Below are 112,740 nucleotides of genomic sequence, written 5' to 3' on the forward strand. Positions count from 1 at the left end.
CTGAAGCGGGGACCCTCCGAAGGAGGGCGGTGCAGTTGCGGTCGCCTTCTTTTGCTTACTTTTCTTGGCGAGACAAGAAAAGTGAGCGGCTGCCGGGCCGCCCCCGGCGCGTTCTTCCGACCGGAGAAAGATAAGAATTAAGCTAGAGCGCAGGAAGAAATTCCGTGCAGACTGCCCCAAACCGAACAACCAGAAAAGCACTCAGCCAAGACAAAACAAACCAAAAACCAGGAAGGATCATCCCCCAGCCGGATACTGCTCCCGCATCACCCGCTTGTTGAGCTTCCCGACGCTGGTACGAGCCAATTCAGGAACAAACCGCACCCGATCCGGCACGCCATAACGAGAGATGGTCCCAGCCTCAGCTGCAGCCATCACGTGCTGCCGGATATCCTCTTCGGAAACTGCAGCCACATCCTTCTTCAGGACGACAAGCGCCACCGGCCGCTCTCCCCATTTGCCGTCCTGCACCCCGATGACGGCCGTCTCAGCCACGGCAGGATGCCGCGCAATGATGTCCTCGATCTGAAGTGAAGAGACCCACTCGCCCCCGGTCTTGATGACATCCTTGATCCGATCCGTGACCTGCAGATAGCCCTCCGCATCCAGATGCCCGATATCCTGGGTATGCAACCACCCCCCACGCCACAATTCTTCAGAGGCTTCGGCCTGATGCAGATAGCCCTGCGTCAGCCAAGGCGCACGCACCACCACTTCACCGGTGCTCTTGCCATCCCGCGGACAATCATTCATATCGCCATCCACCGTGCGCAAGGCCACCAGCGGCAGCGGCCGCCCCGTCTTCACCCGCAGCGCCGCTTCGCGCTCGCTGCCCAGGTCCGCAGTCGGCACCTGGGCCAGCGTCAATACCGGACAAGTCTCCGACATCCCGTAACCGGTAAAGACATCAATCCCCCGATCCCGCGCCATGCGCGCCAGACTGCCCGTCATCGCCGAACCACCGATGATCATCTTCCACCCCGACAGATCCACCTCCCGCGCCTGCTCGGAGCTCAGCACCATCTGCAGGATGGTCGGCACGCAATGCGAGAACGTCACCTTCTCTTCACGGATCAGCTTGCAGATCGTATCCGGCACATAGCGCCCCGGATACACCTGCTTGACCCCCGCCATCGTCGCCACATAAGGCAGCCCCCAGGCATGCACATGGAACATCGGCGTCAACGGCATGTAGACATCATCCCGATGCAAACGCCCCTGCTGCGGCGCCAGCGCCAGCCCGGCCGTGGTGGCCAGCGTATGCAGGACCAGCTGCCGATGGCTGAAATACACGCCCTTGGGCAAGCCCGTGGTGCCGGTCGTGTAGAAGGTCGTCGCGCGCGCGTTCTCGTCGAAGTCGGGGAAGTCATACTGCGCCGAGGCCTGCGCAAGCAAGGCTTCGTATTCCCCCGCAAAGCCCGGCCCCTGCGGGCAGGGACTGCCATCGTCGGTCAGCAGCACGCAACGCGTGAGGGAGTTCAACTCGCCACGGATCTGCTTCAACACCGGCATGAAATCCGAATTCACCAGCAAGACATCGGCCTGCGCATGATTGAGCGTGTAGGCAATCTGTTCCGGCGAGAGCCGTACATTCACCGTCTGCAACACGCAGCCCATCATCGGCACCGCAAAGAAACACTCCAGATAGCGATTGCTGTCCCAGTCCATCACCGCCACCGTATTGCCGGCCTGCACACCCATTTCCTTGAGCACATTGGCCAGCCGCTGCACACGCTCGTAAAAACCGGCATAGGTCAGGCGGCGCGAACCGTAAATGATTTCCTGCTCGGGAACGGTGGCCAGGGCACTGTGCAGCAACTGCTTGATCAGCAGCGGATAGCCATAGGCCGACGGGGTTTGCTCGATCGCTTGGGGCATGCCGGAGTCTCCTCTGTTGTGCGGCGGCAGGGCCGCCTCTTATGGATGGATGAAACGAACCCCGATGATACCGCCAAGTCTCCCGCAGGATGGTCGCCGGGACGACGAAATTGTGGACCGTCCCGGCGCTGCGGTGGTGGTCAGCGCTTTTCTTCCAGCGAGGTCACCGTCAACGCACCATCAACGCGGTCGGCAGTGAAGCTGATCTTTTCACCCTCGCGTGCCCGCGCCAGGATCTCGGGAGCGGCCTTGAACACCATCGTCATGCCGCCCATCTGCAAATTGGGAATCTCCGCATGGCGGATGGTGAGCTTGCCCGTGCTGGTGTCGACCTTGCGGATTTCGCCATCCACTTTGGGCGCATCACCCTGCGCGTGTGCCGCCAGCGCTGTCATACAAAGGGCCGTGGTGAGGAGGAGGGGTCGTAACATGGTCTTTCCTTTCGTGAAGTGATCAGCGACGCAATGTCGCTGATCCAAAAACAATGATGTAAAAACCTGATGACAGAGGTGCTCAACAAGTCGTGTTTTCAATGATGCCCTTGATGCCCGCCCGGCTTGATGACCTCCAGCGTGGCCGGTGCAGCCGGGCCGGAAGGCGCCGCCCGCCGTGCCTCGGGGGTCTCGCCCTGCCATTCCCGCGCGACCGTGCCGGCCGGCGCGCGATACCAGCCCGGGTCCCGGTAATCATCCCGCGCCAGGTTGCGCCGGACCTTCACGGTGCTGAACATGCCACCCATCTCGATGGGGCCATACGGGCCGCGCCCGGTCATCATGGGCAGGGTGTTGTCCGGCAAGGGCATCTCCATCTCCCCCATCGATCCACCCTTGTCGCCCATGGCCATGTAATCCGGCACCAGGCGCGTGATCTTGTTGAGTACCTTGGATTGATCCACCCCGATCATGGTCGGCAGGTCATGGCCCATGGCGTTCATGGTGTGATGCGCCTTGTGGCAGTGCAGGGCCCAGTCGCCTTCCTCGGTGGCGTCGAACTCGATGGCGCGCATCTGGCCTACCGCGATGTCCGTGGTGACCTCGGGCCAGCGTGCGGCCGGGGGTACCCAGCCGCCGTCGGTGCCGGTCACGCTGAACTCGTGGCCGTGCAGGTGCAGCGGGTGATTGGTCATGGTGAGATTGCCTACGCGGATGCGCACACGGTCGTTCTGCCGCACCACCAGCGGGTCGATGCCGGGGAAGGTGCGGCTGTTCCAGGTCCACAGGTTGAAGTCCAGCATGGTGCTGACCTTGGGCACCGAGGCCCCCGGCGCAATGTCGTAGGCATTCATCAGGAACACGAAATCCCGGTCCACCCGCATCAAGCCCGGGTCCTTGGGATGCGTCACCCAGAAGCCCATCATGCCCATGGCCATCTGCACCATCTCGTCGGCATGCGGGTGATACATGAAGGTGCCGGCGCGCGTGGCGGTGAATTCATACACATAGGTCTTGCCCGGCGGGATGGCCGCCTGCGTCAGGCCCGATACGCCATCCATGCCATTGGGCAGGCGCTGTCCGTGCCAGTGCACCGAGGTTGCTTCAGGCAACTTGTTGGTCACGAAGATGCGCACCCGGTCTCCCTCCACCACCTCGATGGTCGGGCCGGGGCTCTGGCCGTTGTAGCCCCACAGCCTGGCCTTCATGCCGGGTGCGATCTCGCGCTCCACGGCTTCGGCAATGAGGTGGAATTCCTTGACGCCATTCTTCATGCGCCAGGGCAAGGTCCAGCCATTGAGCGTGACCACGGGCTGGTAAGGACGGCCGGTGGCGGGTTGCAGCGGTGGCTGCGTGGCCGCGCTGGTTTGCAGCGGGGCTTCAGGCAGACCTGCGGCACCGGCGCGGCTGACGGCACCCGCAGTCACGGCCAGGGCCGCGCCTTGCAGGAAGTGGCGGCGCGCTTTGTCGTTCGGGTTCATGGTTGCTTTCCTGGTTGGGGACGGCCGCCCAGCGCCTGTTGCAGGCTGGCGTCGGCGATCCAGAAATCACGCTGGGCCTCGATGGCGGCATTGACCGTGGCGGCCTGTTCGCGCGCATCGGCCAGCAAGGCGAAGACGCTGATGAGCATGCCGTTGTAGCGCAGCAGGTTTTCTTCGGCGATGCGCTGGCGCAGCGGCACCAGTTCATCCTGGTAGCGTCGTGCCAGCGCGTAGGCATCCTGCCGCTCACGCCAGGCCAGGCGCGCCTGGGCCCGTGCATCGAGCAGGGTGGCGGCGAGCTTGTGCGCGCCCTGCAGGTAGATGGCCTCGGCCTTGGCGGTGCGCGCCTCGCCCCAGTCGAAGAGCGGAATCTCCAAGGAGATCTCGTAGCCGTTTTCATTGGGCTTGCCGCTCTCGGTGGTGCGCACCGCGCCCAGGTCCAGCACGTTGACGAAGCGGGTGGCGCGGGTCAGACCCAGCGAGGCCTGCAGGCCCTCCAGTTCGGTGCGGGCAGCTTGCACATCGAGGCGTTGTTGCAGGGCTTGCTGCTCGATGTCGTCGACCGCCTCCAGCTGCCTGGGCAGCGACGGCAATTGCGGCGGCAACGCGAAGTCCGGTGCCAGGCCCAGCAGGCGGGCCAGCGTTTCCTTCTGCTGCACCGCTTGTCGGCGTGCCTGTTGCAGGCTGGCCTGGGCCTGGCCATAGAAGAACTTCTCGCGCGCGCTATCGAGCTGGCTGATGTTGCCCAGCCGCGCCATCTGCGCCGCCAGTTCATGCGCAGCCTCGGCCGCGTCGGCGACCTGCTCCTGGTATTGCAAGCCCTGCTGCGCGGCCACTGCCTGGTAATAGGCCTGGCGCGTCTGCGCGGCCAGCGCCAGTACGCGCGCGGCCAGCGACAGGCGGACCTGCTCGAAGCGCCGCTGTTCGATGCCCGTAGTCGCCGGCATCGTGATGAGGCGCAGCAGGCCCAGTGACAGGCTGCGCTCGATCTTGAGATCGTCGCCTGCGTGGGTGCGCTTGAACGAGATGCCGGGATTGGGCAGGCGGCCGGCTTGCACCAGGTCGGCCTCGGCCACGCCCAGACCGGCGAACTCGGCCTGCAGATCAGGATTGTTGATCAGTGCGATCTGCACCGCATCGTCGGCATTGGCCAGTCGCGCTGCGCCACTTGCGGGGTCGTGCAGCAAGGCGCGCACGCGCTCGCTGCTGGCCTGTGCTTGTTGCGGGCTGCGGTTCCAGGCCGGGGCCTGGCCCAGGCGCTGGCGGCTGGTCTCTTCGACCTGGCCGAAACCGCCATCCGGCGACAGCTGCGCACAGCCGGCCAGCAAGGCACAAGCGGCCACGGCAGCGGCCCGCCAGGGACGTGAAACATGGGAAATCATGGAATCCTCGTCTGATGATGATCGTCATGCCGCGCGCGCACTGAGGTCAGCGCGCACGAGGCTCAGGCGCACGCGACGGTGCGCAGGGCAGGATCAGGCGAGGGCAGGGGGGCGGTCGGGGTTTTCCGGCAGATAGCCGACGAAGCCGGAAGCCGGCAGCGCAATGAATTCGCGCGAGGGAAGATCAGGCGCAGGTGGCGCGCTCAAGGCCAGCGGCAACAGGCCACCGACGGTGCAGGCGGCACAGAAGCTGCAGGAGGAATGATTGTGATGTTGCTGATGGAGTGTGTCGGTGGCGTCGGCAGAGGCGACCTGTGTTGCCGCGCCATGATCATCGGCGTGATGGCCTTGATGGGCCTGCTGTTCATGATGCTGATGCTGCTCATGCTGCATCGGGTGCGCTTGCACTGCTGGCGCATGGTGCGGCACCGCTTGCTGCTGCGCAGGCGCGCAGGCCTGCAGCACGGCGGCGAATCCCTGGACGGGAATCGCCAGCGCCAGCAGCCAGAGCAGGAGGAGTTTTGCGCGCAGCATCATGGGCGGCAGTATAGACCGCGGCCGACCCTGCGATCAACCTGTACGGGCGGTCTCAGGCCGCGGCCTTGCGTTGGCGCAAGCCGCGCACCAGGCGCAGGCCGTTGAAGACCACGATCAGGCTGGCCCCCATGTCGGCAAACACCGCCATCCACAGCGAACTCATGCCCGCCAGTGCCAATGCCAGGAACACTGCCTTGATGCCCAGCGCAATGCTGATGTTCTGCACCAGCACCGTGTGGGCCTTGCGGCTCAGCCGAATGAAATCGGGGATCTTGCGCAGATCGTCATCCATCAGGGCCACGTCGGCCGTCTCCAGCGCGGTGTCAGTGCCGGCCGCGCCCATGGCGAAACCGATGTCGGCCCGGGCCAGCGCCGGGGCATCGTTGATGCCATCGCCGACCATGCCCACGCCGCGTACGCCATGGCGCGCGCTGAGCGCTTCGATGGCCTTGAGCTTGTCTTCCGGCAGCTGGTCGCCACGGGCATCGGCAATCCCGGTCTGGCTGGCAATGGCTTGCGCGGTATGGCTGTTGTCGCCGGTCAGCATGATGACCTCCACGCCCAGCGCCTGCAGCTCGGCCACCGCTTCCTTGCTGCTGGGGCGTACCGTGTCGGCCACCGCCACCAGCAACTGCGGCTGGCCCTCGCGGCACAACACGGTGGTGGTCTTGCCCTGCTTCTCGAAAGCTTGCAGGCGCGCCTCCAACTCCGGGCTGCACTGGCCCAGCTCGTGCACCAGGCGGTGATTGCCTAGGTGCAGCAGTTGTCCGGCGATGCGCCCCTGCACGCCGCGTCCGGCCAGGGCGGCAAAGTCGCTCACCTCCAGGGTGACGAACTCTTCCTGCTGCGCAATGGCGCGCGACACCGGGTGGTCCGAGCGCGCTGCCAGCGCGACCGCCAGTTGCAGCAGCGCCTGTTGATCGGCCCCGGGCTGCAGCGAGACCACATCGGTCACGGCGGGCTTGCCGAAGGTGATCGTGCCGGTCTTGTCCAGTGCCAGCGCGCGCAATTGGCGGCCTTGCTCCAGGTAGACGCCGCCCTTGACCAGGATGCCATGCCGCGCCGCCGAGGCCAGTCCGCTGACGATGGTCACCGGCGTGGAGATCACCAGCGCGCAAGGGCAGGCGATCACCAGCAGGACCAGGGCCTTGTACAGCCAGGGCTGGAAGGGCGCACCCATGAGCAGCGGCGGTAACGCCGCCACCAGTACGGCCATGAGCACCACGGCGGGAATGTAATAGCGCGCGAAGTTGTCCACGAAGCGCTGGGTGGGCGCGCGCTGGCCTTGCGCCTGCTGCACGCTCTTGACGATGCGCGCCAGGGTCGAATCGCCTTGCACGGCCGTCACGCGCATCTCGAAAGCGCCCTGTTCATTGATGGTGCCGGCAAAGACCGGGTCACCGGGCTGCTTCTGTACCGGGATGCTTTCCCCGGTGATGGGCGCCTGGTTGATGCTGGTGCTGCCTGACAGTACCAGGCCATCCAGCGGTACACGTTCCCCTGGGGCTACCCGTACAGTTTCATCCACTGTCACGGTGCGGGCCGGTACAGTTGACCAGACACCGTCCGCGCCGCGCCGGGTCGCCATGTCCGGCGTCATCGCCATCAGGCCGGCAATGGCGTTGCGGGCGCGGTCCAGCGACAGGGCTTCGATCATCTCGGCCAGGGTGAACAGCACGATCACCACCGCCGCCTCCGGCCACTGGCCGATGACCGCCGCGCCGATGACGGCCAGCGACATCAGGAAATTCATGTTCAGCGAGAAGTTGCGCAGCGCGATCCAGCCCTTCTTGAGCGTGCCCAAGCCGCCCAGCAGGATGGCGGTGACCGCCAGCGCGATGACCGGCAGGGAGCGCTCATCGCCGCTGCTCCAGGCCACGACCTCGGCCGCCAGCGCGGCCACGCCCGCCAGGCCCAGCAGCGCCCAGCGGCGGGCCGGGATGCGGTAGGCGGCAGCCTGGTCGGGGGCATCGCGGCCGGCTTCGGCGTCCAGTGAATCGGACTTCACGGCCGGCAGCATGTCCAGCGCCTTCAAGGTGTCCACCAGCGGGGCGATGGAAGGCAGCTGGTGCTGCACCGTCAGCTCGCGCTGGATCAGGTTGAATTCGAGCGTACCCACGCCCGCCATCTGCGAGAGCCGCTCGCGGATCAGCTTTTCTTCGGTCGGGCAATCCATCTTCTGGATGAAGAAAACGGCTTCCTCGGTCTTGCCCTCCAGGTGCGCTGCAGGAATCGGGGCAGGGGCCGCTTCATTGCTGGCACAGGCATGGCCCGAGCAGCAGCCCTCAGCCTGCCGGGCGTGAGGATGGGCATGCGCATGGCCGTGCTCATGCTCATGCGCGTGGTCATGCGAATGGTCGTGATCGTGCTTGTGGGAATGTCCAGCCATCGAGGCCTCCTTGTGCAGCCAACAGGTTTCAGGGGTATATTAAAAACCCTGAAGTAACTACAAGGTCAAGCGAGGATCCCATGGATACGTTGAAGATCGGCGAGCTGGCCGCCCAGGCTGACTGCCCGGTGGAAACCATCCGCTATTACGAGAAGGAAGCGTTGCTGCCGGAGCCCACGCGCTCAGCGTCGAATTACCGGCTTTATGGCGCGCGGCACGTGGAGCGGCTGCAGTTCATCCGCCACTGCCGTTCGCTGGACATGACGCTTGATGAAGTGCGCGAACTGCTGCGCCTGCGCGACGCACCCGAGCAGAATTGCGGCGAAGTCAACGCGCTGCTGGACAAGCACATCGGCCACGTGGCCCAGCGCATCGTGCAGTTGCAGGCCTTGCAGGAACAGTTGCACCAGCTGCGCGCCCAATGCGAGGTGGAGCAGCCGGCGCGCGACTGCGGCATCCTGCAAGGATTGGCCAGCCTGCCCGACGACATGAAGCCGTCCAACCTGGGCAGCCACGGGGGTGGCTGCCACTGACGCTGAGGTTCAGGCCGGGTGCGCCAGCCAGGCCAGCACTTCCTCGACGGCTTCTTCCGGTTTTTCGCGCTGGGGGAAATGCCCGGCGCCCGGGATGAGCACGCGGCGATAGGCGGCCCCGAAGTAGCGCTCCCGGTCTTCCGAGGTCGAGGGATGATTGGCGCCATCCTCGGTGCCATGCAGCACCAGCGTGGGCACCATGATGCGCGGTGTCTCCTGCAATCTGGCTTCCAGCGCGGCATAGGCAGGGTCCCCTTCGGCGAAGCCCCAGCGATGCCGGTAGGAATGCACGCAGATCTCGGCCCAGTCGGGATTGTCGAAGGAGGCTGCGGTGTTGGCGAATTCGCTGTCCGCAAATTTCCAGGAAGGTGACCAGGTATTCCACATGAAGCGTGCGAAGCCACGGCGATCCTCGCGCAATTCCGTTTCACCGCGCGGGGTCGCGAAGAACCAGTGGTACCAGTAATTGCGCGATTGCTGCAGCGACAGCCGCTGCCCCGGCGTGTTGGTACCCCAGCCGACCGAGAGGGCGATGCAATGGGTGATGCGTTCGGGCGTCTGCGAGGCGGCGATGTAGGCGGCCCGTGCGCCCCAGTCGTGGCCGATGACGGAGTAGCGCTCCAGGCCCAGGGCATCGGCAAAGGCCATCAGGTCGCTGCCCAGCGCGGCCAGCTGGCCGCTGCGGGGTGTTGATGCAGAGAGGAACCGCGTCGGGCCGTAGCCGCGCAGGTAGGGCCGGATCACGCGGTAGCCGGCCGCCCGCAGGGGGCGCAGGAAGGCGTCCCAGGTGCGTACGTCGTCCGGCCAGCCATGCAGCAGGATCACGGCAGGGGCTTCTGGCGGGCCGCTGGTTTCAAAGCCGATGCGCAGTGTGTCGGTCTCGATGAACGTCAGGTGATTGCTCTGTGGCATGTCGGACGGCCCCCCCGTGATATGGATGTTATCGGTACTGGCTGGATACGGTAACTTTTAGTGATTTATGAAGGGTGATTATCATCGCAAGTCGGCAAGCGTGCTGCAAGCCATGCATTTTTCAAGCAGGTGAAGGATTTCACCGGTTTGCCAGAATCGTTTCCATCATCCATGCCGTGTGCGCAGCGCTGTCGCCACAGGAGGGATGAGGCGCCCCTCCGCTGAGGTGCTTTTGCAGGTTGGCTACGTGGTATTGCTGGATGTGTTGCGGATTGGGGATGACCAGCTCCACGCGCTCCGCCGGCGTGGTCAGGACCAGTGGCTGTTCCTCGAAGATGGAAAATTCCAGCTTGCCTGCGCTGCCCGTGATCTCTGCCCGATCAGCCCGTTCAAAGCTGCCGAAATGCCAGCTGCCGCTGCCGGTGACGCCACTGTGATAGCGCCAGCTGGCAGCCACCGCATCTTTGGCGCTGTAGATTCCTTGCTGGTTGGCGCTGGCACCGGCCACCTGTGCCACGTCGCCGAAGAAGTGCGAGAACAGGTTCAAACCATGGCTGGCAAGATCATCGAAGTAGCCGCCCGGTGCGATGCGGGCATCGGTGCGCCAGCGATAGCGGCCTTGCAGGTCATCCGGGTGCGGGGTGCGCGCCAGCTGCCAATGTACGTGGCGCGGCGTGCCGATGCGGCCTTCCTGCAGCCATCGGCGCACCTGCTCGAAACGCGGCAGCGAGCGCCGGTAATAGGCCACGAACAGCGGTTGTCGCGCCGCCTCGAAGGCAGCGAGCATCTGCAGGCATTCGGCATGGCTGGGAGCCATCGGCTTTTCGACGCAGCAGGGTTTGCCGGCGGCCGCGACCTTCAAGGCATAGTGCAGGTGCGTATCGGGCGGGGTGGCGATGTAGACGGCATCGATAGCGGGATCGCCGATGAGCGCATCGGCATCATCGAACCAGCGCGGCACGCCGTGGCGCTGCGCGTAGTCGGCGGCCAGGCCGGCGTCGCGGCGCATGACGGCGGCCAGTTCGAAACCCGGTGTCGTGCGATAGGCCGGGCCGCTTTTCGTTTCGGTGACGACACCGCAGCCGATGATGCCCCAGCGCAGTACGCTCATGCCTGCGACTCCGTGTGTGCGCAGCAGTCCGGCTGCGCGCCGAGGGCATCGAGGATGGGACAATCGGGACGATGGTCGCCATGGCAGTCCTGCACCAGGCGTTCCAGCGTGCCCTTCATGGTCTGCAGTTCACGAATGCGCTGTTCCAGTTCGCCGATGTGGGTCTGGGCCAGCTGCTTGACCTTGCGGCTGGAGCGCGACTGGTCCAGCCACAGCCCGATCAGGTCGCTGACCTGGGCCATGGAAAACCCCAGTTGCCGGGCCTGGCGGATGAAGCGCAGCAAATGCACGTCGCGCTCGCCATAGACGCGGTAGCCGGCATCGGTGCGGCCGACCTTGGGGATCAGGCCCGTTTCTTCATAATGGCGAATCATCTTGGCCGAGACACCGGAGGCGGTGGCGGCTTCTCCGATATTCATGTTCACTTCTCCGTGTTTGCAGGCCCCTGCGGGTGCCAGCGGCGCAGCAGCAGGGCGTTGCTGACCACGCTCACGCTGGAAAACGCCATCGCCGCGCCAGCCAGCATGGGGTTGAGCAGGCCGAAGGCGGCCAGGGGAATTCCGACCAGGTTGTAGATGAATGCCCAGAACAGGTTCTGGCGAATCTTGCCGTAGGTGCGGCGCGAGATGTCGATGGCGTGGGCTGCCAGGCCGGGATCGCCATGCATCAGCGTGATCCCGGCAGCCTGCATGGCCACGTCGGTGCCGGTGGACATGGCGATGCCGACATCGGCAGCGGCCAGTGCGGGGGCATCGTTGACGCCATCACCGACCATGGCCACCACATGCGCGCCGTTTTCACGCAGGGTGGCAACGGCCTCGGCCTTGTCGCCGGGCAGCACTTCGGCGCGCACATCCTGGATGCCCAGTGCGGCGGCCACTTGTTGTGCGGCTCCCCGGTTGTCGCCACTGAGCATGGCGGTGCGGATGCCCAGGGCGTGCAGGGTGGCGATGGCTTGCTGCGCACCGGGCTTGATCTCGTCGCCGAAGGCCAGCAGGCCGAGGATGCGGACATGGCCCGCTTCACGTTCGGCCAGCCAGGACAGGGTACGTCCCAGGGCTTGCAACTGCTCGGCGCGCGCTTGCAGGGCCGGGGCGCTGGCCTGCAACTGCTGCATCCAGCGGCTGCTGCCCAGGTAAAGTGCCCGGCCATCGACATGGCCTTCGATGCCCAATCCGGCCACGCTACGCACTTGCTCAGCTTGCGGGATAGCCAGGCCCGGCTGCGCAGCCGCCGCCTCCATCACGGCACGTGCCAGCGGGTGTTCACTGCGGGCTTGCAGGGCGGCGGCCAACGCCAGCAATGCATGGTCCTGATCGCGTCCGGCAGCATCAGCGGCTTCCATTTCAGTCAGGCGCGGGCGGCCCTCGGTGAGCGTGCCTGTCTTGTCGAACGCGATCACATCGACCCGATGCGCGATCTCCAGCGCCTGCGCGTCCTTGATGAGGATGCCGTGGCGTGCTGCCACGCCGGTGCCGGCCATGATGGCCGTGGGCGTGGCCAGGCCCAGTGCGCAAGGGCAGGCGATCACCATCACCGCGACCGCATTGAGCAGGGCCTGTTGCCAGTCGCCCGCCACCAGGCCCCAGCCGAGGAAGGTCAGGGCTGACAGGATGAGAACAGCCGGCACGAAGACGGCGCTGACCTTGTCCACCAGGCGCTGGATCGGTGCCTTGGCCGCCTGCGCCTGTTCCACCATGCGCACGATGCGCGCGAGCATGGTTTCGGCACCGATGGCGGTGGCTTCGAAGACCAGCACGCCTTCCGCATTGATGGCGCCGGCGGCCAGCTTGTCACCGGCTTGCTTGGCTTGCGGGCGGCTCTCGCCGGTCAGCAGGGCTTCATCCAGATGGCTGCGGCCCTCCTTGACGATGCCGTCGACCGGGACCCGCTCGCCCGGACGCAGCACCACCAGGTCCCCCACGCGCACCTGGGCCAGCGGCACGTCGATGTCTTGTCCATTGCGGCGCACGCGGGCGTGATCGGGGCGCAGCGCGTTGAGGGCGGCGATGGCGTCGGCCGTCTGGCGCTTGGCGCGGCCTTCCAGCCATTTGCCCAGCAGCACCAGGGTGATCACCACGGCCGAGCTTTCAAAGTAGAGGTGCGGCATGGCCATCGCGTGATCACCCATGGCCGGCATGCTCAGCCATTGCCAGACCGACAGCCCGTAAGCCGCGCTGGTGCCCAGCGCCACCAGCAGATCCATGTTGCCCGAACGTGCGCGCAGCGCGCCCCATCCGGCATGATAGAAACGCCAGCCCAGCCAGAACTGCACCGGTGTGGCCAGCAGCCATTGCCACAGCGGGGGCAGGCTCCAGCGGATGCCCAGCGGGGCCAGCAGCATGGGCAGCAAGAGCGGCAGCGACAGCACGGCCGCGATGGCCACCGGCCACCAGCTTGGCAGGCGGCGTGTGGTGCTGGCCGGCGCGGCAGTCTCTTCAGGGATGTGCTGGTGCGCCTGATAGCCCGCTTTCTCGATGGCGGCAATCAGGATCGCCGGGGCCACGGGTTCGGCCGTGGCGATGCTGGCGCGTTCGGTGGCTAGGTTGACGCTGACCTCGGTCACACCGGGGATTTTCTTGAGTACCTTCTCTACGCGCATCACGCAGGAGGCACAGCTCATGCCTTCGATATCGAGGCTGATCTCGGCGGCATCAGGGGAGGAAGAGGACATGGCAACAACTCCGGAAGGATGATCGATACCTGCATCATCATCCTTCCCATGATGGTAAGGTCAAGCCCGATTGTCGCATGGATGCTTGAAGCTGCGCTTGACCTTCCCTTGGTAGGAAGGTTTAAGCTTCCATCATTGACTTCATTTCATGAAAGGAAACGCCATGAGCACCACCTTCACCGTCAACGACATGACCTGCAACCACTGTGCAGGCGTCATCACCAAGGCTGTCAAGGATGTGGACGCCAATGCCAGGGTCGACATTGCAGTGGCCGACAAGCGCGTGGTCATCGACAGCAGCCTGCCGGCGCAGCAGTTTGCCGAGGCCATCGAGGAAGCAGGCTATACCCCGGTCGCGGCCTGAGGACCTACTTGCTGAGCAATCGCATCGCTCCCTCCAGCCCATCCATGGTCAGCGGGAACATGCGGTTGTTCATGAGCTGGCGGATCAGCGCGATCGATTGCCGGTATTGCCACAGGCCTTCCGGCTCGGGATTGAGCCAGACGAAGTGCGGGAATGTACTGGTGAAGCGCTGCAGCCACTCTGCCCCCGCCTCTGCATTGTTGTATTCCACCGAGCCGCCTGGCTGCACGATTTCGTAAGGGCTCATGGTGGCATCGCCCACGAAGATGAGCTTGGTGTCCGGCGTGTACTTGCGCAGCACATCCCAGGTCGGGAAGCGCTCGGCGTGGCGGCGGCGGTTGTTCTTCCACAGGTAGTCATAGACGCAGTTGTGGAAATAAAAGAACTCCATGTTCTTGAACTCGGTGCGGGCCGCCGAGAACAGTTCTTCGGTGCGGGCGATGTGGTCGTCCATCGAACCGCCGACATCGAAGAGCATCAATACCTTGATCTTGTTCTTGCGCTCGGGCTGCATGCGGATGTCCAGGTAGCCGGCATTGCTGGCGGTGGCGCGGATGGTGTCGTCCAGCGCCAGTTCCTCCTCCAGCCCTTCACGGGCAAAACGGCGCAGGCGGCGCAGCGCCACCTTGATGTTGCGCGTACCCAGTTCGCGTTCGCCGTCGTAGTCCTTGTATTCGCGTTCTTCCCATACCTTCACCGCGCTGCGCTGGCCACCCTTGCCGCCGATGCGGATGCCCTCGGGGTTGAAGCCGCCATGGCCGAAGGGCGATACCCCGCCGGTGCCGATCCATTTGCTGCCGCCTTCGTGGCGCTCCTTCTGTTCTTCCAGCAACTGCTTCAAGCGGTCCATCAGCTTGTCATAACCGAACTTCTCGATGGCGGCCTTCTGCTCGGGCGTGAGATCGCGCTGCAATTGCTTGACCAGCCATTCCAGCGGAATCTCCGGCCGCTTCTCGAAGATCGTTTCGATGCCCTTGAAGTAGGCTCCGAAGGCGCGGTCGAACTTGTCGAAGTGCGCTTCGTCCTTGACCAGTGTCATGCGCGAGAGAAAGTAGAACTCATCCAGGGAAGGTGAAATGACCTGCTTGTCCATTGCCTCCAAGAGGGTCAGGAATTCCTTGATCGAGGCCGGCACGCCAGCCTGTTTCACGGTGTAGAAGAAATCGATGAGCATGAATGCAATCCCGCAGCCGCCTCAGCGGCCCAGCTTGAACTGGAGATGGCGGCGCACCGTAGGCCATTCCGATTCGATGATGGAAAACACCACCGTGTCGCGATAGGAGCCATCGGGCATGCGCTGGTGATTGCGCAGGATGCCGTCCTGCTTGGCGCCCAGCCGCGCAATGGCCGCGCGCGACTGCTGGTTCATCCAGTGGGTACGGAACTCCACGGCGATGCAGTGCATGTCCTCGAAGGCGTGCGTGAGCAGCATCAGCTTGCACTCGGTATTGATGCCGGTGCGCTGGGCACTGGCGGCATACCAGGTGGAGCCGATCTCCACGCGCCGGTTGGCCACATCGGCATTCATGTAGGTGGTCATGCCGCACAGTGCGCCGGTGTCATTGCGGCGGATCACGAAGGGCAGCATGCTGCCCTGCTGCTGCAGGTGCAGGCGGCGTTCGATCTCGGCACGCATGTTTTCCGGCTTGGGGATGGCGGTGTACCAGAGCTTCCACAGCTTGCCATCCGAGACGGCGGCAATGAGCGCATCGTGGTGCTCGGGATGCAGCGGCTCGACGGTGGCGAACTGGCCCTTCAAGGTGATCGGCGAGAGGAATTGCATGGCGGCTCCCGGTGGATGGCGACAGGTTCAGCGGTTGTTGCGCGACATGAAGACCAGGCGCTCGAACAGGTGCACATCCTGCTCGTTCTTGAGCAGCGCGCCATGCAGGGGCGGTACCACGGCCTTGTTGTCCTGGCTGTGCAGGGCTTCGGGCGGGATGTCCTCGGCCATGAGCAGCTTGAGCCAGTCGATCAGCTCCGAGGTCGAGGGCTTCTTCTTGATGCCCGGCACCTCGCGCACCTGGTAAAAAGCGTCCAGCGCGCGCGCCAGCAGGTCGCGCTTGATGTGCGGGAAGTGCACGTCGACGATCTGCTGCATGGTTTCCTTGTCGGGGAACTTGATGTAGTGGAAGAAGCAGCGGCGCAGGAAGGCGTCCGGCAATTCCTTCTCGTTGTTGGAGGTGATGACCACCAGCGGCCGGTGTTTGGCACGCACCAGTTCGCGCGTCTCGTAGACGTAGAACTCCATGCGGTCGATTTCGCGCAGCAGGTCGTTGGGGAATTCGATGTCGGCCTTGTCGATCTCGTCGATCAGCAGCACCACCGGCTCCTCGGCCGTGAAGGCCTGCCACAGCACACCCTTGACGATGTAGTTGTGGATGTCCTTGACGCGTTCATCGCCCAATTGTGAATCACGCAGGCGCGAGACCGCATCGTATTCGTACAGGCCCTGCTGGGCCTTGGTGGTGGACTTGATGTGCCACTGCAGCAGGGGGCGGCCCAGTGCGGCGGCCACTTCCTCGGCCAGCATGGTCTTGCCGGTACCGGGCTCGCCCTTGATGAGCAGCGGACGCTGCAAGGTGAGGGCGGCATTGACGGCCAGCTTGAGGTCATCGGTGGCAACGTAGTTGTCGCTGCCGGTGAATTTGCCTGCGTTGGATGATGCGGTGGAATGATCTGGCATGGATGCTGTCCTTGTCAGGTTGCTGTGGTTGGATTGCCGGGAAGATGCGGCATTGCAGCAGCCGCGCCGGACATTTCTTCGAGTATAAGGGAAAAGCCGGCCAACACCGGCGCAGCGGCGAGGGCTTGAATTCTGCTCAATCGTTCTTATATCAAGGGCTACGCATGCAACAAACTGAAAGCGCCCCAGGCGCTCACTGCCCATGAAATTTCTTTTCTTCAAGATGCTGGTGGTGTGGAGACGGATGCGTCACGGCATGCAGGCGCGTTACATGGACCGTCATGACGTCGGCCGGCAGCTGGAAGTCCTGATGCGTCGCATCGACCCGGCAGCCAGCTGGCATGAGCGGGCCAACTGGATGATCGACGTGGCCGAGTGGCTGCGCCACCGTCCCGCAGTCTCGCTGCTGGATCGTCAGGCCTGGCACCAGGTACGGCGCCAGCGTCTGGCCATCATGCTGGACTGGCTGGACCAGCACCGCGACGTGCGGCGCGCGGTCCAGAACGCGCTGCAGAAGACCCTGCGCGAAGCCACCGGCCCCGAACTCTTTTCCACCACCGGCCTGCCGCACGAACCCGGCTTCTTCGGCGAGCTGACCGAACGCCTGGCCCGGCTGATCCTGCCGCGCCACCTCTCGCCGACTGACCTCTCCTCGCTCTTCACGGCCATGTTCCCCGATCCGGACGATGCCGCCTGGCTGCTGGAGCTGGACAATGAGCTGCTGCAGCGGCTGTGGAAGCTGATGGCCGATGACGGCATCTCCCACATGTACTGGCAGCAGATCGAGGAAGCCATCACCTACCTGACCACCACCGTGGTGGCCGATGGCATCAGCCCGGCCTTCCGCCAGCGGCTGGAACCCAAGATGCCCATGCGCGCCACGCCCTTCCTGGCGCTGCGGCGGGAGATGGAAGCCTGGCTGCGCGCCCAGCCGGGCGACCTCGGTGCCTTGCGCAGCGTGCGCATGCTGGTGGCGGTGTGCCATGCGCAGACCGACCGCATCTATGCGCACCTGGATGAATACGGCGTCTCGGTGAGCCTGGTCTATCGCGTCGAACGCATGCGCGCACACCTGCAGCGCATCGGGCGGCTCATCGACGTGCGTTCCGGCGTGCCTGGTCCCGTCATCAGCCCGGCCGTGCCCGGCATGGTGGCGCGGCCGGCGGCGCTGGCCGGGGCAGGGCGCATGCAGTTGCTGCTGTGCGACCTGATTTCCGCCCACCATCACCGCGACTCGGTGCGCGGGCTGATGCGGCGCAGTTTTGCCTTGCTGGCGCGCAAGATGGTCGAGCGCAACGCTGACCACCGCGAGCAGGCCATCGCCCGCGACGGCGCCGGGTATCGCCGGGTGATGCGAGCCGGTCTGGTGGGGGGCGCGGTCATCGCCGCCACGGCCCTGGTCAAGCAGAGCCTGTCGACGCTGGGCGTCGTGCACTTCGTCGACGGGGCGCTGGCGTCGCTGAATTATGCGGCCAGTTTCCTGCTCATTGCCGCGCTGGGCGGCGTGCTGGCCACGCGCCAGCCGGCCGTGACCGCACCGGCCCTGGCTTCTCGCATGGGGGACCTGGATGCCGATGGCATGCGCGATCTCATCGCCGAATCCGGCCAGCTGTTGCGATCGCAGTCGGCGGGCATCTTTGGCAATCTGCTGGCGGTGATCCCGGTCACGGCAGCGCTGTGCGCGCTGGGCTGGTTTGCACTGGGCAGCCAGCCGATGCCGGCCAACGAGGCGCGCCAGGCCATCGCTGCGCTCTCGCTGGTCGGCCCCACGCCCCTGTATGCCGCGCTGACCGGCGTGCTGCTGTGGCTGGCCAGTCTTGCGGCCGGCTTCGCCGACAACTGGTTCGCCCTGCGCCGGGTGCGGGAGGTCGTCTCCAACCATCGCCGCCTGGTGCACGGTCTTGGCGCCATGCGCGCCCAGCGCTGCGCCGCCTGGCTGGAGCGCAACGTGGCCACCATTGCCGGTAGCCTGTCGCTGGCCCTGCTGCTGGGATTGGCCCCGGTGGTGGCGGCCTTCTTCAGCCTGCCGCTGGATATCCGCCATGTAACGCTGGCCGCCGGTGCGCTGACTGCCGCAGTCTTCAGCCTCGGCTGGGAAACTCTGATGACGCCTGCCTTCTGGCTGGCCGCCGGGGGTGTGGCCGTGACCGCCCTGCTGTCGGTGGCGGTAGCCTTCGCCTGCGCCCTGGCCCTGGCCCTGCGTTCACGCGACCTGCCGCGCCGCGCCCGCAATATTGCGATGCGGGCGGTGTTGCGCCGTTTCGTCGTGCGGCCCTTGTTCTTCATTCTTCCGCAAAAGAAGGATGCGGCAGTGCAGGATGACGCCGGTGAAGACGAGGACGACAACGATGAGAGCGAGGGCGGCGCGCGCGAGGACGACCCGCAACCGCGCCTGGCTTCACCTGAGCGGGGGCAGGATATGCATGTCCAGGCTACGCGGCATGTCGCCTAGCGTTGGCATCAGCCAGATGCCATAGCGTTAATATTGCAGCGCATATAATGGATCGATCGCCCGCCCGGCCTTGCCTGGCGGGCGATTGCGTCTGTCGGGGAGGGTTTGCGGGCAGGGATGACGCTGCCGGTTTTATTGGTTAGAATCGAAATCGTTTTTTGCGCAAGGCAGGGGGAGTGGAGAGACAAGCTTGAGCCGAAACACCGGTTGAGCCATAGCAGAACAGCCAAACCTGCAATACCAGGGCAATCGAACAAGCACGATAAAGTTTGCCGCTGGCAGCAAAAGATGCGTTTCGTCGGGTGTCCGCCGCGCCGAGGTTGAGGCGGGACGGATGGCAAGTCCAATCACTTACCCTGCTCACATGAAAAAACACCTCGTGTTTCTTGCCCTGGCTGGCGTGCTCGGCAGTGCAACTGCGGCCGACATCGTCGGCAACGCCAAGGCCGCTGAAAACAAAGTCTCCATGTGCATCGGTTGCCATGGCATCCCCGGCTACAAAGCCAGCTATCCCGAGGTCTACCAGGTGCCGATGCTGGGTGGCCAGTCCGCCAAGTACATCGAGAACGCGCTGCGTGCCTACCAGAAGGGGGAGCGCAAGCATCCTTCGATGATGGGCGTGGCCGCCAGCCTGTCGGACCAGGACATCGCCGACCTGGCCGCCTACTATTCGCAGCAGAAGTAAGGGGAGCCACGAGATGAAGAAGAACCTGATTGCCCTGTCGCTGCTGGGCGCCACCGCCCTGCTGTCGCAAGCGGCCAGCGCCGCCGACGTGGCCAATGGCCGTGCGCTGGTGGAGAAGTACAACTGCGCCTCCTGCCACGGCAAGGACTACAACTCGCCCATCGATCCGGGCTACCCGAAGCTGGCCGGCCAGCATGCGGACTACCTCAAGCATGCCCTGACGGCCTACCGCCGGGGCGACACCGCCATGAATGGCCGCAACAACGCCATCATGTCCGGCCAGGCCAAGCCGCTCACGGATCGCGACATCAACGACATCGCCGCTTATCTGCACAGCCTGCCGGGGAGCCTGGTGGTGCGCAAGTAAGCTGCGCTGGTCCATTACGAGAAAAAGCCACGCCGGCAGAGAGTTGCGGCGTGGCTTTTTGTTGTGCGTGTGAAGGTTTATCCCTGCGCCCGCCGCTTGATATTCTCGATATAAGCTGCGCCATCCGGCGGCAAGCCATTGCGCTGGGCGTTCCAGATCATTTCGCCCAGGGCTTCCATGATTTCATGATGGGCATCGTGCTCCGAGCCGCGGCGCTGGGCCAGCAGCTGGAAAGCGCCACGAATGCCGGGGGGCTGGTCGATGGAGATCTGTTCCGTGATCGACAGGTGCATCGACAGATGCAGGAAGGGATTGCTCTGGCCGCGCTCGATCGAATAGTCGGCCGCCAGCGCTTCATCCACGTCGCGCAGGGCATCGTGGTATTCCGGATGCTGCAGGATCCAGTCGCGGGCGATGGCTTCCAGGGGCGTCAGCACCTGGTTGCCCTGGTGCTTGCGGTAGGCTTCGCAGAAGAAGCGGCGGACATCGTGCTGGGACGGCGTGAACATGGCGGTGCATCAATCGGGGATAAAGCGCTATTCTACGCTGGTCTGCCACGCGCTTCAGGAGGCCGGCCAAGGCCTGCGTCATGACAGGCCAAGATGAAGTAATATTCTTTCCCTACGACAAGTATCTGAATAATCCATCCAATGCAGTACCCGGCCGCATCGCCCTGGCGCGATGGGGGGAACGCAAGGCCGGGCAGCGAGAAGGAAGCATGCATGCTTTTTGGCGGAAGCCTGATCGGGCCTGTGCGCCGTCCACGGACATGGACGCGGCCGTTGCTTTGTATCGCGCTGGCCTTGCTGGGCTGCTGCGCGCAGGCCGCGCTGGCGGCTCCCTCGGCAGCGGCCAAGGCGAGCATGGCCGGCGACGAGCACGCGGGCGACGAATCGACCCTGGCCATCGGCTTTGCCGGCCCCTTGAGCGGCCCTTCCATGGGCGTGGGCCGCAGCATGCGCAATGGCGTGCAACTGGCGCTAGATGAGGCCAACCGGCGCGGTGTGATCATTGCCGGCAAGCATTACCGGCTCAAGCTGGTGTCCCAGGATGACAGGGCGGACCCCGGCACGGCGGAGTATGTTGCGCGCTACCTGATCGGCCAGCGTGTCATCGGCGTGGTCGGCCACTGGACCAGCGGCACCAGCCTGGCAGCGGCCCCGGTCTACCATGCGGCAGGCGTGATCCAGGTGACCCCTTCGGCGATGAGCCGCAAGCTCACGGCCCTGTCGTATCCGCGCATCTTCCGCACCATTCCCAACAACGAGAGCATCGGCCGCTGGTCTGCACGTTATGCCGTCGACAAGCTTGGCTTGCGTTCCGTAGTGACCATGGATGACCGCACTCCCTTCGGCCAAGGGCTGGCCGAGCAGTTCGCCCGCGAGGTGGAGGCGCAGGGGGGCAAGGTGCTGGCGCGCTACAACGTCAGCGACAAGACCTCCGACTTCAACGCCCCGCTGATGCAGGCGCGCAGCCTCAAGCCGGACCTGATCTTCTTCGGCGGGCTGGACTGGCAAGCCGGTGTGCTGGCCAAGTCCATCCGCCGCTTGAAGCTGGAGGCGCGCCTGATGACCTCGCCCGGCACACTGGGGCTGCCCTTCCTGATGCGCGCCGGTCCCGATGCCAACGGTGCGCTGGTCCTCGAACCCGGACCGCCGCAGGACAAGATGCCCGGCTGGCGGCACTTCCGCCAGCGCTACAGTGAGGCTTTCGACTCCGATATCGACCTCTATGCGGTCTTCGCCTATGAAGCGGCGCAGTCCATCCTGCTGGGCCTGCGCCAGGCTGGCAGCACCGATCCGGATGCGATTGCCCGGGCCATGCACCGTTTGCGTTTCGAGGGCGTGAGCGGACCGGTGGCCTTCAACGAGGAAGGCGATCTGCTCAACCCGACTTTTACCCTGTATGAAGTCCAGGACCAGCGCTGGGTGCCGGTCACGCGCCTGCATGGGCTGCCGCGCTAGATCCTGTTCAGACGCCCTTGGCCGGAAGTGGCGTTTTCTGCTTGAATTCGCAGAGGTCGGCGATGATGCAGTTCCAGCATTGGGGCTTGCGCGCGATGCAGGTGTAGCGGCCGTGCAGGATCAGCCAGTGGTGCGCATCCTGGCGAAATTCCGGCGCCACGAACTTGATGAGCTTGCGCTCGACTTCGTCCACATCCTTGCCCGGTGCAAGGCCGGTACGGTTGGAGACCCGGAAGATATGCGTATCCACCGCGATGGTGGGATGGCCGAAGGCCGTATTGAGGACCACGTTGGCGGTCTTGCGGCCCACGCCCGGCAAGGCTTCCAGCGCCTCGCGCGACTCCGGTACCTCGCCACCGTGTTCTTCGATGAGGATGCGGCAGGTCTCGATGACGTTCTTGGCCTTGGTGCGATACAGGCCGATGGTCTGGATGTAAGGCATGAGCTGGTCCACCCCCATGCGGTAGATGGCCTCGGGCGTATTGGCCACCGGATAGAGCTTGCGGGTAGCCTTGTTCACCGACACATCGGTAGCCTGCGCTGACAGCAGTACGGCGATCAGCAGCTCGAACGGCGTGGTGTATTCCAGTTCGGTGGTGGGCGTCGGGTTGGCCTGGCGCAGGCGCTCGAAGATCTCGCGGCGTTTGGTCGGATTCATGGCGGTGGGCTGTCGGTCTGGGGGCTGGCTTGTTCGGCTTGCAGTTTCTTCAGGCGCGCGCGCTCCATGGCGGCCTGGATGATGGCTTTCTTGCGGGCCAGTTCGGCTTGTTCTTCGGGCGTGCCGGCCGCCGCTGCTTCCACTTCCTTGAGCTTGGCAGCGGCCTTGGCGGCCAGGCGGGCATCGTTTTCTTCCTTCTCGCGCTGCAGCCGCAGGGTGCGCCAGTCATGGCGCGCGCGGGCAGCATCGGCTTGTTCCTGGCTCCAGGCCTGCCAGCCAGTACGGCCGGGCGTAGCCTCGACCATGCTGATGCAATCGACCGGGCAGGGGGCCACGCACAGGTCGCAGCCGGTGCAGAGCGATTCGATCACCGTATGCATCTGCTTGGCGGCGCCCGCAATGGCGTCGACCGGGCAGGCCTGGATGCAGAGCGTGCAGCCGATGCAGACGGCTTCATCGATCAGCGCCAGGCGGCGAGGCTGTTCGCTGCCGTTGGCCGGGTTCAGCGGGATCACCGGTTTGCCCAGCAATTGTGCCAGCCGCGCCACGCCTTCCTGGCCGCCAGGCGGGCACTGGTTATACGGGGCGCGGCCCTCGGCCATGGCCTCGGCATAGGGACGGCAGGCCGGATAGCCACACTTGGTGCACTGGGTTTGCGGCAGCAGGTCTTCGAGGCGGTCGGCCAGGGAGGCGGGGGCGGTGGTGGCGGATGGCGGCACGGCGGTCAGGCAGTTCAACGGGACAAGGGCGCTATTATCCGGCCAAACCGCCGCCAAGTCATGCCGCCGCCACAAAGCAAAACGGCACCACCGTACAGACGGGGTGCCGTTCTTGGCGCAAAGAGCAGCTTTACGCGTTGGCGCGGATGAATTCGCCGATCTTCGGACAGACGATCTCGCGCCAGCGGCGGCCCGAGAAGATGCCGTAGTGGCCCGCCTTGGGCACGGTGAAATGCTGCTTGCGTGCCTTCGGGATGCTGCTGCACAGCTCCTGCGCCGCCTGGGTCTGGCCGGAACCGGAGATGTCATCGAGCTCGCCTTCGATGGTGAAGAGCGCGACCGACTTGATGTCCTGCGGACGCACCAGCTTGCCTTCGATTTCCCAGGTGCCACGGGCCAGGTTGAAGTCCTGGAACACCACCTTGATGGTCTCCAGGTAGAACTCGGCCGGCATGTCCAGCACGGCGTTGTACTCGTCGTAGAACTTGCGGTGCTCTTCGGCCGAGGCATCGTCGCCGTCGCGCAGGTGCATGTAGAAATCCCAGTGGCTCTGGGCATGGCGGCGCGGGTTCATGGCCACGAAGCCGGCATGCTGCAGGAAGCCGGGGTAGACCTTGCGGCCGAAGCCGGGGTAATTGGCCGGCACGCTGTAGATCACCGTGTTTTCGAACCAGGAGAAGGGCTTTTCGGTCGCCAGGTCGTTGACGGCGGTGGGCGACTTGCGGGCATCGATGGGGCCGCCCATCATGGTCATGCTCTTGGGCTGCTTGGGGTCGTTGGCACTGGCCATGAGCGAAATGGCCGCCAGCACCGGCACGGTGGGCTGGCACACGGAAATGACGTGCACGTCCGGGCCCAGGGTGCGGATGAAGTCCTGCACGTAGTAGACATAATCGTGCAGGTGGAACTCACCGGCCTCGACCGGCACCATGCGGGCATCGGTCCAGTCGGTGATGAAGACGTCATGCTCCTGCAGCAGCGCGCGCACCGTCTCGCGCAGCAGGGTGGAGTGGTGGCCGGACAGGGGGGCCACCACCAGCACGGTGGGCTGCTTCAAGGCGGCGCTCTGGCGGGCCGACAGGTCCTTCTTGAAATGGATCAGGCGACAGAAGGGCTTGGTCTCGACCACTTCTTCCGTGATGCCGACCGGCTTGCCGTCAACGGGCACTTCGCCGATGTTGAAGAGGGGCTTTTCGTATTCCTTGGAGAGGCGATACAGCAACTCATAGCCGGCGGCGATGCGCTGCGAGAAAGGGGTGTGGGCGAGCGGGGAAACCGGGTCCGAGAACAGTTTGGCCGAGGTTTCGGCCCATTGCATCATGGGGTTCAGGAACGCGCGATTGAGTTCATGCAGTTGATAAAGCATAGCTGACCTTTATACAAGCACCGGCTGGCTTTCCCGTCCGGATGGATAACCCGGACCAGGTGCGCAGCAAGCATGTGCCACAAACGTTTGGCGACGATCATCGGCTGACAGAGTTCATATTGTGTTTAATCTGTCAACTTTTTCCTTGTTGCGACGCGGTAGCATAGCACGCTTTGCCTTACGCCCTGCTTGCTGGTCAGACCAGTGGCGCGGGCCCCACAGGTTTCTGCAAAAACCTTCATAAACAAAAAGCCCCCGTACCGGACGGGGGCTCTGCAGGCCGCTTGCGGCGGCACTTGGGGTCTTGCGACGTCGATTTAGTCGAAGACCGGGCTTTCCACGCCCAGGATCTTGTGCAGCTTGGGCGAGGTGGTGGTGTACTGCATGTGGATCTTCTTTTCCGGGAAGATGTAGGGCGCAGCGCCGAAGGCGGCCAGCGCGGCTTCGTGGAAGCCCGACAGGATCAGCTTCTTCTTGCCCGGATAGGTGTTGATGTCGCCCACGGCGAAGATGCCCGGGACATTGGTCTCGAACTTCTCGGTATCCATCACCTTCAGTTGCTTGCGCTCGATCTCCAGGCCCCACTCGGCGATCGGGCCCAGCTTGGGCGACAGGCCGAAGAACACCAGCAGCATGTCCAGCGGCAGGCGGCGGGTGACGCCGTCAGCGCCGGTGACCTTGACTTCGGACAGCTTGCCATCCTTGATCTCGGTGCCGGTGACCTGGCCGATGACCAGCTGCATCTCGTACTGTTCGCACAGCTCCTTCATCTTGGCCACCGAAGCCGGGGCAGCGCGGAATTCTTCGCGACGGTGCAGCAGGATCACCGATTCGGCCTTGCCCACGAAGTTCAAGGCCCAGTCCAGGGCGGAGTCGCCGCCGCCGCAGATGACGATGTTCTTGCCTTCGAACAGGGCCGGGTCCTTGACGCGGTAGAACACCTGCGAACCTTCGAATTGCTCGATGCCTTCGACCTTCAGGGTACGCGGCTGGAACGAGCCCACACCGGCGGCGATGAAGATGGTCTTCGTGATGAACTTGGTGCCGGTGGAGGTTTCGACGTCGAAACGGCCATCTTCGCGCTTGTTCACCAGGGTCACTTCCTGGCCCAGGTGGAAGGTCGGCGAGAAGGGCTCGATCTGCTTCAACAGGTTGTCGGTCAGTTCCTGGCCAGTGCAGACGGGCACGGCGGGGATGTCATAGATGGGCTTGTCCGGATACAACTCCACGCACTGGCCGCCGACTACCGGCAGCGAATCGATCACGTGCGCCTTGATTTCCAGCAGGCCGAGTTCGAACACCTGGAACAGGCCCACCGGGCCGGCGCCGATGATGACGGCATCGGCATCGATGACACCGTTGACTGCCGCAGTCTGGACATTGTTTTCCATGATTTTCTTGATATTCCTGTTTCAGTAGATCAGATCAGTAGAGCGGCTTTTCCCTCTTGCGCTGGGCGCTGGCTGGCGGCAGGGCCGCTGGCGGGGGAGAGGCCAGGTAAAAGAGATGCGAAATGCTAGCCGAGAGCGCAACAGGAGGACGAAGCAGGGGCAATTCAGCCCGGCCATGCGGCTCTCAGGGGTATTGCTGGCGGCCAAATGCAAACGGCTGCGCATCTGGCGTGGCGATGAAACTGCCGGGCTGGATGCGCAACCGCCATTGTCGACCGGGACAGGCCCGGTCCACTTGATTCTCCGCAGGAATCAGCGCTGCAGGTATTGCAGCTTGTCGGTCTTGTCCTTCCATTCCTCGGCTTCCGGCAGCGGTGCCTTGGTCTTGGTGATGGAGGGCCAGCTGCGGGACAGATCGGCGTTCAGGGCGATGTACTGCTGCTGGTCGGCCGGCACGTCTTCTTCCGCGTAGATCGCATTGACCGGGCACTCGGCCACGCAGACGGCGCAGTCGATGCACTCATCCGGGTCAATCGCGAGGAAATTGGGGCCTTCGCGGAAACAATCCACCGGGCAAACATCCACGCAATCCGTGTAGCGGCAACGGACGCAGGAATCGGTGACAACGTGGGTCATAACTGTCCTATCTGTAAAATTTCTTCAAACCGATGGCTAACTGCGCCGCAATTGATGGCAATATGGCACGGTTAAAATCATGTTGCGGCTGGTCAACCTGCGGTTGAGGTGCATTTTCCAGTTTCCTGGCATCTTGTGGACGCCTGGTGGAGGCCTGTGGAAGGCGCTGGTGATGCCGCTGCGCAACCCGCCGCAAAGCCTTGTATTTTAAGGTAATTCGATTTTTCCCACAAATGAGGCTTATACAGATTACGTATAAGTAAATAAACAAGCTCGCGATAAGCCCAGCCGCCGCCAGGGTCTTGTGGCCTGCGGTTCCAGCGCCTGGAGCCGGGCCCGCCGGCGTGGCGCGGCTTGTCGCACATCATCAGAAGGAAGTCCCGGCGTGAACGCTGCAGGCCCCCAGTCCTCCCCCCGATCCCGTCTTTCGCTGCTGCCGGCCTTGCTCGCCGCGCTGGCAGTATCCGTTTCCCTTGCGCTGCCGGTGGGCGCTGCGGCTGCCGAGCCCATCCGCATCGGCGAGATCAACAGCCAGGGGCGCGCCTCCACCGCCAGCCAGGCCTATCGCAACGGGCTGTCGCTGGCGCTGGAACAGATCAACGAGTCCGGCGGCATCCATGGCCGCCCCTTGCAGCTCATCAGCCGCGACGACTTGGGTGATGCCGACCAGGCCGCCCGCAATGCCCGGGAGCTGGTCAGCAAGGAGCACGTGGAAGTGCTGACCGGCACCATGCTCTCCGACGTGGCCCTGGCCGTGGCGCGCGAAGCCGCCCGCAGCAAGACGGTGCTGGTGGTGGGCGATGCGCTCACTGACGCCATCACCCTGGACAAGGGCAATCGCTACACCTTCCGCGTGCGTCCCTCGACCTACATGCTGGCCGCGATGCTGGCCGAGCAGGCGGCACGCATGCCGGGGCGGCGCTGGGCCATGGTGGCGCCCAACTATGAATACGGACAGAGTGCCGTGGCCAGCTTCAAGATGCTGTTGAAACAAGCCCGTCCGGATGTGGAATTCGTCAGCGACCAGTGGCCGGCCATGGGCAAGATGAAGGCCGACGAGGTGGCGCGGGCGATCCGCCAGTCGCGTCCGGATGCCATCTTCAATGCCACCTTCGGAGAAGACCTGCAAAAGTTCGTGCAGGCCGGCAATCGCCAGCAGCTGTTCAACGGTGTGCGGGTGGTGTCGATGACCTCGGCCGGGGCGCAGAGCCTGGATCCCAGCCAGAGTGAAGCGATTCGCGACTGGGTGGCCGTGGGTTACCCGTGGGACCAGATCAATACGCCCGAGCACCAGCGTTTCCTGGAAGCCTATCTGAAGAAATTCAGCGAACGTCCGCAACTCTCGGCGGTGCTGGGTTACAGCACCATGATGGCCATTGCGGGCGGCCTGAAGAAGAGCGAAGGCGGGGACGGCGAAGTGCTGCTGGAATCCCTGCGCGGCCTGCACTGGTCGTCGCCGCTGGGTGAGTTGAGCTTCCGTGCGCTGGACCAGCAATCCACGATGGGGGCCTTCATCGGCCTGGTCTCGCAGAAGGATGGCCGCAGCACCATGCGCGAATGGCGCTACCTCGACGGCACGGCCTACCTGCCGCCGCCGACCTACGTGCGCGGACGCCGTCCGGCTTCGGCGGGCAAGTAAGCCAGCCTCTCGCCGCCCGCGGTGTTGCCAAAGCCCCCTCATGGCAGGGGGCTTTGCTTTGGGCGATCTCGGTTAAGATAGCGGTCGCGACGCTTCAGGGCGTGGCCAACGCATGCAGCGGCGCGCTCCGGGGCAGCCCTCATGCACGTGGACCATCAACATGGCAGCATGCGGCATGTCCGCATCCGGACTTCATGATCATCACATCCCTACTCGATACCGACCTGTACAAATTCACGATGATGCAGGTGGTCCTGCATCACTTCCCCGGCGCCCAGGTCGAATACAAGTTCAAATGCCGCAACGAGCACATCGACCTGACCCCCTATGTCGACGAGATCCGCGCCGAGATTGCCGCATTGTGCCGCCTGCGCTTCAAGGAAGATGAACTGAATTACCTGCGCGGCCTGCGCTTCATCAAGAGCGACTTCGTCGACTTCCTCGACCTGTTCCACCTGAACGAAAAGTACATCACGGTCCAGCCCGATCCGGCCGGCAATGGCGAGATCGAGATCCAGGTGAAGGGGCCGTGGCTGCACACCATCATGTTCGAAGTGCCGGTGCTGGCCATCGTCAATGAAGTGTATTTCCGCGCCACCCAGCGTTCACCGGACCTGGAGGAGGGCAGGGCGCGTCTGCGCAAGAAGATGTCGGTCATCACTGATGATGCCGAACTGGCCGGCTGCAAGATTGCCGACTACGGCACCCGCCGCCGCTTCTCGCGCAGCTGGCATGCCGAGGTCATCGACGAGATGAAGCAGCATATGGGGGACCACTTCGCCGGCACCTCCAACGTGATGTACGCCATGCAGCATGACCTGACCCCGCTGGGCACCATGGCGCATGAATACCTGCAGGCTTGCCAGGCACTGGGCCCGCGCCTGCGTGATTCGCAGACCTTCGCCTTCGAGATGTGGGCGCGCGAGTATCGCGGCGACCTCGGCATCACGCTCTCGGACGTCTATGGCATGGATGCCTTCCTGCGCGACTACGACATGTATTTCTGCAAGCTCTTCGACGGTGCGCGCCATGATTCGGGCGATCCGTTTGAATGGGGCGAGCGCCTGATCCAGCATTACCGTGACAACCGCGTCGACCCTTCCAGCAAGGTGCTGGTGTTCTCCGACAGCCTGGACTTCGACAAGGTGCGCGCGCTTTACCTGCGCTTCAAGGATCGCGCCAAGGTGGCCTTTGGCGTCGGTACCAATCTCACCAATGACCTGGGCTACACGCCCTTGCAGGTGGTCATGAAGATGGTCCGCTGCAATGGCCAGCCGGTGGCCAAGCTGTCCGATACGCCTTCCAAGAACATGTGCGATGACCCGGCCTATGTGAACTACTTGCGCCAGGTATTCCAGATCAAGGCCTGAAGGCGGGATCAATTGATGCGCCATCGGGGAGGCAGGGCTTGAAGAAGCCGATGTTGTTCCGTCGGGTACGGACGCTGCGGTTGAGCCGCAAGATCAGCCATCGGGGCTTCCCGCGCCTGTTCATGCTGCTGCTCATCACGCTCGCCGCCAGTCTCGGATTGCTCGCCTCGGCATGGATGCTGCGGCTTGGCTGGCACAACATGGGGCTGCGCTATGGGCTGGCCTGCCTGGTGGCGTATGCGGGTTTCCTGTTGATGCTGTCGATATGGCTATGGCTGCTGCGCCGTGGCGACCGGCGCAGGGCGCTGGCCGGGACCGGGATGGCGGCCAGCGCGGGCGCGCAGTTCGCGTCAGGCGTGCAGCCGGAGCAGGACGGGCGCAACCGCCGCAATGACGGCTCCGGAATCGACGCCGGTTTCCTCGGCGATCTGCCCCTCAATGTTTCCTTCTCCAAGTCTGCGCATCAGTGGCAGGGCGGTGGGGGCAGCTTCGATGGCGGCGGGGCCGGCGCCAATGTGGATTTCGGTCCGGGCGAGATGGGCGATGGCGGTGCCGCTGGCCTGGCGGACGGCATTGACCTGGGCGAAGCACTGGGCTTGCTGGTCTTTGCGGTATCGGTGATCTCGCTCATTGCTGCCGCGCTGTATTCGGTCGTGACCTTGCTGGGCATGGCGCCCGTGCTGTTTTCCGAACTGATCTTCGATGCATTGCTGGCGGCCGGGCTGTATCGGCGCTTCGGCTACCGTACCGATCGCCACTGGCTGGAGACGGCCGTGCAGCGCACCTGGCGACCCTTCCTCGCGGTGCTTCTGCTGGTGAGCGTGAGCGGAATGCTGTTGTCCTTGGCGTGGCCCGATGCGGTCACGCTTGGTGAGGTGTGGCGCCAGCTGCGCAGTTGACGCAGGGGCATGCATACTTGAAATTTTTTCGCCTGCCCGGCTTTCGCTTCGGGCGTGCTCGCATGGCTGGTATAGTGTGGCTCCCCCTGGCCGCAGATTGTCGTGTGACGGCCACCCCTCTATTTGCCATCAGGACCTTCATTTGCAGATCAGAGCTCTCACAATTCGTCTCCCCGCAATGCTGGCATTGATGCTGCCGGCCGTTTCCCAAGCCGCCGATCTGGACGGTGCCGGGCTTTCCCTGGCCTGGGCCTTGCCGTTCGCGGGCGTTCTGCTGTCGATTGCCGTGCTGCCGCTGCTGGCGCCGGCCTTGTGGCATCACCATTTCGGCAAGATCGCCGGGGCCTGGGCGCTGGCCTTCCTGCTGCCGTTTGCGGCCCTGCACGGGTCGCATGCGGCACTGGCCATCAGCGTGCATGCGCTGGTGGCGGAATATCTTCCCTTCATCATCCTGCTGACCGCGCTCTTCACCGTGGCCGGTGGCATCTGCGTGCGCGGCAACCTGCACGGCACGCCCGCGCTCAATACCGGATTGCTGGCACTGGGTACCTTGCTGGCCAGCCTCATGGGTACGACCGGTGCGGCCATGCTGTTGATTCGTCCGCTCATCCGCGCCAATGATGATCGCAAGCACACGGTCCACGTGGTGGTGTTCTTCATCTTCCTGGTCGCCAATGCGGGTGGCTCGCTCACGCCCCTGGGCGATCCGCCGCTGTTCCTGGGCTTCCTCAAGGGTGTGGATTTCTTCTGGACCGCACGCCACCTGCTGGGGCCGATGGCTTTCCTGTGCGGTGCGCTGCTGCTGGTCTTCTATCTGCTGGATCGCCATTTTTACCTCAACCGCGAAGAGCGCCGCCCGCTCGATCCCACGCCGGACTCGGCGCTGCGCCTGGAAGGCAAGTTCAACTTCCTCCTGCTGGGCGCGGTGGTCGGTCTGGTTCTGATGAGCGGCCTGTGGAAACCGGGCGTGGCCACCGAGGTGCTGGGTACGCCGCTGGAGTGGCAGAACCTGCTGCGTGATGGCCTATTGGTGGGCGTGATCCTGCTCTCGCTGTGGCTCACGCCAGCTTCCGCACGCAGCGGCAATGACTTCGGATGGGGCCCGATGCTGGAAGTGGGCAAGCTCTTTGCGGCCATCTTCCTGACCATCGCCCCGGTGATCGCCATGCTGCGGGCGGGCGAGCAGGGCGCGTTTGCCACCGTGGTGCGCGCCGTGACCGGCCCGGACGGCAAACCGGACGATGTGATGTATTTCTGGATGACGGGCTTGCTGTCCTCGTTCCTCGACAATGCGCCGACCTACCTGGTGTTCTTCAACACCGCTTCGGGCGATGCGCGGGAACTGATGGGGCCGCTGGCCTCGACGCTGGCGGCCATCTCCGCCGGTGCCGTCTTCATGGGGGCCAACAGCTATATCGGCAATGCGCCCAACATGATGGTCAAGGCCATCGCGGAAGAGCGCGGCATCCGCATGCCCAGTTTTTTCGGCTACATGGCGTGGTCGGTGGGCATCCTGGTGCCGCTGTTCATCGTCATGAGCTTCCTGTTCTTCTGAGTGCTACCCCCGCTTTATTCCGATAACGAAACCGAGACCACGAGACCCGCATGAAACCCAAGATCTTCGTCGCCCGCGCCGTCTTCCCTGAAGTCCTGGCACGCCTGGAGCAGCATTTCGAGGTCGAATCCAACCAGGACGACCGCATCTACAGCGCCGATGAGCTGCTGGCCAAGGCCCATGGCAAGCATGGCCTCTTCACCACGCCCAGCGAGCCGGTCACGGCCGCACTCTTCGCCGCCAATCCGCAATTGAAGGCGGTCTGCAACATGGCTGTGGGCTACAACAACATCGATGTGGCCGCCGCCACCCAGGCTGGCGTCATGGCCACCAACACGCCAGACGTGCTCAATGAGACCACCGCTGACTTCGGCTGGGCCCTGATGATGGCGGCTGCGCGCCGCATCACCGAATCGGAGCACTTCCTGCGCGCCGGCAAGTGGAAGAAGTGGAGCTATGACAGTTTCGTCGGCCCCGACATCCATGGTGCCACTCTGGGCATCATCGGCATGGGCCGCATCGGCCAGGCCATTGCCCGCCGTTCGCTGGGCTTCGACATGCAGGTGCTGTACCACAACCGTTCGCGCCTGGCCCCCGAGCAGGAAGCGCGCGCCAACAACGCCCGCTATGTCAGCAAGCAAGAGCTGCTGCAACAGGCCGACCATGTCGTGCTGGTCTTGCCTTACTCGAAAGACACGCACCACACCATCGCCGCCCCCGAACTGGCGCTGATGAAGCCGACCGCCACCCTCACCAACATCGCGCGCGGCGGCATCGTCGATGATGCGGCGCTCATTGCTGCCCTGCGTGAAGGCCGTATCGCCGCCGCCGGGGTGGATGTATTCGAGAATGAACCTTCATTCAAGCCGGAATTCCTCGACTTGAGCAACGTCGTACTGACCCCGCATATCGCCAGCGCGTCCACGCCCACGCGCCTGGCCATGGCCAACTGTGCGGCGGGCAACCTGATCGCAGCGCTGTCGGGCCAGCGTCCGCCCAACCTGCTCAACCCGGACGTGGCGGCGCGCTGATCTGCCGCTACGGCGCAAGACTCAAGCCTCAAACAAAACGGGCGCACCTGAGACCAGGTGCGCCCGTTTCTTCATCCGCAGGCGGCGGGCATCCCGGGGTCCGGGAGGCTGCCGTCACGGCCGCATCAACCCTTCAGTTCATTGAAGATGTCGATGTATTCCTGCTGCGCTTCGGCTTGCGGCTTGCCCTTCAGGGCGGCCCAGGCGTCGAACTTGGCGCGGGCCACGAAGTCGGTCATGCCGGGGCGTTCGCCCTGCACGTCGCCGTTGCTGCCCTGCTTGTAGAGGCCATACATCTTCAGCAGGGTCATGTTGTCGGGACGCTCGGGCAGGCTCTTGGATTCTGCGACGGCGGCTTCGAACTGTTCTTGCAGGGTGCTCATGTCTCTCCTCCCTCGGGCTCAGACGGCCAGCAGTTCGACTTCGAAGATCAGGGTGGCATTCGGGGGGATCACGCCGCCCGCGCCACGGGCACCATAGCCCAGGCCTGCCGGGATGATCAGCTTGCGGGTACCGCCGACCTTCATGCCTTGCACGCCTTCATCCCAACCCTTGATGACATGGCCGGCGCCCAGCGGGAAGGCGAACGGGTCATTGCGGTCCTTGCTGGAATCGAACTTGCTGCCGGCGGTGCCGTCTGCATTCTGCAGCCAGCCGGTGTAATGCACGGTAACGTGGCTGCCGGCCTTGGCTTCATCGCCAGCGCCAACGTTGATTTCTTCATATTGCAGCCCGGAAGCTGTGGTGATGATGGACATCGGTTTCCTTTCGGTGAGGGGATGGGTGGCGGCCATATGGCCAGATTCCTGACCACTGCTGACCATGCGAAATGCCTTGTGGAAACATATCGCGTGACAACGGTGCTTCGGGTGCCGCAGGCGCGCTGCGACTGGGCTCCAGGCCGCCCCGGTGGCGTCATGCGACCGGATCGGCTGGCAGTGTAAACCAAAAATCTAGAAATTTTTCATATTGCGTCAGTGGGCTGTCAGCGGGATCGTTGCAGCGAGCGTTAAGAGGCGAGGACGTGCTCCAGGGCCTGCCCTGGCACGATAGATCAGGCATTTTTGAGTAAAGTTCGTCATGTTGCGTCGATTCAGCCAACTTTTATCCCTTTCCCTCCGCGCAGCATGCGTCTCGGCCGTGCTGGCCTGTGTGGCCGCCCCGGCCCATGCCAACGTGGTCGTGGTACTCAATTCCGGTGATGCTTCGGTGTCGCTGCTGGATCCGACCGGCGAGAAGGAGATCTCGACCTTCTCGGTGGGCAAGGAGCCGCACCACCTCATGGCCACCCCGGACAACAAGTCGCTGATCGTGGCCAGCGCCACCGGCAACCAGTTGCTTTTCCTCGATCCCAAGACTGGCGCCGTGCAGCGCAAGCTGCGCGACATCATCGATCCCTACCAGATCGGCTTCACTCCCGACCAGAAATGGTTCGTGGCGACCGGCCTGCGCCTGGACCGCGTCGATGTCTACAGCTATGACGGCCACGACCTGAAGCTGTCCAAGCGCATCCCGCTGGCCAAGACCCCCAGCCACATCGCCTTCGACAACGCCAGCACCACAGCCTTCATCACCCAGCAGGGCAGCGACCAGATCAGCGCCATCGACCTGGCCACCCAGCAGGTCAAGTGGACCATGCCGGTGGGCAAGCTGCCGGCCGGCATCATCATGACCCCTGACAACAAGTACCTGATGGTGGGCATCATGGGCAGCGACTACGTCGAAGTGATCGACTGGCGTACCCAGAAGATGGTCAAGAAGATCAAGACCGGTATCGGCGCCCACAACTTCCGCGGCCAGGGTGACAAGCGCTATGTGTATGTCTCCAACCGCGTGGCCAACACCATCAGCGTGGTTGACATGACCACCCTGGAAAACGTCGGCACCATCAAGGTCCCGGGCGGCCCGGATTGCATGGAAGTGACCGCCGATGGCAAGACCATGTGGGCGACCCTGCGCTGGAGCAAGAAAGTCGCCGTGATCGACCTCGACACCCGCTCGGTGACCAAGGTGATCCCGGTGGGCCGCTCGCCGCACGGCATCTACCTCAACAACCGCGCGCCGGACCTGTGATGCGCCCCCTGTCCAGGAGGGCCAGCCGGTGACGCTGCGTCCTCTCGCTCCTTCCCTGCGCGGCCTGTGCCTGTTCGCCATCCTGGCGGCCGGCCAGGCCGTTGCGCAATCTGCGGCGCCGGAAACGCCCGCCTGCAAGGGCAAGATTTACCTGACCTTCGACACCGGCAGCCAGTCACAGGCCGAGCTGATCGAACAGACCCTGCAGCGTCACCACATCAAGGCCACCTTCTTCCTCGCCAACGAGAAGACCATCCACGGCGACTATTCCCTCGATCCTGCCTGGGCACCTCTGTGGAAGCGGCTGGTCGCCGAGGGGCATGCCTTCGGTACCCATACCTTCGACCACGTCTACGTGGTGCGCGACCTGCCCGAGGGCAAGATCGAGGTGCGTCCGCAGTTTGGTGCGCAAGCCGGCAAGAAGCTGCAATGGACGCCGGCCCAGTATTGCGAGGAAATGAAGCGTGTCGACCAACGCTTCCAGCAATTGACCGGCCACAAGCTCGATCCGCTCTGGCGAGCGCCAGGCGGCCGCCTGACCCACAACCTGCTCAAGGCCGGCCAGGCCTGCGGCTATGCCCATGTGGCCTGGGCACCGGCCGGCTTCTCGGGCGATGAACTGCCCAGCGACAAATTCCCCAACGAGATGCTGTTGAAGAAATCCCTCGACGGCCTCAAGGATGGTGATATCTTCCTGGCCCATATGGGCATCTGGTCGCGCCAGGATCCGTGGGCGCCGGCCGTGCTGGAACCGCTCATCAGCGGGCTGGAGCAGAAGGGGTTCTGCTTTGCCACGCTGCGCGAGCATCCGTCCTATCATCACCTGTTCGCTGCCGGGAAGGAACACTGAACCGGCACCTCAGTCCAAGCCGGCACCGGCCCAGGGGAGGGGAGCTGCTGCCGGCATCGTCACACCGAATCAACGCTATCCATGATCCAGACCATTTCCGACCTCTTTGCCACCGTCCAGGGCTGGCTTTTCGAAACCCTGGTGCAACCGCTGGTGTTCTTCATCGGCATGGGGGAGTTCGTCGAGGAAGCCTTCACCGGCACCGAATTCGTCCTGGTGGGCATCTGCGAGCTGGTGATCCTGTACCTGGTCCTGCGCCCGCTGGAGTCCGTGATCCCGGTGCATCCCATCACCGACCCGCGCGCCCGCTGGAACGACTTCATCTACACCGTCCTGCAGCGCCTGGGCGTCATCCCCATCCTCGCCTTCCTGCTGCTTGATCCGGCGCTTTCCTACCTTTCCGAAGCGCTGCACCTGGAAGGCTGGGGCACCTTCAACCTCGACCAGGTCTGGCCGGGCGTGACCGATCGCGCGCTGGTGAGCTTCCTGCTCTACATGGTGGTGCTGGACCTGTGCGAATACATCTACCACTGGGCCCAGCACAACGTGCGCTGGATGTGGGCGCTGCACAGCCTGCACCACAGCCAGCAGAACATGAACCTGTGGAGCGACGACCGCAATCACATGCTGGACAACCTGGTGCACGACATCATCTTCGGCCTGATTGCCGTCCTGATCGGGGTGGAGCCCTCGCAATACATCCTGCTGGTGTCGCTCTCGCGCATGCTGCAAAGCCTGCAGCATGCCAACGTGCGCATCCACTTCGGCCGCCTGGGCGAATACCTGCTGGTGTCACCGCGTTTCCACCGGACCCATCACGCCATCGGCCTGGGCCATGAAAGCCGGGGCCGCAATTCTCTGGGCGGACACAATTTCGCGGTGCTGTTCCCGATCTGGGATGTGCTCTTCCGCACCGCCCACTTCAGCCAGGGCTTCGCCATGACCGGCGTGCGCGATCAATTGCCGCCGCCGGCCGGCAAGGGCCGTGATTACGGACGCGGTTTCTGGGCGCAGCAGTGGCTGGGCCTGAAGCGCCTGGTCGAATTCACCCGCAGGAAGCCCCGCTGATGCGCCTGTTCATCGCTTCCTTCGGGCGCGCCCTGCTGGCGCAATTGCATATCCGCATGCTGTGGCTGACGGTATTGCCCTTCATCGTCTCGCTCGGCTTGTGGGCCGTGTGCCTGTGGCTGGGGCTGCAACCCATCATCGACTGGCTGCAGGGATACTTCGTCTCCCACAGCATGTTCGGCGAAATCGGCGGCATGCTGGCCTGGTTCGGCATGGGCGCGCTCAAGACGGTACTGGTGCCCTTGCTGGCCATGTGGACGCTGTTGCCGCTGATGATCCTGACCGCGCTGGTGTTCGTGGGCCTGTTCACCATCCCCGCCATCGCCCGTCACATCGGCACGCGCCACTATCCCATGCTGGACAAGCGCCACGGCGGCAGTGTGGCCGGCAGCCTCTGGACCTCGCTGTGGTGCTTCGCCGTCTTCACGGTGCTGTGGCTGGCGACCATCTGGGTATTCCTGATCCCGCCGCTGGCCTTCGTCATTCATTCGCTGCTGTGGGGCTGGCTGACCTATCGCGTCATGGCCTATGACACCCTGGCCGACTACGCAAGTGCCGAAGAGCGGCGCGCCGTGCTGCACCTGCATCGTTGGCCGCTGCTGGCCGTGGGCACCATCGCCGGTGCGCTCGGCGCGGCGCCCACCTTGCTGTGGCTGGGCGGGGTGCTGTCGGTGATCCTGCTGCCGGCGCTGGCAGCGGTGGCGATCTGGCTCTACGTGGTGGTGTTCGTCTTCACCGGCTTGTGGTTCCAGTTCTACTGCCTGGAAGCGTTGCTGCGCCATCGCAGCGGCCAGGCGCCCGATGGGCCGCCGGACGCGAATGTCATCGACGTGACGCCACGTTGACGCCGGTTTGATGGCCGCTGCCCGGGACGAAGGCGGGGCAGGGCAATCCGTCCCCAGCTTGAATCGGGCATAATCGCCGCAGTGTTTCATCAACCTTTCGGGCAGACAGACTCATGGCATTCGGACTCATCATCATCGGCGACGAGATCCTCTCGGGCCGCCGCATCGACAAGCATTTCCCCAAGGTCCTGGAGCTGCTCAGCCAGCGCGGACTGCAGCTGTCCTGGGCGGAGTACCTGGGCGACGATCCCGAGCGCATCACCGCCACCTTGAAGCGCACCCTGGCCACGGGCGACGTGGTCTTCTGCACCGGCGGCATCGGCGCCACCCCTGACGACCACACCCGCCAGTGCGCCGCCGCTGCTCTGGGCGTGCCGGTGGTGCTGCATCCCGAGGCCAAGGAAAAGATCCAGGAGCGCATCGCCGACATGGCCCGCGAAGGCGGCAACACGCCCGACTTCAACGCGGCGGACAACCTGCACCGCCTCAAGATGGGCGAATTCCCGCAGGGCGCCTCCATCATCCCCAACCCCTACAACAAGATCCCCGGTTTCTGGCTCAAGAACACCAGCGGCACCGGTGCGCATTACTTTGCGCCGGGCTTCCCGGTGATGGCCTGGCCGATGTTCGAGTGGGTGCTGGAGACGCATTACGCCGACCAGTTCCACCGCCAGGCCTGGGCGGAGCGCTCCATGCTGGTGTTCGAGGCGATGGAGTCGACCCTGACCCCCCTGATGGAAGCCATCGAAGCGCAATTCCCGCTGGTGAAGGTGTTCAGCCTGCCGCACGTGGGCGACGACAAGACCCGCCGCCACATCGACCTGGGCGTCAAGGGTGACCCGGCCCAGGTGGAACCGGCTTTCGAGAAGATGCAGGAAGGACTGCGTGCGCTGCACGCCGAGTATCAGATCAGCAACTGAGGCTGCTGCTGGCGCTGGTCAAAAAAAATGCCCCGGCCAGACCGGGGCATTCATTTCTGCGGGAGAACCCGGAGATTACTTCTTGGCGGCGCGGGCCACCTTGGCACCAGCCTGGGACATCTGGTCCACGGCATTGGTCACATTGGCTTCCAGCACTTCAGCGGCTTGCTTGGCGTTCTTGGTGAACTGCTCGTAGCCGGCGCTCATGTTGCCGATAGCCGACTTGAACATCGAGATGGCCTGCTCCGAACCGGCCGGGGCGTTCTTTGCCACCTCGTCGATCATGGCCACGACCTTGCGGTTGACTTCGGCGATCTGGGCTTCGGCAGCCTTGGTCAGTTCAGCCTGGGTGCTGGAGAAGATGCCGCTCAGGTGACGGCCGTAGGCCACCGACTTTTCCAGCGTCGGCTGGGCGTGCGAGCTGGACAGGGTGAAGAATTCTTGCGGATCCTTGGCCGAGAACAGCTTTTGTGCGGCGGCCTGGCTTTCTTCCAGCGACGACTTGGCCGCCTTCAGGTTCAGGTCCACCAGTTTTTCCATGCCTTCAAAGGTCTTGCTCGCCAGCTGGCTGAACAACGCGATTTGCGCTTCAGCGTTGGCTTTGGCAGCAGCGGAAAATTGCTCGGTGTAGGTCGTCATGTTGAAACATCCTTCTCGTTGATGGGTTGATGAACAAGGCAGCGACTGTGATTGCTTACGGACCGATCAGTGTTGAAAGGTGGATCTCCGATGTAATTTCTTCTTTGAATATGATGCGATGCACAAGGCGGATTCTAGTTCAATCATGCATAAAGTCAAACGTTTCATCGTGCGGGAATCAAGAAAAGCGCTTCAAAATTGATCCAAGTCTAATCAAGCACTTAGCAAGCTTTTGGGGATTTTCCTAGCAATGATGTCAATCCGAACAAGCTTTTTGCATTGCAGCATCAAAAGCGGTTATCGATCCGGTGCGCGCAATCGTTTGCGCCCTGCAGCAAGCAATTTTGTTGCGCTGCGACAAGTCCAAAAATGACGACAGGAAAAAATGTGAAGGCCTACTACAGTGACCACTTCGTCTTGCCGCTGCCACCGGGGCACCGCTTCCCGATGGTGAAATACCGGATGATCCGGGAAGGGGCGGCGGCTGCCGTGCCGGGTCTGGATTTCCATGAGGCCCAGCCTGCCAGCGACGGCGAACTGGCCCTGGCGCATCATCCGGATTACATCGCACGTGCCAGTGCCGGCCAGTTGACGGCGGCCGAGCAGCGCGAGATCGGCTTTCCGTGGACGCCGCAGATGGTGGAGCGCTCGCGCCGCTCGTCCGGTGCCACCATCGCCGCCTGCCGCGCCGCCTTCAGTGAGGGTGTGGCGGTGAACCTGGCTGGCGGCACCCATCATGCCTATGCCGACCATGGTGCAGGTTTCTGCGTCTTCAATGACGCCGCCATTGCGGCCCGCCTGATGCAGGCCGAGCGCCGTGCCGCCCGGGTGGCCATCGTGGACCTGGATGTGCATCAGGGCAATGGCACGGCCTCCATCCTGGCGCGTGATGACTCGGTCTTCACCTTGTCTTTGCACGGGGAGAACAATTATCCCTTCGAGAAAGAGCGCAGCGATCTCGATGTGGCCCTGCCCGACGGCGTCGGCGATGCCGACTACCTGCAAGCCCTGCGTGCGGCATTGCAGGCCCTGCAGCAACGGTTCGCCCCGCAGTTGCTGATCTTCCTGGCCGGTGCCGATCCACACGAGGGCGATCGCCTGGGCAAGATGAAGCTGACCCTGGCTGGCCTGGCGGCCCGGGACGAGACCGTCTTCAACTATGCCCACGAGCATAAAATCCCGGTTGCGGTTACGATGGCGGGCGGTTACGGAAGAGATATCGAACAAACCGTGGCCGTTCATATACAAACGATAAGACTCGCCAGCCTCCACGCCGCCCGCTGGAGCGCACGATGAGATGACTCGGACGCCCTGCCTGCCAGGCGTCCGCTGATGGAAAAGAAATGATGCAATCCGCCGCCGGCATCGCCCGGCCTCGCCAGCTCCTGATGAGCCTGGTGCCTTTGTTGTTCGTCCTGATCTGGAGTACCGGCTTCATCGTGGCCAAGTTCGGCCTGCCGTATGCCCCTCCCTTGACTTTCCTGCTGCTGCGCTTCACCGGTGTGCTGGTCTTCCTGCTGCCGCTGGTGGTGCTGTTTCGCGCTCCCTGGCCGCACGGCCGTATCCGCCATGTGGCCGTGGCCGGTGTGCTGTTGCAGGCGGGCTACCTGGCCGGGGTCTGGTGCGCCATCAAGATCGGCATGCCGGCTGGCTTGTCGGCCCTGATCGTGGGACTGCAACCCATCCTGACCGCCTTTGCCGCTCCTTTGCTGGGCGAGTCGGTGAAGGGCCGGCAGTGGGTTGGCCTGGCGCTCGGCCTGTGCGGGGTGGGGCTGGTGGTGGCCAACAAGATTTCATTGATCGGCCTGTCCACCGCCAGCATCGCGCTGTGCGTCTTTGCCTTGCTGTGCATCACCGCCGGTACGCTGTACCAGAAGCGCTATTGCGCCCACTTCGATCTGCGCACAGGTACGGCCATCCAGTTCATGGCTTCCATCGTCGTGGTGCTGCCCTTTGCCGTGGCACTCGAAGGGCTGGACTGGCACTTCAGCAACGTGCACTGGACCCCGCAGTTCATCGGGGCGCTGCTTTGGTCGGTGCTGGCGCTGTCCATTGGCGCCATCTTCCTGCTGTTCGCCCTGATCCGCCGCAGCGCCGCCACCAGCGTCACCAGCCTGCTCTATCTCACCCCGCCGACCACCGCCGTGATGGCCTGGCTGATGTTTGGCGAGGCCTTCAGCCTCATCGGCGCGCTGGGCATGCTGGTGGGCGTGATCGGCGTGGCCTTCGTGGTGCGCAAGTAGTCCTGCCGGATCGCGCGGGTTGCTTCAGTCGGGCCTCGGCACGCCCGGCATCAGCGTCACCAGCTTCAGGTCCGGCCGGTTGGCGACGCGGAAATTGACCTGGCGGTAAAGCAATTCACCCGACTGGGGATGCAGGAAGCGGCGTTCGCCGCCTTCGCGCTCCACCACATCCTGCAGATGCCAGGCCCGCTGGAAGAGCGGGCTGGCTGCCGACAATTCTTCCACCAGTGCCTGCAGCTCGGGATCATCCAGCAGGCTGGCGCTATCGGCGCGGAATTCGGCCACCAGCCGCCGCGCCCGCTGTTCCCATTGCACCGTCAACGATTGCGCGGCCGCGCTGCCGAACATGAAGCGCAGCAGGTTGGGCGGCTTGTCGCGGCCATCCAGCCATCCGGCAAAGAGCTTTCTTGCGGCCGCATTCCAGGCCACGGCATTCCAGTAGCGATCCAGCAGGTAGGCCGGGGCACGGAACTGGCTGACCACCTCCAGGATTTCCGGTGCCACCACGGTCGCGGCCTGCTGCGCCGGCAACACCGGATCCTTCTTCCCTGCCAGTTCAAACAGATAGGCGCGCTTGGCGCGCGGCAGGTGCAATGCATCGGCGATGCGTGCCAGCGCCTGCGGCGAGACCGAATCCGTGCGCCCCTGCTCGATCCAGGTGTACCAGGTCACGCTGATGCCGCACAGTTGCGCCACCTCTTCGCGCCGCAGGCCCGATGTGCGGCGCCGCCCATGGGCCAGATGCGGCAGGCCGGCCTGGGCCGGTGCGGTCTGTTCGCGCTGGGATTTGAGGAAGTCGCCAAGGGCGCGGCGGGCGAGGTCGGGTTCCATGGAGGCAGGGCAGGGTGGTGGTCGGGGTAATAGTATAAATGCTTCACTTGTAACAGGATAAGGATTCGCTAGACTGGCGTTTCCTTCACAGCACTGCTGTCTTTTCCTTCATATCACCCTGGAGCCCCGCCATGCGCAGCCATCAGCAAGTCGTCACCGAACAGTTCGGCAGCACCGCCGCCGCCTACCTCACCAGCAGCGTCCACGCCCAGGGGGCCGACCTGCAGGAGCTGGCGCAGATCGCCGCCGCCATCCCTGGCGCACGGGTGCTGGACCTGGGCTGCGGTGGCGGCCATGCCAGTTTCGCCGTGGCCCCGGTGGTGGAAAAGGTGATTGCCTATGACTTGTCGGAAGACATGCTCAAAGTGGTCGCCGGCGCCGCCGCCGAGCGCGGCCTTGCCAACCTGGCAGTGCGCCAGGGCAGTGCCGACCGGCTGGATTTTCCCGATGCCAGTTTTGATCTGGTCTGCACACGCTTCTCGGCCCACCATTGGCGCCAGTTGCCACAGGCCCTGGGTGAAGTATTTCGCGTGCTCAAGCCGGGCGGGCGCTTCATCGTCATCGACACCGCGGCCCCGGCGGACGTCCTGGCCGATACCTATGTGCAGGCCATCGAACTCTTGCGTGATACTTCACATGTACGCAATGTCAGCCTGAAATCCTGGCGCAAGCTGCTGACCACGGCCGGCTTTGCCATTGCCCACGACAAGACCTGGAAGCTGCGCCTGGAATTCGATTCCTGGGTGGCCCGCATGCGCACTCCGCAAGACAACATCACCGCCATCCGCGCCCTGTGGCAGGCCGCCCCGGGCGAGGTGAAAGATTATTTCGCCCTCGACGCGGACGGCTCCTTCTCCATCGACGTGGCCATGCTGGAGGCGCGCAAGGCTTGACCTGCCCGCACCTGCGCGCGCTCCCCGAGCGCACGCGAACGCCCCGTCCCTGCCCTTGAGGGCAGCAGACGGGGCGTCAACGATATGGGACATTGCCTCGTTATCCCTTCACTTTGGATAATCGCAAAGCGAACATCTGGAGTCAGTATTGCCGTCTGTTATCGGGTTTGTGACCGAAAGCTGACAGCTAGACTGCTAAAATGCCGTCTCGTTGGCCTGGGTTTTGCTAGAGAAAAGTCGAAAAACATTGAGCAGCAACCCGGCAAGATTGCAGGCAAATCCCGAAAAAGTGTGGGGCACCGGATCGGGCGCGGAGATAGAAACGCGTTTAAAAATATGCGCTAAGCTCTTAATTCTCTTGCGAAAAATCTGCATTTTGCTACACTGCCAACGTTTCTCTTGTGTACTTTCAGGGTAAATTGGGGGGAGTTCCACCTATGATCAAATCAGCGCTGGCCATTTTCACATCACTACTGTTCATCCACGCTGGTTTGGCACCCGCCGCAGCCCAGACAGTCAACAATGCCGCCAAAAAGGCCCCGGCCAAGAAGGTCGTGGCCAAGCGCCCGGCCCAGGCCGTCAGCAAGACGGTCGCCAAAGGCTCCCTGAACAATCGCGAAAAACTGGTCCGCAAGGTCAGCGTGGTCAAGGGCAAGCGCCAGGTCAGCTACCAGCGCGTCTCGGCCGCTCCGTCCATCCCGGTGGTGCCACCGGTGATGACTGCCGGTGACCTGGCCGGTCTCAATCTCACCCCGGATCCCGTGGGCCTGCGCTCCAACGTGGCGCTGGTGATCGACCAGGCCAGCTCGCAAGTCCTGTTCGAGAAGAATTCTTCAGTTGCGCTCCCCATCGCCTCGGTCACCAAGCTGATGACCGCGCTGGTGGTGGTCGAAGCGCGCCTGAACATGGAAGAAACCCTGACCGTCACCGATGACGACGTCGACCGCGAAAAGCACAGCAGCTCGCGCCTGCGCGTGGGCGCGACCCTGAGCCGCGACGACATGCTGCACATCGCCCTGATGAGTTCCGAGAACCGCGCCGCCTCGGCGCTGGGCCGCAACTATCCGGGTGGCCTGCCGGCCTTCGTGGCGGCGATGAACGCCAAGGCCCGCTCGCTGGGCATGACCGATACCCGCTATGTCGATTCGACCGGCCTGTCCAGCCAGAACGTGGCCAGCGCCCGCGACCTGGCCAAGCTGGTGGTGGCGGCCTACAACTATCCGATCATCCGCCAGTACTCCACCGATCCCAAGTACATGGTCGAGCCCAGCGGCCACGCCATGCAGTACAACAGCTCCAACCGCCTGACCTCCAACAAGGAGTGGGATATCGGTCTGCAGAAGACCGGCTTCATCAACGAGGCCGGCCATTGCCTGGTGATGTATACCCGCATCGAAGGCCGTCCCATCGTGATGGTGTTCCTCGATTCCAAGGGCCGCCTGTCGCACGTGGGCGATGCCGCCCGCATGCGCAAGTGGCTGGTGGAAGACCAGCCCAACAACCTGACCCGCGTGAAGATGGTGCGGGCGGAAGAGGGTTGATTCTTCTTCACTTCAATTCACTTGGATCAAATGAAAAGCGAACCCTCGGGTTCGCTTTTTTTATGCCCGCATTCGCTTCCAACGCTGCTGAAGTGAAGTGTCAGCCACGATCCTTGCGATACCCCAGCGCCGACGAAATCTGGCTGGCCGTGCTGACCAGGTCATCCACCCATTCATCCTGCAGGCGGTCAGCTGGGGCCGAGATCGACAGGCCCGCCACCAGCTTGCCGCTGTCGTCGCAGATGCCGGCGGCCATGCAGCGCACGCCCAGTTCCAGTTCCTCGTTGTCGCGTGCATACCCCAGCGCACGCACCATGGACAGTTCGCGCTCCAGCTTGGTCAAGTCCGTAATGGAATTCTTGTTGTGACCAGCCAGCCCGGTACGGGTGGCATAGGCGCGCACGTTCTTGGGATCGTCCACCGACAGGAACAGCTTGCCGGTGGAAGTCAGGTGCAGCGGCGCGCGGCCGCCGATGGCGCGCACCACCTGCATGCCGGAACGTTCAGAAAAGGAGCGGTCGATATAAACGATTTCATCGGCCTGCCGCACCGACAGGTTGATCGTCTGGTGCGTCTTGCGATGCAGCGCCCGCATGAAGTCCAGCGCCGCTTCGCGCACCGACAGCCGGCTCTTGACGATGTTGCCCAGCTCCAGCAGGCGCATGCCCAGGCGATAGGTGCCGGGCTCCACGCGGTCCACGAAACGCTTGACCACCAGGTCATTGAGGATGCGGTGCGCTGTCGACGGGTGCAGGTCGGTTGCCGCCGACAATTCCTTCAGGCTCACCGGGTCGGGATATTCCGCCAGCGCGTCGAGCAGCGACACCATGCGCTCGATGACCTGGATCGATATCTGTTCTGTCTCGCCTGCAGCTTCTTTTTTCATGGCGCGGCCTGGTGCGTTGCAATATGACGGTTATACCACAATGTGAAAAGAACAAAAAGTCCGGTCGTGCTTTTCCTGTATGCAGGGAGCTTCACCTTGCCGCTTGGGCGGGCCGCAAAGCCGCGTCAGCCGGGGAGGGCAGCTTGGCACCATTTCTGCACGCGCGTTCCCTCAACCAAGACTTTGGTTATATAGACCGGGATCCTTATTCCGGCGCCGTGTTCTTTCATATCTGTTTTTCGCATATCGAGAGAAGAAAGTATTCGTTCTTTTTGGACAGCAGGCTTATTAACCTGTGTGCTCCAAAACAACAGAACATTCGGGAACGGATATGCTGAAGAAGATCATCAAATCGGTCGCCGCCGCGCTGGTGCTGGCGCAAGCCGCCTCGCTGGCGCACGCGGCCGATATTTCGCTGCTCAACGTCTCTTACGACCCGACGCGCGAACTCTACGCCGACTACAACAAGGCCTTCGCCAAGTACTGGAAGGAAAAGTCCGGCGACAACGTCACCATCAAAGCCTCTCACGGCGGGTCCGGCAAGCAGGGCCGTTCGGTGATCGACGGTATCGATGCCGACGTGGTTACCCTGGCCCTGGCCTATGACATCGACGAAATCTCGGAAAAGGCCAAGCTGCTGCCGGCCGATTGGCAAAAGCGCCTGCCGCACAACAGCTCGCCCTATACCTCCACCATCGTGTTCCTGGTGCGCAAGGGCAATCCCAAGGGCATCAAGGACTGGGGCGACCTGATCAAGTCGGGCGTCTCCGTCATCACCCCCAACCCCAAGACCTCGGGCGGTGCCCGCTGGAACTACCTGGCGGCCTGGGCCTATGCCAAGCAGAAGGGCGGTAGCGACGACGCCGCGCGCGACTACATCGCCAAGCTCTTCAAGAATGTGCCGGTGCTCGATTCCGGTGCCCGTGGCGCCACCATCACCTTCGTCGAGCGCGGCATCGGTGACGTGCTGCTGGCCTGGGAAAACGAAGCCCTGATCTCCTTGAAGGAATGGGGCCCGGACAAGTTCGACATCGTCGCCCCCTCGGTTTCCATCCTGACCGAGCCGCCGGTGGCCGTGGTGGACAAGGTCGCTGACCGTCGCGGTACGCGCAAGGTGGCAGAGGAATACCTGAAGTACCTGTACTCGGAACAGGGCCAGGAAATCATCGCCAAGAACTACTACCGTCCCATCGATCCCAAGATTGCCGCCAAGTACGCTTCGCAATTCCCCAAGCTGAACCTGGTGACCATCGACAAGGATTTCGGCGGCTGGCAGAAGGCGCAGAAGACGCACTTTGCTGACGGCGGTACGTTCGACCAGCTCTACGCACCCAACAAGAAGTGACCTGAACCTGCAAGAGGGACCGGCCTGGCCGGTTCCATCCACCCCTGAGCACAAGCACACGACATGACCATCCTGTTACTGGCCGGCAGCCCCTCGGCACCCTCCCGTTCCACCCGTCTGCTGCACCACGTCGGCGACAAGCTGGCGCACCTGGGCCATCGCTACGCGCGCCTGGATGTGCGCGACCTGCCGGGACAGGCCATCCTGCGCGCCGACTGGAACGATCCGGAGATCAAGGCGGCCCTGGCCACCGTCGAGGAAGCCTCGGCCGTGGTGGTCGCCACGCCGGTCTACAAGGCGGCCTACAGCGGCATCCTGAAGGCCTTCCTGGACCTGCTGCCGCAGTTTGGCCTGACCAACAAGCTGGTGCTGCCGCTGGCCACCGGTGGCAGCCAGTCGCACATGCTGGCGCTGGACTATGCGCTGCGCCCGGTGCTGTCGTCGCTGAACCCCAAGCACGTGCTGCCCAGCATCTACGCCACCGAGGCGCAGGTGACCTGGAGTGAAGAAAACGGCCTGGTGCTGGATGCGCCCATCGAGGCCCGCGTCAGTGAAGGCGTGGAGCAGCTCTCGGCCAGCCTGCAAGCCCTGCACAAGGTCGCACCTGAAGAATTCCGCGAGATTCCCTTCTCGCAGCTGCAGTACAGCGTGTCGTACTGAACTGAAGCTGGCCGGACCTGATCCGGCAGCGCAATCCGACTTGAAAAAAGAACCGGCTGGTAGAGCGGACGGCCCTCTGCACGCCCGCATTCTGGAATCTGGAGAAAACATCGTGTCCGCCAACAAGAACAAGAGCATTCATTCCCCGCGCCGCCGCACCCTGCAGCGCCTCTCCGCCATCGCCCTGGGCGCACTGGCCTTCTCCCTGGGCGCGGCCCCGGCCCAGGCGCAGGAAACCAAGCTGCTGCGCATCGGCTACCAGAAAGCCGCCAATACCCTGGTGCTGCTCAAAGCCCACGGCGCGCTGGAAAAGCGCCTGCAGCCGCTGGGCGTGGAAGTGAAGTGGGCCGAGTTCGCGGCCGGTCCGCAACTGCTGGAAGCGCTCAACGTGGGCTCGGTCGATTTCGGCTACGTCGGTGAAGCACCGCCCGTCTTTGCCCAAGCGGCCGGTGCCGACTTTGTCTACACCGCCTATGAAATCCCGACCCCGGACGCCGAAGGCCTGCTGGTGCAAAAGGATTCGCCCATCAAGAGCGTGGCCGAGCTGAAGGGCAAGAAGATCGCCTTCAACAAGGGTTCCGACGTGCATTGGTTGGTGGTGGCCTTGCTCAAGAAAGCGGGCCTGCAATACAGCGACATCCAGCCCGTCTACCTGGCCCCGGCTGACGCCCGCGCCGCCTTCGAGCGCGGTGCGGTCGATGCCTGGGCGATCTGGGATCCGTTCCAGGCCGCCGCTGAAAAACAGGTCGGCGCACGTCGCCTGGCCTCGGGTGTGGGCGCGGTCAGCCACCACCAGTTCTTCCTGAGCGCACGTCCCTTCGCGTCCAAGAACCCGCAGGTCCAGAAGATCCTGCTGGAAGAGATCACCCGTGAAGGCGAGTGGGTCCGTACCCACACCGCTGAAGCCGCCGCCCAGCTGGCGCCCATCCAGGGCCTGGATCCCGACATCATCCAGACGGGCCTCAAGCGCTATGCCCACGTCTACAAGCCGGTCGATGCCCAGGTGCTGGCCGAGCAGCAGAAGATCGCCGACGCCTTCTTTGAACTCAAGCTGATCCCCAAGCAGCTCAAGGTCAGCGACGCCGTCCTCAAATAAACAACACTGACATCGAACACCTCTAGTCCAGCAGCACAGGAGTCAAGCATGAACGTTTTCTGGTTTATCCCTACCCACGGCGACAGCCGCTACCTCGGCACCTCCGAAGGCGCGCGCCCGGTGACCCACGACTACATGAAGCAGGTCGCCGTGGCGGCCGATACCCTCGGGTATGACGGCGTGCTGCTGCCCACGGGGCGTTCCTGCGAAGACGCCTGGGTGGCTGCGGCCAGCCTGATCGATGCGACGCAGCGCCTGAAATTCCTGGTGGCGGTGCGTCCCGGCCTGACCGCGCCCACGCTGTCGGCGCGCATGGCCGCCACCTTCGACCGCCTCTCCAATGGCCGCCTGCTCATCAACGTAGTCACCGGTGGCGATCCGGTGGAGCAGGAGAGCGATGGCATCTTCGGCAGCCATGCCGAGCGCTATGAAGTGTCCGACGAATTCCTCAAGATCTGGCGCGACGTGCTGGCCAAGACCCGCACTGGCGAAGAAACCAACTTCGAGGGCAAGCACCTGCGCGTCAAGGGCGCCAAGGCACTCTATCCGCCGGTGCAGGCACCGTATCCGCCGCTGTACTTCGGGGGCTCCTCGGACGAGGCCATCGACCTGGCCGCCGAGCAGGTCGACGTCTACCTGACCTGGGGCGAACCGCCCGCTGCCGTGGCCGAGAAGATCGCCCGCGTCCGCGAACGCGCCGCCAAGGCAGGCCGCACGCTGCGCTTCGGCATCCGCCTGCACGTGATCGTGCGCGATACCAATGAAGCCGCCTGGCGCGCCGCCGATGAACTCATCAGCCGCCTGGATGACGAGACCATCGCCAAGGCCCAGGCCAACTTCGCCCGCATGGACTCGGAAGGGCAGCGCCGCATGGCGGCCCTGCACGGCGGCCGCCGCGACAAGCTGGAGGTGAGCCCCAACCTGTGGGCGGGCGTCGGCCTGGTGCGTGGCGGTGCCGGCACCGCACTGGTGGGCGATGGCCCGACCGTGGCTGCGCGCATCAAGGAGTATGCGGACCTGGGCATCGATACCTTCATCCTCTCCGGCTATCCGCACCTGGAAGAATCCTACCGCTTTGCCGAACTGGTGTTCCCGCTGCTGCCCCGCGCCCAGCGCGAAGGCCTGCCCGGTCCCTTCGGCGAGATCGTCGGCAATACCGAACTGCCCAAGCCCGCGCCGGTGCGCGTGTCGGCAAGCTGAGGCCGGCATGACCAGCGCATCCAATCCCGTGCTCGCCAACACTGCACCGCAGGAGCAGGCGCGCCCCAAGGCTGTTGCCAAGGCCGCCCGCAAGCCGCGTGGCGCCTGGGTCGGTTGGCTGCTGCCCGTCCTGCTGCTGGTGTGGTGGGAGATCGCCGCGCAGGCCGGCTGGCTGTCCAGCCGCATCCTGCCGGAACCGTTTGCCGTCTTGAAGGCCGCGTGGAACCTGTCCGCCTCCGGCGAGCTGTGGCGCCACCTGGCCGTCTCCAGCGGCCGCGCCGCGTCCGGCTTTGCGGTCGGCGCAGGGCTCGGTCTGGTCCTGGGCCTGCTTTCCGGCAGCCTGCGTTCGGCCGAACTGCTGCTTGATACCACCCTGCAGATGGTGCGCAACATTCCGGCGCTGGCCCTGATCCCGCTGGTGATCCTGTGGTTCGGCATCGACGAGACGGCCAAGCTGTTCCTGGTCTCGGTGGGCGTGTTCTTCCCGGTCTACCTCAATACCTTCCACGGCATCCGCTCGGTGGACCAGGGTTTGATCGAGATGGCCAAGAGCTACGGCCTGTCGGGCTGGACGCTGTATCGCGACGTGATCCTGCCGGGCGCCTTGCCCTCCATCCTGGTCGGCCTGCGCTTTGCGCTGGGCCTGGTGTGGGTGCTGCTGATCGTGGCCGAGACCATCTCGGCGCAGGCCGGCATCGGCTACATGACCATGAATGCCCGCGAATTCCTGCAGACCGATGTGGTGCTGGTGGGCATCCTGCTCTACGCCTTGCTGGGCAAGCTGGCCGATACCGCGGCGCGGGCGCTGGAACGCTTCTTCCTGCGCTGGCACCCCGGCTACCAATGACCTGCCCCACCAATGCATCAGGAAACCATCATGCGCAATGACACCCAGGAACACCAGCAAGTCAGTCGTGCCGCCGGCCGGGGCGTAGGCCTCAGGCTGCGCGCCTTGTCCAAGTCCTTCAACGGCCGCACGGTGCTGCACGACATTGACCTCGACATCGAACCCGGCGAATTCGTCGCCATCGTCGGCCGCAGCGGCTGCGGCAAGAGCACCTTGCTGCGCCTGGTGGCCCAGCTCGATGGCGCCAGTGGCGGCGAGGTCCTCTATGAACACGAAGGCAGTGGCGAGCCCGAGATCCGCATCATGTTCCAGGATGCGCGCCTGCTGCCGTGGAAGCGGGTCCAGGCCAACGTGGCGCTGGGCTTGCCGAAGCAGGCCGCGCCGCAGGCCCTCAATGCCCTGCGCCAGGTCGGCCTGGACCAGCGTGCCGGCGAATGGCCGGCGGTGCTCTCCGGTGGCCAGCGCCAGCGCGTAGCCCTGGCGCGCGCGCTGGTCCACGACCCGCAATTGCTGCTGCTGGACGAACCGCTGGGCGCGCTCGATGCGCTCACCCGCATCGAAATGCAGTCCCTGATCGAATCGCTCTGGCGCGAACGCGGCTTCACCGCCTTGCTGGTGACCCACGACGTGCAGGAAGCCATCGCCCTGGCTGACCGCGTGCTGCTCATCGAGGATGGCCACGTGGCGCTGGACCAGCGCATCGACCTGGCGCGCCCGCGCTCACGCGGCCAGGCGCAGTTTGCCGCCCTGGAAGAAGCGATCCTGGCGCGGGTGCTGCGGCACCCCGGCAGTGAGGCGGCTACAGAGCCATCTGAAGATTTCTTCACGCCACGTGGCGTACATCAGGTGCAATGGGCGGTGTGAGTTTCACCGCATGAAGGTTTGACCCGATTTTCAGTTTTTTAGTCGTATCCCATTTCAACCCATGCGGCGCGGCAGGTGCCGACGCCGTTTCATCAAGGAGCAGAGCATGACCATTCAAGCAATCAACGTCCGTAACCAGTTCAAGGGCAAGGTCAAGGCCATCATCGAAGGTTCGGTGGTGTCCGAAGTAGATGTGGAAACCCCGGCCGGTATCGTGACCTCGGTCATCACCACCCGCTCCGTGAAGGACCTGGGCCTGACCATCGGCAGCGAAGTGGTGGCACTGGTCAAGGCCACCGAAGTCTCGATCGCCAAGCTGTGATCGTCTGGCCGCCCCGGCCGGACGCCCCGGCCGGGCGGCATCATTTTTTCAGGAGCAGGCCCGATGGCATATCTGGCACTGAAGGCTTATCTGGCCCGCCTCGATGCGCAGCACAGCGGTGGCGCAACGTCCTCCAAGGTCTGGCTGGATGAACAGGGGCGCGCCGCCGGGCGTTTCTTCAACACCTCGCTGACCTCGGCCTTCCAGCCGGTGCGCAGTTTCGACGATGGCCACATCGTTGCCTGCGAGGCCTTTGCCCGCAGCCACTCGGCCGTCGACGACGGCCTGCACCTGTGGAAACTGCTGGACCAGGCCGCCAGCGACGACGAGTCGGTGGAACTGGACCGGCTGTGCCGCATGCTGCACGCCATCAACTATTACCGCCAGGCCGGCGACGATGCCCCCGAGCTTCACCTCTCGGTGCATGCGCGCCTGCTGGCCGCCGTCAACAACAATCACGGCGTGGCTTATCGCCGCATCCTGGCCGCGCTGGAGCTGCCCCACGATCGCATCGTGCTGCAACTGCCGGTGGTCACGCCCAACCAGCGCTGGCTGCTCAACTACGTGCTGGACAACTACCGCCGCAATGGCTTCCGCCTGGGGGTCTCGGCCAACAGCCCGCTGGAAGCGCTCGGCCTGCTGGACAAGGTCAAGCCGGATCTCATCAAGGTCGATGCGCGCGAGCTGGCCGATCCCGACAGCGTGGCCTTGCTGCTGCTGCGCGCGGCCGAGCAGGGGGTGCGCATCTTCTTCAAGCGGGTCGAAAACAAGGAAGTGTTCGACAAACTGGCCTGGTACTGTCAGGCTCTGGCCCAGTCCACTTTGGCCCAAGGCTACCTGTGGGATGTGCCGGCCGCACGCCTGCCGGACACCTTGCTTGGCCTGAAGGATGCCGCGTAAGGCATACTGCATGAATCATCACTCGCCGCGGGGCCTGCATGAGTCTGACTTCTCCTTCTTCTTCCACGACACCGGCCCGGCTGGCCGATTTCCGCGTGCTGGTGGCACCGGGCCTCTCCGACAGCGGCCCGGAACACTGGCAATCGCGCTGGCAGCGTCTTTATCCCGGCTTCGAACGGGTGCAGCAGGATGATTGGGAAACCCCGGACCTGCCGCGCTGGTCGGCCCGCCTGGGCGAAGTGCTGGCGCGTGATGGCCGCCCCACGGTGATCGTGGCGCACAGCTTCGGCTGCCTGACCACCGTGCATCGCACGGCGGCCCTGCAGGCGGCTTCCGAGGGGTCTGCGCATCCCATCGTGGCGGCCCTGCTGGTGGCGCCGGCCGATCCGGTCAAGTTCAGCCTCAGCGCGGCGGTGCGGCACAAGCTGCCGTATCCGGCCTTGGTGGTGGGCAGCGACAACGATCCCTGGATGAGCGCCGAGCGCGCCCGCCACTGGGCCGAGGCCTGGGGTGCGCAGTTCCGTTCGGTGGGTGCACGCGGGCATATCAATTCCGAATCCGGCCTGGGCGACTGGACCGAAGGCCAGCAGTGGCTGCTGGAGCTGCTCGAACGGATCGCCTGAAGCCTTTTGCTTCACATCCTCCCCATGAGCGCATAAAGACGGTTTTCAAGCCGGCTTTATGCGCTTTTCTTCTAAGGACATGCAAAAAGCTTCGTTCTCTTTATAACTAGCGGGTGCGAATATCGCTCACCTATAGTCGCATTTGTAATAATAAGAGAACGACATGTCCGCATCTCCTGTCTCCCTTGCCGCTCCTGCGGCCGCGCCAGCCCGCTCGTCGGGCAGTGCCAACCGGCGCGTCTTGCCCGGTTTCAGGCTGTCTTTGGGCTTTACCCTCTTCTACCTGGCGCTGATCGTGCTGATCCCGCTGTCGGCGCTGTTCTTGAAGACCTTCACCCTGACCTGGGACGGCTTCATCGACGCGGTGACTTCGCCCCGGGTGATGGCTTCCTATCGCTTGAGCTTTGGTGCCTCGCTGATCGGCGCCTTTCTCAATGTGATCTTCGGCGGCATCGTGGCCTGGGTGCTGGTGCGCTATCGCTTCCCCGGCAAGCGCATCATCGATGCCCTGGTGGACCTGCCTTTCGCCTTGCCCACTGCGGTCGCCGGCATTGCCCTGACCACGCTGTATTCGCAGAACGGCTGGCTGGGCAAGCTGTTGGCGCCCCTGGGCATCAAGGTTGCCTTCACCCCGCTGGGGGTGCTGGTGGCGCTGACCTTCATCGGCCTGCCCTTCGTGGTGCGCACCGTGCAACCGGTGCTGGAAGAAGCCGAGCGCGAGCTCGAAGAAGCCGCCGCCAGCCTCGGTGCCAGCCGCTGGCAGACTTTTACCAAGGTGATCTTCCCGACCGTGCTGCCAGCGCTGCTGACCGGTTTTGCGCTGGCCTTTGCGCGCGCCTCGGGTGAATACGGCTCGGTGGTCTTCATCGCCGGCAACATGCCCATGGTCTCGGAAATCACCCCCTTGTTCATCGTCACCAAGCTGGAGCAGTACGACTATGCCGGTGCGACCGCCATTGCGATGGTCATGCTGCTGGTTTCCTTCATCCTGCTGTTGACCATCAACCTGCTGCAAGCCTGGACCCGCAAGCGCGGCCAGTCGGAAAGGACCTGACATGAGCGCTGCCCCGCAAGCCAATGCGATTGCCCGTGGCGAGCCGCCGCTGACCCCCGGTGCCATCACCGAGCCCTGGTGGGTGCGTGCGCTGCTGATTGGCATTGCACTGGCTTTCCTGACCCTGTTCCTGTTCGTGCCGCTGGTGGCGGTGTTCTACGAAGCGCTGCGCAAGGGCTGGGATGTCTACGTGGCGTCCATTACCGAGCCTGACGCCTGGTCCGCCATCAAGCTGACGCTGCTGGCCGCCGCCATCGCCGTGCCGCTGAACCTGGTCTTTGGCGTGGCCGCAGCCTGGGCGATTGCCAAGTTCGAGTTCCGTGGCAAGAACGTGCTGCTGACCCTGATCGACCTGCCGTTTTCGGTCTCGCCGGTGATCTCGGGCCTGATCTACGTGCTGCTGTTCGGCCTGCAGGGCTACTTCGGCCCCTGGCTGCGCGAGCATGACATCAAGATCCTCTTCGCCGTGCCGGGCATCGTGCTGGCCACCATCTTCGTGACCTTCCCGTTCGTGGCGCGCGAGCTGATCCCGCTGATGCAGTCGCAGGGCAGCGAGGAGGAAGAAGCCGCGCTGGTGCTGGGTGCTTCCGGCTGGCGTACGTTCTGGCACGTCACGCTGCCCAATATCAAATGGGGCCTGCTGTATGGCGTGATCCTCTGCAATGCGCGCGCCATGGGCGAGTTCGGCGCCGTCTCGGTGGTCTCCGGCCACATTCGCGGCGAGACCAATACCATCCCGCTGCAGGTCGAGATCCTCTACAACGAATTCAACATCACCGGCGCCTTTGCCGTGGCTTCGCTGCTGGCCTTCCTGGCCGTGGTCACGCTGGCCGTCAAGAGCGTCATCGAATGGCGGCTGCACCAGCAGCACAGCGCCAGCGAACAAGCTTAAGGAGTCATCATGAGCATCGAAGTCCATCACATCCAGAAGCGTTTCGGCAGCTTCACCGCGCTCAACGACGTGTCCCTCAATTTCCCCGCGGGCGAACTGACGGCCTTGCTGGGCCCCTCCGGCTGCGGCAAGACCACGCTCTTGCGCATCATCGCCGGCCTCGAATCGCCCGATTCGGGCCAGGTGCTGCTCGATGGCGAAGACGCCTCGGCCCGCCACGTGCGCGAACGCCAGGTCGGTTTCGTGTTCCAGCACTATGCGCTGTTCAAGCACATGACGGTGTTCGAGAACATCGCCTTCGGCCTGCGCGTCAAGCCGCGTGCGCAACGTCCCTCGGAGGCGGTCATCCGCGAGAAGGTCAAGCGCCTGCTGGAGCTGGTGCAGCTGGACTGGCTGGCCGACCGCTATCCGCCGCAACTCTCCGGCGGCCAGCGCCAGCGTATCGCGCTGGCCCGTGCGCTGGCCGTGGAGCCGCGCGTGCTGCTGCTGGACGAACCCTTTGGCGCCCTCGATGCCAAGGTGCGCAAGGAACTGCGCCGCTGGCTGCGCCGCCTGCATGATGAACTGCACGTGACCAGCATCTTCGTCACCCACGACCAGGAAGAAGCGCTGGAAGTCGCCGACCAGGTGGTGCTGATGAACAAGGGTCAAGTGGAACAGATCGGCACGCCCGAGACGGTCTACAACCATCCGGCTTCGCCGTTCGTCTACGGTTTCCTGGGCAATGTGAACCTGTTCCATGGCCGCCTGCATGAAGGCGTGCTCGACGCCGGCGGTGCGCGCTTCGAGGCGCCCGGCCACGACGATATCCGCGATGCGGCCGGGGTCGGTTTCGTGCGTCCGCATGACCTCGATGTGGAGCGCTACTCGCCCGGCGCCGAAGGCATCGTGGTGCAACTGCGCCGCGCGCATGCCATCGGTCCGCTGGCGCAGCTGGAACTGGAACGCGACGACAATGCCGAGCTGATCGAAGCGGTCATCCCCAATGAACGCTTCGCCCAACTGGGCTTGAAGAACGGCGAGACCCTGGTGGTCCGCCCGCGTCGCCTGCAGGTCTTTGCACAGCATGATGGAGGGCAGGCACGATGAACTTCCAGCAGCTGCGTTCCATCCGCGAGGCCGCGCGCTGCGGCTTCAACCTGACCGAGGTGGCCAATGTACTGTTCACCTCGCAACCCGGCGTGAGCCGCCAGATCCGTGAGCTCGAAGAAGAACTGGGCGTGGAAATCTTTGAGCGCAACGGCAAGCGCCTGACCGGCCTGACCGAACCCGGAAAGGGCATCCTCGGCATCGTCGAGCGGCTCCTGCTGGAAGCCGAGAACCTGCGCCGCGCCAGCAAGGAATACGCCGGCGAGCAGAGCGGCACGCTCTCCATTGCCACCACCCACACCCAGGCGCGCTACGTGCTGCCGCGCGTGGTGCAGGCCTTCCGCGACGCCTTCCCGCAGGTGCGCATCGCCCTGCAGCAGAGCGCCCCGGAACACATCGCCGAATGGGTCATCTCGGGCAAGGCCGACATCGGCATCGCCACCGAAGGCCTGTCGCAGTTCAAGGAACTGGTGTCCTTCCCCTGTTACACCTGGAGCCACGTGATCGTGGTGCCGCAAGGCCACCCGCTGTTGGGCGTGGAACAGGTCACGCTGGAAGACCTGGGCACCTGGCCGCTGATCACCTATGACGTCGGCTTTACCGGCCGCGGCCATATCGACGAAGCCTTCCGCCAGGCCGGCATCGAGCCCGACATCGTGCTCACCGCCATGGATTCGGACGTGATCCAGCAATACGTCTCGCTGGGCATGGGCGTGGGCCTGGTGGCCTCGATGGCGGTGGACCAGGGCAAGCACACCGAGATGGTGGCCATCAATGCCTCCCACCTGTTCAAGGCCAACATCGCCCGGTTGGCGGTACGGCGCGGTGCCTACCTGCGCGGCTATGCCTTCGATTTCATCCAGCAGTTCGCTCCGGACCTCAAGCGCGCCGACATCGTCAATGCGCTCAATGAGGCCAACGCCCAAGTTTGAGCCGGGTGGCGTCTGAGGTCGCAGTATAGCTGTACCGGGCCAGTTTCCCGGAGTGTCAGTAAAAAGGCCGGACAGTGTTTGTGCACTGTCCGGCCTTTGTCATGGCGAGCAGGGTCGCGTCGCTTACACCGTGCGGGTCGGTGTCGTGGTGAAGGTGCTGGTATCTGTACTGCTGGGTTGTGCGGTAGTGGACTGGGCCACTTGGGTGGACTGTCCGGCGGCTTTCAGGACGTCATTGAAATTGACGGCCGGCTTCTTCGCAGCCTGCTGGCCGCCGGCTGGTGCGTTGCCGTGATAGACGGCGGAAATGGAATTGATCGACATGCGTGCACTCCTCAAATAAGGCTGTCCCCCGGGCCAGCGCCCAGACCGGTATTGCCGGGGCAGTATAGGGGCGCACCATGAGGCTGCTGCGCCGGTTTACCGAAACTTGCGCATCTTTACCTGTTCGACGTGAGCCGAGGTCTGCTTACTTGCGCAAGCGTGCGGCGCACTGGTCGCGCAGGCGGGTGTCTTCGGGCGCATCGTCATCGGCGGGCGTGGCCGCACTGGCCGTGGATGGCGCAGACGGATGGGCGCACTGGCGATAGCGCGTCACATAGCGTTCAAACTCGGCGCGCGCCTGGGCTTTGGGCAGGCTGGCCAGTTTCTGGATGAAACTGCGGCTGCCGATCTCGAAGTGCTGGTAATCGATGGGTTGTTTCCACTGGCCGCCCCAGACCAGGAAGCCGTGCTCATAAAACACGCTGACCACGTCCTCGGCCATGCCCGGCTGCAGCGGCGCGCGCTGCAGGTAGGCCGCGCCCTGCGGCGGCAGGACTTCCTGTTCCGGGCTGCCGGCCTTGCTCACATAAGGGTTCTGCAGCGGATTGATGTCGATGGCCGCGCCGTAGGCGTGCTTGGACCAGCCACCGCCGCCCGTCATGGGCCGGCCATTGAAGGCCGAACTGTTGTTGGCGGCCATGGAGCGCTGGTCGTCGCCGTCATAGGCCTCCAGCCCCTGCGCGCCGGCCAGCGGGAAGGACCGCAGCAGCAGTTCACCGAACAGTGCCTCCACCTGCGGTGCCAGCGCGTCGAGCACCACCACGCTGCCCTGGCGGGTGGCCCCGTCGAAATCGGTGTAGTCGAAACTGACCGTGGCCAGCCGCGAGCAGGGGACCGGGTTGGCGCTGGTGATGACCTTGCCGGACTGCATCCGCGCGCACTGGGCCGGCGAGACCGGCGTGATGTCGGCCCGGGCCACCATGGGCAGCGCCAGGGCCAGCACGGTGGCGGGCGCGGCAAGCGCGTGCAGCAGGGACGGGCAAGCGAGGGCAGGGAAGCGGGCGGAGAGGGTCGTCATGGGAGGGGATGATACGGGTTTTCTGGTCAAAAAGTGTTGTCATCATTGACATATTGCCTGCGATGGCTGACATCAAGATGCGCCGTTTTCTGACATCCGGCAGCGCCCGGAGCGGGAATAATCGGTGTACAGAAGCTGTCGAACGTCGGCAAGCATGCGCTCTGTGCTTGGCAGACCGCAATTCGACAAATCCCCCCTCAACAATTTTAGGAGGCAACATATGAAGATTCGCCACACCCTCTTGGCTGCCGCCGTGTTCACTGCTGTGCTGGCTGGTTGCAACAAGCGCGACGAAGCGCCTGCAACGCCTGCCGCCACCCCGCCGGCCGCATCCGAACCGGCACCGGCAAGCAGCACCCCGACCACCCCGGCACCGGCTGATTCCGGTACGGCTGCGGGCTCGACCGCGACCCCGGCGACCCCGACCCCGACTACGCCTTCGGATTCGTCGGCCGCCACGCCGAGCACCCCGGCTGCCTCTGGCGACAGCGGTACGCAAAAGTAAACGCCTCACAACAAGAGCCAACAAGAACGGCACCAGCCGCACCATCTCCCGCAGTGGGAACAGCACTGCATACGCCGCGACGGGCAACTATCGCGGCGTTTTCTTTTGGGTCTGGAAAGCGTGCATATGGCGGGAATATGAAGGATCGTGCAGGACAGCTGGCCTACAGGGGGGCATGTCACGTTTCCTGGAAAAATCTTTCCGAACTTTTTTTTGCGGCTTGCAGTCGTACAGGTGGTTGAACTGTTCCTTCAACCTCCCTCTTGATAGGGAACTTGCCCGCAGTTCATTGGCTGCGGGCTTTTTTTTGTCTTGCGCAAGGCAGGCGCCGCTGTTTGGGGCAGCAGTGCTGGCTTTCCCGTGCAGGTCTGTGCTGCAATGTCACGCAAAATCTCCAATTCGGCCGATGGAATGCGGAACCGCGTCACCGCTATCATCGACGCTCCGACGCGTCTCATGCGTTCGCCCATCTCCTTGGTGAGAGCCTCTCAACCTCGGCGAAATGAAACTTACTTTTGTTTGGTGGAATACCAGCCTGTCCCGCCCTGCTGACCCCAATAAATCGACCACGCTGGCGCAGTCAATTGCATTCGACCTGCTCGACTTGATATGTCATGACATCCGGCCCGATGCCATCTGCCTCGGAGAAATTTCCACCGAAGACATTGCGCGTCTGGAAGATATCTGGGTAGCGCGCGGTTATGGCCTGATAGATGGCATCAGACCCGTGGGACGGACCTCGTTTGATACCTGCGTTCTGTTTCGCACGGACACCTTGGTTGCCTTGGATAACAAGGATCTGGTGGCGCAAAAAGGCCAGCGCCATTTCAAGGTCGCACAGAGATTTGATTTTGGCGTATGCGACAACGAAACGATCATTCATCTCTTTGTCTCCCACTGGCCCAGCCGGATTCATACTTCCGAAGATCATCCCTATCGGGATTTTCTAGGTATTCGTTTGCGAGACGCGGTGAAAGAAACCAGATTTGATGAGCATCAGCAATACGTCATCATCCTGGGGGATTTCAACGACGAGCCATTCGATGCGCCTTTGTCGAATCATTTAATGGCCACCAGGGACAGGGCTTTGGCTGCCAGGAAATCTCATCTTTTGTACAACCCCTTCTGGCGATTGTTGGGCTGCTCCAACCCTTATCGCCAGGCGTCACAGGTGATGAGCTCTCATTCTGGTAGTTGCTATTACCGTGGTGGCGAATCCGCCAGGTGGAAAACATTTGACCAGATCATTTTTTCGTCTTCATTTTTGGGAAAGACGTCCTGGCACCTTTGTGAAGACCTGGTCCAGATTCTGGATGTTCCGTTTTTTACCGACATAGTTCGCAGGGCAAAAACCAGTTTTGACCATCTTCCCGTGATCGGCGTTATTGAAAAGGCTTGACCATGAAAAAGTTCGCGGCTTCCATTGAAAAGGGGCTTGATGCGGCCCAGAATGCTCGGCTTCTCAAGGCTGAAATCGATTCCGTATTCGAGACCTTGAATGAAGAATTGTCTGAGATCACCAAAGGAAGAGTAGGGCTGAGGCGAGAGATGTTTCTCGACTTACCAAGGTTTGGTTCGGGTATGTCCCCCTACTTCAATCGGGAGCAACACCTCGGGCTTGCCATCGTGTCCGAAAACACGCCCAGTACCGAAATCGCCCGCTGGTCAGAGGATCCTGGCGGTTATCCCTGCAAGCTTGTCCTGCCAGAGCGTCAGTTTTATTGTGAAGATAGGGATGCACTCGAAAGCGTCTTGGCTGAGCTGTTGCAAAGGCCTGAAGTGGGAGATGTCATTCTCCGCCATCTACGCGCCTCCGAACATGACTCACAAAGCGTAGTGAGCTGAAACGTATCGGAAGTGAACGGCGCAGCAAAGGCGAACGCGTCCGCAAGCGATCTGCCAAGGCCTGAGTCCGGTATTGCACCGGGCTCAGGCTTTTGAGTTTGCGTCATTTGCTTTGAATCTTGGGGCGCAGTGCGAGAGATCCTCCGTTCCAGCTACTTCCCCCCATGCCCCTTCACCACCGCAATCATGGCCCCGAACGCCGGCCCCATATTGGCTTCCAGCGTCGGATACATGCGCGAGATGCTCCCATCGAGGTACAAGGCGTCACTGCACTTGAGTTCATCACGAAGGAAACTGGCGAAATCGTAGAAGCTGATCGGATTGCGCGCGATGGCCAGCGTGACGATGCCGGCCGCATCCAGGCATACCGCATTGCGCACCACCGTATTGGCTGACTCGGGATCGAAGCGCGGATTGATCTTGCCGTCCACGATCATCAGCGGTCCGGATTGCGTGGCATAGCGCGTCACGCCGTTCCACAGGCCCAGTTCGGCTTCATAGTCGGAGGTCTCGACGATGTAGGCCTGGCGCTCGCTCAATACGAAGACCCCATTGGGCTGCAGGTAGAAATTGCCATACGCGTTCTTGCGCGTATTGAGGCGGCGCAGCTGGTTGCCGCCTTCCACGTACAGGCCCAGCGGCTGCAACTGCTTGTCATAGATGCCGGCATTGGTGGCGCAGACCATCTCCTGCCCCTGGCTGCGCAGATGCGCGTCCAGCCGGCTGAAGTTGCCCAGCGGCGTGCCGCTGGCGTCCTTCCAGTACATGCGGATGGTGTCGCTGCGCGGATCGGCGCGACAGGTGCTGATGAAGACCTGGTGATACTGGTACTGGCGCACCTCGGCCGCCTGTGCCTGCGGGCTGGCGCCTCCCAGCCCAAGTCCGGCCATCAGGCTCGCGGTGGCCAGCAGTCGCAGGAGGGCAGGGCGCAGGTGGCGGGAGGGGAAAAGAGGGGAGCGAAGCATCGAAACCAGGTCTTGTTCTGCGGGAATGCGGAGGGCGAGGCGGTATTGTAAATGCCGCAAGCCGGGCTTGCCACGGGAAATCCGGATTTGGCCGCAAATCCAGTCCCGTCAAGGCTTTGCGACCCATGCACCGAATTCGATCATGCTGCAGTGCGGACTTGCACCGAATATGGGAAAATGAACAAAAACAGCATGAAATGTGCGAAAAATCGAAGACGACAGCGCATAAATGATGGGGTATGACGAAATTTCAAAAAAAAGTTGCCCCATATGACGGCAGTGTTACACTCTGCCCCCATGTTGCGGCCAGCCTCCCGTAAAACGGGGTCAGGTATCCACAACCCTACGCGCGCCGGCCTGCTGGCCAGGTAACGGCGCCTCTTGAATCCGTTCCATCCTGGAGGAAACGACAATGAAGTTTGCAAGCCGTCTGACCAAGATCGCCCTGGCCGCCGCCACCTTTGCCGCCTTCGCCGGCGTGGCCCACGCCGAAACCGTCAAGATCGCCATCGCCGGTCCCTTGACCGGTGCCGTGGCCCAGTACGGCGACATGGTCAAGGCCGGTGCCCTCACCGCCATCGAACAGATCAACGCCGCCGGCGGCGCCAACGGCAACAAGTTCGAAGCCGTCATGATGGATGACGCCTGCGAACCCAAGCAGGCCGTGGCCGTGGCCAACAAGATCGTCAGCCAGGGCATCAAGTACGTGATCGGTCACGTCTGCTCCGGCTCCACCATCCCCGCCTCGGACATCTACGAGAACGAAGGCGTGGTCATGATCACCCCGTCGGCGACCGCACCGCAGCTGACCGAAGCCAAGCCGCACAAGTTCATCTTCCGCACCATCGGCCGCGACGACCAGCAAGGTCCTGCCGCTGCCCGCTACGTCATCGAGAAGCTCAAGCCCAAGAAGGTCGCCGTGCTGCACGACAAGCAGTCCTACGGCCAGGGCGTGGCCTCGTCGGTGAAGTCGGCGCTGGATGCGGCCAAGGTGCCGGTGGTGGTGTTCGAAGGCATCAACGCCGGTGACAGCGATTACTCGGCCATCGTCACCAAGTTGAAGTCGCAGGGCGTGGACTTCGTCTACTTCGGCGGCTACCACCCGGAAATGGGCCTGATCATGCGCCAGGCGCGTGAGCAAGGCGTCAAGGCCGTCTTCATGGGCCCCGAAGGCGTGGGCAACAAGGACATCACCGCCATCGCCGGCCCGGCCTCCGAAGGCATGCTGGTGACCCTGCCGGCCGACTTCGCCGCCGACCCGGCCAACGCCGCCCTGGTCAAGGCCTTCGCTGCGGCCAAGCGTGATGCCAACGGCCCGTTCCAGATGCCGGCCTACTCGGCCGTGAAGATCATTGCCGACGCCATCACCGGCGCCAAGTCCACCGATCCGGACAAGGTCGCTGCCTACATCCACGGCAACAGCTTCAAGACCCCCATCGGCAACGTCGAATACGACAAGAAGGGCGACCTGAAGGCCTTCAAGTTCGTCGTCTTCACCTGGCACAAGGACGCCACCAAGACCGAAGCCAAGTGATTCGCCCCGAATCGCTGGCGTGACTGTCTGACCTGACGTCAAACCGCGAAATGCCCCATTGCAGTCGGAATGGGGCATTTCCACTTTATGGGTTCCCTCATGAATGAATTGCTCCCTCAACTGACCCAGCAGCTCGTCAACGGGCTCTCGCTGGGCGCGATCTATGCCTTGATCGCCATCGGCTACACCATGGTCTACGGCATCATCGGCATGATCAACTTCGCCCACGGCGAGATCTACATGATCGCCTCCTACGTCGGCCTGGTGACCTTGACGGCCATCGGCGTGCAGTCCGGCTATCCCTTGCCGCTGCTGCTGGGTGGCGCGCTGATCGTCTCGGTGCTGGTGACCGGCCTCTACGGCTGGACCGTCGAACGCGTGGCCTATCGTCCGCTGCGTGGCGGCCCGCGCCTGGTGCCGCTGATCTCGGCCATCGGCATGTCCATCTTCCTGCAGAACTACGTGCAGATCGGCCAGGGCGCACGCGACATGTCGGTGCCGGTGCTGATCTCGGGCGCGCTGGAGTTCCAGATGGGCAGCGACTTCACGGTCACCGTGCCGTATTCGCGCATGGTCATCGTGGGCGTGACGCTGGTGCTGATGGTGGCCCTGACGCTGTTCATCGCGCGCTCGCGCATGGGCCGCGCCTGCCGCGCCTGCGCTGAAGACATGGGCATGGCCAACTTGCTCGGCATCGATACCAACAAGGTGATTTCATTCACCTTCGTCCTGGGCGCGATGCTGGCGGCCGTCGGCGGCGTGCTCATTGCCCTGACCATCGGCAAGCTCAATCCCTACATCGGCTTCATCGCCGGCATCAAGGCTTTCACGGCGGCGGTGCTGGGCGGCATCGGCAGCATTCCCGGCGCCATGCTGGGCGGCGTGCTGCTGGGCCTGGCCGAGACCTTCGCGGCCGGCTACCTGCCTTCCGAATACAAGGACGTGGTGTCCTTCGGGCTGCTGGTGCTGATCCTGCTGTTCCGTCCCACGGGCCTGTTGGGCAAGCCCGACATCGAAAAGGTCTGAGCCCGCACGGCTCGACGGACAACGACATATTCAAGGAGGCGTGATGCCTGAGACTTTCAAGAATGCCGTGGCGGCGGCGCTGGTGACCGCCGTACTGACCATCCCGCTGCTGGGCATGCAGCTGCAGCTGGAGGGCTACCGCGTGGTCCTCAACACCCACTGGACCCCGGTGCTGGTGGCGGTGCTGGCCGTATTCCTGTTCCAGCTGGCCAAGCCGGCGCTCTTGCGCAGCCGCGCCGGCATCAAGCTGCCGGCGCTGCCGCGCATGCAGCCGGGCCAGCAGCGCGCAGCCGTCCTGATCCTGCTGATGGCCGCCCTGGTGTGGCCCTTCTTCGGCTCGCGCGGCTATGTGGACGTGATGACCCTGGCGCTGATCTACGTGGTGCTGGGCCTGGGCCTGAACATCGTGGTCGGTTTCGCCGGCCTGCTGGACCTGGGTTACGTCGGCTTCTATGCCGTGGGTGCCTACACCTATGCGCTGTGCAACCAGTACTTCGGCCTCTCGTTCTGGGAATGCGTGCCGCTGTCGGCTGCCGCGGCTGCGCTGTTCGGCTTCCTGCTGGGCTTCCCGGTGCTGCGCCTGCGCGGTGACTACCTGGCCATCGTCACCCTGGGCTTTGGCGAAATCATTCGCCTCTTGCTCAACAACATGACCAGCCTGACCGGCGGCCCGGATGGCATCTCCGGCATCCCCAAGCCGACCGTATTCGGCGTGGTGATGGCGCGCAATCCGCTGACCGAAGACGGCACCACCTTCCACCAGATGTTCGGCCTGACTTACCAGGGTGGCCACATGGTGATCTTCCTGTACTTCCTGGCCTTGCTGATGGTGCTCTTTACCTGGTTCGTCACCAGCCGCCTGCTGCGCATGCCCATGGGCCGCGCGTGGGAAGCCCTGCGTGAAGATGAGATCGCCTGCCGCTCGCTGGGCATCAACCCGACCCGCGTGAAGCTCTCGGCCTTCACGCTCGGTGCCGCCTTCGCCGGCCTGGCCGGTTCCTTCTTCGCCGCCCGCCAGGGCCTGGTGACGCCGGAATCCTTCACCTTCATCGAGTCCGCCCTGATCCTGGCCATCGTCGTGCTGGGCGGCATGGGCTCGCAGCTGGGCGTGATCCTGGCGGCGATCCTGCTGACCGTATTGCCGGAAGTGGCGCGCAGCTTTGCCGAGTACCGCATGCTGATCTTCGGCCTGGTGATGGTGCTGATGATGATGTGGCGTCCGCAAGGACTGCTTCCCGCCACCCGTCCGCATGTGGAGCTGCCGCAATGAACCCGATCGTGAAAACCATGTTGGAAGTATCGAACCTGTCGATGCGCTTCGGCGGCCTCTTGGCCGTGGATGGCGTCTCGCTGGCCGTGCAGGAGCGCGAAGTCTTCGCCATCATCGGCCCCAACGGCGCCGGCAAGACAACCGTCTTCAACTGCATCAGCGGCTTCTACCAGCCGACTTCGGGCGAGATTGCGCTTGATGGCGTCTCCATTGCCCGCCAGCCCAGCCACCAGGTGGCGCAGCAGGGCCTGGTGCGCACCTTCCAGAACATCCGCCTCTTCAAATCCATGACCGTGGTGGAAAACCTGCTGGTGGCGCAACACCAGCAGGTCAACACCAACCTGCTGTCGGGGCTGCTGAAGACCCCGTCCTACCGCAAGTCCGAGCAGGAAGCATTGCAGCGTGCGGCCTACTGGCTGGACCAGCTGGGCCTGACGGCGCTGGCCAACCGCGAGGCGGGCACGCTCTCGTATGGCCTGCAACGCCGCGTGGAAATCGCCCGCTGCATGATCACCAAGCCGCGCCTGCTGCTGCTGGATGAACCGGCGGCCGGCCTGAACCCGCAGGAGAAGCAGGAGCTGTCGCAGCTGATCGACCGCCTGCGCCGCGAACACGGCGTAGCCGTGCTGCTGATCGAACACGACATGAGCCTCATCATGGGCATCTCCGACCGCATCCTGGTCATGGAGCACGGCAAGCCCATCGTCACCGGCACGCCCGAACAGGTGCGCAGCGACGAGCGTGTGATCAAGGCCTACCTGGGAGAAGAATGATGCTGCAGTTTGACAAGGTGCATACCCACTATGGCGCCATCGAGGCCCTGCACGGCGTATCGCTGAAGGTGGAAAAAGGCGAGATCGTCACCTTGATCGGTGCCAACGGTGCCGGCAAGACCACGCTCCTGATGACGCTGTGCGGCCGTCCGCGCGCCTCCAGCGGCCGCGTACTCTTCGAAGGGCAGGACATCACCCAACTGCCGACCCACGAGATCATGCGTCGCGGCCTGGCGATTTCGCCGGAAGGCCGGCGCGTCTTCCCCAGCCTGACCGTGCTGGAAAACCTCAAGATGGGCGCCTTCTTCGCCAGCAACGAGGAAATCGAGCAGGGCATCGCGTATGTCTTCGGACTCTTCCCGCGCCTGAAGGAACGCGCGGCGCAGCGTGCCGGGACCATGTCGGGCGGCGAGCAGCAGATGCTGGCCATCGGCCGCGCCCTCATGAGCAAGCCGCGCCTGCTGTTGCTCGATGAACCCACCCTGGGCCTGGCCCCGTTGGTGATTGCGCAGATCTTCGAGATCATCCGCACCATCCGCGACAGCGGCGTGACCGTGTTCCTGGTCGAGCAGAACGCCAACAAGGCGCTGGGCGTGGCCGACCGTGGCTATGTGCTGGAAAACGGCCATGTGGTGATGTCCGATACCGGCGCCAACCTGCTGGCCAACAGCGACGTGCGCAAGGCTTACCTCGGTCACGGCTGAGCACGGCAGCTCATCTGCGCAGCGCGGCCCGGTCATGCAAATGGCCGGGCCGTTGCGCTTTCGGGGCCGCAACACGGCGCGGAAGCGGGGCTTTGCTGCAGAGCAGCAAGAAAATGCGTAGAATGTCGGCCCATCCTGGCCCCGGCGCGACGGCGCAGCATGCTGAGCATGCGTGCGGGCCTTTTTTCCTGGACGATGAAATGACACACCCCACACGCCGCCGGGTCCTGAAAGTGGCGGGCCTGATGGCAGGTGCCGGCGCTGCCGGCCTGTTCTGGTCCCTGCCGCACCGGGTCACGGCGCAAAACAATCCGGCGACCGTGCCGGTAGACGATTTCCTTCAGGTTTCCCGGCAACTGACTGAACGCCTGGATTTGAGTCCCAAGCTGGGCGCGGCTCTGCTGCTGGCCTTGTCCAAGACCGAAAAAGACCTGGCCACGCGCCTGCAATCGCTCAAGGGCCTGCTGCAAGCCCAGCCGGCGCTGCTGCAGGGCGAGCGACTGGCGTTCCCGGCCGAGCAGGGCGACAGCGAAAAGCTGGCCCGCGTCATCCTGGGCGCCTGGTACGACGGCGTGGTTGGCAAGGGCAAGAATGCCCAGTACGTCACCTACATCAATACGCTCTCCAACGCACTGGTGAGCGGCAAGCTGGTGCCGCCCAGTTTTTCCTATGGTCCCTGCGGCAGCTGGTCGCGCCAGCCCTGATTTGCGAGAGTGACATCCATGAGCAATCCCAATTCCGCCGATGTGGTGGTGATCGGCGCCGGCGTGACCGGCGCTTTGCTGGCCACGCGTCTGGCCAAGACCGGCAAGTCGGTGCTGCTGCTGGAATCCGGCCCGCGCATGGGCCGCGATCAGCTGGTCGAGCGCTTCCGCAGTTCGGCCTTCAAGTCCGACTTCATGGCGCCGTATCCGTATTCGCCGCTGGCACCGCACCCGCGCTATACGCCGGAGCCCAACGGCTACCTGCAGCAGAAGGGGCCGCATGCCTTCAATGCGCAGTACATCCGCATGTTCGGCGGCACCAGCTGGCACTGGGCGGCGCAGTTGTGGCGCTACGTGCCCAACGACTTCCGCCAGCACAGCCTCTATGGCGTGGGCCGCGACTGGCCCATCAGCTATGACGACCTGGAAGACTATTACTATCAGGCCGAGGTCATCGCCGGTGTCGGCGGCTCGCCCGAGAGCGGCTCGCCGCGCAAGCATCCTTTCCCGATGGAGCGGGTGCCGGCCTCGTGGCTGCAGCAACGCGTGACGGCGCGCCTGGCGCCGGAATTCACCGTGCTCGACGACAGCACCGGCCGCAACAGCCGCAACTATGACGGCCGTCCGGCCTGCTGCGGCAACAACAACTGCATGCCGCTGTGTCCCATCGATGCGCAGTATCACGGCGGACTGGCCGCGCAGCAGGCCGAAGACAGCGGCGTGAAGGTCATCACCGAGGCCGTGGTCTATCGCCTGGAACATGACGACAAAGGCCGCATTGCGGCCGTCCATTATTACGACTGGAACAAGGCCAGCCACCGCATCACCGCGCAGACCTTCGTGCTGGCGGCCAATGCCATCGAGACACCCAAGCTGCTGTTGATGTCGGTGAGCGACAAGTTCCCGCAGGGTATCGCCAACGCCCGCGACAACGTCGGCCGCAACCTGTGCGACCACCCGGCCATCGGCGTGACCTTCGATGTCGATGAAGAAATCTGGCCTGGCCGTGGTCCGGTCAGCCCTTGCTCCATCGGCCAGTTCCGCGACGGCGAATTCCGCGCTGAACATGCGCCGTTCCGCATCGATATTTCCAATGCCTCGCAGGTGGCATCGGTGACCAAGGAAGTGCTCGCCGAGGGTTACTTCGGCAAGCGCCTGGAAGAGCAGATCCTGTTCCGCGCGGCCCGCCGCCTTAGCATCAAAAACGCACTGGAACAGCTGCCCGACCGCAACAACCGCGTGACGCTGGGCGACAAGAAGGATGAACTCGGCCTGCCCGTCCCGGCCCTGTACTGGAACGTGGACGACTACGTCGTCAAAGGGACCGAGAAGACCCGCGCCGCCTACGACGCCATTGCCGCCAAGCTGGGGGCGACCAACATCAAGCACAGCAAGAGCGGGGCGTTCTCCAATCGCCAGCACATCACCGGCACGCTCTCCATGGGCCTGGACCCGGCCACCAGCGTCACCGACGCCTGGGGCCGCGCACATGACCACGAGAACCTGTTCATGGTCGGCACCGGCGTCATGCCCACGGTCGGTACCTGCAATGTCACGCTGACGGCGATGGCACTGGCGCTGCGTACGGCCGACAAGATCATCGAGGAGAGCCGCCATGCGTAAGCCTTTCAAGCGCCTGCTGGCGATGTTGTGCCTGCTGTGCATCGGGCCCGTGGCCCATGCGGTTGATGACGCGCAGTTGATCAAGCGTGGCGAGTACCTGGCCATTGCCGGCGACTGCGCCGCCTGCCACAGCGAGAAGGGCCGCGCGCCGTTCAGCGGCGGCCATGCCATCGGCAGTCCGCTTGGCACCATCTACAGCACCAACATCACGCCGTCCAAGACCCACGGCATCGGCCAGTACACGCAGGAGCAATTTGCCGCAGCGCTGCGTCGCGGCGTACGCGCCGATGGCAGCAACCTGTATCCGGCGATGCCCTATACCGCCTATGCGCGGCTGACCGATGAGGATGTTGCGGCGCTGTACGCCTACTTCATGCAGGGCGTACAGCCGGTGGACCAGGCCGCACCGGCCACGGCACTGCCGTTCCCCTTCAACATCCGCATGTCGATGAAGGCGTGGAACTGGCTGTTCCTGGATCGCAAGCCGTTTGAACCCGACCCGTCGCAATCGGCGCAGTGGAATCGTGGCGCCTACCTGGTGCAGGGCCTGGCCCATTGCAGCACCTGCCACACACCGCGCAACGTGCTCATGGCCGAGCAGCTGGATCGCCGTCTGCAAGGCGCCTCGCTGGGGACCTGGTACGCGCCCGACATCAGCGCCACCGCCCTGCAGGCCAAGCCGGCCTGGACCCGCGCCATGCTGGCCGATTACCTGGCGACCGGCCACGCCGCCAATGGTGCCACCGCAGGCGGGCCGATGCTGGAAGCCATCGAGAAGAGCTTCTCGCGCATGACCCGTGACGATCTGGAAGCGATGGCCACCTATCTCCTGCCGGCCGGCCCGGCCGAGGCGGTAGCGCCGGCGGCAGCGAGCGCAGCACCGGCGGCGCTGACCCCGGTGCAGGGCGACGATACGCCGCAGGCGCTGGCGGCCATGAGCGCGGGTGCCCGTGTTTATATGAACAACTGCGCTTCCTGCCACAACACGGGCGGGCAGGGCCTCAACGGCCTGCCGTCCCTGCAGCAGCATCCGCTGCTGCGCCAGCCCAATGCCGACAATGTCGCCATGGCCATCCTCGAAGGAGTGCTGCCGGAACACGGACAGGGCATGATCGGGTTTGCCCATACCTTGAACGATGCAGAGATTGCGGCCGTGACCAATTACCTCATGCAGGACCTGGGCGGCAGCAAGGTCAGCATCAGCGCGGAGCGCGTCAAGACGCTGCGGGCAGGGGGCGAAGCCTCGCCGCTGTTGTGGCTGGCGCGTGGCGGGATGGTGCTGTTGGTACTGGCCCTGCTGGTGCTCGCCGTGTGGTGGCGCCGCCGCTCGGCGCGCACGGTCGGCTGAGCGGATACCCGCGCAGCCCGGCACCCGGACATGTCATACCAGATGCCGCCCAGCCACAGCGGGCGGCTCTTTTTTTGTGCCAGATGAACGGTTTTGTCTGCCATTGTCTGCTGCGAGTGACATCCGGGATTGTTTCGGGCTATCCTCGACACTCGATGAGGAAAAGCATGAAAAAGATTTCGCAGCACCTGAAGCAACTGGGCATGGGCGGCCTGCTGCTGGCCTGTGCCTGGATTGTTCCGGCTGCGGCTCACGCCGACCGTCTGGAGGAGATCCAGGCGCGCGGCTCGCTGATCTGCGCCACGCTGGCCAGCAACGAGCCGCTGGGCTTCCCCGATCCGCAGACCGGCCAGATCGTCGGTTTCGATGTGGACATGTGCAGCGCCATTGCAGCCAAGCTGGGTGTGAAGATGCGCCAGCGCAGTTTGACCGTGGAGGCCCGTTTGCCGGCGCTGATCCAGGGTGAGGTCGACCTGGTCTCGGGCGCATTGGGCTATACCCGCGAGCGGGCGCGCCAGATCGATTTCACGGCGTCGCATTACCAGACTCCGATCAAGCTGCTCGTGTACAGCGATTCCGGACTGAATCTGGTCTCCGACCTGGAAGGCAAGCGCATCAGCGCCAATCGCGGCTCCACCCCGGAGCAGGCCGTGCGGCGCGTACTGCGCAAGGCCACCTTGCTGACTTTCCCGGAGACCCCGCAATCCTTCCTGGCCCTGGCCCAGAAGCAGGCCGATGCGATGGCCGTGGCCATGCCCTCGGGGATCCGCTTCGTCAATGAATCGGGCGGACGCTTCCGCTTCGTCGAAGGCGCACTGGCCTGGGAGCCGACCGCCCTGGGCGTCAAGAAGGGCGAGCACCGCCTGCTGGACGCCGTCAACAAGGCACTGGTCGCGCTGGAAAAGGACGGCCAGATCGATGCCCTGTGGATCAAGTGGTTCGGTCCCAAGACCAAGTTCAACATTCCGCGCGACAAGAAGCTGACCCCCATCTCGGCCTTCCGCCAGGCGGGCTGACGGTACCATCGACCTGGGCGCTGCGGCGCCCGTTCCTTTTTTCATACTTCGCTTTCCCGGCACGCCGAGCAGCATCATGTCCGTCACTACCGTCCCGCCTTCCTCTTCCCACGACCACGACCACGACGGCCTGCCACCGCGCCAGCGCCTGCTGGCCATTGCGACCGTGGTGCTCGGCCTGAGCATGGCGGTCCTCGATGGCTCCATCGCCAACCTGGCGCTGCCGGCCATGGCCGCCGATCTCAAGGCCAGCAATGCCGATGCCATCTGGGTCATCAACAGTTACCAGATCGCCATGGCCGTGTGCCTGCTGCCGCTGGCGTCGCTGGGGGAAGTGATCGGCTACCGGCGCGTCTACCTGGGCGGCCTGTTCCTCTTCACGCTGGCCTCGCTGGCGTGCGCGGCCAGCGGCGACATGCTGCAACTGAGCCTGGCGCGGGTGCTGCAGGGGCTGGGTGCGGCCGGCATCCTGTCGGTCAATACCGCGCTCATCCGCTTCATCTATCCGGCCCGGCAGCTGGGCCGGGCCATCGGCTACAACGCCCTGGTGGCCGGCACCGGCAATGCGCTGGGTCCTGGCGTGGCGGGCCTGATCCTGCACCTGGCGTCCTGGCACTGGCTGTTCCTGATCAATATTCCCCTCGGGCTGGCGGCGCTGGCCGTGGGCAGCCGCGCCTTGCCGGCCAACCCGCTCTCGCCGCGCCGCTTCGACACCCAGAGCGCCGTGCTGTGCATGGGCTTCATCGGCCTGCTGCTCTATACCATCGACGCCGTGGGCCACCTGCAGGGTGGCTGGGTGGTGGCGGGCTGCGCGCTGCTCACTGCCATCAGCCTTGTCCTGCTGCTCAAGCTCCAGTCCGCCAGCGCCCCCATGTTGCCGCTGGACTTGCTGCGCATACCGCTGTTTGCGCTCTCCATCGGCACCTCGTTCTGCTCCTTCGCGGCGCAGATGGCGGTCTTCGTGATGCTGCCCTTCATGCTGCAGGACTACCTGGGCATGAGTGCGGCGCGCGCCGGCATGCTGCTCACGGCCTGGCCGGTAGCCGTGGCGCTGACCGGCGTGGTGGCCGGCAAGCTCTCGGACCGCATCCCGGCAGGGTTGCTGGGCGGGATCGGGCTGGCGGTGATGTGTCTGGGATTGCTGGCCTTGCTGACGGTGGACCGCAGCACGCCCGATGGCGTCACGCTGGCCATGTTTGCAGTCTGTGGTTTGGGCTTCGGGCTGTTCCAGTCGCCCAACAACCGCACCATGATCAGTGCGGCGCCGCGTGAGCGCACCGGCGGCGCCAGCGGCATGCTGGGAACGGCGCGCCTGACCGGGCAGACGGTCGGGGCCTCGGTGGTGGCCATGCTCATGGGGGTGTCAGCGGCGCCGTACGCGCCGGTGCTGTGCTTTGCCGCTGCCCTGGCGGGCGCGGCTTGCCTGGTGAGCCTGTCGCGGTTGCGTTATTGAGGTGCGGTGGCGTTACAGCGCCGGCGCCAGCGTCTCGCCGCGGGCGTGGTGGTGGGCGGCGTGGGCGGCTACTGAGAGCGCCATGCTGAGATAGTTTTCATTGCGGCGGCGCAGCTGCGCCTGCTGCTGTTCCAGCGCAAACAGTTGCTGGTAGAGCGTGCGGATCTGCTGCTGCAGCAACTGGCGCTGCTGCTTGCCGTCCCGGTTGGCCGGGAAGCGGGCCAGCGACTGCGCCTGCTGTTGCAGGATCAGGATGCGGTGGCTCAGTTGCGCCACCAGCTCGGTGGGGTCATGGTCCAGCGTGTCTGCCACTGCGATTTCTGCGCGGACAGGTTTTTCTTGTTCATACGCGACGTTCATGCGAACTCCAGCCCAACGGGGCGCAAGGGGACTGCGATAAAGCCTTCGCTTTGATTTACGGCAGCCCCGCGCGCATCTTGAGCCACGGAAAGTAAAAAAACTTAAAGGCGCAGCCCCGTACAGGGTGCTGCGCCTTTTTACGTACGGGCCGCACGATGGCGGGCCCGCAGCGGGTGGTCCCAGGCAGTCAGTCGGTCAGATCACGCCACGGCGCATCTGGTCCAGCTCGATGGATTCGAAGAGGGCCTTGAAATTGCCTTCGCCAAAGCCGTCATTGCCCTTGCGCTGGATGATTTCATAGAACACCGGCCCGATCAGGTTCTGCGTGAAGATCTGCAGCAGCAGGCCCTGGCCGGCCGTGGGCGCACCGTCGATGAGGATCTTCAGTTCACGCAAGGCAGCCAGGTCCTCGCCATGGCCGGGGATGCGGCGTTCGACCAGGTCATAGTAGGTGGCGATGGTGTCCTGCAGCGGTACCCCGCGTGCATACAGGGCGCGCACGGTCTGGTAGATGTCGTCGGTGCCCAGGGCGATGTGCTGGATGCCCTCGCCGTTGTACTGCTTGATGAATTCCTCGATCTGCGACTTGTCGTCGGCACTCTCGTTGATGGGGATGCGGATCTTGCCGCAGGGGCTGGTCATGGCGCGCGAACGCAGGCCGGTGACCTTGCCTTCGATGTCGAAATACTTGATCTCGCGGAAGTTGAACAGGCGCGTGTAGAACGACGACCAGGTGTCCATGGCGCCCCGCATGACGTTGTGGGTCAGGTGGTCGATGTAGGTCAGGCCCACGCCCTTGGGATTGCGCTCCACGCCCGGGAAGAACTGGAAGTCGACGTCATAGATGGAGCCATTGTCGCCATAGCGGTCCACCAGGTAGAGGAGCGAGCCGCCGATGCCGCGGATGGCGGGAATGTTCAGTTCCATCGGCCCGAGCTTGGCTTCCACGCCTTCGGCACCGAGTTCGAGTGCACGCTTGTACACGTGGGCCGCATCCTTGACGCGGAAGGCCATGGCGTTCACCGAGGCGCCATGCACCTGGGCGAAGGCGGCGGCATTGCTGTCGGGTTCGCCGTTGAGGATGAAGTTGATCTGGCCCTGGCGATACAGGGTGACGTTCTTGGAACGGTGGCGCGCCACCGCCGTGAAGCCCATCAGCTCCAGTACGGCGGCAATGCCGGCCGGGTCGGCGGCGGTGTACTCGACGAACTCGAAGCCGTCGGTGCCCATGGGGTTGTCGAACAGGTCGCCGCTGGTGTTGTGGGTGTTGCCGGGGTTGCTGGTAGCGGCTGCGGTGGCGAACTGGCTCTCTGCGTGGCCCATCTGGTGTCTCCTCGTGTGGGGAGGGCCGGCAAGTGCGGCCCATGCGAGGAGTTTATTGCGTCAAGACTGCAATTTGTGATTGTTTTTTGCGCGATATCTTGGATAATATGCACAAATAATTCTTAAATATGAACTTTGGAGAGACAAATGAGCATCATCAACGTGGATCGCTACGACCTGGCCTTGCTGACCGAGCTGCAGCGAGACGGCCATATTACCAATAGCGCCCTCGGCCTGAAAGTCCACCTGTCCACTTCGCAGATCAGCCGCCGCGTGCAGCGGCTGGAAGAAGCCCACGTCATCGAGCGCTACACCGCTGTCCTCGACCCGGCCGTGGTCGGCCTGGGCGTGACCGCCTTCACCACCGTCACTCTGGACCGCCAGGGCGAAACCCGTGGCGAACTCTTCGAGAAGGCCGTGGAAACCATGCCGGAGGTGACCGAGTGTTTCTCCGTCACGGGCGAGGGCGATTATATCCTGCGTATCGTGGCCCCCGACCTGGCGGCCTTCTCCGAATTCATGATGACGCGCCTGCTGCGCCTGCCGGGCGTGACCAACGTCAAGTCCAACATCACCCTCAAAAAGGTCAAGCAGTCCCATGAACTGCCGCTGGAACACGTGATGCAGCCGGTGAAATCGCGCCAGCGCATCCGCTTCTCGCAGTGACCGCAAAAAACGATGATGCGAAGAATCAATGATTGGGCGCTCCAATTATTGATTTCTCGAATGATGGTTTTTGGCGGCACCGGAATTCAAAAGCAATCGCCGGAGTGCGGCCCGCTTGGCGCAGGCCTAGAATCAGTGGCATCCGATCCTTGGAGTGCCCCATGCTGACCATGACTTCTCCCGCCGCTACACCTGTCACCGTCGACGACCAGGCCGGCCTCGATCCCGAGGTCTGCTGGCAAGCCGTGCAGCGGCGCGATGCGTCCTTCGATGGGCGCTTCTGGTATTCGGTGTGCACCACCGGCGTGTACTGCAAGCCGTCCTGCGGCGCGCGCACGCCCTTGCGCAAGAACGTCGGCCTGCACGCCAGCTGCGACGCTGCCGAGGCCGCCGGCTTTCGTCCCTGCCAGCGCTGCAAGCCGGACCAGCCGCCCCTGCAGGAACGCCAGGCGCAAGCCATCGCGCAGGCCTGTCGTCTCATCGAGCAGGCCGACGAGCCACCCGATACGGCCACCCTGGCCCAGGCGGTGGGCTTGAGCCGCCACCACTTTCATCGTCTCTTCAAACAGCATGCCGGCATCACGCCCAAGGCCTATGCCGATGCCCACCGCGCCGCGCGCCTGCGCGCGCAGCTGGGCAGCGGTGCCAGCGTGACCGATACGCTCTATGAAGTGGGCTTTCACTCCAGTGGCGGCTTCTATGCGCAGAGCAAGGCGCAGCTGGGCATGCAGCCAAGCACTTACCGGCGCGGCGGCCAGGGTGAACAGATCCGTTTCGCCGTGGCGCAATGCTGGCTGGGTGCCTTGCTGGTGGCGGCCACCGGGCAGGGCATCTGCGCCGTCACCTTGGGCAGCGAGCCGGAGGCGCTGGTGCAGCAACTGCAGGACCGCTTCCCCCAAGCCGATCTCGCGCCGGGCGACGCCAGCTTCGAGCACACGCTGGGCCAGGTGCTGGCCGCGCTGGACGATCCACGCCAGGGCGCTGCCTTGCCGCTGGACGTGCGCGGCACGGCCTTCCAGCAGCGTGTCTGGCAAGCCCTGCGGGCGGTGCCGCCCGGTGTCACGCTCACCTATGCGGAACTGGCCGCGCGCATCGGCCAGCCGCAGGCGGTGCGTGCCGTGGCCAATGCCTGTGCGCGCAACGAGATCGCCGTGCTCATTCCCTGCCATCGCATCGTGCGGGTCGATGGTTCTCCTTCGGGCTATCGCTGGGGCATCGCGCGCAAGACCGCCTTGCTTGCACGCGAAGGGGCTTGCCCGCAGGAGACGGACGCCTGAATCATTTGCCCTGCGCAGCTACAATAGGCCTTCGATTACTGCTGGAGTTGCGCATGCATGTTCTTGGCAAGGCTGGTCTGGTCATTGCAGGGGCCGTACTGATCCTGGGGGGCGTCGTCGCCTGTTCGCCGCTGTCGGCCATCAATGCCGTCACTCCTGCATCGGCCTACGTCAAGACCGAAGGAGTGGCCTACGCCAACACCGATAACCCGCGTCAAAAGCTGGACATCTATCGCCCCGCCAGCGCGCCGGCAGCCGGCATCGGCCCGGGCTTGCCGGTGGTGGTCTTTTTCTATGGTGGCAGCTGGAACGAGGGCAGCCGCAAGGATTACGCCTTTGTCGGCGAGGCCTTGAGTTCGCGCGGTTTCATCGCGGTGCTGCCTGACTATCGCGTCTATCCCGAAGTGCGTTATCCCGATTTCGTGAAGGACAGCGCCCAGGCCGTCGCCTGGACCCTGCGCTCGCTGCGTGAGCTGGGCGGCGATCCGCAGCGCGTCTTTGTCATGGGACATAGTGCCGGTGCCTACAACGCCTCCATGGTGGCACTGGACCCGCGCTGGCTGCGCGAGGCCGGCGCCTCGCCGGATGCGCTGCGCGGCTGGATCGGACTGGCCGGACCCTATGACTTCCTGCCCATCGAAAACGAGGATGTGAAACCGGTCTTCTTCGCGCCCGATTCCCCGCCCGATTCGCAACCGGTACGCCACGTGCAAGCCGGTGCACCGCCAGCATTGCTGATCGCTTCGCACAAGGACAAGCTGGTCTCGGCCGAACGCAACACCGCTGGCCTGGCCAAACTGCTGCGCGCGCAACAGGTGCCGGTGGTGGAGCGCTACTTCGACAACACCTCGCATGCCTCGCTGGTGGGCAGCCTGTCGCGGCCGCTGCGTTTCATCGCGCCGACTCTCGAAGAAGTGAGCCAATTCATTGAAAATCCGCCACCCCGTCCGGAGCCATCCAAGTGACGGGTGACCTCTTCGCGGGGCTGGCGCGTGATCCTTCGGTAGAGACCATCACCGAAGGGGCGCTGTGCTTGCGCGCCTTTGTCGACGAAGAAGAGGCCGCAGTTTTGATGGCTGCCATCGATGCCGTGCTGGCCGCCTCACCCCTGCGCCACATGCAGACGCCGGGCGGCTTTCGCATGTCGGTGGCGATGAGCAACTGCGGCCAGTATGGCTGGGTGACGGATCGTCGCGGCTATCGTTACCAGTCGCTCGATCCGCTGGCCGAGCGCGACTGGCCTGCCATGCCCCATGCGTTCACGGTATTGGCCGCGCGCGCCTCTGCGGCGGCGGGGTTTGCAGGATTTGCTCCTGACGCTTGTCTCATCAATCGCTACGAACCCGGCGCGCGCATGTCCCTGCATCAAGACAAGAATGAACTGGACATGGACCAGCCCATCGTCTCCGTCTCGCTCGGTCTGCCCGCCACCTTCCTGCTCGGTGGTATGGCGCGCACCGACAAGCCGCAGCGCATGCGGCTCGAAAGCGGTGACGTGGTGGTGTGGGGCGGCCCGGCGCGATTGGCCTTCCACGGCGTCGATATCTTGCGCGATGGCGAACATGCGCTGACCGGGCGCTGCCGCTACAACCTGACATTCCGCCGCGCCCGTTGAAGGGCGGCGCTCTACGCGCGGGCTGCCGGGCGTGCCACCGGCCCGCGCCGGGCAGGCGCTGCGGCCTTGCGTGCCAGCTTCTTGCGGGCGGGTTTGTGTTCTTTCTTCTCTTCGGTCTCCTGCAGGCGTTGCTGCAACAGGGCCAGCACGGCGGCTTCTTCCGGTGACAGGTCCTGCAATTCTTCCACCAGTTCGGTTTGCACCCGCTCTTCCAGCCGCTCTGCAAAACTTCCATCCAGATAGCTTTCGATCACCGCCGGATGCACGTAGCACTTGCGGCAGATCGAGGGCGTATTGCCCAGGCGCCGCGCCACGTTCTCGATGGCGCGCACCACGTTCTGCTTGGCCTGCGCCTGCGAGTCCACCCGTTCGAAAGCCTGCAGCGCCAGCGTGGCCAGCACCGTGCCGGCCCAGGTGCGGAAATCCTTGGCACTGAAATCCTCACCCGCCGCCTCGCGCAGGTAGGCATTGACGTCGCCCGAATCGATGCAGTGGCGCTGGCCGTCGTCATCCACGTACTGGAACAGTTCCTGCCCCGGCAACTCCCGCATCTTGCGGATGATGCGCGCCACGTAGGGATCGTGCAGCTTGATGTCATGCTGCACGCCGCTCTTGCCGCGGAAACGGAACAGCACATCGCTGCCATCCACGCGCACGTGGCGATGGCGCAGCGTGGTCAGTCCGAAGGACTGGTTCTGTTTGGCATATTCATCATTGCCGACCCGCATGAAGGTGGTCTGCAGCAGATGCACCACGGCCGCCAGCACTTTCTGGCGATGCAGGCCGGGACGCTTCAGGTCCTTTTCCACCACGCGACGGATACCGGGCAGGGCCCGCGCGAAACTGATCATGCGCAGGTACTTGGCATCATCGCGCACCAGGCGCCAGCGGGCGTGATAGCGATACTGCTTGCGCCCGCGCGCATCGCGTCCGGTGGCCTGGATGTGGCCGTTGGCATGGGGGCTGATCCACACGTCTTGCCATGCCGGCGGGATGGCCAGCGACTTCAGTCGCGCCAGCACCGCTTCATCGCGGATGAGCGCATCGTCCGCATCGTGATAGGCGAAACCCTTGCCGCGCCGGCTGCGGCGGATGCCCGGCATGCTGTCGTTGACGTAGCGCAGCTGGTTGGCGCGGGCGATGTCGATGGCTTCTTCAAGGTGGCGGGCGTCGGCAGGCGGGGTAGCCGGGGCCGATGAGCTGGGCGAGTCCGGGGTTGCGGCGATGCGGTCCATGATGGTCTCCTCGGACGCGGTGCGCCGGGAGATCCGGCACCGGTCCATGCGCGCCATTATTGAGCAATCGCCCTGGCCCGGCAGTCAGCCATCGGCCGTGGATGGTGTGGGATTTTTCCGGCAGGCGCCCGCGTTCAGAAGGACCATTGCAGATTGAAGCCGCCCGTGACGGCGGCCGTCTGGAAACCCTGCGGCTTGGCCAGGGGCGTGGCCACGAACATGTCGTAGTTCAGCTTGGCCACGCTGCCGCGCAAGCCCAGCGCAGCGCCGGTGAGCCGCTGGCCGGTGAGGAAGCGCGCCGTCGGGCCCGCTACCGCGCCGGTATCGACACCGGCGAACAATTCCTGGCCGCTCTCGCCCAGGCCGAGTGCGAGTTCATTGCGCAGGAACCAGCCGCGTTCCGCCTGCAGGGTCAGCTCGCCGTCAAAGCCGCGCACCGTATAGCGGCCACCGATGGAGAACTGGTCTTGCGGCGGCAGGGTGCCGCGGTTCCACTGCGCGCGCAGCGTGGAGTTGTAGCGCCAGTGCGCACCAGCGAGCTGGAACGGCGCATTGACCGATGCCTCCAGCAGCCACAGGCCGTAGCGCCTGCCCAGCTGTGGCAGGTCGAAGGGCGAGACGGGCTCGGCGCCTTGCGTATCGAGCGAACGCCGCCACGACAGCGTGGCGTCGGCAATGGTGTCGCCCAGGTACTGGCGATGATTCACGCCCGCTTCCCAGGCACTGGTGCGGCGTTGCTGGGGCCCGATCTCCAGGTCATCGATGGCGTTGTAGGCCTTGCGCAGCAAGCCCTTGCCAAACACCGTGGTCTTGCTGGCCGCATCGCGATGGATGAGGCGCGACAGCTTCAGCTCGGTGGTTTCCGAACGGCCGCTGTAGACGAAGTTCTCGAAAGCCCCGGCCACGGTCTGGTGATAGCGGTTGCCCGACATCGTCACTCCTGCCATCCAGTTGCCCCAGGGCAGGGAGTAATGCAGCGTATAGGCCTGGCTGCCATGGTCGCCATAGTGGTTCAGGCTGCGGCTCATGCTCACGTAGAAGAGGTCATTGAGGGTCCACCAATTGTCATAGGCCAATGTCAGCCCGGCCAGGTATTTGCCGGTGGCCTTGGCGCCGCCATCGTCCAGGCTCGCCGTGAGACGGAAGGGGAAGGCCTGCTGGTACTGGATCACCAGGTCGCTGTCACCCGCCTGGGCGCCCTCGTCTTCGGAGGGCGTGATCTTGATGTCGGCCTGCACGGTCGGCAGGCGCTTGAAATTTTCCAGGCCCTGTTCGATATCGCGCAGGTTGAGGATCTCGCCCGGGCTGACGGGCAGGGCGTTGAAGGCAGTCCCGCGCGCATCGGCGTCGGGCGCAAAGCGGATGTGCCGCACGCGACCCGGCACCACACTGAGCACCAGCCGTCCCGTGGACAGGTCTTGCGGACGGGCCAGCACACGCGTGGTGGTGTAGCCGCGTGCGACGATGGCGCTCTCCACCCGGGCCAGCACCAGGTTCACCCCTTGCGAACCCAGGCAGCGGCCCACCGCGCCACGCGCGCCGGTCACGCTGTCGAGCGCAAAACGAAAACGCTCAGCCTGTTCACCCTCCAACGCGATCGCCGTGATGCTGCGGCACGGTTGCTCCTGCTCGGGGAAATCCTGTGCCATCGCGCTGTTGGCGGGCGTCCCCAGGTTCACGTCAGGACGCTGCTCCTGTTGCTGGCGCAGGGCGCGTTCCCGCTCGCGCTGCAATTGCTCCTGGTTGACGGCGGTTTGCCCGTGGGCAAGGGAAATGACCAGATTCAGGCCAAGGAGGAACACAAACCGGGGAGAGGGCGAACGGAAAATGGAAGACATCGAAACCATGGTGAATCGTCCCAAAGCCACACTGGGCAAGGGATTCAAAAGAAATGGGATGGCGGGCAAAACAAGTGTTGGATTTTGCCTACAGGAAAGCTTCTCGCGTGATGAAAAATCACCTTTCCTCGTTAACCTAAATTAACATCCCGACCCTGGCAAGCAAAATCTTGCCAGCCGGAAACGGAAAACAACAAATCGGGGTTTGTTGTCGTGACCGGACATAACGACAACAGCACCCGGGGTTTTCATGAATCGTCAGCGTTACAAGCTGGTTTTCAACCGGCATCGTGGCCAGTTGGTGGCCGTTGCAGAAATCGCCTCCAGCATCCAGCATCATGGCCGGACCTCGGCCAATGCTGCCGCGATGCCGGACCTGTTACCGTCGGCCCTGCGCTTTTCGCTGCTGGCCATAGCGCTGGCGCTGGCCATGAACACGGTGGCGCATGCGCAGATCCTGGGTGACCGCAACGCCCCGCGCAACCAGCAGCCGACGGTGCTGGTCACGCCCAACGGGGTACCGGTGGTCAACATCCAGACCCCCAGCACGGCTGGCGTATCGGTGAACAGCTATCGCCAGTTCGATGTCGGACCCAACGGTGCCATCCTCAACAACGCCCAGGGCACCACGAGCACCCAGCTGGGCGGCTATGTGGCCGGCAATCCCTGGCTGGCCACGGGCGCGGCGCGCGTGATCGTGAACCAGGTCAACTCGGCCAATCCCAGCTACCTGCGCGGCTACCTCGAAGTGGCCGGGGCGCGGGCGCAGGTGGTGGTGGCCAACCCGGCCGGCATCACCTGCTCGGGCTGCGGTTTCATCAACGCCAACCGCGCCACGCTCACGACGGGCGTGCCGCAGGTGGTCAACGGCAACCTGGAGAGCTACCGCGTGGCCAGCGGTGCGGTACGCATCGAGGGCAATGGCCTGGATGCCAGCCGCACCGATTACGCCGAGATCATCGCGCGCGCCGTGCAGGTCAATGCGGGCGTGTGGGCGCCGGAGTTGAAGCTCAGTGCCGGCCTGAACACGGTCAGTGCCGATCACGCCAGCGTGGTCCCCGGAGTCGCTGCGGCCGACGCCGCTCCTGCGGTGGCCATCGACGTGGCGCAACTGGGCGGCATGTATGCCGGCCACATCTACCTGACCTCCACCGAGCACGGCGTGGGCGTGCGCAATGCGGGCAGCATCGGCGCTTCAGTGGGGCAGGCCGTCGTGACCGCCGATGGCCGGCTGGAAAACAGCGGCAGCCTCACCGCCACCGGCTTGCTGGCGGTGCAGGCCACAGGCGGCATCAGCAATGCGGGCGAGCTGGGCAGCAAGAGCGCGGCCAGCCTCAACACCACCGCGCTGGACAACAGCGGCAGCATCGCCAGCGCAGGCACGCTGGCCGTGCAAGCCAGCGGGGCGGTACGGAACACCGGCAGCATCGGCGGCGAGGGCAGCGTGCAGATCGCCGCCGCCAGCCTCGACAACCGCAACGCCATCGGCAGCAGCACTACCCTGGCGGTACAGGCAGCGGGCACCATCAGCAACAGCGGTACGCTGCAGGCGACGGGCGATACCAGCCTCAATGCCGCTACGCTGGACAACAGCGGCACCGTGCGTGCGGTGCAAGGCGCGTTGAACGTCAGCAGCAGCGCGCGCACCGGCAACAGCGGACGCATGGAAGCGGCGCAGGCCGTGAACCTGAAGCTCGGTAGCCTCGACAACAGTGGCGGCGTCAACGCCGGTGAGCGCTTGCGCATCGAGGCCGCGCAGGGCGTCAGCAACGACGGCACGCTGGCCGCCAACGGAGAAGTGAGCCTGCAAGCCGCCAGCCTCGCCAACCGGGGAACGCTGGCTTCCAGCGCCGATGCGGTCAACGTGACGACCACCGGGACCCTGGCCAACCAGGGCCAGGTCAGTGCCGCGCAAGCACTCTCGCTGACGGCGGCAGGCGTCGACAACAACAGCGGCAAGCTCAGCGCCAATGACATCCGCATCGACAGCCAGAACAATGCCCTCGACAATCGCCAGGGCAACATCGCTGCACAGCGTGACGCAAGCATCGCCAGCGGTGCGCTCGACAACGGCAGCGGCAACATCGTCGCGCAGGGCAAGCTGGAGATCCGCAGCGGCGACCTCGGCAACGACGGCGGCCTGCTGCAGTCAGGCGATGCGCTGAACCTGGACGCGGGCAGCAGCACCGTACGCAACGCCAATTCCGGCAGCACGCGCGGCATCGTGGCGCAAGGTCCGCTGACCATCGCGGCAGGCTCGCTGGTCAATCGCGGCAATGTCTCTTCCAACGGCGACATCAGTCTCAAGACCGCAGGCCTGGACAACGATGCCGGTGTGATCGGTGCCAACGGCAAGCTGGCCGTGGAGGGCAGCAGCGTCACCAATCGCGGCGGTTCGCTGCAGGCCAAACAAGGTGTGGATCTGCAGGCAGGCAGTGGCAGCGTGGACAACAGCGGCGGCCTGATCCGCTCGGATGGCACCGTCAACGTACAGGCCGCATCCCTGCGCAACGACAACACGCAAGGCCAGAACCAGGGCATGGAAGGGGCCACCGTCAGCGTGGCGGCGGCCGACATCAGCAACCGTCAAGGTGCGATGCGCGGCGACGCCATCACGCTCACCGCCGGCACCCGCGTCGACAACAACGCCGGCCTGATCTCCGCCACCAACAGCGCCAGCCTGACCGACGCCGCGCCGGCGAGCCGTGCGCTGGTGATCGACAACAGCAACGGCACCGTCATTGCCGGGCAGCAGACCAGCGTGCTGGCTTATTCCTTCACGGGCAGCGGCAGGTTCCTCAGCCAGAAGGACCTGCGCATCGACCTGGTGGCCTCGATTCTTCATACCGGGCAGATCGGGGCCAGTGGCGACATCGACCTGCGCACGGCCGGCACCTTTACCAATGCCGGCGCGGTCGGCGCGGGCGGCACGCTCATGCTCACCGCCGCCACCATCGACAACCAGGCCAGCGGCTCGCTGGTGGGCAATACCCTGAGGCTCAAGGCCACCGACGTTCACACCTTCATCAACCGTGGCCTGATCGATGGCGTCAATACCGTCATCGAGAGCAGCACCGTCAACAACCTCGGCACCGGCCGCATCTATGGCGACAACATCGCCATTGGCGCGGACGTGCTGAACAACCAGGCCGAGACCGTCAACGGCGTGACCAGCGCACCGGTCATTGCGGCCCGCAACCGACTCGACATCGGCGCAGGCGTGGTCAACAACAGCGAGCACGGGTTGATCTATTCGGTGGGCGACATGGCCATCGGCGGCGCGCTGGATGCCAACAAGAAGACCACCGGCAGCGCCCGCGAGGTCAACAACAGCAGTGCCACCATCAATGCGGATGGCAACCTGAGCATTGCAGCGGGGACCATCAACAACACCAATGCGCATCTGGAGACGACGGACCAGACGGGGCCGGGCAATCGCATTGTGAGTTATCGCGTCAATGGTTCATCGACGTTGATCGATGGGAACACGGCCAGTCTGGTCAACATCGGTTCGGGCCAGGTGGTAGGAGCGACTAACTGGCGGGCCATGGGCGATGAAGACAATTTTCGTCTTGTCCTGCCGTCATCGGCTTATCCAGCGGATCGCTATGGTCCTCCTTTCACTTACTCGAAGGGCGTCAAGGGGGGCGACGATGCCATCGCGCCAGCTTATTTCCCTGGGTGGCAGGACGGTAGTGCGGGCGGCGATTCGACCGTCGTCGATCATCCGGCCATCTTCAACTACGAGGTGACAGATCGCGTCTGGCAAGTGATGGGCGTGACACCGCCGGAGGCGCTCGGGCCCACTCCCATGATGCCGCTTCCTACCGAGACCTGCTACGAGTCTTGCAGCACGACGCTACCCACTGCAGAAGAGATGGCCAAGTACAGGGCGGAGTACGCAGTCTGGAAACCCAAGTACGATGCCTACATGGCGGCGACGCTTGCGCTCAATGACAAGATCATCGCCTTCAACAACAACGTCCGTAGCCGCTCCTACCGCGAATGGACCATCTACGACGGCACCGAGCAGATCACGCGCACGGTCGTCACCAAGAGCGATCCGGGCATGATCACCTCCGGCGGCAACATGCGCCTGGCCGCTGGCACCGTCAACAACTACGCCAGCCAGTTCATTGCGGGCGGCACGGTGGCCGGTGACAGCGTCAACGGCACCAACCTCAACAACACCGGCCCGCTGGGCCGCCAGCGCGTGGTCTCGACGGGCTCGGCCAGCTACACCTACGTCAAGAGCCACACCTTCAGCGCCGATGACCGGCGCTACGACGATGCGCCATATCAGTCGCAGGACATCGTCACCAACTTCCAGCTGGACATCACGCCCACCAGCGGAGCCGGACCGAACCGGCAGAGTTCGGTACGCGCGGTGGCTTCGTCGGTATCGGGAGCCTCGGGCGCAAGTGCGGGTGCGGCCAGCATCCGCATCGCCAACCTCGACCTGACGCTGCCCAACAACGCGCTCTTCCGCATCAATGCGGGTCCGGCGCAGCGCTTCCTGGTGCAGACCGATCCACAGTTCGTGGGCACGCGCAGCTGGTTGTCGTCGGACTTCATGTTGAATCAGCTGGGCTTGACGGCCAGCGTGCGGCAGCTGGGGGATGGGTTCTATGAACAGCAACTGATCCAGCGCCAGATACAGCAGATCAGCGGCCAACGGTATCTGGCCGGATACAGCAGCAATGAAGCGCAATACCAGGCCTTGATGAACGCGGGCCTGCAGGTGGCGCAATCGCAGCGCTATACGCTGGGTGTGGCGCTGACCGATGCGCAGATTGCGGAACTGAAGACGGACATCGTTTGGTTGGTCAAGCAGACCGTCACGCTGGCCGATGGAAGCACGCAGGAAGTGCTGGTGCCGCAGGTGTACATCCACGCCTCCAATGTGCAGGTGACCGGGCAGGGCACGCTGATCGCGGGCAATGATGTGGCCTTCCAGGCGGCGCAGGATATCGTCAACAGCGGTGGCACGATTGCGGGGCGGCAGAGTGTTTCGCTGGCGGGCAACAACGTGCAGAACTTGGGTGGGCGTGTCAGCGGCAGTGCGGTGACGGTGGCGGCGGCGCAGGACATCAACAACATCGGCGGCACCATTGACGCGCGCAATACGCTGGTGGCCAGTGCAGGTCGTGACATCAACAGCGCTGCCACTACGGTAGCGACGGCCAATGCGGTCACCAGCGGGACCAACATCAACCAGAATGCGTCGATGTCGGTGTCCGAGACCAATGGCTCGCTCACTGCCGTGGCCGGGCGAGACATCAACCTCAAGGCTAGCAGCACCTCTGCGGACAATGTGACGTTGGTTGCGCAGCGTGATGTGAACCTTTCCACGGTGCATGAAACGTCTCAGGAAAAAATCACCTGGGACAGCAGCAACCGCGCCGAAGTCAACCGAGAAAACGCCATCGGCAGCACGATCCAAGGCAAGGAGATCAGCGTCACGGCTGGCCGCGACATCAATGCGCAGGCAGCCTACGTCAACGCCGAAGGCTCACTCGCTGCAACAGCAGGCAACAACGTCAACATCGGCACCGATGTCAGTACAGCCAGCGCACGGGATCAGCACAAGAAGACGGACAGCGGCGGCATGCTGGCCTCGCGGACCGTGAGCACGGATGACAGCAGCAGTGAGGCCGTCAACCAGGGCACGACCTTCTCAGGCAATACGGTGGCGGTCAAGGCGGGCAATGACATCAACGTCAAGGGCAGCAATGTGGTCTCCACATTGGGAACCGGCATGGCGGCCGGCAATGATGTCAACATCGTTGCGGCAGTCGATAGCAGCACCAAGAATAATTTCCGGCAGGAGACTACCAGCGGCGTGATGGGATCAGGCTTCGGCGTGACCATAGGCACGCGCGAGCAGAGCCATGACGTCAAGGCGCAAGGGCAGACGGCATCTGCTTCCATGGTCGGCAGCACCGATGGCAATGTGAGCATCGTGGCAGGCAATCGCTACACGCAAGTGGGCAGCGATGTGGCAGCGCCGAAGGGGGACATCGATATCGCGGCCAAGTCGGTGGAAATAAAAGCGGCCGAGCAAGCCAGCAAGACCATCACCGAAGACAAGTACAAACAAAGCGGCTTGACGGTAGCCGTGACCAGCCCGGCGATCTCTGCGATCCAGACGATGGACCAGATGGCCGATGCGGCCGGTAAAACCAAGAATGGCCGGGTACAGGCCTTGGCTGCGGCGACGGCGGGCATGTCGGCCTACAGCGCCGTGGGTGAGATGCAGAAGGGCGCTGAGGAAGGCTCCGCCAATATTGGCATCAGCGCCACCTTGGGCAGCAGCCAGAACAGCAGCCGCACTGAGCAGAACACGGTGACGCAGCGCGGATCAACGGTGGCCTCTGGCGGCAACATGAGCATCCGTGCGACTGGCGACGGGGCCAACAGCAACATCACGATTGCGGGCAGTGACATCAATGCCAAGGGCAATCTGGCGCTCAAGGCGGACAACGATATCAACCTGATCGCTGCGCAAAACACGGACGAACAGCACAGTGACCGGTCGTCATCGTCGTGGGGCGTGGGTGTTACTGCGCAGTTCGGTACCAAGACCCAGTTTGGTTTTACGGCCAATGCGGCGGGTAGTCGGGGCAACAGCGATGGCAAGGACGTCTCCAACGTCATGACACAGGTGCGAGCGGGTGGGCAGGTCAATATCGATTCTGGCCGCGATACGAATCTGATTGGCGCTACCGTCTCTGGTGACAAGGTCGTGGCCAACGTGGGTCGTGACCTGAACATCGCCAGCGTGCAGGACACCAGTACCTTCAAGAGCCGGGATCAGAGCATTGGCGGCAGCGCTACGATTGGAGTTCCAGGGGCAAGCATCAGTGCCAGCCGCAGTCGGGTGGATGCGGACTATGCCAGCGTGGGTCAACAGGCGGGGATTACGGCGGGTGATGGTGGATTCCAGATCAACGTCAAGGGCAATACGGACCTGAAGGGTGCGCAGATTGCCAGTACGGACAAGGCGGTGGAGCAGGGCAAGAACAGCCTGACCACTGGAACCCTCACCAGCAGTGATATCCAGAATCGTAGCCAATACTCGGCAGAGAGCCAGAGTGCAAGTGCAGGAATGTCGGGAGGCAAGCCAGGTGGCGGGCTGGGCTGGGGCAGTGCATCTGGAAGCGAGGCGAGTGTGACGCGCAGCGGTGTTGCCGGTGGTGCGGTGACGATTACGGATGCACAGGCGCAGCAGGCGAAGACCGGACAGAGCCCGGATCAGGTCGTGGCTTCGCTGGATACGTCTGTACGTACCGGCAAGGACAGCAGCAATAGCCTGACCAAGAACTGGGATGGCAATCAACTGCGTGAGGATGTGGAGGCGCAGGCGAAGATTACGCAGGCGTTTGGGCAGCAGGCTTCGAAGTTGATTGGTGACTATGCGGAAGAGCAGACGAAGAAAGCGGCTGCTTTACGCACGCAGGCGGAAGCTGCAACTGATCCCGCGATGGCCAAGGAGCTCAATGATCAGGCCGCTGCAATCGAACGTAACTGGGGCCCTGACGGCACAGCGCGCGTGTTGGCCCATACGGTTGTGGGTGGCTTGACGGGTGGACTTGCTGGTGCTGCCGGTGCGGCGGCGGGAACGTTGACAGCGCCCACTGTTGCAGAGGCTCTGAAGACAGCAGGAGTGGATACTGACTTGGCCAAGGTCTTGACAGGGTTGTCGAGTACCTTGGTGGGGGCTGCTGTTGGTGGGACGGCGGGTGGGGCTGCGGCTTATAACGAGGTTATCAATAATTATTTGAAGCATGAAGAGGACGAGCAACGACTTCAGAAAAAAGCGGCCTGTGCAACGAGTCCAGATCCATCGTCTTGCCGACGAGAGGTAGAAAAAGCTTATAACAAGATTGGACGAGAGCGTCAGCAGAGGACTTGTTCTGATGCGGATAGCTGTCGTGAGAATAGGCGCGAGATAGAAGACGATCTTCTACTAACATCGGCTCGGCAAAAGGTTTTAGATCAAAAGATTTTTGATGGAGGTCTGACTGAGCAGGAAAAAGACGAGTATTTCTCAAACGGACAACAGATTCAGAGGATGCAAGCTGCGCTGCAGGAGGTTAATCGTCAATTCCGCGCAGCTGTTCCCATGAGTCTGTGGACGTCACAGGAGCATGAGTCGGCATTCTCCGATGCAATGATTGCCGTCGCTGGTCTGGCTAACTCAGCTGCAATTGGATCTGGAAGATCTCCGCTGAACGAGAAGAGTGCACAGACATCTGCAGAGCTACTCGCGCTGATAGGAAAATTACCAGATCTTCCTGCTAAAGCAACTTTATCGGATAAAGCGGCTAGAGAATGGTATTTAAACGCTGAATCCAAGACCTTGCAATTTGTTGATCCTTCCGCGCCACTCATGAAGCAAGCAGAACAAGCATGGGCGTATAGAAATTACTTGCGACAAGGTGTTAGAGATGGGATGAGTAACCGATCGCTTGCTGAACAGTTAGATAAGGACCGTCCGCATTTAAGCTGGCAAGATACCATTGCAAAATATTCGCAAAAATATTCGGGCGATGATTTATGGAAGCAAATAATTAATGCCGCACAGAGATCTAACCCTGAAGTAAACGAAAAGTTGAATGTTCGTCCTCCTGGAAAAGGAAAGTAGAAAATGATACCTAATGAAGATAACTGGGATGATTTTCCTGGTCTCGCTGAAAAGAACCTAAATTGGATTGCTAATCACACTGGCGAAAAGCACATTCTCTTTGTTCTCGAATCTAATTCAACTTGGAAGATTAGATTGAATGATTTTCCAGAAGAGCCAATGTATACGCTGATCGTTGAAGAGAAAGAAATACTTAACTTTACCGATTGGCCAGATAGCTGGAAAGAAGTTCAACCATAAGTTGATCTGGTTAATTGGTTCAACGGAGCCAACAATGAGACAAAACTATAAAAAAAGTATTTTTCGGATTTTGTGTGTGATGGCAATCTTTATCTGCGCAATGTTATGTCTTGTTGCAGTAATCGATCTGTTTGTCGCACCGATCCTGAAAGAACTATTGCTAGATCCACTAGTACGAGATTGGTGCGGCGTATTCACGCGGTGCGCCAGTCAAACACAAGTGACCTTCGTTGAACACGTAACGTCGACTGCATTCTGGAAAAGCATAGATAGTGTAGACATTGAGCACCGGTTAAAGAGTGCAGGATTTTTTGGTGCACTAATCGGATTTGGATTTGTCGCGATATCGTTCTGTCGACGTCGACCATGAAATAAATTCAATGAGATTGGAACGGGTGCCTAGAGTGGTATTTTGCTGGCCATATAATCCTGAAAATAAATTTTTAAGGGGGCGAAGCCATGAAGAAGATCGCACATATCTGAATGGACTGGCCCGCGTGGGGAATCTACGTTCGTATCTGCTCATCCAGAAATAGTCCCGATCCTAGGGAGTAAAGGGGGCGTATAAAAAGGCTTGCCCAGACTTTACTTTCATTGCTGCGGCAGAGGTCCAGATACCCGAGATGGAGGGTAGCCGCACTGCAAATTTTGCACAGGCGAATTTGCCGTGGCAAAACAACTCAGACTCTTTCAACAGGCTAGAAAGCGCCTGGTGCATCCGGGGCTATTCAAGATGAGAATAATTGAGAACGGAAATTTTGTAAGATACTTTAGATTATCGATATTCCTAAGCGGAGTATTTCTGATTTATTTTGGCCTTGACTTGGAGGGCTGGAACTCGACCCTAAGATTGGCGATGGTTTTAATCGGAATAGTTTTCTCTTCTTTAGGCGGTTATGCCTCTCAAGCGAATTTGTTGCAAATCAGGCCGTTCAAAACCGGATATGAAAAGGCACGAAAGAGTTGCGACCAAGATAATTTATTGTGAGGCCTGTAGTAATTTTGTGTTTGCCCCAGAAATTTATGCTCGCGATCAAAAGCTTGAATTTTCCTGGGTTTTTGAAGTCCTGCGATGCAATCCTTTGGGTAAATGCAATGCGTAAAGAAACAAGTCTCGGCGGATTTATGATTGATGCTGGAGGCATTCGCCATCAGTTGCCTAGCATCTTGAATCCCGATGGTGCAGATACTGAAGATGTCTTGAGCACTATATCTGTCACGGGAAAAGGCGTCTTGGTAATGCGGCGCAAACCAGCTCCAGAATTCGGTCCTTACGAATTGGCTGTCTATATTGATTCCGGAAGGTTCCTGCTGATGCTCAATATAAACGACGCTGATGGTGGCCACAGCGTTGAAACAATATCAAATGAAACTATGCCGAATGACCTGGTAGTGATCCTGGGAGAGAAATTCCCTGCCAGGGCGGTCACACACGACGCAGGTTTTGTTTGTTCCGCTTTTAGGGAGTTTGCCGATACCGGCAATGTTTTGATGGATCGCTATCGAAGTTCTTGACGCAGTGGTCGAACCTGATTGGCGAGGAGGTGTATGACCGCTCGCTAGATAGGGTATGGCTACGTGTCAAACCGATCGCATCGTTGCTTAACCGTCCGCATCAAAATCTTTACACAAGTTTCTGTACAGGCCTCTTCTGCGATGAAAACTTGAATGCGCAGCTGATCGGATAAAAATCTTTTCTGTTGACGAATTTGGTTCGGTACTGAAGAGCTGGATTGCTCGGATTTGTATGGTATTTGCGTGCGTTCCTCCGTGCTAGGTAGCGCGTCCCCGTTATTGCAACTCTACAGATACAAGTTGTGTGATCCGGCGCTTTACGGAAGAGCTATCGATATCGCTTGCAGGAGAAAGAGGTATTGCTATACCCCAAGGGGGGCATTGATCGGATGGACTTAGGTAGGCGATGATGGAATGCCAAAACGTGCTCGGCAAATCGAGTGCGATGAAGACGATTGCTATCTGTTTGAACTGATGTAAAGAAGAACGGTAAAGACTGCGGCACCCGCTTAGACATGTTGATGATATCCGAGCTAGTTTCAAGCGCTGAGAGCAACTGATGGCGTTGAACCCTGAACAGATAACAAATCGCCTCGTGGCTGTATTAATGCCTATTCTCCTGGCAGGTTTTCTTTACGGGATTGTAACGGGGAAAAACGTTGGACCAACGCATAAGCAGATGAAGATAATGAAGGCAGAAATGAAATGGATCATGCAAGAGCAAAATGCGAACCTGCAAATTCATTCCAATCGCGAACTCTCCAAGTCCGGCGTAGCGTCCGCCAACCTGATCGTCGATCCTGAGCTATGGCGCTCGCCGTCCAAAGAGAATTTTGAATCGCACGGATGGACACTCTTGTCCAAGGGAACGTATTGCAAAGAGGGTATTCAGTTGGAGATCCATTCAAGCCTTTATATGGGAAAGGCAGCAGTCTATGTTTCGATGAGATACGATGCGGTGACTTCTGATGCCTGTAAGGTCCTCGCTTCTCCCTGATTATCTATGTCCATATTCACCGCATTTTTGCGGGGAGAAAGTTTGGCTAAGAGTTGCGGGCCATCTGCGAGGATGCCCGTATTAAATCTTGCAAATCGTCTTGGACCAATATCATCCGCGCGAGCGACATCACGAATTGAATCTCAGACGATTAAGAGGGCTTGCATGAGCATTGATTTTGCAGTCGCAAAGCGAATGGCATTGACTCATCTTGAACAACTTTCCAAAGCATCGGACGGTGTTACCTACGCGCTATTGGAATCGCATATTCGGGAAGAGAGTGATGGCTGGTATTTTCCTTATCAATCTGAGAAATACCTGCTGACGGGGCATTTCGGAGACTCCCTGGTAGGGAACTGGCCAATATTTGTCAGCCGCACGGGTGACTTTGCAGGCCCTCGACGGCCAGGAATGTTTCCACAGACCTGAGGCCAGCGTTCGAAGAGAAAGCCGGATGACATCGAAGATCGATGCAGAGAAAATCCAATCAGCTATCGAGGATGTTCCAATGATTGAAATGAATATCGCAAGAGGGGACATCACCCTCATTCCGGCTGACGTCATCGTCAACGCTGCCAACAGCTCGTTGCTGGGAGGCGGCGGTGTCGACGGTGCCATCCACCGTAAAGGTGGGCCGGACATACTGGATGAATGCAAGAAAATCAGAGCCCGGCAAGGAGGATGCAGCGTGGGGGATGCTGTCGTCACGACCGCCGGAAAGCTGCCCGCGAAATACGTCATTCACGCCGTTGGGCCGACCTGGCAGGGCGGCGAAAAGGGCGAGCCTGAGCTTCTGCGGAAGACTTATCTCGCCTGCCTGCAGGTGGCCAGGTCGCTCAAGGTCGAGAGTATTTCATTTCCCAATATTTCGACCGGGACCTATCGCTTCCCCAAGCCACTTGCGGCCGCCATCGCGCTGGAAGCTGTTCGTTCTTTTCAGAGCGAGGCGGGCACTCTCAAGACGATCAACTTTGTCTGCTTTGAAGAAGACAGCTACCAACAATATCGGGATTTGCTGGCTGGGCAGGGACCTGATGTTCGCGAATGAAGCGGCAGCTGAAAATGAAAGTCAAATTTGTAAGGCTACGAACTCCCGAGTCAGGAGTGGACGATTCCAGCTTCGAGCTGGGTAAGGTCTATCTGGTGTTCGGCATTCAATTCCAGCCCGGAGGCCGGTCGCCACTGGTCACTGTTCAGCGCGATACCGACAAGACACCGGTGATGAGAGAGTTGCAGTACTTCGAAGTGGTCGATTCAACGGTGCCTGACGAGTGGTGTCTGTTTGACTTCGGTGGCGGCGTTTATAGGCTTGAGCCAAAAGAATTCGGCGGAGATTTCTGGGATCGATTTCATGATGCTGATGAGGATGCAGAAAAAACGTTCGAGCGGGTGGTGGAGAAGATCAATGCCGCGAGTATTCCTGTCCACTGCCGGATAGCCTGCATGACAGGCAAAGATCAAAGGAGCACAAATTGAAGGACGTCAAAGACTTCATCCTCTCAGGAACGCTGACGCCGGGGGCGCTCGTCAGCGTTTCAGGTTGGCTCGTAGATCGCCCCGAGGGACTATTCATCCTTGGCGACCATTTCCCTGGAGACTACGACTTTCCATACAGGCTGAGATTGGTCAACGGGAATATCATGTACGTCATCCTCAGATTCGTGCCTTGTCTCGGAGGAGGGCGATCCAGTTTGTTCTATCGATCCGTGATCACTGGCACGTTCACTGACGAAGGCGAAATTTTCGCCACAGGGTTGAGCGTCCAGGCGGACCAATCAAAAGAAGACATGCTCAAATTGGATATCTCCGAAAAATCAGTCTCTCACTGGGTTGCTCAATTCGGAGATTATTCATTCGATTATTTGCGTAAAGTGCCAGGGGATTGGATGGACGCCTGCTCGTCATAAATTTTCTTTTGCATCCAGCGTCTTGATGCCTGTGGATGCTCTGCTTGAAAATCCGCGTTATGCCTAGCAGAAGTCCGGAGGATCAGGCCTGGATACAAGAAATTGATGGACCTTGAATGTCAGTGCTAAATAAGGATGTGATTGACTCTATCGGAATCAATATTGAAACTGGTTCAGTTCTCTTGATTAATTCGGACCATTTGGGCTGGGCGGAGGAGACCCAATTGCATCTATCATTCAAAAGAAGACCCGCCCGAACCGGATGTCTCCGGATTAGCGCTGGCGCAATGAAATGAACATTCTTTCCCGGCAGCGACCACCAGCCATCCCGGGCGAGTGAGACGCCCCTATGAAGCTCTGCACCCCGATAACAGCCCGACAAAATCAGAAAATTCATATCCCCCTTCATCTCAAATCCTCACAAGTCCCGCAGTCCACCCACCCCGCGAGAACCAATCCCCCAAAACCCCACTCCTATCTCAGCGTCCGGCCATGTGGTCTGACCATTTGACATCCCTGACCCTGCTCTCTAGAATAAATCGTCATACAAGTTGACCTCTGAACGACGAGGCCATCGTTTCATATAAGAAGAATTAGCAGCAAAACGCGGACGCGCAGCAAGTCCGCTTTGATAGCCAACAACGGAGACAATATGAACGCATCTGTACGGCGCCGCGGCGTCGGGCTGCATCTCGCGGCCATCGCAGCCACTTCGGCCACCCTCATCCTCGGCACCGGCCATGCCAACGCGCAAGTCGCCACCGGCGATACCTCGCAAGCCAAGATCGCCCTGTCCAACAACTACGCAGCCAATGCCTGGCGCCAGTCCATGCTCAAGACCTGGGCCGCGACCGCCGACGATGCCGTCAAACGCAAGCTGGTGGCCGCCGCTCCCGCCTTCACCACCTCCGAGAACCAGCCCACCGAACAGGCCCAGCAGATCCAGAACCTGATCCTGCAAGGCTACAAGGCCATCGTGGTCGATGCCGCCTCTCCCACGGCCCTCAACGGCACCATCAAGAAAGCCTGCGCCGCCGGCGTGGTGGTGGTCTCCTATGACGGCGTGGTCACCGAGCCCTGCGCCTATCGCGTTACCTTCGATTTCCGCAAGATGGGCGAACGCCAGGTCGACTACCTCGCCGAGCGTCTCAACGGCAAAGGCAACATCCTTGAAATCCGCGGCCTGGCCGGAGTATCGGTCGATGGCGAAATCCACGCCGGCATCATGGATGGCCTCAAGAAGCATCCGGGCCTCAAGATGGTCGGCTCCGTCAACGGCGACTGGGCGCAGACCGTGGCCCAGAAGGCCGTGGCCGGCATCCTGCCGACCCTGCCCAAGATCGATGGCGTGGTCACCCAGGGCGGTGATGGCTTCGGCGTGGCGCAAGCCTTCAAGGCCGCCAATCGGGAGCTGCCCATCATCATCCTCGGCAACCGCGAGGACGAACTGCAATGGTGGAAGACCCAGATCCCCAGCGGCTACAAGACCTATTCCGCTTCCAATCCGCCTGGTGCGGTGACGGTGGCCTTCTGGGTGGCACAGCAGGTGCTGGCCGGAAAGAAGATCCCCAAGGATGTCGATATCGTCGCGCCGCTGCTCTACCTGACCCCGGAACAACTGCCGGATGCCCTGGCCAAGACGCCGCAGGGCGGGGTGGCGGATATCGGCTTCTCCCAGGCCGATACCGTCAAACTGCTCGATACGCCGAAGTCCAAGTAAGTCCTGTCCCGTCCCCGCGCAGACCGCCTCGCTGAAGGCGGCGCGCGGGCCATGGGCGCATCCACTGCCTCAAGAACACAGGTGATCCAGCGTGAACGCCAGCCATCCCCCCTCGGCCGCCTTGTGCAGCCTGTCGCATATCCGCAAGTCCTTTGGTCCCGTCAAGGCGCTGCAAGATGTGAGCGTGGACATCCAGCCCGGTGAATGCTGGGGCCTGGTCGGCCACAACGGCGCCGGCAAGTCCACCCTCATGAACGTGCTGGCCGGCGTGCTGCCCGGTGACGAAGGCCAGATCATCATCGACGGTCAGGCCCGGGACAATTACACCACGCAGGCCGCCTACCGGCTGGGCGTGCGTTGCGTCTTCCAGGAATTGTCCCTGTGCCAGAACCTCAACGTGGCCGAAAACCTCTGCGTGTTCCATCCGCAGCTCAAAGGCTGGGGCTGGCGGCGTCGCGCGCGCCGGCTGGTGACGGAGAAGCTCGATGAGATCTTCCCCGGCCACGGCATCCATCCCGATCGCATCGTCGGTGAACTCAGCATCACCCAGCGCCAGATGGTGGAAATCGCCTGCGCCTTCACGGTGGTCGATGCGCCGGTGCGCCTGCTCATCCTCGATGAACCCACCTCCAGTCTCGATGCGCAAACGGCGGCGCGGCTCACGGCCTACATCCGGCGGCGTCTTGAAGACGGCATGAGCCTGGTGTTCATCTCGCACATGCTGGGCGAGATCTTTGACTGCTGCAATCGCATCGCCGTCATGCGCGATGGACAGCTGGTCTTGCAGGACCACACCGCCCATCTCACGCGTGATGCGCTGGTCCACGCCATGGGCCACGCCGACCAGAAGCAGATCGAGCGTCAGGCCGAACAGCAGGCCCAGCAGGAATCCGAGTCCGCCGACGCACAAAGCCAGCAACTGCTCGAAGTGACGCTGCCGGCCTCCTCGCCGGTGCGCGCGCTGGGCGTGCGCCGTGGCCAGGTGGTCGGATTGTCCGGGCTGGCAGGGCAGGGGCAGACCGAGATGCTGATCCGGCTCTTCGAGCAATATCGGGGCAAGATGCGCGTGGCCTTCGTGGCCGGGGATCGCGCACGGGATGGCAACTTCCCGCTGTGGAGCATCCTGCACAACCTGAGCATCCGCGAGCTGCCGCATCTGGCGCGCGGCGGCGTGGTCGATCGTGCTGCCGAAGCCGAACTGGGCCGCCAGTGGCACGAGCGCGTGGCCATCCGCACGCCGGACCTGTCCAACAATATCCTCTCGCTGTCCGGTGGCAACCAGCAGAAGGTGCTGTTTGCGCGGGCCTTGTCGTCGGATGCGGAACTGATCCTGATGGACGATCCCATGCGCGGCGTGGACTTCGGCACCAAGGTCGACATGTATCGCCTCATCCGCGCAGAAGCGGCGCGCGGCCGCAGCTTCGTCTGGTACACCACCGAGAACGACGAGCTGGAATACTGCGATGCGACCTACGTCTTCTACCAGCAGCAGGTGACCCTGAAACTGGCCCGCCATGAACTCTCGGAGGAACGCATCATCGCCGCTTCCTTCGGCAACGTGCGCGCCGATGGCGGCACCGTCACACCCCCTCTCGAAGGAGCCCGCGCATGACTACGCTTGCCCGCACCACCGTGCGCGCGCGCAGCGGCCTGCTGTCGCGCCACGAGATCCAGACCCTGCTGCTGCCCATGGCCACGCTGGCCGTAGTGCTGGCACCGATCTTCTGGATCAATCCCAATACGATGAGTTATTTCGGCCTGGGCCTGCTGTTGAATCTGGCCGTGCCGATGATCCTGGCGAGCATGGCGCAGCTGTGCATCATCGCCGTCAATGACCTGGATCTGTCCATCGGTGCCTTCATCAGCCTGGTCTCCTGCATCGCCGTGACCTGGTTGCCGGAACGTCCGCTGCTGGGCGTGGCGGCGCTGGTGGCCTGCGTGCTGCTGTATGCGGCCATCGGCGCGCTGGTGGAGTTGTTCGACCTGCCCTCCATCGTGGTGACGCTGGGCCTGTCCTTCGTCTGGGGCGGCTGGGCGCTGATCCTCCTGCCCATGCCGGGCGGCGCCACGCCGCAATGGATTCAGGATGTGATGAACCTGGCCATTCCGGTCGTGCCCACGCCCATCGTCTATGCAGTCGTCATCGCGCTGTGCGGACACTGGTTCCTGATGCGTTCCTCGCTGGGCGTGCGGCTGCGCGGTGCCGGCGGCAATCCCAAGGCCATCGTGCGCAGTGGCGGTTCGGTGGTGCGCGCCAAGGCGCTGATGTATGGGCTGGCCGGCGTGCTGGGCATCCTCTCGGCGCTCACGCTGGTGGGCATCACCACTTCGGCCGATGCCAATATTGCCCAGCGCTACACGCTGATCTCGATTGCTGCCGTGATCCTGGGTGGCGGCAGTTTCATCGGCGGCAAGGTCTCGCCCATCGGCGCCACGCTGGGTGCGATCACGCTGGGGATTGCGGCCTCGTTCCTGTCTTTCCTCAACATCGCGCCGAAGTGGCAGATCGGTTTGCAGGGCGCGATCCTGATCATCGTATTGTCGATGCGCATCCTGCTGTCGGCACGGGGAGAACGTCAATGAGCGCCGCTCGTGCAACGATGGGGGCCGCGCTGCTGCAGCGGCCCTGGGTGTGGTCCTTCATGGGAGCGGCCTTGCTGTGGCTGGCCACGCTGGTGGTAGCGGGGCCGGAGGCGGCGTTCAATATCGGGTTGTCGGCGTTTTCTTTCGGGGCGCTGATGGTGCTGGTGGGGCTGGGGCAGATGCTGGTGGTGACCACCGGGCCGGGCAATATCGATCTCTCCATTCCTTCCACCATTGCGCTGGCCGGGGCGCTGGGCTTGCGCACCATGGGCGGCGAGGATGGCGGCATCCTGCTCGGGCTGCTGGTCACGCTCGGGGTGGGCATGGGTGTCGGGCTGGCCAATTACCTGCTGATCCGCCTGCTGCAGATTCCACCCATCATCGCGACCATGTCGTCGTCCTTCATTCTGCAGTCGCTGGCGATTCACGTGGGGCAGGGCCTCAAGATCACGCCGCCGCAATTGCTGGCCAGCTTTGCAACCGGATGGCTGCTGCACCTTCCGCAACTGGCCTGGCTGGTACTGGCCGTGGCGCTGGGGCTGGCCTGGATCCTGGGACGCACGTTGTTCGGCCGCTTCCTCTCGGCGGTCGGCCAGAATGCGCGCGCGGCCTGGCTGGCGGGCATCGGCGTGGAGCGCATCCGTTGCCTGTGCTACGTGCTGTGCGCGGTCTTTGCGGCGCTGTGCGCCTTGCTCATCGCCGGGTTCTCGGGCGGTGCCTCGCTCGACATGGGCAATGAATACCTGTTGATGTCGGTGGCCGTGGTGGTCATCGGCGGCACCAGCGTCACCGGTGGCCGGCCCAGCGTGGCCGGGATCTGGGGCGCGGCGCTGTTCCTGTATTTCACCAATACGCTGTTGAATGTGGTGGGCCTGTCGGCGGGCGAACGCTCGGTGCTGTCGGGCCTGATCATCATCGCCGTGATCGTCTGTTCCGGCCGCCGGCGCCAGTATCGCTGAGGCGTCCGCGTCAATTACACCGATAAGGAGAACGCATGTCCTTGCCCGATACCCCCTTCCAGTATTTCGATGCGCGCTTTCGCCGCATGGTCATCGACACCGCGCAGGTCGATCGTCTCTACCATGGCTGCCGCTGGGCCGAAGGCCCGGTGTGGCTGCCGGCCACGCAGGAGCTGATCTGGAGCGACATCCCCAACAACCGCCTGATGCGCTGGTCCGAGGGCGCGGGGGCGGGTGTATTTCGCCAGCCCTCCAACTTCAACAACGGCAATACGCTGGACCGCGAAGGCCGCATCGTTGGCTGCCTGCACGGTGGCCGTGCCGTGGTGCGCACCGAACACGATGGCAGCATCACTACCCTGGCCTCGCACTGGCAGGGCAAGCGCCTCAATTCGCCGAACGATGTCGTGGTCAAGTCCGATGGCTCGATCTGGTTCACTGATCCGGATTACGGCATCAACAGCGATTACGAAGGCTATCAGGCCGAGAGCGAAATCGGTGCGTGCAATGTCTATCGCATCGATGGCGACAGCGGTGACATCAGCATCGTCAGCAGCGATCTCGAGCGTCCCAATGGCCTGGCCTTCTCTACCGACGAAAGCCGCCTCTACATCGCCGATACCGGTCTCACCCACCGCGCGGGCGGCCCGCATCATATCCGCGTATTCGATGTGGTGGATGGCGTCACGCTCAAGGGCGGCGAGGTCTTCGCGACCATCGATCCAGGGCTGGCCGACGGTTTCCGGCTCGATGCCCACGGCAACATCTGGACCTCGGCCGGCGATGGCGTGCATTGCTATGCGCCCGATGGCACCTTGCTGGGCAAGATCCTGATTCCGGAAGTGGTGTCCAATGTGGTCTTCGGCGGGCCGCGCGGCAATCGCCTCTTCATCACTGCCACCACCTCGTTGTACGCGGTGTATCTGGCGGTCAACGGGGCAGTGCGGCCCTGATCGGCAGCAGGCGCGCCGCCCGCATCACTGGCCCGGTGTGCGCACCGGGCGCGTCTTTGTCATGGTCACGCCCAGTCCGGCCACGATGGCCACGGCACCGATCATCATCGACACCGACAGCGTCTCGCCCAGGATCCAAGCCGAGGCCAGAACACCAAACAACGGCGAGAGGGCATTGAGCATGAGCGCCTTCACGCCGAGGCGCGCGACCACCCAGTTGAACAAGGCCACGCTGACGATACTGACCAGCACGCCGTGATAGGCACTCTGCAGCAGCAGCGCCGACGCCGGCTTGCTGAAGGTCTGCGTGCCCAGCCACGGCAGTGCCAGCAGCATGCAGGCCAGAGACAGCACTTGCGTCAGCGCCACCGCATCCAGCGGCGCAATCTTCCAGGCCCGATTGAGCATCAGGTAACTCGACCACATCAGCGCCGAGAGCACGAACAGCAGGTCGCCCCGCCACGCCCCATCGGGCGCCAGCCCGCCACTGGCGAGGATGCCATTGAGCGCCACCAGCACCAGCCCCGCCAGCAGCAGCGCCACCCCCCACAGGGAGACGCGTTCACGCTGCCCGAGGGCGTAGCGGCCGATCGCCATGCCGAACAAGGGCGTCAAGGCCGGATGGATCAGCGCGCCGTGCGAAGCCGGTGCGTAGTTCACGCCCGCCACCAGCACCAGGCTGAACAAGGGACCCGACAGCAGGAACAGCACCAGCCCGCGTTTCCAGCCGACCCCGCACGCGCCCCGCAGCCCGCGCCGCCAGGCGAAGGGCAGGATCAGCACGCCGCTGGTGAGAAAGCGCATCAGCGTCGCATCCAGGGGCGTCAAGCCTTGCTGGAAGCCGTAGCGCGAGATCACGGGCTGTACGCCCCAGATCAGCGCGACCAGGATGCCGGAGAGGAGGGGAGGAGGCATGGCGAACTCGATGGATGAAAACCTTGGAGAAAAAACGTACAGTAGGGCAGGCCGGGTTGACTGACTTTCGTAGTTGGGTCAAGAATGTTTGAATTTACGCCAACCTGCGCGGCGCGCTTCGCGGTGGCGGAGTTTCCATCATCGGGCAGTCATCTTCGGATGTACGCCAAGCCGGACCAGACCATGCGCAAGCCTTCTCCCTCCCGTTCCCCCCTGCCCATCGACCGGGTCGACCGCATTGCCCGCCCCGTGGTGGCAGCCGGCGCCGACTATGCGCGCGGGTCGCTGCAGGCCTGGCACAGCCATCGCCGGGCGCAGTTGCTCTTCGGGCTGGGCGGCCTGATGCAGGTGGTCACGCAGGACGGCGCCTGGGTCGTGCCGCCGCAGCACGCGGTGTGGATTCCTTCCGGGCGCGAGCACCAGAGCCGCATGCTCTTGCCTGTCACCACCTGCAGCGCCTTCGTCGAGCCCGAACATGCGCCGCGCGCAGCGAAGACCTGCCAGGTGCTGGAGGTGCATCCGCTGCTGCGCGAGCTGCTCATCGAAGCCACCCGCATCGATCCGCACTACGCCCCCCATAGCCGGGAAGAGGCGCTGATACATTTGCTGCTCAAGGAGATCGGCCGGGCCCGCGAGATTCCCATACATGTGCCGCTGCCGCAGGAGGAGAAGCTGGGAGCGCTGTGCCGGGATTTCATGCGGGCGCCGTCGATCCGCTCGCGTCCGGCCGAGTGGGCGGCGCAATTGCACATGAGCGAGCGCAGCTTCACCCGCAAATTCCTGGCGCAGACCGGGATGGGCTTCCAGCAATGGCGGTTGCGCGCCTGTATCGTCAATGCGATTTCGCGGCTGGCGCTGGGGCATTCGGTGACGGCCATTGCCTATGACCTGGGCTATGAACAGCCGGCGACGTTTTCGACCATGTTCAAGCGGATGACGGGACACGTCCCCTCATCGCATCCGGCTGCGCGCGCATAAAAAAGGCCGGAGCAATTCACTCCGGCCAACCATTCTGCGAGGGATGCAGAAGAGACTATCGATACACGACGGGGCGATCAGGCCCCGGCCAGGCGCGGCGTCTGCACGTGGCTGCCCGAGGCCATGTAGCGCGCCACGGACAGGTCTTCATGGGCGATGGCAGGGCGGCGGCCCGAGATCAGGTCGGCCAGCAGCTGGCCCGAACCGCAGGACATGGTCCAGCCCAGCGTGCCGTGGCCGGTGTTGATGTACAGGTTCGGGACCGGGGTGGCACCGACCACGGGCGTGCCATCCGGGGTCATCGGGCGCAGGCCGGTCCAGAAGCTGGCTTGCTTGGTGTCGCCCGCGCCGGGGAACAGGTCATTGACCACCAGTTCCAGCGTGGCGCGGCGCTTGGCCTTGAGGGCCGTGTCATAGCCGACGATCTCGGCCATGCCGCCCACGCGGATGCGGTCGTCGAAACGGGTCACGGCGATCTTGTAGGTCTCGTCGAGGATGGTCGAGACCGGAGCGGCCGATGCATCGGTGATCGGCACGGTGATCGAGTAACCCTTGAGCGGATACACCGGGATGCCCGGCAGACCCGGGATGTCCCGCAGCAGTTGCGGCGAGTAGGAACCCAGGGCGACCACATAGCTGTCGGCTTGCACCAGCTCCTTGCCGCAGACCACGCCGGCAATCTTGCCGCCGGCCATGGTGAGGGCGTCGATCGAGACGCCATAGCGGAATTTCACGCCCAGTTGTTCGGCCATCTTGGCCAGGCGGGTGGTGAAGAGCTGGCAGTCGCCAGTTTCGTCATTGGGCAGGCGCAGGCCGCCGGTGAGCTTGCCGCGTACCTTTTCCAGGGCCGGTTCGGCACCGCCCAGTTGTTCCGGGGTCAGCAGTTCGAAGGGGACACCGGCTTCCTGCAGCACGGCGATGTCCTTGGCGGCGCCGTCGAGCTGTTCCTGCGAGCGGAACAGTTGCAGCGTGCCTTGCTGGCGGCCTTCATAGGGGATGCCGACGTCGGCACGCAGGTCGCGCAGGCAGTCGCGGCTGTATTCAGCCAGGCGCACCATGCGCTCCTTGTTGACGGCGTAGCGCTCGGCGTTGCAGTTGCGCAGCATCTGCCACATCCAGCGCAGCTGGTTCAAGGTGCCGTCCGGGCGGATGGCCAGCGGGGCGTGTTCCTGGAACATCCACTTGATGGCCTTCAAAGGGATGCCGGGCGCGGCCCAGGGCGAGGCGTAGCCGGGAGAGATCTGGCCGGCATTGCCGAACGAGGTCTCCAGCGCGGGGCCGGGCTGGCGGTCCAGCACGGTCACATCGTGACCGGCCCTGGCCAGATACCAGGCGCTGGTGACCCCGATGACACCGCTTCCAAGAATGACGACGCGCATGCTGAACTCCCCGTTTCGTTGATGCCGCTGCAAAAGGCTGTTGGATTAGAAGATTCAGCTATCATATGGGTGAATAAATAGTGTTTGTTCGCGTATTTATGGCTGATTTCATTAACGGTTCATGAAAATCGCGCTGAAACGGGAAAATTTCATGAGAACCCAGCAACAGTCCATCCGCACCCTCGACAAGCTCGATCACCGCATCCTGGCGGTGCTGCAAAAGGACGGCCGCATCTCCATGAAGGAGCTGGGCGAACAGGTCGGCCTGTCGGTCACGCCCTGCATCGAACGGGTCAGGCGCATGGAGCGCGATGGCGTCATCAGCGGCTATTACGCGCGCGTCAATCCCGAGTCATTGGGGGCAACCTTGCTGGTCTTCGTGGAGATCACGCTCAATCACAAGTCCGGCAACATGTTCGAGCAGTTCCGTCGCGAGGTGCTGCGCATTCCTGAAGTGCAGGAATGCCACCTGGTCTCGGGCGACTTCGACTACCTCATCAAGGCGCGCATCCGCGGCATGGCGGAATACCGCAAGCTGCTGGGCGACATCCTGCTGCAGCTGCCGGGAGCGGCGCAGTCCAAGAGCTATGTGGTGATGGAAGAGATCAAGGAAACGCTGGCATTGCCGCTGGATGACTGAGCGCGACTGAGCAGGACTGAGCACGACCGAGCGCGCGGGGCAATCACGGGGCTGGAAGGAACCTGGACAGATTGGCGTACGGATAACAGTACAGCGACCGGACAGTTACGGTACACAAAAGCGGACACCCGCGATTTCAGCTACTGTACAGATCGTCGGGAAGTCTTTGCGCATGCGGCTTGCAAGGCACTGTGCTTGAATCCGCCGGCGCTTCCTGTGCATTCCGGTCGGGGCCGGTGTGACCTAGACTTCACCTACACTGGACTCCACTCCGACCCGAGACATCATGCCTTCCAAACCAAGAATCGAGCAATACAATCAACCCGCAGGCGGCTGGGGCGCACTGAAATACGTGGCGCTGAACCTGGTCAAGGAACACGTGGCCGACGGCAAGGGTTTGCGTACCCTGTTGTCGCAGAACCAGCCTGACGGCTTTGATTGCCCCGGTTGCGCATGGCCGGACCGCGAACATACCTCCACTTTCGAATTCTGCGAAAACGGCGTCAAGGCCGTGGCCGCCGAAGCCACCAAGAAGCGCGTCACCCCCGAGTTCTTCGAGAAGCACACCGTCACCGAGCTGATGCAGCAATCGGATTACGAGCTGGAAGAACACGGCCGCCTGACCCATCCCATGGTGTATGACGCCGCCACCGACAAGTACAAGAAGATCGACTGGTCCGCCGCCTTCGAGCTGATGGCCAAGCACCTCAATGCCTTGCCCGATCCGGACATGGCGGACTTCTATGTGTCCGGGCGCGCCAGCAACGAAGCGGCGTTCCTGTTCCAGCTGTTTGTGCGCCAGTACGGTACCAACAATTTCCCCGACTGCTCCAACATGTGCCACGAGCCCACCAGCGTGGGCCTGCCGGGCACGGTGGGCATCGGCAAGGGCACGGTGCTGCTGGAAGACTTCGATCATTGCGACACGCTGCTGCTGTTCGGCCAGAACCCGGCCACCAACCACCCGCGCATGATGGGCGAGCTGCGCCACGCCTCCAAGCGCGGCGCCACCATCGTGGCCATCAACCCCTTGAAGGAACGCGGCCTGGAACGCTTTGCCGATCCGCAGAGCAAGGTCGAGATGCTGACCATGGGCAGCACCCGCATCAGTTCCATGTTCATCCACCCCACGCTGGGTGGCGACCTGGCGCTGATCAAGGGCGTCATCAAGCGCACCATCGAACTGGATGACGCGGCCAAGGCGGCCGGTGCCGAGCGCGTGATCGACGTCAAGTTCATCGAGGAACATACCGCCGGCTTCGAGGAATTCGCCGCCCAGGCGCGTGCCGAAAGCTGGGATGACATCGTGGCCGAGTCCGGCGTCTCCCGCGAGGACATCGAGAAACTGGCCCAGGTCTACGTCAAGGGCAAGGCAGTGATCGCCACCTGGGGCATGGGCCTGACCCAGCACAAGTACGCGGTGGCCACCATCCAGCTGTTGTCGAACATGATGATGCTGCGCGGGAACATCGGCCGCCAGGGCGCGGGCCTGTGCCCGGTGCGCGGCCACTCCAACGTGCAGGGCGACCGTACGGTGGGCATCGACGAGAAGCCGACCCCGGCTTTCCTGGATCGCCTGGAACAGGTGTTCGGTTTCAAGGCCCCGCGCCATCACGGCAATGACACGGTCGGTTCGGTCATGGCCATGCTGGAAGGCCGCACCAAGGTCTTCATCGGCCTGGGCGGCAACTTCGCCATGGCCACGCCCGATACGCCGCGCACCTTCGAGGCCATGCGTTCGTGCAACCTGACGGTGCACATCACCACCAAGCTCAACCGCAGCCACCTGGTGCATGGCAAGGATGCGCTGATCCTGCCGACCATGGGCCGCACCGAGATCGACGTACAGAAATCCGGTCCGCAGGGCGTGACGGTGGAAGATTCGATGAGCATGGTCCACGTCTCCTACGGCATCAACAAGCCGGCGTCGGAACACCTGATGTCGGAAACGGCCATCGTGGCGCACCTGGCCGAGGCCACCATGAAGTCGCGCAACAATGGTCCCAAGATCGACTGGCTGTGGTACGCCGAAGATTATTCGCGCATCCGCGACGCCATCGAGAAGGTGTATGACGCCTTCAAGGGCTACAACGAGCGCATCGCCAATCCGGGCGGCTTCCACCTGGGCGTGGCCTCGCGCGACCGCGTCTGGAAGACCGGCAGCGGCAAGGCCAACTTCATCGTCCATGAGATCCCCAAGGACACGCCCATCCATCGCGCCCGCGCGATCCATGGCGAGAAGCTGCTGACCTTGATGACCACCCGTTCGCACGACCAGTACAACACCACCATCTATGGTATGGACGACCGTTATCGCGGCGTGTTCGGCCAGCGCCGCGTGGTCTTCATCAACCCGGCAGACCTGCAGATGCTGGGTTTGAAGGATGGTGAATGGGTCGACATCACCAGCGTCTGGGATGACGGCGTGGAGCGCCGGGCCGATGGTTTCCTGCTGGTGGAATATGACATTCCGCGCGGTTGTATCGGCAGTTACTATCCCGAGACCAATCCGCTGGTGCCGCTGGAAAGCTTTGCCGACAAGGCGCGCACGCCGACTTCCAAGTCCATCCCGGTGCTGTTGTCGCGTTCGGCGGTGCAGCGTTCGGCAGCTTGATGGAGGCCGGCATGAGTGTGGCCGACATGCCCGCCCAGGAGGACGCCGACCTGCAGGCCCGCGCGCAGCAGATGGGCGTGCCGCCCGAAGTGCTGCTGATCGTGGAAACCCTGCAGGCCGATGCCGAAGAAAAGGAGGGCGGGGCGCTGTCGCTGGCGCGCTTGTCCAAGCGCACGCAATTGCGCATGAGTACCTTGCGGCGTTTCCTGTCGGCCCTGGAAGAAGCCGGGGTGGTGAAGGTCGAGATGAATGAGGATGGGACCGGCAGCGCGCGCTTGCTGGTGTCGCCTCAGTAAAAGCAGTATGCGGCGCGCCCGACGGTGCGCGCCGCAGCGTCGCCCTGCAATTTCACGCCGCCAGTTCTTCCACCAGTTTTCCTACCAGTTTCAAGGCCTGTTCGGTTTCCTTGGACCAGGCATAGCTGTAGTTCAGCCGAATGAAATGACTGTACCGGTTGGTCGCCGCAAAGATGCGCCCCGGTGCCACCGTGATCCCCAGCGCCAGGCTGCGGCGATACAGTTCCATTGCATCCACCCCCTGCGGCAACTCCACCCACAGCACATATCCGCCTTGCGGCTCGGACACCTGCGTGCCCGCCGGGAAGAAGCGCAGCACGAAGTGCCGCATCATGTCGCGCTGCTGCGCGAAGGCACGGCGCACGCGCCGCAGGTGGCGTTCGTAGCCGCCTTGCGTGAGGTATTCCGCGATGGCGCGCTGGGGCGCGGTCGGCGTGGCCAGCGTATTAAGGAACTTGAGTTTTTCCACCTGCGCCCGATAGCGCCCCGGCATGGCCCAGCCGATGCGGTAGGCCGAGGTCAGGCTCTTGGAAAACGAGGAACAGTGCAGCACCAGTCCCTGGCGGTCATAGTTCTTCAGCGACGAGGGATGGGCATTGCCGTAATACAGTTCGCTGTAGACGGCGTTTTCGATCAGCGGCATCTGGTGCTGTTCGGCCAGGCGTACCAGTCTTTCCTTTTCGCTGTCCGGCATCTGGAAACCCAGCGGATTCTGGAAGTTCGGCATCACCATGCAGGCCGCCACCGGCTGCGTCTTCATCCGCTCTTCCAGCACGCCGACATCGAGGCCGCGCTGCGGATCGGTCGGGATCTCCAGCGCCCGCATGCCCAGGCGCTCGATGGCGTGCAGCATGGCGTAGAAGGTCGGGGTCTCCACCGCGATGGTGTCGCCGGGACGGGCCACGGCTTGCAGGCAGAGATTGATGGCTTCGGTGGCACCGACGGTGACGACGATTTCTTCGGGATCGACCTTGAGGCCGTTTTCCAGATAGCGGCGCGCGATCTGGCGCAGCAGGTCCGGGTGGCCCGGGGGCAGGTCGTCGAACACGCTGGACTGGCTGGCGTGGCGCGCGATGCGGCCGGCATATTGCGCCAGCCGGTGCGAAGGGAACAGCGCCGGATTGGGATAGGGTGAGCCCAGCGGCACGGTGCCGTCCTGCTGGATGGTCTTGAGGGTCGCCAGCACCAGGCGGCTGACGTCGACCTCGGTGGATTCCTGCCAGGCCGGGTGATCGGCCTGGGAGGGCGTCTTGAGCACGGGAGGGGGCGGGGCCTCGGCCTGTTCGCGCACGAAGTAGCCGGACTGGGGCTGGCTCTCGATGATGCCCCGGCTTTCCAGCAGTTCGTAGGCGCGCACCACGGTAGTGACGCTGACCTTGTGCTGCTGGCTGGCGATGCGCACCGAGGCGATGCGCTCGCCCGGGCGCAAGACGCCCTCGCGGATGGAGGCCGCGAGCTGGTCGGCAAATTGTTTGTAAAGAGGCGTGACGGCCATGGGGCGGGTTTCTTGATGGTGTTAGAGTTGTCGCTTCGCATTTTACAAGGACCGCGCCATGATCACCGTGCATCACCTGAACAACTCCCGCTCCCAGCGCGTGCTGTGGCTGCTGGAAGAGCTGGGCCTGGACTACGAGATCAAGTTCTACCAGCGCGACCCCAAAACCATGCTGGCTCCGCCGGAGTTGCTGAAGGTGCATCCGCTGGGCAAGTCGCCCGTCATCACCGATGGCGAGCTGACGGTGGCCGAATCAGGCAATATCGTCGAATACCTGCTCGAACGCTACGGCGCCGACAGTGGCCTCCTGCCCGCGCCAGGGACGCCCGAGCGCCTGCGTTACCGCTACTGGCTGCACTTCGCCGAGGGCTCGGCCATGCCCTGGCTGCTGCTGGGGCTGATCTTCAGCAAGATGCCCAAGGCCGTACCGGCCCTGATCCGCCCGATCGCCCGGATGCTGGGCGACGGCATGCGCAGCCGCGTGGTGGCACCGCAGGTCGAGCGGCAGATGCGCTACATGGAGGCCGAACTGGAGAAGGACGGCTGGTTCGCCGGCAAGAGCATCACCGGGGCCGACATCCAGATGAGTTTCCCGGTGGAGGGCATGCGCGCGCGGGGCGGACTCGACGGGCGCTATCCCAACCTGCTCAAGTTCCTCGAAGCCATCCATGCGCGCCCGGCCTACCAGCGTGCGCTGGAGAAGGGCGGGCCTTACGAGCTGCTGCGCTGAGGCCTGTGCATCGCCCCGGTTCAGGCCGGCAGGCTGATGCAGGCTTGCAGGCCACGGTCGCCCGGCTGGCGGCGGTTGCGCAGTTCCAACCGGCCACCATGGGCCTCGATGCAGGAACGGGCGATCGCCAGGCCCAGGCCGAAGTTGCTGCCGGAGCGTGCCGGATCGAGGCGTACGAAGGGTTTGAAGACTTCCTGCAAGTGTTCCTCCGCAATGCCGGGGCCGTCATCATCGACGAGGATGGACAGGCTGCCGTCTTGCTCCATGCTCAATGACAATCTCGCCCGCTGGCCGTGGCGTACGGCGTTGTCCACCAGGTTCGACAGCGCCCGCTTGAGATGCACAGGCCGGCAGCGATAGGGCAGGGGGCCGGCGTGCCGCGCCACGGTTTGGTGCCTTGCGTTGTCCTGTACTATCTTCCGCGCATTTTTCTGCACAGTTATCTGTACATCATGGCCGTGCTCGGCGTGCTCCTGCGCAAGTTCCTGCAGCAAATCGGCCAGGTCGATTTCCCGCGTGACTTCGGTATGTGCATCATCCCGTGCGAAGCGCACGGTCTCTTCCACCATCACCCGCATCTCGTCGAGGGTACGGATCATCGCCTTGCGCAGGGCAGTGTCGTCGACCAGTTCCGCACGCAGGCGCAATGAGGTGATCGGCGTACGCAGGTCATGGCTGATGGCCGCCAGCATGCGGGTGCGGTCCTCGACAAAGCGGCGCAGACGTTGCTGCATCAGGTTGAAGGCCGCGGTGACCTCGCGCGCTTCTTGCGGACCGGTCAGCGGCAGTGGCGCCACCTCCTCGCCGCGGCTCACCCGTTCTGCCGCCTGGGCCAGTGCGTTGACCGGACGCAGGATACGGCGCAGGAACAAGGCCACGATCAGCAACACCGGCAGGGTACTTACGGGGACTGAAAATCGCAGTGGCCGGACCCAGCCCTGCGTGATCAAGGGCTGCTGCTGCGTGTTGACCCACAGGCCCGCTGGCGTACGCAGCGCGATGCGCAGGAGGGCCGGGCCGTCGTCGGCTTCGCGCAGGCTGATGCGCAGCGCCTCTGGCTGCAGGCCCAGTTGCGCCTGCAGCCGCTGGCGCAGCAGGTCCTGGTCCCGGCCCTCCTCATGGGCGGCATCGATCTGCGGATCCGGATCGAGTCGGTAGCGCGAGTCGCCGTCGCTGGCACGTGCCAGTGCCTCCTGCGCTTGCGCCGCCGGCAACTGAGCCAGGCGCCAGGCCACGGCGGCGTGCTCGGCCATCTGGTCGCGCGAGATGACGTGGATGCGCGTGCCATTCGGTTGCACCAGCACCAGCCCGATCAGGTGTGCCGCCACCAGGCCCAGCAGCAGCAGGGCTAGCAACTGTGCGGTCATGCTGCGCGGCCAGGCCCTCATGGCGTGGCCGGGTCGGCACTCACGCGCGCGGCCAGCAGGTAGCCATTGCCCCAGACCGTCTTGAGCAGACCGGGCCTGCGCGGATCGGGTTCGAGTTTCTTGCGCAGACGGCTGACCTGGCTGTCGATGCTGCGGTCAAAGGCCAGTGCGTCGCTGCCGGCGGTCAGGTCCAGCAGGCGGTCACGCGACAGGACCGTGTTGGGATGCTCCACCAGCGCCCGCAGCAGGCGATATTCCACGCTGGAGAGGGTCACGAGGGTGCCGTCCCGGTCGCGCAGTTCGCGCCGTTGCACATCGAGTGTCCAGGTGTCGAAGACATAGCGCTGCACGGTGCCCGCACCGGCCGTTTTGGCCGGGACCGGCAACGGTCGTGCCACCCGGCGCAATACGCTGCGGATGCGGGCCAGCAACTCATGGGGATCGAAGGGTTTCACTACGTAATCGTCAGCACCGGTCTCCAGGCCGCGGATGCGGTCGCTGCTGGCCGCCAGCGCAGTGAGCAGGATCACCGGCGTGCCATGCTGCTGGCTGATGCTCTGGCACAGCGAAAGACCGTCCTCGCCCGGCATCATCACATCCAGCACCACCAGGTCGAATGCCTGCGCCTGCAGCAACGCCCGTGCCTGCGCGGCATTGGCT

At 63.2% G+C, this 112,740-nt stretch carries 107 protein-coding genes (1 of these 107 only partly in view); 71 read left to right on the forward strand and 36 right to left on the reverse strand.

Annotated features, from left to right (window positions below; genetic code table 11):
- Positions 1–237 precede the first annotated feature (237 nt).
- The 6 genes from FYB76_RS00005 to FYB76_RS00030 all read right to left on the reverse strand — a co-directional run bounded on the left by FYB76_RS00005 (position 238) and on the right by FYB76_RS00030 (position 8,098).
- On the reverse strand, positions 238–1,878 hold the full coding sequence (locus FYB76_RS00005; protein ID WP_154132274.1) for a fatty acid--CoA ligase: 1,641 nt from the start codon (positions 1,876–1,878) through the stop codon (positions 238–240).
- 140 nt (positions 1,879–2,018) lie between these two features.
- Positions 2,019–2,309 (reverse strand): copper-binding protein, encoded by a 291-nt coding sequence (locus tag FYB76_RS00010; RefSeq protein ID WP_088754052.1) that lies wholly within the window; start codon positions 2,307–2,309, stop codon positions 2,019–2,021.
- A gap of 98 nt (positions 2,310–2,407) precedes the next feature.
- Positions 2,408–3,790: a multicopper oxidase family protein gene (locus FYB76_RS00015; protein WP_154132275.1), complete on the reverse strand. Its 1,383-nt coding sequence runs from the start codon at positions 3,788–3,790 to the stop codon at positions 2,408–2,410.
- Complete coding sequence (locus FYB76_RS00020; protein WP_154132276.1) at positions 3,787–5,172, reverse strand: TolC family protein; 1,386 nt, start codon at positions 5,170–5,172, stop codon at positions 3,787–3,789. Before FYB76_RS00020 ends, FYB76_RS00015 begins: the two co-directional genes overlap by 4 nt.
- 93 nt (positions 5,173–5,265) lie before the next feature.
- The gene (locus FYB76_RS00025; RefSeq protein ID WP_154132277.1) at positions 5,266–5,709 is read right to left on the reverse strand and encodes a hypothetical protein; all 444 of its coding nucleotides are present in this window, start codon (positions 5,707–5,709) and stop codon (positions 5,266–5,268) included.
- A gap of 52 nt (positions 5,710–5,761) precedes the next feature.
- Positions 5,762–8,098 (reverse strand): heavy metal translocating P-type ATPase, encoded by a 2,337-nt coding sequence (locus FYB76_RS00030; protein ID WP_154132278.1) that lies wholly within the window; start codon positions 8,096–8,098, stop codon positions 5,762–5,764.
- Positions 8,099–8,178: 80 nt separating this feature from the next.
- Between FYB76_RS00030 and cadR the strand changes: the two genes are divergently transcribed.
- Positions 8,179–8,631 (forward strand): Cd(II)/Pb(II)-responsive transcriptional regulator, encoded by a 453-nt coding sequence (cadR, locus tag FYB76_RS00035; protein WP_154132279.1) that lies wholly within the window; start codon positions 8,179–8,181, stop codon positions 8,629–8,631.
- Positions 8,632–8,640: 9 nt separating this feature from the next.
- Here the strand turns inward: cadR and FYB76_RS00040 are convergent, their stop codons facing one another.
- From FYB76_RS00040 to FYB76_RS00055, 4 genes are all read right to left on the reverse strand, one after another.
- On the reverse strand, positions 8,641–9,543 hold the full coding sequence (locus tag FYB76_RS00040) for an alpha/beta fold hydrolase (RefSeq protein WP_154132280.1): 903 nt from the start codon (positions 9,541–9,543) through the stop codon (positions 8,641–8,643).
- Between the two features lie 139 nt (positions 9,544–9,682).
- Complete coding sequence (locus FYB76_RS00045) at positions 9,683–10,654, reverse strand: Gfo/Idh/MocA family protein (protein WP_154132281.1); 972 nt, start codon at positions 10,652–10,654, stop codon at positions 9,683–9,685.
- Positions 10,651–11,073, reverse strand: a complete 423-nt coding sequence (gene cueR, locus FYB76_RS00050) for a Cu(I)-responsive transcriptional regulator (protein ID WP_154132282.1) — start codon at positions 11,071–11,073, stop codon at positions 10,651–10,653. The genes FYB76_RS00045 and cueR overlap by 4 nt, the downstream gene beginning before the upstream one ends.
- A 2-nt stretch (positions 11,074–11,075) precedes the next feature.
- The gene (locus FYB76_RS00055) at positions 11,076–13,328 is read right to left on the reverse strand and encodes a cation-translocating P-type ATPase (RefSeq protein WP_154132283.1); all 2,253 of its coding nucleotides are present in this window, start codon (positions 13,326–13,328) and stop codon (positions 11,076–11,078) included.
- A 163-nt stretch (positions 13,329–13,491) separates the two neighbouring features.
- Between FYB76_RS00055 and FYB76_RS00060 the strand changes: the two genes are divergently transcribed.
- Positions 13,492–13,692, forward strand: coding sequence for a heavy-metal-associated domain-containing protein (locus FYB76_RS00060; protein ID WP_088754062.1), 201 nt, complete (start codon positions 13,492–13,494; stop codon positions 13,690–13,692).
- 4 nt (positions 13,693–13,696) lie between these two features.
- Here the strand turns inward: FYB76_RS00060 and FYB76_RS00065 are convergent, their stop codons facing one another.
- The 3 genes from FYB76_RS00065 to FYB76_RS00075 are packed head-to-tail and all read right to left on the reverse strand — an operon-like array spanning position 13,697 to position 16,378.
- Entirely contained in the window at positions 13,697–14,866 is a 1,170-nt protein-coding gene (locus FYB76_RS00065; protein WP_154132284.1) for a VWA domain-containing protein, read from the reverse strand.
- Positions 14,867–14,887: 21 nt separating this feature from the next.
- Positions 14,888–15,475, reverse strand: coding sequence for a GNAT family N-acetyltransferase (locus FYB76_RS00070; protein WP_034335411.1), 588 nt, complete (start codon positions 15,473–15,475; stop codon positions 14,888–14,890).
- A 27-nt stretch (positions 15,476–15,502) separates the two neighbouring features.
- Entirely contained in the window at positions 15,503–16,378 is an 876-nt protein-coding gene (locus tag FYB76_RS00075) for a MoxR family ATPase (protein ID WP_088754065.1), read from the reverse strand.
- 202 nt (positions 16,379–16,580) lie between these two features.
- On the opposite strand from FYB76_RS00075, the gene FYB76_RS00080 reads away from it, so the two are divergent.
- From FYB76_RS00080 to FYB76_RS00090, 3 genes are all read left to right on the forward strand, one after another.
- Positions 16,581–18,830: a preprotein translocase subunit TatB gene (locus FYB76_RS00080; RefSeq protein WP_154132285.1), complete on the forward strand. Its 2,250-nt coding sequence runs from the start codon at positions 16,581–16,583 to the stop codon at positions 18,828–18,830.
- Between the two features lie 364 nt (positions 18,831–19,194).
- Positions 19,195–19,515: a cytochrome c gene (locus tag FYB76_RS00085; protein ID WP_088754067.1), complete on the forward strand. Its 321-nt coding sequence runs from the start codon at positions 19,195–19,197 to the stop codon at positions 19,513–19,515.
- A 13-nt stretch (positions 19,516–19,528) separates the two neighbouring features.
- Entirely contained in the window at positions 19,529–19,882 is a 354-nt protein-coding gene (locus tag FYB76_RS00090) for a cytochrome c (RefSeq protein ID WP_039787599.1), read from the forward strand.
- Positions 19,883–19,959: 77 nt separating this feature from the next.
- On the opposite strand, the gene FYB76_RS00095 is transcribed toward FYB76_RS00090, so the two are convergent.
- Complete coding sequence (locus FYB76_RS00095) at positions 19,960–20,391, reverse strand: DUF1841 family protein (RefSeq protein ID WP_088754068.1); 432 nt, start codon at positions 20,389–20,391, stop codon at positions 19,960–19,962.
- Positions 20,392–20,604: 213 nt separating this feature from the next.
- Between FYB76_RS00095 and FYB76_RS00100 the strand changes: the two genes are divergently transcribed.
- Complete coding sequence (locus FYB76_RS00100) at positions 20,605–21,846, forward strand: branched-chain amino acid ABC transporter substrate-binding protein (protein WP_154132286.1); 1,242 nt, start codon at positions 20,605–20,607, stop codon at positions 21,844–21,846.
- 7 nt (positions 21,847–21,853) lie between these two features.
- Here the strand turns inward: FYB76_RS00100 and nth are convergent, their stop codons facing one another.
- The 5 genes from nth to fdxA form a co-directional block, all read right to left on the reverse strand.
- Entirely contained in the window at positions 21,854–22,504 is a 651-nt protein-coding gene (gene nth, locus FYB76_RS00105; protein ID WP_058894916.1) for an endonuclease III, read from the reverse strand.
- On the reverse strand, positions 22,501–23,223 hold the full coding sequence (gene rsxB, locus FYB76_RS00110) for an electron transport complex subunit RsxB (protein ID WP_370516276.1): 723 nt from the start codon (positions 23,221–23,223) through the stop codon (positions 22,501–22,503). Before rsxB ends, nth begins: the two co-directional genes overlap by 4 nt.
- Before the next feature lie 130 nt (positions 23,224–23,353).
- Complete coding sequence (locus FYB76_RS00115; RefSeq protein WP_154132288.1) at positions 23,354–24,589, reverse strand: polyhydroxyalkanoate depolymerase; 1,236 nt, start codon at positions 24,587–24,589, stop codon at positions 23,354–23,356.
- Positions 24,590–24,906: 317 nt separating this feature from the next.
- Positions 24,907–25,980 carry an NAD(P)/FAD-dependent oxidoreductase gene (locus FYB76_RS00120; protein WP_039787591.1) on the reverse strand — a complete coding sequence of 358 codons (1,074 nt, stop codon included), beginning with the start codon at positions 25,978–25,980 and terminating at the stop codon, positions 24,907–24,909.
- Between the two features lie 312 nt (positions 25,981–26,292).
- A complete protein-coding gene (gene fdxA / locus FYB76_RS00125; protein WP_039787587.1) occupies positions 26,293–26,616 on the reverse strand; it encodes a ferredoxin FdxA in 324 nt (107 codons plus the stop codon).
- 385 nt (positions 26,617–27,001) lie between these two features.
- Here fdxA and FYB76_RS00130 point away from each other — a divergent pair, with 385 nt between their 5' ends.
- From FYB76_RS00130 to FYB76_RS00150, 5 genes are all read left to right on the forward strand, one after another.
- Positions 27,002–28,255 (forward strand): ABC transporter substrate-binding protein, encoded by a 1,254-nt coding sequence (locus FYB76_RS00130; RefSeq protein WP_088754072.1) that lies wholly within the window; start codon positions 27,002–27,004, stop codon positions 28,253–28,255.
- A 194-nt stretch (positions 28,256–28,449) separates the two neighbouring features.
- Positions 28,450–29,625, forward strand: coding sequence for a nicotinate phosphoribosyltransferase (pncB, locus tag FYB76_RS00135; RefSeq protein ID WP_034340811.1), 1,176 nt, complete (start codon positions 28,450–28,452; stop codon positions 29,623–29,625).
- An 80-nt stretch (positions 29,626–29,705) separates the two neighbouring features.
- On the forward strand, positions 29,706–30,524 hold the full coding sequence (locus FYB76_RS00140) for a hypothetical protein (RefSeq protein ID WP_229296834.1): 819 nt from the start codon (positions 29,706–29,708) through the stop codon (positions 30,522–30,524).
- A gap of 178 nt (positions 30,525–30,702) precedes the next feature.
- A complete protein-coding gene (locus FYB76_RS00145; protein WP_195724540.1) occupies positions 30,703–32,079 on the forward strand; it encodes a sodium:proton antiporter in 1,377 nt (458 codons plus the stop codon).
- Between the two features lie 50 nt (positions 32,080–32,129).
- Positions 32,130–33,110 carry a D-glycerate dehydrogenase gene (locus FYB76_RS00150; RefSeq protein ID WP_088754075.1) on the forward strand — a complete coding sequence of 327 codons (981 nt, stop codon included), beginning with the start codon at positions 32,130–32,132 and terminating at the stop codon, positions 33,108–33,110.
- A 125-nt stretch (positions 33,111–33,235) separates the two neighbouring features.
- On the opposite strand, the gene FYB76_RS00155 is transcribed toward FYB76_RS00150, so the two are convergent.
- Positions 33,236–33,493, reverse strand: a complete 258-nt coding sequence (locus FYB76_RS00155; RefSeq protein ID WP_034340818.1) for an acyl-CoA-binding protein — start codon at positions 33,491–33,493, stop codon at positions 33,236–33,238.
- An 18-nt stretch (positions 33,494–33,511) separates the two neighbouring features.
- Entirely contained in the window at positions 33,512–33,868 is a 357-nt protein-coding gene (locus FYB76_RS00160) for an FKBP-type peptidyl-prolyl cis-trans isomerase (RefSeq protein ID WP_088754076.1), read from the reverse strand.
- 322 nt (positions 33,869–34,190) lie between these two features.
- Here FYB76_RS00160 and FYB76_RS00165 point away from each other — a divergent pair, with 322 nt between their 5' ends.
- From FYB76_RS00165 to FYB76_RS00185, 5 genes are all read left to right on the forward strand, one after another.
- Positions 34,191–35,183, forward strand: coding sequence for a beta-propeller fold lactonase family protein (locus tag FYB76_RS00165; RefSeq protein ID WP_088754077.1), 993 nt, complete (start codon positions 34,191–34,193; stop codon positions 35,181–35,183).
- 28 nt (positions 35,184–35,211) lie between these two features.
- A complete protein-coding gene (locus FYB76_RS00170; protein ID WP_088754078.1) occupies positions 35,212–36,033 on the forward strand; it encodes a polysaccharide deacetylase family protein in 822 nt (273 codons plus the stop codon).
- A gap of 81 nt (positions 36,034–36,114) precedes the next feature.
- Positions 36,115–37,101, forward strand: coding sequence for a sterol desaturase family protein (locus tag FYB76_RS00175; protein ID WP_154132291.1), 987 nt, complete (start codon positions 36,115–36,117; stop codon positions 37,099–37,101).
- Positions 37,101–37,946: an EI24 domain-containing protein gene (locus tag FYB76_RS00180; RefSeq protein ID WP_154132292.1), complete on the forward strand. Its 846-nt coding sequence runs from the start codon at positions 37,101–37,103 to the stop codon at positions 37,944–37,946. Before FYB76_RS00175 ends, FYB76_RS00180 begins: the two co-directional genes overlap by 1 nt.
- Before the next feature lie 113 nt (positions 37,947–38,059).
- Positions 38,060–38,866, forward strand: coding sequence for a molybdopterin-binding protein (locus FYB76_RS00185; protein ID WP_154132293.1), 807 nt, complete (start codon positions 38,060–38,062; stop codon positions 38,864–38,866).
- A 75-nt stretch (positions 38,867–38,941) separates the two neighbouring features.
- On the opposite strand, the gene FYB76_RS00190 is transcribed toward FYB76_RS00185, so the two are convergent.
- Positions 38,942–39,505, reverse strand: coding sequence for a phasin family protein (locus tag FYB76_RS00190; RefSeq protein ID WP_088754082.1), 564 nt, complete (start codon positions 39,503–39,505; stop codon positions 38,942–38,944).
- Positions 39,506–39,874: 369 nt separating this feature from the next.
- On the opposite strand from FYB76_RS00190, the gene FYB76_RS00195 reads away from it, so the two are divergent.
- Both FYB76_RS00195 and FYB76_RS00200 read left to right on the forward strand, forming a co-directional pair.
- Positions 39,875–40,801: a histone deacetylase gene (locus FYB76_RS00195; protein ID WP_154132294.1), complete on the forward strand. Its 927-nt coding sequence runs from the start codon at positions 39,875–39,877 to the stop codon at positions 40,799–40,801.
- A 47-nt stretch (positions 40,802–40,848) separates the two neighbouring features.
- Complete coding sequence (locus FYB76_RS00200) at positions 40,849–41,748, forward strand: DMT family transporter (protein WP_088754084.1); 900 nt, start codon at positions 40,849–40,851, stop codon at positions 41,746–41,748.
- Between the two features lie 24 nt (positions 41,749–41,772).
- Here the strand turns inward: FYB76_RS00200 and FYB76_RS00205 are convergent, their stop codons facing one another.
- A complete protein-coding gene (locus FYB76_RS00205; RefSeq protein ID WP_154132295.1) occupies positions 41,773–42,579 on the reverse strand; it encodes a helix-turn-helix transcriptional regulator in 807 nt (268 codons plus the stop codon).
- Positions 42,580–42,710: 131 nt separating this feature from the next.
- On the opposite strand from FYB76_RS00205, the gene FYB76_RS00210 reads away from it, so the two are divergent.
- Complete coding sequence (locus tag FYB76_RS00210; RefSeq protein WP_154132296.1) at positions 42,711–43,472, forward strand: class I SAM-dependent methyltransferase; 762 nt, start codon at positions 42,711–42,713, stop codon at positions 43,470–43,472.
- Positions 43,473–43,909: 437 nt separating this feature from the next.
- Positions 43,910–45,013: a D-alanyl-D-alanine endopeptidase gene (pbpG, locus tag FYB76_RS00215; protein WP_088754087.1), complete on the forward strand. Its 1,104-nt coding sequence runs from the start codon at positions 43,910–43,912 to the stop codon at positions 45,011–45,013.
- A gap of 100 nt (positions 45,014–45,113) precedes the next feature.
- Here pbpG and FYB76_RS00220 read toward each other — a convergent pair whose 3' ends face one another.
- A complete protein-coding gene (locus FYB76_RS00220; protein WP_034329682.1) occupies positions 45,114–45,899 on the reverse strand; it encodes an IclR family transcriptional regulator in 786 nt (261 codons plus the stop codon).
- 331 nt (positions 45,900–46,230) lie between these two features.
- On the opposite strand from FYB76_RS00220, the gene FYB76_RS00225 reads away from it, so the two are divergent.
- The 13 genes from FYB76_RS00225 (at position 46,231) to FYB76_RS00285 (ending at position 57,723) form a co-directional block, all read left to right on the forward strand.
- On the forward strand, positions 46,231–47,244 hold the full coding sequence (locus tag FYB76_RS00225) for a sulfate ABC transporter substrate-binding protein (protein WP_154132297.1): 1,014 nt from the start codon (positions 46,231–46,233) through the stop codon (positions 47,242–47,244).
- A 63-nt stretch (positions 47,245–47,307) separates the two neighbouring features.
- On the forward strand, positions 47,308–47,904 hold the full coding sequence (gene ssuE / locus FYB76_RS00230) for an NADPH-dependent FMN reductase (protein WP_154132298.1): 597 nt from the start codon (positions 47,308–47,310) through the stop codon (positions 47,902–47,904).
- Positions 47,905–48,016: 112 nt separating this feature from the next.
- Positions 48,017–49,000 (forward strand): sulfonate ABC transporter substrate-binding protein, encoded by a 984-nt coding sequence (locus FYB76_RS00235; RefSeq protein WP_284077483.1) that lies wholly within the window; start codon positions 48,017–48,019, stop codon positions 48,998–49,000.
- 48 nt (positions 49,001–49,048) lie between these two features.
- A complete protein-coding gene (gene ssuD / locus FYB76_RS00240) occupies positions 49,049–50,200 on the forward strand; it encodes an FMNH2-dependent alkanesulfonate monooxygenase (RefSeq protein WP_088754089.1) in 1,152 nt (383 codons plus the stop codon).
- A 7-nt stretch (positions 50,201–50,207) separates the two neighbouring features.
- Positions 50,208–51,047, forward strand: coding sequence for an aliphatic sulfonate ABC transporter permease SsuC (gene ssuC / locus FYB76_RS00245; protein ID WP_154132299.1), 840 nt, complete (start codon positions 50,208–50,210; stop codon positions 51,045–51,047).
- Positions 51,048–51,077: 30 nt separating this feature from the next.
- Positions 51,078–51,911 (forward strand): ATP-binding cassette domain-containing protein, encoded by an 834-nt coding sequence (locus tag FYB76_RS00250; RefSeq protein ID WP_154132300.1) that lies wholly within the window; start codon positions 51,078–51,080, stop codon positions 51,909–51,911.
- 106 nt (positions 51,912–52,017) lie between these two features.
- Positions 52,018–52,233, forward strand: a complete 216-nt coding sequence (locus FYB76_RS00255) for a molybdopterin-binding protein (RefSeq protein WP_006464491.1) — start codon at positions 52,018–52,020, stop codon at positions 52,231–52,233.
- A 63-nt stretch (positions 52,234–52,296) separates the two neighbouring features.
- Positions 52,297–53,133, forward strand: coding sequence for an EAL domain-containing protein (locus tag FYB76_RS00260; RefSeq protein ID WP_154132301.1), 837 nt, complete (start codon positions 52,297–52,299; stop codon positions 53,131–53,133).
- A gap of 38 nt (positions 53,134–53,171) precedes the next feature.
- On the forward strand, positions 53,172–53,756 hold the full coding sequence (locus tag FYB76_RS00265) for an alpha/beta hydrolase (RefSeq protein ID WP_088754092.1): 585 nt from the start codon (positions 53,172–53,174) through the stop codon (positions 53,754–53,756).
- A 163-nt stretch (positions 53,757–53,919) separates the two neighbouring features.
- Positions 53,920–54,810, forward strand: coding sequence for a sulfate ABC transporter permease subunit CysT (cysT, locus tag FYB76_RS00270; protein WP_088754093.1), 891 nt, complete (start codon positions 53,920–53,922; stop codon positions 54,808–54,810).
- Position 54,811: 1 nt separating this feature from the next.
- Positions 54,812–55,702: a sulfate ABC transporter permease subunit CysW gene (cysW, locus tag FYB76_RS00275; protein WP_088754094.1), complete on the forward strand. Its 891-nt coding sequence runs from the start codon at positions 54,812–54,814 to the stop codon at positions 55,700–55,702.
- A gap of 9 nt (positions 55,703–55,711) precedes the next feature.
- Positions 55,712–56,791, forward strand: coding sequence for a sulfate/molybdate ABC transporter ATP-binding protein (locus FYB76_RS00280; protein WP_154132302.1), 1,080 nt, complete (start codon positions 55,712–55,714; stop codon positions 56,789–56,791).
- Positions 56,788–57,723, forward strand: a complete 936-nt coding sequence (locus FYB76_RS00285) for a CysB family HTH-type transcriptional regulator (RefSeq protein WP_088754095.1) — start codon at positions 56,788–56,790, stop codon at positions 57,721–57,723. Before FYB76_RS00280 ends, FYB76_RS00285 begins: the two co-directional genes overlap by 4 nt.
- A 123-nt stretch (positions 57,724–57,846) precedes the next feature.
- On the opposite strand, the gene FYB76_RS00290 is transcribed toward FYB76_RS00285, so the two are convergent.
- Together FYB76_RS00290 and FYB76_RS00295 are read right to left on the reverse strand one after the other, a co-directional pair.
- Positions 57,847–58,047 carry a hypothetical protein gene (locus FYB76_RS00290; protein ID WP_154132303.1) on the reverse strand — a complete coding sequence of 67 codons (201 nt, stop codon included), beginning with the start codon at positions 58,045–58,047 and terminating at the stop codon, positions 57,847–57,849.
- A 145-nt stretch (positions 58,048–58,192) separates the two neighbouring features.
- On the reverse strand, positions 58,193–59,065 hold the full coding sequence (locus FYB76_RS00295; protein WP_088754097.1) for a M15 family metallopeptidase: 873 nt from the start codon (positions 59,063–59,065) through the stop codon (positions 58,193–58,195).
- Between the two features lie 220 nt (positions 59,066–59,285).
- On the opposite strand from FYB76_RS00295, the gene FYB76_RS00300 reads away from it, so the two are divergent.
- From FYB76_RS00300 to FYB76_RS00310, 3 genes are all read left to right on the forward strand, one after another.
- Positions 59,286–59,570 carry a hypothetical protein gene (locus FYB76_RS00300; protein WP_154132304.1) on the forward strand — a complete coding sequence of 95 codons (285 nt, stop codon included), beginning with the start codon at positions 59,286–59,288 and terminating at the stop codon, positions 59,568–59,570.
- 502 nt (positions 59,571–60,072) lie between these two features.
- On the forward strand, positions 60,073–60,969 hold the full coding sequence (locus FYB76_RS00305) for an endonuclease/exonuclease/phosphatase family protein (RefSeq protein ID WP_154132305.1): 897 nt from the start codon (positions 60,073–60,075) through the stop codon (positions 60,967–60,969).
- Between the two features lie 2 nt (positions 60,970–60,971).
- Complete coding sequence (locus FYB76_RS00310; RefSeq protein WP_154132306.1) at positions 60,972–61,415, forward strand: hypothetical protein; 444 nt, start codon at positions 60,972–60,974, stop codon at positions 61,413–61,415.
- Between the two features lie 152 nt (positions 61,416–61,567).
- Here the strand turns inward: FYB76_RS00310 and FYB76_RS00315 are convergent, their stop codons facing one another.
- Positions 61,568–62,380 (reverse strand): phosphodiester glycosidase family protein, encoded by an 813-nt coding sequence (locus tag FYB76_RS00315; RefSeq protein ID WP_145602956.1) that lies wholly within the window; start codon positions 62,378–62,380, stop codon positions 61,568–61,570.
- Between the two features lie 412 nt (positions 62,381–62,792).
- Here FYB76_RS00315 and FYB76_RS00320 point away from each other — a divergent pair, with 412 nt between their 5' ends.
- The 10 genes from FYB76_RS00320 (at position 62,793) to FYB76_RS00365 (ending at position 73,831) form a co-directional block, all read left to right on the forward strand.
- A complete protein-coding gene (locus FYB76_RS00320) occupies positions 62,793–63,914 on the forward strand; it encodes a branched-chain amino acid ABC transporter substrate-binding protein (RefSeq protein ID WP_088754101.1) in 1,122 nt (373 codons plus the stop codon).
- Between the two features lie 99 nt (positions 63,915–64,013).
- Positions 64,014–64,940 carry a high-affinity branched-chain amino acid ABC transporter permease LivH gene (gene livH, locus FYB76_RS00325; RefSeq protein ID WP_034350126.1) on the forward strand — a complete coding sequence of 309 codons (927 nt, stop codon included), beginning with the start codon at positions 64,014–64,016 and terminating at the stop codon, positions 64,938–64,940.
- A 43-nt stretch (positions 64,941–64,983) separates the two neighbouring features.
- Positions 64,984–66,210 carry a high-affinity branched-chain amino acid ABC transporter permease LivM gene (locus FYB76_RS00330; protein ID WP_088754102.1) on the forward strand — a complete coding sequence of 409 codons (1,227 nt, stop codon included), beginning with the start codon at positions 64,984–64,986 and terminating at the stop codon, positions 66,208–66,210.
- Positions 66,207–66,983, forward strand: a complete 777-nt coding sequence (gene livG / locus FYB76_RS00335; RefSeq protein ID WP_154132307.1) for a high-affinity branched-chain amino acid ABC transporter ATP-binding protein LivG — start codon at positions 66,207–66,209, stop codon at positions 66,981–66,983. The genes FYB76_RS00330 and livG overlap by 4 nt, the downstream gene beginning before the upstream one ends.
- Entirely contained in the window at positions 66,983–67,687 is a 705-nt protein-coding gene (locus tag FYB76_RS00340; protein WP_088754103.1) for an ABC transporter ATP-binding protein, read from the forward strand. Before livG ends, FYB76_RS00340 begins: the two co-directional genes overlap by 1 nt.
- 200 nt (positions 67,688–67,887) lie before the next feature.
- Positions 67,888–68,391, forward strand: coding sequence for a sugar dehydrogenase complex small subunit (locus FYB76_RS00345; protein WP_154132308.1), 504 nt, complete (start codon positions 67,888–67,890; stop codon positions 68,389–68,391).
- An 18-nt stretch (positions 68,392–68,409) separates the two neighbouring features.
- Positions 68,410–70,014 carry a GMC family oxidoreductase gene (locus tag FYB76_RS00350; RefSeq protein WP_154132309.1) on the forward strand — a complete coding sequence of 535 codons (1,605 nt, stop codon included), beginning with the start codon at positions 68,410–68,412 and terminating at the stop codon, positions 70,012–70,014.
- Positions 70,007–71,362 carry a cytochrome c gene (locus FYB76_RS00355; protein WP_154132310.1) on the forward strand — a complete coding sequence of 452 codons (1,356 nt, stop codon included), beginning with the start codon at positions 70,007–70,009 and terminating at the stop codon, positions 71,360–71,362. Before FYB76_RS00350 ends, FYB76_RS00355 begins: the two co-directional genes overlap by 8 nt.
- A gap of 167 nt (positions 71,363–71,529) precedes the next feature.
- Positions 71,530–72,378 carry an ABC transporter substrate-binding protein gene (locus FYB76_RS00360; protein ID WP_154132311.1) on the forward strand — a complete coding sequence of 283 codons (849 nt, stop codon included), beginning with the start codon at positions 71,530–71,532 and terminating at the stop codon, positions 72,376–72,378.
- 76 nt (positions 72,379–72,454) lie between these two features.
- Positions 72,455–73,831: an MFS transporter gene (locus tag FYB76_RS00365; RefSeq protein ID WP_154132312.1), complete on the forward strand. Its 1,377-nt coding sequence runs from the start codon at positions 72,455–72,457 to the stop codon at positions 73,829–73,831.
- 12 nt (positions 73,832–73,843) lie between these two features.
- Here the strand turns inward: FYB76_RS00365 and FYB76_RS00370 are convergent, their stop codons facing one another.
- A complete protein-coding gene (locus FYB76_RS00370) occupies positions 73,844–74,191 on the reverse strand; it encodes a FlxA-like family protein (RefSeq protein WP_088754108.1) in 348 nt (115 codons plus the stop codon).
- Between the two features lie 195 nt (positions 74,192–74,386).
- Positions 74,387–75,514: a 4-hydroxyphenylpyruvate dioxygenase gene (hppD, locus tag FYB76_RS00375; RefSeq protein ID WP_154132313.1), complete on the reverse strand. Its 1,128-nt coding sequence runs from the start codon at positions 75,512–75,514 to the stop codon at positions 74,387–74,389.
- Between the two features lie 147 nt (positions 75,515–75,661).
- On the opposite strand from hppD, the gene FYB76_RS00380 reads away from it, so the two are divergent.
- From FYB76_RS00380 to alkB, 4 genes are all read left to right on the forward strand, one after another.
- Positions 75,662–76,180, forward strand: coding sequence for an Lrp/AsnC family transcriptional regulator (locus FYB76_RS00380; protein ID WP_039785713.1), 519 nt, complete (start codon positions 75,662–75,664; stop codon positions 76,178–76,180).
- Positions 76,181–76,341: 161 nt separating this feature from the next.
- The gene (gene ada, locus FYB76_RS00385; RefSeq protein WP_154132314.1) at positions 76,342–77,457 is read left to right on the forward strand and encodes a bifunctional DNA-binding transcriptional regulator/O6-methylguanine-DNA methyltransferase Ada; all 1,116 of its coding nucleotides are present in this window, start codon (positions 76,342–76,344) and stop codon (positions 77,455–77,457) included.
- 53 nt (positions 77,458–77,510) lie between these two features.
- The gene (locus FYB76_RS00390; protein WP_154132315.1) at positions 77,511–78,422 is read left to right on the forward strand and encodes an alpha/beta hydrolase; all 912 of its coding nucleotides are present in this window, start codon (positions 77,511–77,513) and stop codon (positions 78,420–78,422) included.
- A complete protein-coding gene (gene alkB / locus FYB76_RS00395) occupies positions 78,419–79,072 on the forward strand; it encodes a DNA oxidative demethylase AlkB (RefSeq protein ID WP_370516277.1) in 654 nt (217 codons plus the stop codon). The genes FYB76_RS00390 and alkB overlap by 4 nt, the downstream gene beginning before the upstream one ends.
- Before the next feature lie 11 nt (positions 79,073–79,083).
- Here the strand turns inward: alkB and FYB76_RS00400 are convergent, their stop codons facing one another.
- Positions 79,084–80,307 (reverse strand): DNA topoisomerase IB, encoded by a 1,224-nt coding sequence (locus tag FYB76_RS00400; protein WP_154132316.1) that lies wholly within the window; start codon positions 80,305–80,307, stop codon positions 79,084–79,086.
- 134 nt (positions 80,308–80,441) lie between these two features.
- Positions 80,442–82,145 (reverse strand): ShlB/FhaC/HecB family hemolysin secretion/activation protein, encoded by a 1,704-nt coding sequence (locus FYB76_RS00405; RefSeq protein ID WP_195724541.1) that lies wholly within the window; start codon positions 82,143–82,145, stop codon positions 80,442–80,444.
- Between FYB76_RS00405 and FYB76_RS00410 the strand changes: the two genes are divergently transcribed.
- The 16 genes from FYB76_RS00410 to FYB76_RS00480 all read left to right on the forward strand — a co-directional run bounded on the left by FYB76_RS00410 (position 82,135) and on the right by FYB76_RS00480 (position 101,666).
- On the forward strand, positions 82,135–82,290 hold the full coding sequence (locus tag FYB76_RS00410) for a hypothetical protein (protein ID WP_154132317.1): 156 nt from the start codon (positions 82,135–82,137) through the stop codon (positions 82,288–82,290). The two genes, FYB76_RS00405 and FYB76_RS00410, sit on opposite strands and share 11 nt — an antisense overlap.
- A gap of 105 nt (positions 82,291–82,395) precedes the next feature.
- Positions 82,396–90,792 carry a hemagglutinin repeat-containing protein gene (locus FYB76_RS00415; RefSeq protein WP_154132318.1) on the forward strand — a complete coding sequence of 2,799 codons (8,397 nt, stop codon included), beginning with the start codon at positions 82,396–82,398 and terminating at the stop codon, positions 90,790–90,792.
- Between the two features lie 3 nt (positions 90,793–90,795).
- Entirely contained in the window at positions 90,796–91,032 is a 237-nt protein-coding gene (locus FYB76_RS00420) for a hypothetical protein (RefSeq protein ID WP_154132319.1), read from the forward strand.
- Positions 91,033–91,699: 667 nt separating this feature from the next.
- Positions 91,700–92,020: a hypothetical protein gene (locus tag FYB76_RS00425; RefSeq protein ID WP_154132320.1), complete on the forward strand. Its 321-nt coding sequence runs from the start codon at positions 91,700–91,702 to the stop codon at positions 92,018–92,020.
- Positions 92,021–92,055: 35 nt separating this feature from the next.
- Positions 92,056–92,547: a hypothetical protein gene (locus FYB76_RS00430; RefSeq protein WP_154132321.1), complete on the forward strand. Its 492-nt coding sequence runs from the start codon at positions 92,056–92,058 to the stop codon at positions 92,545–92,547.
- Positions 92,548–93,106: 559 nt separating this feature from the next.
- Complete coding sequence (locus tag FYB76_RS00435) at positions 93,107–93,544, forward strand: hypothetical protein (protein WP_154132322.1); 438 nt, start codon at positions 93,107–93,109, stop codon at positions 93,542–93,544.
- A 165-nt stretch (positions 93,545–93,709) separates the two neighbouring features.
- On the forward strand, positions 93,710–93,973 hold the full coding sequence (locus tag FYB76_RS26535) for a YrhB domain-containing protein (protein WP_195724542.1): 264 nt from the start codon (positions 93,710–93,712) through the stop codon (positions 93,971–93,973).
- 25 nt (positions 93,974–93,998) lie between these two features.
- Positions 93,999–94,592 (forward strand): O-acetyl-ADP-ribose deacetylase, encoded by a 594-nt coding sequence (locus FYB76_RS00445; protein WP_349294232.1) that lies wholly within the window; start codon positions 93,999–94,001, stop codon positions 94,590–94,592.
- A 14-nt stretch (positions 94,593–94,606) separates the two neighbouring features.
- Positions 94,607–95,020: a hypothetical protein gene (locus FYB76_RS00450; protein ID WP_195724543.1), complete on the forward strand. Its 414-nt coding sequence runs from the start codon at positions 94,607–94,609 to the stop codon at positions 95,018–95,020.
- Complete coding sequence (locus FYB76_RS00455; RefSeq protein WP_154132325.1) at positions 95,017–95,451, forward strand: hypothetical protein; 435 nt, start codon at positions 95,017–95,019, stop codon at positions 95,449–95,451. Before FYB76_RS00450 ends, FYB76_RS00455 begins: the two co-directional genes overlap by 4 nt.
- Positions 95,452–95,567: 116 nt before the next feature.
- Complete coding sequence (locus tag FYB76_RS27060; RefSeq protein WP_370516278.1) at positions 95,568–95,747, forward strand: DUF6572 domain-containing protein; 180 nt, start codon at positions 95,568–95,570, stop codon at positions 95,745–95,747.
- A 356-nt stretch (positions 95,748–96,103) separates the two neighbouring features.
- Complete coding sequence (locus tag FYB76_RS00460; RefSeq protein WP_154132326.1) at positions 96,104–97,171, forward strand: ABC transporter substrate-binding protein; 1,068 nt, start codon at positions 96,104–96,106, stop codon at positions 97,169–97,171.
- 91 nt (positions 97,172–97,262) lie between these two features.
- Positions 97,263–98,783: a sugar ABC transporter ATP-binding protein gene (locus FYB76_RS00465; protein WP_220405561.1), complete on the forward strand. Its 1,521-nt coding sequence runs from the start codon at positions 97,263–97,265 to the stop codon at positions 98,781–98,783.
- Positions 98,780–99,754, forward strand: coding sequence for an ABC transporter permease (locus FYB76_RS00470; protein WP_088754118.1), 975 nt, complete (start codon positions 98,780–98,782; stop codon positions 99,752–99,754). The genes FYB76_RS00465 and FYB76_RS00470 overlap by 4 nt, the downstream gene beginning before the upstream one ends.
- Positions 99,751–100,713 (forward strand): ABC transporter permease, encoded by a 963-nt coding sequence (locus FYB76_RS00475; protein WP_154132327.1) that lies wholly within the window; start codon positions 99,751–99,753, stop codon positions 100,711–100,713. The genes FYB76_RS00470 and FYB76_RS00475 overlap by 4 nt, the downstream gene beginning before the upstream one ends.
- A 35-nt stretch (positions 100,714–100,748) precedes the next feature.
- On the forward strand, positions 100,749–101,666 hold the full coding sequence (locus tag FYB76_RS00480) for an SMP-30/gluconolactonase/LRE family protein (RefSeq protein ID WP_154132328.1): 918 nt from the start codon (positions 100,749–100,751) through the stop codon (positions 101,664–101,666).
- A gap of 24 nt (positions 101,667–101,690) precedes the next feature.
- On the opposite strand, the gene FYB76_RS00485 is transcribed toward FYB76_RS00480, so the two are convergent.
- On the reverse strand, positions 101,691–102,581 hold the full coding sequence (locus FYB76_RS00485; RefSeq protein ID WP_088754121.1) for a DMT family transporter: 891 nt from the start codon (positions 102,579–102,581) through the stop codon (positions 101,691–101,693).
- 183 nt (positions 102,582–102,764) lie between these two features.
- Between FYB76_RS00485 and FYB76_RS00490 the strand changes: the two genes are divergently transcribed.
- Positions 102,765–103,559, forward strand: a complete 795-nt coding sequence (locus tag FYB76_RS00490; RefSeq protein ID WP_154132329.1) for a helix-turn-helix domain-containing protein — start codon at positions 102,765–102,767, stop codon at positions 103,557–103,559.
- Positions 103,560–103,636: 77 nt separating this feature from the next.
- Here FYB76_RS00490 and FYB76_RS00495 read toward each other — a convergent pair whose 3' ends face one another.
- The gene (locus FYB76_RS00495) at positions 103,637–104,938 is read right to left on the reverse strand and encodes a D-amino acid dehydrogenase (RefSeq protein ID WP_154132330.1); all 1,302 of its coding nucleotides are present in this window, start codon (positions 104,936–104,938) and stop codon (positions 103,637–103,639) included.
- A 151-nt stretch (positions 104,939–105,089) separates the two neighbouring features.
- Between FYB76_RS00495 and FYB76_RS00500 the strand changes: the two genes are divergently transcribed.
- From FYB76_RS00500 to FYB76_RS00510, 3 genes are all read left to right on the forward strand, one after another.
- On the forward strand, positions 105,090–105,578 hold the full coding sequence (locus FYB76_RS00500; RefSeq protein WP_026051927.1) for an Lrp/AsnC ligand binding domain-containing protein: 489 nt from the start codon (positions 105,090–105,092) through the stop codon (positions 105,576–105,578).
- A 286-nt stretch (positions 105,579–105,864) separates the two neighbouring features.
- Positions 105,865–108,192 (forward strand): FdhF/YdeP family oxidoreductase, encoded by a 2,328-nt coding sequence (locus FYB76_RS00505; protein WP_154132331.1) that lies wholly within the window; start codon positions 105,865–105,867, stop codon positions 108,190–108,192.
- 11 nt (positions 108,193–108,203) lie between these two features.
- The gene (locus tag FYB76_RS00510; RefSeq protein WP_229296836.1) at positions 108,204–108,488 is read left to right on the forward strand and encodes a helix-turn-helix domain-containing protein; all 285 of its coding nucleotides are present in this window, start codon (positions 108,204–108,206) and stop codon (positions 108,486–108,488) included.
- Between the two features lie 52 nt (positions 108,489–108,540).
- Here the strand turns inward: FYB76_RS00510 and FYB76_RS00515 are convergent, their stop codons facing one another.
- A complete protein-coding gene (locus FYB76_RS00515; protein ID WP_088754125.1) occupies positions 108,541–109,983 on the reverse strand; it encodes a PLP-dependent aminotransferase family protein in 1,443 nt (480 codons plus the stop codon).
- Between the two features lie 58 nt (positions 109,984–110,041).
- Here FYB76_RS00515 and FYB76_RS00520 point away from each other — a divergent pair, with 58 nt between their 5' ends.
- Positions 110,042–110,713 (forward strand): glutathione S-transferase family protein, encoded by a 672-nt coding sequence (locus tag FYB76_RS00520; protein ID WP_154132333.1) that lies wholly within the window; start codon positions 110,042–110,044, stop codon positions 110,711–110,713.
- 20 nt (positions 110,714–110,733) lie between these two features.
- On the opposite strand, the gene FYB76_RS00525 is transcribed toward FYB76_RS00520, so the two are convergent.
- A complete protein-coding gene (locus tag FYB76_RS00525; RefSeq protein ID WP_154132334.1) occupies positions 110,734–112,080 on the reverse strand; it encodes an ATP-binding protein in 1,347 nt (448 codons plus the stop codon).
- A gap of 17 nt (positions 112,081–112,097) precedes the next feature.
- A protein-coding gene (locus FYB76_RS00530) for a response regulator (protein WP_154132335.1) crosses the window boundary here: on the reverse strand, positions 112,098–112,740 show its 3' portion. Its footprint extends 101 nt past the window's final position; 643 of the gene's 744 nt are visible here — the last part of the coding sequence; its start codon lies beyond the right edge, outside the window; the stop codon is at positions 112,098–112,100.

The organism is Herbaspirillum sp. CAH-3, from assembly GCF_009668275.1.
Classification (GTDB): Bacteria; Pseudomonadota; Gammaproteobacteria; order Burkholderiales; family Burkholderiaceae_D; genus Herbaspirillum; species Herbaspirillum aquaticum.

Bases quoted from the DNA above. Each gene is read 5' to 3' on its own strand.
- cadR (WP_154132279.1), top strand. From the start codon at position 8,179: ATGGATACGTTGAAGATCGGCGAGCTGGCCGCCCAGGCTGACTGCCCG.
- FYB76_RS00400 (WP_154132316.1), bottom strand. From the start codon at position 80,307: ATGGACCGCATCGCCGCAACCCCGGACTCGCCCAGCTCATCGGCCCCG.
- FYB76_RS00185 (WP_154132293.1), top strand. From the start codon at position 38,060: ATGGCATTCGGACTCATCATCATCGGCGACGAGATCCTCTCGGGCCGC.
- FYB76_RS00025 (WP_154132277.1), bottom strand. From the start codon at position 5,709: ATGATGCTGCGCGCAAAACTCCTCCTGCTCTGGCTGCTGGCGCTGGCG.
- FYB76_RS00015 (WP_154132275.1), bottom strand. From the start codon at position 3,790: ATGAACCCGAACGACAAAGCGCGCCGCCACTTCCTGCAAGGCGCGGCC.
- FYB76_RS00090 (WP_039787599.1), top strand. From the start codon at position 19,529: ATGAAGAAGAACCTGATTGCCCTGTCGCTGCTGGGCGCCACCGCCCTG.
- FYB76_RS00485 (WP_088754121.1), bottom strand. From the start codon at position 102,581: ATGCCTCCTCCCCTCCTCTCCGGCATCCTGGTCGCGCTGATCTGGGGC.
- ada (WP_154132314.1), top strand. From the start codon at position 76,342: ATGCTGACCATGACTTCTCCCGCCGCTACACCTGTCACCGTCGACGAC.
- FYB76_RS00475 (WP_154132327.1), top strand. From the start codon at position 99,751: ATGAGCGCCGCTCGTGCAACGATGGGGGCCGCGCTGCTGCAGCGGCCC.
- FYB76_RS00165 (WP_088754077.1), top strand. From the start codon at position 34,191: ATGTTGCGTCGATTCAGCCAACTTTTATCCCTTTCCCTCCGCGCAGCA.
- FYB76_RS00085 (WP_088754067.1), top strand. From the start codon at position 19,195: ATGAAAAAACACCTCGTGTTTCTTGCCCTGGCTGGCGTGCTCGGCAGT.
- FYB76_RS00030 (WP_154132278.1), bottom strand. From the start codon at position 8,098: ATGGCTGGACATTCCCACAAGCACGATCACGACCATTCGCATGACCAC.
- ssuC (WP_154132299.1), top strand. From the start codon at position 50,208: ATGACCAGCGCATCCAATCCCGTGCTCGCCAACACTGCACCGCAGGAG.
- FYB76_RS00175 (WP_154132291.1), top strand. From the start codon at position 36,115: ATGATCCAGACCATTTCCGACCTCTTTGCCACCGTCCAGGGCTGGCTT.
- FYB76_RS00470 (WP_088754118.1), top strand. From the start codon at position 98,780: ATGACTACGCTTGCCCGCACCACCGTGCGCGCGCGCAGCGGCCTGCTG.
- FYB76_RS00520 (WP_154132333.1), top strand. From the start codon at position 110,042: ATGATCACCGTGCATCACCTGAACAACTCCCGCTCCCAGCGCGTGCTG.
- FYB76_RS00410 (WP_154132317.1), top strand. From the start codon at position 82,135: ATGGAAGACATCGAAACCATGGTGAATCGTCCCAAAGCCACACTGGGC.
- FYB76_RS00390 (WP_154132315.1), top strand. From the start codon at position 77,511: ATGCATGTTCTTGGCAAGGCTGGTCTGGTCATTGCAGGGGCCGTACTG.
- FYB76_RS00445 (WP_349294232.1), top strand. From the start codon at position 93,999: ATGACATCGAAGATCGATGCAGAGAAAATCCAATCAGCTATCGAGGAT.
- FYB76_RS00355 (WP_154132310.1), top strand. From the start codon at position 70,007: ATGCGTAAGCCTTTCAAGCGCCTGCTGGCGATGTTGTGCCTGCTGTGC.
- FYB76_RS00290 (WP_154132303.1), bottom strand. From the start codon at position 58,047: ATGTCGATCAATTCCATTTCCGCCGTCTATCACGGCAACGCACCAGCC.
- cueR (WP_154132282.1), bottom strand. From the start codon at position 11,073: ATGAATATCGGAGAAGCCGCCACCGCCTCCGGTGTCTCGGCCAAGATG.
- FYB76_RS00010 (WP_088754052.1), bottom strand. From the start codon at position 2,309: ATGTTACGACCCCTCCTCCTCACCACGGCCCTTTGTATGACAGCGCTG.
- pncB (WP_034340811.1), top strand. From the start codon at position 28,450: ATGATCATCACATCCCTACTCGATACCGACCTGTACAAATTCACGATG.
- FYB76_RS00330 (WP_088754102.1), top strand. From the start codon at position 64,984: ATGCCTGAGACTTTCAAGAATGCCGTGGCGGCGGCGCTGGTGACCGCC.
- FYB76_RS27060 (WP_370516278.1), top strand. From the start codon at position 95,568: ATGTCAGTGCTAAATAAGGATGTGATTGACTCTATCGGAATCAATATT.
- FYB76_RS00075 (WP_088754065.1), bottom strand. From the start codon at position 16,378: ATGCCAGATCATTCCACCGCATCATCCAACGCAGGCAAATTCACCGGC.
- FYB76_RS00460 (WP_154132326.1), top strand. From the start codon at position 96,104: ATGAACGCATCTGTACGGCGCCGCGGCGTCGGGCTGCATCTCGCGGCC.
- FYB76_RS00255 (WP_006464491.1), top strand. From the start codon at position 52,018: ATGACCATTCAAGCAATCAACGTCCGTAACCAGTTCAAGGGCAAGGTC.
- FYB76_RS00420 (WP_154132319.1), top strand. From the start codon at position 90,796: ATGATACCTAATGAAGATAACTGGGATGATTTTCCTGGTCTCGCTGAA.
- livH (WP_034350126.1), top strand. From the start codon at position 64,014: ATGAATGAATTGCTCCCTCAACTGACCCAGCAGCTCGTCAACGGGCTC.
- livG (WP_154132307.1), top strand. From the start codon at position 66,207: ATGAACCCGATCGTGAAAACCATGTTGGAAGTATCGAACCTGTCGATG.
- FYB76_RS00310 (WP_154132306.1), top strand. From the start codon at position 60,972: ATGAAAAAGTTCGCGGCTTCCATTGAAAAGGGGCTTGATGCGGCCCAG.
- FYB76_RS00510 (WP_229296836.1), top strand. From the start codon at position 108,204: ATGAGTGTGGCCGACATGCCCGCCCAGGAGGACGCCGACCTGCAGGCC.
- FYB76_RS00480 (WP_154132328.1), top strand. From the start codon at position 100,749: ATGTCCTTGCCCGATACCCCCTTCCAGTATTTCGATGCGCGCTTTCGC.
- FYB76_RS00180 (WP_154132292.1), top strand. From the start codon at position 37,101: ATGCGCCTGTTCATCGCTTCCTTCGGGCGCGCCCTGCTGGCGCAATTG.
- FYB76_RS00370 (WP_088754108.1), bottom strand. From the start codon at position 74,191: ATGAACGTCGCGTATGAACAAGAAAAACCTGTCCGCGCAGAAATCGCA.
- FYB76_RS00265 (WP_088754092.1), top strand. From the start codon at position 53,172: ATGAGTCTGACTTCTCCTTCTTCTTCCACGACACCGGCCCGGCTGGCC.
- cysT (WP_088754093.1), top strand. From the start codon at position 53,920: ATGTCCGCATCTCCTGTCTCCCTTGCCGCTCCTGCGGCCGCGCCAGCC.
- FYB76_RS00315 (WP_145602956.1), bottom strand. From the start codon at position 62,380: ATGCTTCGCTCCCCTCTTTTCCCCTCCCGCCACCTGCGCCCTGCCCTC.
- FYB76_RS00115 (WP_154132288.1), bottom strand. From the start codon at position 24,589: ATGCTTTATCAACTGCATGAACTCAATCGCGCGTTCCTGAACCCCATG.
- FYB76_RS00040 (WP_154132280.1), bottom strand. From the start codon at position 9,543: ATGCCACAGAGCAATCACCTGACGTTCATCGAGACCGACACACTGCGC.
- FYB76_RS00160 (WP_088754076.1), bottom strand. From the start codon at position 33,868: ATGTCCATCATCACCACAGCTTCCGGGCTGCAATATGAAGAAATCAAC.
- FYB76_RS26535 (WP_195724542.1), top strand. From the start codon at position 93,710: ATGAGCATTGATTTTGCAGTCGCAAAGCGAATGGCATTGACTCATCTT.
- FYB76_RS00295 (WP_088754097.1), bottom strand. From the start codon at position 59,065: ATGACGACCCTCTCCGCCCGCTTCCCTGCCCTCGCTTGCCCGTCCCTG.
- FYB76_RS00220 (WP_034329682.1), bottom strand. From the start codon at position 45,899: ATGAAAAAAGAAGCTGCAGGCGAGACAGAACAGATATCGATCCAGGTC.
- FYB76_RS00155 (WP_034340818.1), bottom strand. From the start codon at position 33,493: ATGAGCACCCTGCAAGAACAGTTCGAAGCCGCCGTCGCAGAATCCAAG.
- FYB76_RS00505 (WP_154132331.1), top strand. From the start codon at position 105,865: ATGCCTTCCAAACCAAGAATCGAGCAATACAATCAACCCGCAGGCGGC.
- FYB76_RS00065 (WP_154132284.1), bottom strand. From the start codon at position 14,866: ATGCTCATCGATTTCTTCTACACCGTGAAACAGGCTGGCGTGCCGGCC.
- FYB76_RS00380 (WP_039785713.1), top strand. From the start codon at position 75,662: ATGAGCATCATCAACGTGGATCGCTACGACCTGGCCTTGCTGACCGAG.
- FYB76_RS00320 (WP_088754101.1), top strand. From the start codon at position 62,793: ATGAAGTTTGCAAGCCGTCTGACCAAGATCGCCCTGGCCGCCGCCACC.
- FYB76_RS00120 (WP_039787591.1), bottom strand. From the start codon at position 25,980: ATGGAAAACAATGTCCAGACTGCGGCAGTCAACGGTGTCATCGATGCC.
- FYB76_RS00405 (WP_195724541.1), bottom strand. From the start codon at position 82,145: ATGTCTTCCATTTTCCGTTCGCCCTCTCCCCGGTTTGTGTTCCTCCTT.
- FYB76_RS00060 (WP_088754062.1), top strand. From the start codon at position 13,492: ATGAGCACCACCTTCACCGTCAACGACATGACCTGCAACCACTGTGCA.
- FYB76_RS00450 (WP_195724543.1), top strand. From the start codon at position 94,607: ATGAAAGTCAAATTTGTAAGGCTACGAACTCCCGAGTCAGGAGTGGAC.
- FYB76_RS00305 (WP_154132305.1), top strand. From the start codon at position 60,073: ATGAAACTTACTTTTGTTTGGTGGAATACCAGCCTGTCCCGCCCTGCT.
- FYB76_RS00150 (WP_088754075.1), top strand. From the start codon at position 32,130: ATGAAACCCAAGATCTTCGTCGCCCGCGCCGTCTTCCCTGAAGTCCTG.
- nth (WP_058894916.1), bottom strand. From the start codon at position 22,504: ATGAATCCGACCAAACGCCGCGAGATCTTCGAGCGCCTGCGCCAGGCC.
- FYB76_RS00200 (WP_088754084.1), top strand. From the start codon at position 40,849: ATGATGCAATCCGCCGCCGGCATCGCCCGGCCTCGCCAGCTCCTGATG.
- FYB76_RS00045 (WP_154132281.1), bottom strand. From the start codon at position 10,654: ATGAGCGTACTGCGCTGGGGCATCATCGGCTGCGGTGTCGTCACCGAA.
- FYB76_RS00190 (WP_088754082.1), bottom strand. From the start codon at position 39,505: ATGACGACCTACACCGAGCAATTTTCCGCTGCTGCCAAAGCCAACGCT.
- FYB76_RS00350 (WP_154132309.1), top strand. From the start codon at position 68,410: ATGAGCAATCCCAATTCCGCCGATGTGGTGGTGATCGGCGCCGGCGTG.
- FYB76_RS00210 (WP_154132296.1), top strand. From the start codon at position 42,711: ATGCGCAGCCATCAGCAAGTCGTCACCGAACAGTTCGGCAGCACCGCC.
- FYB76_RS00435 (WP_154132322.1), top strand. From the start codon at position 93,107: ATGGCGTTGAACCCTGAACAGATAACAAATCGCCTCGTGGCTGTATTA.
- pbpG (WP_088754087.1), top strand. From the start codon at position 43,910: ATGATCAAATCAGCGCTGGCCATTTTCACATCACTACTGTTCATCCAC.
- FYB76_RS00205 (WP_154132295.1), bottom strand. From the start codon at position 42,579: ATGGAACCCGACCTCGCCCGCCGCGCCCTTGGCGACTTCCTCAAATCC.
- FYB76_RS00070 (WP_034335411.1), bottom strand. From the start codon at position 15,475: ATGCAATTCCTCTCGCCGATCACCTTGAAGGGCCAGTTCGCCACCGTC.
- FYB76_RS00095 (WP_088754068.1), bottom strand. From the start codon at position 20,391: ATGTTCACGCCGTCCCAGCACGATGTCCGCCGCTTCTTCTGCGAAGCC.
- FYB76_RS00285 (WP_088754095.1), top strand. From the start codon at position 56,788: ATGAACTTCCAGCAGCTGCGTTCCATCCGCGAGGCCGCGCGCTGCGGC.
- FYB76_RS00280 (WP_154132302.1), top strand. From the start codon at position 55,712: ATGAGCATCGAAGTCCATCACATCCAGAAGCGTTTCGGCAGCTTCACC.
- FYB76_RS00225 (WP_154132297.1), top strand. From the start codon at position 46,231: ATGCTGAAGAAGATCATCAAATCGGTCGCCGCCGCGCTGGTGCTGGCG.
- FYB76_RS00020 (WP_154132276.1), bottom strand. From the start codon at position 5,172: ATGATTTCCCATGTTTCACGTCCCTGGCGGGCCGCTGCCGTGGCCGCT.
- cysW (WP_088754094.1), top strand. From the start codon at position 54,812: ATGAGCGCTGCCCCGCAAGCCAATGCGATTGCCCGTGGCGAGCCGCCG.
- FYB76_RS00195 (WP_154132294.1), top strand. From the start codon at position 39,875: ATGACGACAGGAAAAAATGTGAAGGCCTACTACAGTGACCACTTCGTC.
- FYB76_RS00055 (WP_154132283.1), bottom strand. From the start codon at position 13,328: ATGTCCTCTTCCTCCCCTGATGCCGCCGAGATCAGCCTCGATATCGAA.
- FYB76_RS00490 (WP_154132329.1), top strand. From the start codon at position 102,765: ATGCGCAAGCCTTCTCCCTCCCGTTCCCCCCTGCCCATCGACCGGGTC.
- fdxA (WP_039787587.1), bottom strand. From the start codon at position 26,616: ATGACCCACGTTGTCACCGATTCCTGCGTCCGTTGCCGCTACACGGAT.
- FYB76_RS00515 (WP_088754125.1), bottom strand. From the start codon at position 109,983: ATGGCCGTCACGCCTCTTTACAAACAATTTGCCGACCAGCTCGCGGCC.
- FYB76_RS00005 (WP_154132274.1), bottom strand. From the start codon at position 1,878: ATGCCCCAAGCGATCGAGCAAACCCCGTCGGCCTATGGCTATCCGCTG.
- FYB76_RS00250 (WP_154132300.1), top strand. From the start codon at position 51,078: ATGCGCAATGACACCCAGGAACACCAGCAAGTCAGTCGTGCCGCCGGC.
- FYB76_RS00495 (WP_154132330.1), bottom strand. From the start codon at position 104,938: ATGCGCGTCGTCATTCTTGGAAGCGGTGTCATCGGGGTCACCAGCGCC.
- FYB76_RS00415 (WP_154132318.1), top strand. From the start codon at position 82,396: ATGAATCGTCAGCGTTACAAGCTGGTTTTCAACCGGCATCGTGGCCAG.
- ssuE (WP_154132298.1), top strand. From the start codon at position 47,308: ATGACCATCCTGTTACTGGCCGGCAGCCCCTCGGCACCCTCCCGTTCC.
- FYB76_RS00345 (WP_154132308.1), top strand. From the start codon at position 67,888: ATGACACACCCCACACGCCGCCGGGTCCTGAAAGTGGCGGGCCTGATG.
- FYB76_RS00500 (WP_026051927.1), top strand. From the start codon at position 105,090: ATGAGAACCCAGCAACAGTCCATCCGCACCCTCGACAAGCTCGATCAC.
- hppD (WP_154132313.1), bottom strand. From the start codon at position 75,514: ATGGGCCACGCAGAGAGCCAGTTCGCCACCGCAGCCGCTACCAGCAAC.
- FYB76_RS00145 (WP_195724540.1), top strand. From the start codon at position 30,703: ATGCTGGCATTGATGCTGCCGGCCGTTTCCCAAGCCGCCGATCTGGAC.
- FYB76_RS00340 (WP_088754103.1), top strand. From the start codon at position 66,983: ATGCTGCAGTTTGACAAGGTGCATACCCACTATGGCGCCATCGAGGCC.
- FYB76_RS00430 (WP_154132321.1), top strand. From the start codon at position 92,056: ATGCTCGCGATCAAAAGCTTGAATTTTCCTGGGTTTTTGAAGTCCTGC.
- FYB76_RS00365 (WP_154132312.1), top strand. From the start codon at position 72,455: ATGTCCGTCACTACCGTCCCGCCTTCCTCTTCCCACGACCACGACCAC.
- FYB76_RS00525 (WP_154132334.1), bottom strand. From the start codon at position 112,080: ATGACCGCACAGTTGCTAGCCCTGCTGCTGCTGGGCCTGGTGGCGGCA.
- ssuD (WP_088754089.1), top strand. From the start codon at position 49,049: ATGAACGTTTTCTGGTTTATCCCTACCCACGGCGACAGCCGCTACCTC.
- FYB76_RS00300 (WP_154132304.1), top strand. From the start codon at position 59,286: ATGAAGATTCGCCACACCCTCTTGGCTGCCGCCGTGTTCACTGCTGTG.
- FYB76_RS00100 (WP_154132286.1), top strand. From the start codon at position 20,605: ATGCTTTTTGGCGGAAGCCTGATCGGGCCTGTGCGCCGTCCACGGACA.
- FYB76_RS00360 (WP_154132311.1), top strand. From the start codon at position 71,530: ATGAAAAAGATTTCGCAGCACCTGAAGCAACTGGGCATGGGCGGCCTG.
- FYB76_RS00260 (WP_154132301.1), top strand. From the start codon at position 52,297: ATGGCATATCTGGCACTGAAGGCTTATCTGGCCCGCCTCGATGCGCAG.
- FYB76_RS00080 (WP_154132285.1), top strand. From the start codon at position 16,581: ATGAAATTTCTTTTCTTCAAGATGCTGGTGGTGTGGAGACGGATGCGT.